Annotated in this window: 102 protein-coding genes and 3 tRNA genes (2 of these 105 running past the window's edge); 51 read left to right on the top strand and 54 right to left on the bottom strand. The window is 34.4% G+C overall.

Annotated elements, in window-relative coordinates:
• From BUB89_RS11950 to BUB89_RS11835, 24 genes are all read right to left on the bottom strand, one after another.
• Window positions 1–576: the 5' end (the start) of a glycosyl hydrolase 115 family protein gene (locus BUB89_RS11950; RefSeq protein ID WP_234982629.1), read on the bottom strand. Its footprint begins 1,917 nt before the window's first position; only the first 576 of its 2,493 coding nucleotides appear in the window; the start codon lies at window positions 574–576; its stop codon lies off the left edge, out of view.
• 103 nt (window positions 577–679) lie between these two features.
• Complete coding sequence (locus BUB89_RS11945; RefSeq protein ID WP_073245351.1) at window positions 680–2,032, bottom strand: family 43 glycosylhydrolase; 1,353 nt, start codon at window positions 2,030–2,032, stop codon at window positions 680–682.
• Window positions 2,033–2,071: 39 nt separating this feature from the next.
• Window positions 2,072–4,351 (bottom strand): glycoside hydrolase family 127 protein, encoded by a 2,280-nt coding sequence (locus tag BUB89_RS11940; RefSeq protein WP_073245350.1) that lies wholly within the window; start codon window positions 4,349–4,351, stop codon window positions 2,072–2,074.
• A 42-nt stretch (window positions 4,352–4,393) separates the two neighbouring features.
• Window positions 4,394–5,620, bottom strand: coding sequence for an SGNH/GDSL hydrolase family protein (locus BUB89_RS11935; RefSeq protein ID WP_073245348.1), 1,227 nt, complete (start codon window positions 5,618–5,620; stop codon window positions 4,394–4,396).
• 234 nt (window positions 5,621–5,854) lie between these two features.
• Window positions 5,855–7,591 (bottom strand): glycoside hydrolase family 43 protein, encoded by a 1,737-nt coding sequence (locus BUB89_RS11930; RefSeq protein ID WP_073245346.1) that lies wholly within the window; start codon window positions 7,589–7,591, stop codon window positions 5,855–5,857.
• Window positions 7,592–7,735: 144 nt separating this feature from the next.
• Window positions 7,736–9,100: a glycoside hydrolase family 43 protein gene (locus BUB89_RS11925; RefSeq protein ID WP_073245345.1), complete on the bottom strand. Its 1,365-nt coding sequence runs from the start codon at window positions 9,098–9,100 to the stop codon at window positions 7,736–7,738.
• Between the two features lie 4 nt (window positions 9,101–9,104).
• Window positions 9,105–10,976 carry a glycoside hydrolase family 97 protein gene (locus tag BUB89_RS11920; protein ID WP_234982628.1) on the bottom strand — a complete coding sequence of 624 codons (1,872 nt, stop codon included), beginning with the start codon at window positions 10,974–10,976 and terminating at the stop codon, window positions 9,105–9,107.
• A gap of 69 nt (window positions 10,977–11,045) precedes the next feature.
• Window positions 11,046–12,389 (bottom strand): glycoside hydrolase family 43 protein, encoded by a 1,344-nt coding sequence (locus BUB89_RS11915; protein ID WP_083552737.1) that lies wholly within the window; start codon window positions 12,387–12,389, stop codon window positions 11,046–11,048.
• A 36-nt stretch (window positions 12,390–12,425) separates the two neighbouring features.
• Window positions 12,426–13,166, bottom strand: coding sequence for a 3-keto-disaccharide hydrolase (locus tag BUB89_RS11910; protein WP_073245341.1), 741 nt, complete (start codon window positions 13,164–13,166; stop codon window positions 12,426–12,428).
• A gap of 31 nt (window positions 13,167–13,197) precedes the next feature.
• Complete coding sequence (locus BUB89_RS11905; RefSeq protein WP_073245339.1) at window positions 13,198–14,616, bottom strand: Gfo/Idh/MocA family oxidoreductase; 1,419 nt, start codon at window positions 14,614–14,616, stop codon at window positions 13,198–13,200.
• Window positions 14,617–14,747: 131 nt separating this feature from the next.
• Window positions 14,748–15,917, bottom strand: a complete 1,170-nt coding sequence (locus BUB89_RS11900; RefSeq protein ID WP_234982627.1) for an alpha/beta hydrolase-fold protein — start codon at window positions 15,915–15,917, stop codon at window positions 14,748–14,750.
• A 45-nt stretch (window positions 15,918–15,962) separates the two neighbouring features.
• Window positions 15,963–16,856, bottom strand: coding sequence for an alpha/beta hydrolase (locus BUB89_RS11895; protein ID WP_083552735.1), 894 nt, complete (start codon window positions 16,854–16,856; stop codon window positions 15,963–15,965).
• 34 nt (window positions 16,857–16,890) lie between these two features.
• Complete coding sequence (locus BUB89_RS11890; RefSeq protein ID WP_083552732.1) at window positions 16,891–18,045, bottom strand: alpha/beta hydrolase-fold protein; 1,155 nt, start codon at window positions 18,043–18,045, stop codon at window positions 16,891–16,893.
• A 12-nt stretch (window positions 18,046–18,057) separates the two neighbouring features.
• A complete protein-coding gene (locus tag BUB89_RS11885; protein ID WP_083552728.1) occupies window positions 18,058–19,170 on the bottom strand; it encodes an alpha/beta hydrolase-fold protein in 1,113 nt (370 codons plus the stop codon).
• A 163-nt stretch (window positions 19,171–19,333) separates the two neighbouring features.
• Window positions 19,334–20,629 carry a family 8 glycosyl hydrolase gene (locus tag BUB89_RS11880; RefSeq protein WP_073245335.1) on the bottom strand — a complete coding sequence of 432 codons (1,296 nt, stop codon included), beginning with the start codon at window positions 20,627–20,629 and terminating at the stop codon, window positions 19,334–19,336.
• An 8-nt stretch (window positions 20,630–20,637) separates the two neighbouring features.
• Complete coding sequence (gene xyl3A / locus BUB89_RS11875) at window positions 20,638–23,232, bottom strand: xylan 1,4-beta-xylosidase (RefSeq protein ID WP_073245333.1); 2,595 nt, start codon at window positions 23,230–23,232, stop codon at window positions 20,638–20,640.
• A gap of 53 nt (window positions 23,233–23,285) precedes the next feature.
• Window positions 23,286–24,869 (bottom strand): glycoside hydrolase family 43 protein, encoded by a 1,584-nt coding sequence (locus BUB89_RS11870; RefSeq protein WP_083552725.1) that lies wholly within the window; start codon window positions 24,867–24,869, stop codon window positions 23,286–23,288.
• Window positions 24,870–24,877: 8 nt separating this feature from the next.
• Window positions 24,878–25,837 carry a glycoside hydrolase family 43 protein gene (locus BUB89_RS11865; RefSeq protein WP_073245331.1) on the bottom strand — a complete coding sequence of 320 codons (960 nt, stop codon included), beginning with the start codon at window positions 25,835–25,837 and terminating at the stop codon, window positions 24,878–24,880.
• Window positions 25,838–25,915: 78 nt separating this feature from the next.
• Window positions 25,916–28,510, bottom strand: coding sequence for a glycoside hydrolase family 31 protein (locus BUB89_RS11860; RefSeq protein ID WP_073245330.1), 2,595 nt, complete (start codon window positions 28,508–28,510; stop codon window positions 25,916–25,918).
• 18 nt (window positions 28,511–28,528) lie between these two features.
• Window positions 28,529–30,466 carry a glycoside hydrolase family 97 protein gene (locus BUB89_RS11855; RefSeq protein ID WP_073245329.1) on the bottom strand — a complete coding sequence of 646 codons (1,938 nt, stop codon included), beginning with the start codon at window positions 30,464–30,466 and terminating at the stop codon, window positions 28,529–28,531.
• A gap of 68 nt (window positions 30,467–30,534) precedes the next feature.
• Window positions 30,535–31,368, bottom strand: a complete 834-nt coding sequence (locus BUB89_RS11850; protein WP_073245327.1) for a sialate O-acetylesterase — start codon at window positions 31,366–31,368, stop codon at window positions 30,535–30,537.
• A 33-nt stretch (window positions 31,369–31,401) separates the two neighbouring features.
• Entirely contained in the window at window positions 31,402–33,861 is a 2,460-nt protein-coding gene (locus BUB89_RS11845; RefSeq protein WP_073245325.1) for a glycoside hydrolase family 95 protein, read from the bottom strand.
• 645 nt (window positions 33,862–34,506) lie between these two features.
• Entirely contained in the window at window positions 34,507–35,109 is a 603-nt protein-coding gene (locus BUB89_RS11840; protein WP_073245323.1) for a nitroreductase family protein, read from the bottom strand.
• Between the two features lie 168 nt (window positions 35,110–35,277).
• A complete protein-coding gene (locus tag BUB89_RS11835) occupies window positions 35,278–36,306 on the bottom strand; it encodes an MsnO8 family LLM class oxidoreductase (protein WP_073245321.1) in 1,029 nt (342 codons plus the stop codon).
• Between the two features lie 173 nt (window positions 36,307–36,479).
• Between BUB89_RS11835 and BUB89_RS11830 the strand changes: the two genes are divergently transcribed.
• Both BUB89_RS11830 and BUB89_RS11825 read left to right on the top strand, forming a co-directional pair.
• The gene (locus tag BUB89_RS11830) at window positions 36,480–37,040 is read left to right on the top strand and encodes a DUF6642 family protein (RefSeq protein WP_073245318.1); all 561 of its coding nucleotides are present in this window, start codon (window positions 36,480–36,482) and stop codon (window positions 37,038–37,040) included.
• A gap of 10 nt (window positions 37,041–37,050) precedes the next feature.
• A complete protein-coding gene (locus BUB89_RS11825) occupies window positions 37,051–37,614 on the top strand; it encodes a 2'-5' RNA ligase family protein (protein ID WP_073245315.1) in 564 nt (187 codons plus the stop codon).
• Between the two features lie 334 nt (window positions 37,615–37,948).
• Here the strand turns inward: BUB89_RS11825 and BUB89_RS11820 are convergent, their stop codons facing one another.
• Window positions 37,949–38,977: a LacI family DNA-binding transcriptional regulator gene (locus tag BUB89_RS11820; protein WP_073245314.1), complete on the bottom strand. Its 1,029-nt coding sequence runs from the start codon at window positions 38,975–38,977 to the stop codon at window positions 37,949–37,951.
• Window positions 38,978–39,105: 128 nt separating this feature from the next.
• Here BUB89_RS11820 and BUB89_RS11815 point away from each other — a divergent pair, with 128 nt between their 5' ends.
• From BUB89_RS11815 to fucP, 4 genes are all read left to right on the top strand, one after another.
• The gene (locus BUB89_RS11815) at window positions 39,106–40,122 is read left to right on the top strand and encodes a zinc-binding alcohol dehydrogenase family protein (RefSeq protein WP_073245312.1); all 1,017 of its coding nucleotides are present in this window, start codon (window positions 39,106–39,108) and stop codon (window positions 40,120–40,122) included.
• A gap of 1 nt (window position 40,123) precedes the next feature.
• Window positions 40,124–40,951: an amidohydrolase family protein gene (locus BUB89_RS11810; protein ID WP_073245311.1), complete on the top strand. Its 828-nt coding sequence runs from the start codon at window positions 40,124–40,126 to the stop codon at window positions 40,949–40,951.
• A gap of 3 nt (window positions 40,952–40,954) precedes the next feature.
• Window positions 40,955–41,746 carry an SDR family oxidoreductase gene (locus BUB89_RS11805; RefSeq protein WP_073245309.1) on the top strand — a complete coding sequence of 264 codons (792 nt, stop codon included), beginning with the start codon at window positions 40,955–40,957 and terminating at the stop codon, window positions 41,744–41,746.
• 100 nt (window positions 41,747–41,846) lie between these two features.
• Window positions 41,847–43,175 (top strand): L-fucose:H+ symporter permease, encoded by a 1,329-nt coding sequence (gene fucP / locus BUB89_RS11800; protein WP_073245307.1) that lies wholly within the window; start codon window positions 41,847–41,849, stop codon window positions 43,173–43,175.
• 63 nt (window positions 43,176–43,238) lie between these two features.
• Here the strand turns inward: fucP and BUB89_RS11795 are convergent, their stop codons facing one another.
• The 6 genes from BUB89_RS11795 to BUB89_RS18165 all read right to left on the bottom strand — a co-directional run bounded on the left by BUB89_RS11795 (window position 43,239) and on the right by BUB89_RS18165 (window position 47,629).
• Entirely contained in the window at window positions 43,239–43,832 is a 594-nt protein-coding gene (locus BUB89_RS11795; RefSeq protein WP_073245305.1) for a 2OG-Fe(II) oxygenase, read from the bottom strand.
• 139 nt (window positions 43,833–43,971) lie between these two features.
• Window positions 43,972–45,435, bottom strand: coding sequence for an AAA family ATPase (locus tag BUB89_RS11790; RefSeq protein WP_073245304.1), 1,464 nt, complete (start codon window positions 45,433–45,435; stop codon window positions 43,972–43,974).
• A 114-nt stretch (window positions 45,436–45,549) separates the two neighbouring features.
• Complete coding sequence (locus BUB89_RS11785) at window positions 45,550–46,668, bottom strand: vWA domain-containing protein (RefSeq protein WP_073245303.1); 1,119 nt, start codon at window positions 46,666–46,668, stop codon at window positions 45,550–45,552.
• Window positions 46,669–46,847: 179 nt separating this feature from the next.
• On the bottom strand, window positions 46,848–47,222 hold the full coding sequence (locus BUB89_RS11780; RefSeq protein WP_073245302.1) for a YchJ family protein: 375 nt from the start codon (window positions 47,220–47,222) through the stop codon (window positions 46,848–46,850).
• A 12-nt stretch (window positions 47,223–47,234) separates the two neighbouring features.
• Complete coding sequence (locus tag BUB89_RS11775) at window positions 47,235–47,465, bottom strand: hypothetical protein (RefSeq protein ID WP_073245300.1); 231 nt, start codon at window positions 47,463–47,465, stop codon at window positions 47,235–47,237.
• An 11-nt stretch (window positions 47,466–47,476) separates the two neighbouring features.
• Window positions 47,477–47,629 carry a hypothetical protein gene (locus BUB89_RS18165; protein WP_170215508.1) on the bottom strand — a complete coding sequence of 51 codons (153 nt, stop codon included), beginning with the start codon at window positions 47,627–47,629 and terminating at the stop codon, window positions 47,477–47,479.
• Between the two features lie 504 nt (window positions 47,630–48,133).
• Between BUB89_RS18165 and BUB89_RS11770 the strand changes: the two genes are divergently transcribed.
• Together BUB89_RS11770 and BUB89_RS11765 are read left to right on the top strand one after the other, a co-directional pair.
• Complete coding sequence (locus tag BUB89_RS11770; protein ID WP_159434576.1) at window positions 48,134–50,338, top strand: sensor histidine kinase; 2,205 nt, start codon at window positions 48,134–48,136, stop codon at window positions 50,336–50,338.
• Window positions 50,335–50,727 carry a response regulator gene (locus tag BUB89_RS11765; protein ID WP_073245295.1) on the top strand — a complete coding sequence of 131 codons (393 nt, stop codon included), beginning with the start codon at window positions 50,335–50,337 and terminating at the stop codon, window positions 50,725–50,727. Before BUB89_RS11770 ends, BUB89_RS11765 begins: the two co-directional genes overlap by 4 nt.
• On the opposite strand, the gene BUB89_RS11760 is transcribed toward BUB89_RS11765, so the two are convergent.
• Window positions 50,724–51,278, bottom strand: a complete 555-nt coding sequence (locus BUB89_RS11760; protein ID WP_073245293.1) for a hypothetical protein — start codon at window positions 51,276–51,278, stop codon at window positions 50,724–50,726. The two genes, BUB89_RS11765 and BUB89_RS11760, sit on opposite strands and share 4 nt — an antisense overlap.
• 88 nt (window positions 51,279–51,366) lie before the next feature.
• On the opposite strand from BUB89_RS11760, the gene BUB89_RS11755 reads away from it, so the two are divergent.
• Together BUB89_RS11755 and BUB89_RS11750 are read left to right on the top strand one after the other, a co-directional pair.
• Window positions 51,367–51,615 (top strand): hypothetical protein, encoded by a 249-nt coding sequence (locus tag BUB89_RS11755; RefSeq protein WP_073245291.1) that lies wholly within the window; start codon window positions 51,367–51,369, stop codon window positions 51,613–51,615.
• A gap of 159 nt (window positions 51,616–51,774) precedes the next feature.
• Window positions 51,775–52,215 carry a KTSC domain-containing protein gene (locus BUB89_RS11750; RefSeq protein WP_071185640.1) on the top strand — a complete coding sequence of 147 codons (441 nt, stop codon included), beginning with the start codon at window positions 51,775–51,777 and terminating at the stop codon, window positions 52,213–52,215.
• A 205-nt stretch (window positions 52,216–52,420) separates the two neighbouring features.
• On the opposite strand, the gene BUB89_RS11745 is transcribed toward BUB89_RS11750, so the two are convergent.
• Together BUB89_RS11745 and BUB89_RS11740 are read right to left on the bottom strand one after the other, a co-directional pair.
• Complete coding sequence (locus BUB89_RS11745) at window positions 52,421–53,113, bottom strand: SIMPL domain-containing protein (protein ID WP_073245290.1); 693 nt, start codon at window positions 53,111–53,113, stop codon at window positions 52,421–52,423.
• Window positions 53,114–53,159: 46 nt separating this feature from the next.
• A complete protein-coding gene (locus BUB89_RS11740) occupies window positions 53,160–53,798 on the bottom strand; it encodes a rhomboid family intramembrane serine protease (protein WP_073245288.1) in 639 nt (212 codons plus the stop codon).
• A 113-nt stretch (window positions 53,799–53,911) separates the two neighbouring features.
• On the opposite strand from BUB89_RS11740, the gene BUB89_RS11735 reads away from it, so the two are divergent.
• A complete protein-coding gene (locus BUB89_RS11735; RefSeq protein WP_073245286.1) occupies window positions 53,912–54,781 on the top strand; it encodes a lysophospholipid acyltransferase family protein in 870 nt (289 codons plus the stop codon).
• Between the two features lie 60 nt (window positions 54,782–54,841).
• Here the strand turns inward: BUB89_RS11735 and BUB89_RS11730 are convergent, their stop codons facing one another.
• A complete protein-coding gene (locus tag BUB89_RS11730; RefSeq protein WP_073245284.1) occupies window positions 54,842–55,594 on the bottom strand; it encodes a membrane metalloprotease in 753 nt (250 codons plus the stop codon).
• Between the two features lie 81 nt (window positions 55,595–55,675).
• Window positions 55,676–56,716, bottom strand: a complete 1,041-nt coding sequence (locus BUB89_RS11725) for a hypothetical protein (RefSeq protein WP_073245283.1) — start codon at window positions 56,714–56,716, stop codon at window positions 55,676–55,678.
• 240 nt (window positions 56,717–56,956) lie between these two features.
• On the opposite strand from BUB89_RS11725, the gene BUB89_RS11720 reads away from it, so the two are divergent.
• From BUB89_RS11720 to BUB89_RS11705, 4 genes are all read left to right on the top strand, one after another.
• On the top strand, window positions 56,957–57,472 hold the full coding sequence (locus tag BUB89_RS11720) for an RNA polymerase sigma factor (protein ID WP_073245281.1): 516 nt from the start codon (window positions 56,957–56,959) through the stop codon (window positions 57,470–57,472).
• Between the two features lie 59 nt (window positions 57,473–57,531).
• Window positions 57,532–58,446: a FecR family protein gene (locus tag BUB89_RS11715; RefSeq protein WP_073245280.1), complete on the top strand. Its 915-nt coding sequence runs from the start codon at window positions 57,532–57,534 to the stop codon at window positions 58,444–58,446.
• Entirely contained in the window at window positions 58,433–60,958 is a 2,526-nt protein-coding gene (locus tag BUB89_RS11710; protein WP_073245278.1) for a TonB-dependent receptor, read from the top strand. Before BUB89_RS11715 ends, BUB89_RS11710 begins: the two co-directional genes overlap by 14 nt.
• Window positions 60,959–61,044: 86 nt before the next feature.
• Window positions 61,045–61,443, top strand: a complete 399-nt coding sequence (locus BUB89_RS11705) for a DoxX family protein (RefSeq protein ID WP_073245276.1) — start codon at window positions 61,045–61,047, stop codon at window positions 61,441–61,443.
• Between the two features lie 64 nt (window positions 61,444–61,507).
• On the opposite strand, the gene glmM is transcribed toward BUB89_RS11705, so the two are convergent.
• Window positions 61,508–62,908, bottom strand: coding sequence for a phosphoglucosamine mutase (glmM, locus tag BUB89_RS11700; RefSeq protein WP_073245274.1), 1,401 nt, complete (start codon window positions 62,906–62,908; stop codon window positions 61,508–61,510).
• Window positions 62,909–63,002: 94 nt separating this feature from the next.
• On the opposite strand from glmM, the gene BUB89_RS11695 reads away from it, so the two are divergent.
• From BUB89_RS11695 to BUB89_RS11665, 7 genes are all read left to right on the top strand, one after another.
• Window positions 63,003–63,587, top strand: a complete 585-nt coding sequence (locus BUB89_RS11695; protein ID WP_073245273.1) for an acyl carrier protein phosphodiesterase — start codon at window positions 63,003–63,005, stop codon at window positions 63,585–63,587.
• Between the two features lie 3 nt (window positions 63,588–63,590).
• Complete coding sequence (locus BUB89_RS11690) at window positions 63,591–64,256, top strand: DNA alkylation repair protein (protein WP_073245271.1); 666 nt, start codon at window positions 63,591–63,593, stop codon at window positions 64,254–64,256.
• A 48-nt stretch (window positions 64,257–64,304) separates the two neighbouring features.
• Window positions 64,305–66,089 (top strand): chloride channel protein, encoded by a 1,785-nt coding sequence (locus BUB89_RS11685; RefSeq protein WP_073245269.1) that lies wholly within the window; start codon window positions 64,305–64,307, stop codon window positions 66,087–66,089.
• Between the two features lie 93 nt (window positions 66,090–66,182).
• A complete protein-coding gene (locus BUB89_RS11680) occupies window positions 66,183–67,181 on the top strand; it encodes a tetratricopeptide repeat protein (RefSeq protein ID WP_083552720.1) in 999 nt (332 codons plus the stop codon).
• Between the two features lie 124 nt (window positions 67,182–67,305).
• On the top strand, window positions 67,306–70,137 hold the full coding sequence (uvrA, locus tag BUB89_RS11675; RefSeq protein ID WP_073245266.1) for an excinuclease ABC subunit UvrA: 2,832 nt from the start codon (window positions 67,306–67,308) through the stop codon (window positions 70,135–70,137).
• A gap of 287 nt (window positions 70,138–70,424) precedes the next feature.
• Window positions 70,425–70,916: a MepB family protein gene (locus BUB89_RS11670; RefSeq protein ID WP_073245264.1), complete on the top strand. Its 492-nt coding sequence runs from the start codon at window positions 70,425–70,427 to the stop codon at window positions 70,914–70,916.
• Window positions 70,917–71,063: 147 nt separating this feature from the next.
• The gene (locus BUB89_RS11665; protein WP_073245262.1) at window positions 71,064–71,954 is read left to right on the top strand and encodes an alpha/beta hydrolase; all 891 of its coding nucleotides are present in this window, start codon (window positions 71,064–71,066) and stop codon (window positions 71,952–71,954) included.
• A 42-nt stretch (window positions 71,955–71,996) separates the two neighbouring features.
• Here the strand turns inward: BUB89_RS11665 and BUB89_RS11660 are convergent, their stop codons facing one another.
• Complete coding sequence (locus BUB89_RS11660; RefSeq protein WP_073245260.1) at window positions 71,997–73,418, bottom strand: ATP-dependent DNA helicase; 1,422 nt, start codon at window positions 73,416–73,418, stop codon at window positions 71,997–71,999.
• A gap of 510 nt (window positions 73,419–73,928) precedes the next feature.
• On the opposite strand from BUB89_RS11660, the gene BUB89_RS11655 reads away from it, so the two are divergent.
• Both BUB89_RS11655 and BUB89_RS11650 read left to right on the top strand, forming a co-directional pair.
• Window positions 73,929–74,735 carry a DUF3822 family protein gene (locus BUB89_RS11655; protein ID WP_073245258.1) on the top strand — a complete coding sequence of 269 codons (807 nt, stop codon included), beginning with the start codon at window positions 73,929–73,931 and terminating at the stop codon, window positions 74,733–74,735.
• On the top strand, window positions 74,732–75,322 hold the full coding sequence (locus BUB89_RS11650; RefSeq protein ID WP_073245256.1) for an RsmD family RNA methyltransferase: 591 nt from the start codon (window positions 74,732–74,734) through the stop codon (window positions 75,320–75,322). The genes BUB89_RS11655 and BUB89_RS11650 overlap by 4 nt, the downstream gene beginning before the upstream one ends.
• 140 nt (window positions 75,323–75,462) lie before the next feature.
• On the opposite strand, the gene BUB89_RS11645 is transcribed toward BUB89_RS11650, so the two are convergent.
• Both BUB89_RS11645 and BUB89_RS11640 read right to left on the bottom strand, forming a co-directional pair.
• Window positions 75,463–76,011 (bottom strand): type 1 glutamine amidotransferase domain-containing protein, encoded by a 549-nt coding sequence (locus BUB89_RS11645; RefSeq protein WP_073245254.1) that lies wholly within the window; start codon window positions 76,009–76,011, stop codon window positions 75,463–75,465.
• 371 nt (window positions 76,012–76,382) lie between these two features.
• Window positions 76,383–77,258, bottom strand: a complete 876-nt coding sequence (locus tag BUB89_RS11640) for a hypothetical protein (RefSeq protein WP_073245396.1) — start codon at window positions 77,256–77,258, stop codon at window positions 76,383–76,385.
• Between the two features lie 109 nt (window positions 77,259–77,367).
• Between BUB89_RS11640 and BUB89_RS11635 the strand changes: the two genes are divergently transcribed.
• Together BUB89_RS11635 and BUB89_RS11630 are read left to right on the top strand one after the other, a co-directional pair.
• Entirely contained in the window at window positions 77,368–78,423 is a 1,056-nt protein-coding gene (locus tag BUB89_RS11635) for a formimidoylglutamase (RefSeq protein ID WP_073245252.1), read from the top strand.
• Between the two features lie 115 nt (window positions 78,424–78,538).
• The gene (locus tag BUB89_RS11630) at window positions 78,539–79,795 is read left to right on the top strand and encodes a DEAD/DEAH box helicase (protein WP_073245250.1); all 1,257 of its coding nucleotides are present in this window, start codon (window positions 78,539–78,541) and stop codon (window positions 79,793–79,795) included.
• A 71-nt stretch (window positions 79,796–79,866) separates the two neighbouring features.
• Here BUB89_RS11630 and BUB89_RS11625 read toward each other — a convergent pair whose 3' ends face one another.
• The 3 genes from BUB89_RS11625 to aroC all read right to left on the bottom strand — a co-directional run bounded on the left by BUB89_RS11625 (window position 79,867) and on the right by aroC (window position 84,661).
• Window positions 79,867–82,047 (bottom strand): ATP-binding response regulator, encoded by a 2,181-nt coding sequence (locus tag BUB89_RS11625; RefSeq protein WP_073245248.1) that lies wholly within the window; start codon window positions 82,045–82,047, stop codon window positions 79,867–79,869.
• 109 nt (window positions 82,048–82,156) lie between these two features.
• Entirely contained in the window at window positions 82,157–83,440 is a 1,284-nt protein-coding gene (locus BUB89_RS11620) for a dicarboxylate/amino acid:cation symporter (protein ID WP_073245246.1), read from the bottom strand.
• Between the two features lie 162 nt (window positions 83,441–83,602).
• Window positions 83,603–84,661, bottom strand: a complete 1,059-nt coding sequence (gene aroC / locus BUB89_RS11615) for a chorismate synthase (RefSeq protein ID WP_073245244.1) — start codon at window positions 84,659–84,661, stop codon at window positions 83,603–83,605.
• A gap of 185 nt (window positions 84,662–84,846) precedes the next feature.
• On the opposite strand from aroC, the gene BUB89_RS11610 reads away from it, so the two are divergent.
• Both BUB89_RS11610 and BUB89_RS11605 read left to right on the top strand, forming a co-directional pair.
• The gene (locus BUB89_RS11610; protein WP_073245394.1) at window positions 84,847–85,671 is read left to right on the top strand and encodes a UDP-2,3-diacylglucosamine diphosphatase; all 825 of its coding nucleotides are present in this window, start codon (window positions 84,847–84,849) and stop codon (window positions 85,669–85,671) included.
• Between the two features lie 116 nt (window positions 85,672–85,787).
• Complete coding sequence (locus tag BUB89_RS11605; protein ID WP_073245242.1) at window positions 85,788–86,279, top strand: hypothetical protein; 492 nt, start codon at window positions 85,788–85,790, stop codon at window positions 86,277–86,279.
• A 69-nt stretch (window positions 86,280–86,348) separates the two neighbouring features.
• On the opposite strand, the gene BUB89_RS11600 is transcribed toward BUB89_RS11605, so the two are convergent.
• Window positions 86,349–86,585 (bottom strand): hypothetical protein, encoded by a 237-nt coding sequence (locus BUB89_RS11600; protein ID WP_073245240.1) that lies wholly within the window; start codon window positions 86,583–86,585, stop codon window positions 86,349–86,351.
• A gap of 128 nt (window positions 86,586–86,713) precedes the next feature.
• Window positions 86,714–87,871 carry a THUMP domain-containing class I SAM-dependent RNA methyltransferase gene (locus BUB89_RS11595; protein ID WP_073245392.1) on the bottom strand — a complete coding sequence of 386 codons (1,158 nt, stop codon included), beginning with the start codon at window positions 87,869–87,871 and terminating at the stop codon, window positions 86,714–86,716.
• Between the two features lie 137 nt (window positions 87,872–88,008).
• Here BUB89_RS11595 and BUB89_RS11590 point away from each other — a divergent pair, with 137 nt between their 5' ends.
• The 9 genes from BUB89_RS11590 (at window position 88,009) to BUB89_RS11550 (ending at window position 95,431) form a co-directional block, all read left to right on the top strand.
• The gene (locus BUB89_RS11590) at window positions 88,009–88,773 is read left to right on the top strand and encodes a class I SAM-dependent methyltransferase (RefSeq protein WP_073245238.1); all 765 of its coding nucleotides are present in this window, start codon (window positions 88,009–88,011) and stop codon (window positions 88,771–88,773) included.
• Complete coding sequence (locus BUB89_RS11585; protein ID WP_073245236.1) at window positions 88,773–89,444, top strand: ZIP family metal transporter; 672 nt, start codon at window positions 88,773–88,775, stop codon at window positions 89,442–89,444. The genes BUB89_RS11590 and BUB89_RS11585 overlap by 1 nt, the downstream gene beginning before the upstream one ends.
• A 259-nt stretch (window positions 89,445–89,703) precedes the next feature.
• Window positions 89,704–90,519, top strand: coding sequence for an N-acetylmuramic acid 6-phosphate etherase (gene murQ / locus BUB89_RS11580; RefSeq protein ID WP_073245234.1), 816 nt, complete (start codon window positions 89,704–89,706; stop codon window positions 90,517–90,519).
• An 85-nt stretch (window positions 90,520–90,604) separates the two neighbouring features.
• Window positions 90,605–90,826 (top strand): DUF6095 family protein, encoded by a 222-nt coding sequence (locus tag BUB89_RS11575; RefSeq protein WP_073245232.1) that lies wholly within the window; start codon window positions 90,605–90,607, stop codon window positions 90,824–90,826.
• The gene (locus BUB89_RS11570) at window positions 90,826–91,398 is read left to right on the top strand and encodes a pentapeptide repeat-containing protein (protein WP_073245231.1); all 573 of its coding nucleotides are present in this window, start codon (window positions 90,826–90,828) and stop codon (window positions 91,396–91,398) included. The genes BUB89_RS11575 and BUB89_RS11570 overlap by 1 nt, the downstream gene beginning before the upstream one ends.
• Window positions 91,399–91,538: 140 nt before the next feature.
• Complete coding sequence (locus tag BUB89_RS11565) at window positions 91,539–91,916, top strand: DNA topoisomerase IV (protein ID WP_073245230.1); 378 nt, start codon at window positions 91,539–91,541, stop codon at window positions 91,914–91,916.
• Window positions 91,917–91,954: 38 nt separating this feature from the next.
• Window positions 91,955–92,725 (top strand): TerC family protein, encoded by a 771-nt coding sequence (locus BUB89_RS11560; protein ID WP_073245229.1) that lies wholly within the window; start codon window positions 91,955–91,957, stop codon window positions 92,723–92,725.
• A gap of 112 nt (window positions 92,726–92,837) precedes the next feature.
• Window positions 92,838–94,778 carry a DUF294 nucleotidyltransferase-like domain-containing protein gene (locus BUB89_RS11555; protein ID WP_073245228.1) on the top strand — a complete coding sequence of 647 codons (1,941 nt, stop codon included), beginning with the start codon at window positions 92,838–92,840 and terminating at the stop codon, window positions 94,776–94,778.
• Window positions 94,778–95,431: a 3'-5' exonuclease gene (locus BUB89_RS11550; protein ID WP_073245227.1), complete on the top strand. Its 654-nt coding sequence runs from the start codon at window positions 94,778–94,780 to the stop codon at window positions 95,429–95,431. Before BUB89_RS11555 ends, BUB89_RS11550 begins: the two co-directional genes overlap by 1 nt.
• Window positions 95,432–95,482: 51 nt before the next feature.
• Here the strand turns inward: BUB89_RS11550 and BUB89_RS11545 are convergent.
• The 3 genes from BUB89_RS11545 to BUB89_RS11535 all read right to left on the bottom strand — a co-directional run bounded on the left by BUB89_RS11545 (window position 95,483) and on the right by BUB89_RS11535 (window position 96,000).
• Window positions 95,483–95,556 (bottom strand) — tRNA-Arg (locus tag BUB89_RS11545).
• Window positions 95,557–95,665: 109 nt separating this feature from the next.
• Window positions 95,666–95,740 (bottom strand) — tRNA-Pro (locus BUB89_RS11540).
• A gap of 176 nt (window positions 95,741–95,916) precedes the next feature.
• A tRNA-Ser gene (locus BUB89_RS11535) sits at window positions 95,917–96,000 on the bottom strand.
• Window positions 96,001–96,244: 244 nt separating this feature from the next.
• Here BUB89_RS11535 and BUB89_RS11530 point away from each other — a divergent pair.
• A complete protein-coding gene (locus tag BUB89_RS11530; RefSeq protein ID WP_073245225.1) occupies window positions 96,245–97,423 on the top strand; it encodes an acetyl-CoA C-acyltransferase in 1,179 nt (392 codons plus the stop codon).
• Window positions 97,424–97,436: 13 nt separating this feature from the next.
• On the top strand, window positions 97,437–98,198 hold the full coding sequence (locus BUB89_RS11525) for a C40 family peptidase (protein WP_073245390.1): 762 nt from the start codon (window positions 97,437–97,439) through the stop codon (window positions 98,196–98,198).
• A gap of 3 nt (window positions 98,199–98,201) precedes the next feature.
• On the opposite strand, the gene BUB89_RS11520 is transcribed toward BUB89_RS11525, so the two are convergent.
• On the bottom strand, window positions 98,202–98,861 hold the full coding sequence (locus BUB89_RS11520) for a M15 family metallopeptidase (RefSeq protein ID WP_073245223.1): 660 nt from the start codon (window positions 98,859–98,861) through the stop codon (window positions 98,202–98,204).
• Window positions 98,862–99,128: 267 nt separating this feature from the next.
• On the opposite strand from BUB89_RS11520, the gene purL reads away from it, so the two are divergent.
• From purL to BUB89_RS11490, 6 genes are all read left to right on the top strand, one after another.
• A complete protein-coding gene (purL, locus tag BUB89_RS11515) occupies window positions 99,129–102,824 on the top strand; it encodes a phosphoribosylformylglycinamidine synthase (RefSeq protein ID WP_073245222.1) in 3,696 nt (1,231 codons plus the stop codon).
• Between the two features lie 135 nt (window positions 102,825–102,959).
• On the top strand, window positions 102,960–103,400 hold the full coding sequence (locus tag BUB89_RS11510; protein WP_073245220.1) for a DUF2059 domain-containing protein: 441 nt from the start codon (window positions 102,960–102,962) through the stop codon (window positions 103,398–103,400).
• A gap of 63 nt (window positions 103,401–103,463) precedes the next feature.
• The gene (locus tag BUB89_RS11505; protein ID WP_073245218.1) at window positions 103,464–103,889 is read left to right on the top strand and encodes an HIT family protein; all 426 of its coding nucleotides are present in this window, start codon (window positions 103,464–103,466) and stop codon (window positions 103,887–103,889) included.
• Window positions 103,890–104,228: 339 nt separating this feature from the next.
• Window positions 104,229–104,606, top strand: coding sequence for a hypothetical protein (locus BUB89_RS11500; RefSeq protein ID WP_073245216.1), 378 nt, complete (start codon window positions 104,229–104,231; stop codon window positions 104,604–104,606).
• A 62-nt stretch (window positions 104,607–104,668) separates the two neighbouring features.
• Window positions 104,669–106,087, top strand: a complete 1,419-nt coding sequence (locus BUB89_RS11495; RefSeq protein WP_073245213.1) for an aminotransferase-like domain-containing protein — start codon at window positions 104,669–104,671, stop codon at window positions 106,085–106,087.
• Window positions 106,084–106,863, top strand: coding sequence for a PhzF family phenazine biosynthesis protein (locus BUB89_RS11490; protein WP_073245211.1), 780 nt, complete (start codon window positions 106,084–106,086; stop codon window positions 106,861–106,863). Before BUB89_RS11495 ends, BUB89_RS11490 begins: the two co-directional genes overlap by 4 nt.
• Before the next feature lie 84 nt (window positions 106,864–106,947).
• Here BUB89_RS11490 and BUB89_RS11485 read toward each other — a convergent pair whose 3' ends face one another.
• The 4 genes from BUB89_RS11485 to BUB89_RS11470 form a co-directional block, all read right to left on the bottom strand.
• On the bottom strand, window positions 106,948–107,136 hold the full coding sequence (locus BUB89_RS11485; protein ID WP_073245209.1) for a hypothetical protein: 189 nt from the start codon (window positions 107,134–107,136) through the stop codon (window positions 106,948–106,950).
• A 133-nt stretch (window positions 107,137–107,269) separates the two neighbouring features.
• Window positions 107,270–107,821, bottom strand: a complete 552-nt coding sequence (locus tag BUB89_RS11480) for a hypothetical protein (protein ID WP_073245207.1) — start codon at window positions 107,819–107,821, stop codon at window positions 107,270–107,272.
• 2 nt (window positions 107,822–107,823) lie between these two features.
• Window positions 107,824–108,306 carry an RNA polymerase sigma factor gene (locus BUB89_RS11475; RefSeq protein ID WP_073245205.1) on the bottom strand — a complete coding sequence of 161 codons (483 nt, stop codon included), beginning with the start codon at window positions 108,304–108,306 and terminating at the stop codon, window positions 107,824–107,826.
• A 42-nt stretch (window positions 108,307–108,348) separates the two neighbouring features.
• Entirely contained in the window at window positions 108,349–108,537 is a 189-nt protein-coding gene (locus BUB89_RS11470; RefSeq protein WP_073245388.1) for a hypothetical protein, read from the bottom strand.
• Window positions 108,538–108,671: 134 nt separating this feature from the next.
• On the opposite strand from BUB89_RS11470, the gene BUB89_RS11465 reads away from it, so the two are divergent.
• From BUB89_RS11465 to BUB89_RS11455, 3 genes are read left to right on the top strand one after another with little or no spacing between them, the layout of a single operon-like run.
• Window positions 108,672–109,010: an ArsR/SmtB family transcription factor gene (locus BUB89_RS11465; protein ID WP_073245203.1), complete on the top strand. Its 339-nt coding sequence runs from the start codon at window positions 108,672–108,674 to the stop codon at window positions 109,008–109,010.
• Window positions 108,988–109,491, top strand: a complete 504-nt coding sequence (locus BUB89_RS11460) for an SRPBCC family protein (protein ID WP_073245202.1) — start codon at window positions 108,988–108,990, stop codon at window positions 109,489–109,491. Before BUB89_RS11465 ends, BUB89_RS11460 begins: the two co-directional genes overlap by 23 nt.
• Complete coding sequence (locus BUB89_RS11455) at window positions 109,488–110,435, top strand: DUF6807 family protein (RefSeq protein WP_073245200.1); 948 nt, start codon at window positions 109,488–109,490, stop codon at window positions 110,433–110,435. Before BUB89_RS11460 ends, BUB89_RS11455 begins: the two co-directional genes overlap by 4 nt.
• Before the next feature lie 39 nt (window positions 110,436–110,474).
• Here BUB89_RS11455 and BUB89_RS11450 read toward each other — a convergent pair whose 3' ends face one another.
• Complete coding sequence (locus tag BUB89_RS11450; RefSeq protein WP_073245197.1) at window positions 110,475–112,007, bottom strand: SulP family inorganic anion transporter; 1,533 nt, start codon at window positions 112,005–112,007, stop codon at window positions 110,475–110,477.
• Window positions 112,008–112,290: 283 nt separating this feature from the next.
• On the opposite strand from BUB89_RS11450, the gene BUB89_RS11445 reads away from it, so the two are divergent.
• The 3 genes from BUB89_RS11445 to BUB89_RS11435 all read left to right on the top strand — a co-directional run.
• The gene (locus BUB89_RS11445; protein ID WP_073245195.1) at window positions 112,291–112,749 is read left to right on the top strand and encodes a DinB family protein; all 459 of its coding nucleotides are present in this window, start codon (window positions 112,291–112,293) and stop codon (window positions 112,747–112,749) included.
• A gap of 168 nt (window positions 112,750–112,917) precedes the next feature.
• The gene (locus BUB89_RS11440) at window positions 112,918–113,235 is read left to right on the top strand and encodes a DUF6660 family protein (RefSeq protein ID WP_073245193.1); all 318 of its coding nucleotides are present in this window, start codon (window positions 112,918–112,920) and stop codon (window positions 113,233–113,235) included.
• Window positions 113,236–113,408: 173 nt separating this feature from the next.
• Window positions 113,409–115,343: the 5' portion of a TonB-dependent receptor gene (locus tag BUB89_RS11435; RefSeq protein WP_073245191.1), read on the top strand. Its footprint extends 237 nt past the window's final position; the window shows 1,935 of its 2,172 coding nt (coding positions 1–1,935); it begins with the start codon at window positions 113,409–113,411; its stop codon lies off the right edge, out of view.

Here is a 115,343-nt window from a genome sequence, read left to right as displayed (position 1 = left end):
TTCTTTTGCCCAGCCGGAAAAACAAGGCGCTTCGTCATTGATAAATATCCCTCTGTATTTAACTTTTGGTTCACCCGAAGCATAACGACCGGATAATACATAAGCCGTTGTACGCTTTTTAGCAGGAACGTCTCCCCACCAATACCATGGTGAAACACCTAATTGTCTGGATAATTCATAAATTCCATAAATGGTACCACGTTTGTCACTACCAGCGATAACTAAAAGTTTAGCTCCTGATTTTTTAGGATTATCCATTGTTGTGATAACAAAACTCTCCCATTTTCCTTTTAAATCTTTTGTGCTTAGTTTACCCGATTGAGCTAAATTATCAATTAGTTTACTATTGCCCAGTGTTCCAATTACGATTTCGTACCCTTTTAGAGCATCATTGGTAAGCAATTGAGGTTTTATTCCTGTAACACTATTGATATCATTTTGTAAATCTCCGATAGCCCGAATAACTCCTTTATAATCAGCAATATCATATCGAATGGGTGTTGCTGTTTTTTCTTTGTTTACAATTGGGAAAGCTTTATTTATACCTTCATTATTTTCTGAAATAATGTTTTCCATCAAACCAGTAGTTTGCTGGGCATTAACAATATTAAAAAATACCAATAGAAACATTAAGCTCCAACAATATTTACTATTTTCCATATAAATTAGCATCTTACTTTTATTTAAAACGTATCCAATCGACTTCAACCTCTTTATTGTTTTCTTCCAATGTTACATAAAGGTTTTGGATACCTTTCTTAAACTTAGTAACTGGAACTTTTATCTCTTTCCAATCTGTACTTTCAGGAATTTTTACTTCGGCAATGAGCTCGCCATTTTCTCCTTTAGTACGTATTTGTAGAACACCTCCAGTTGAAGACATCGCTTTTACAATAACCGATTTCAAGGCTTTTTTACCAAAATCAACCGCATCATATTGTATCCAGCCCTCAGAACTATTTAGTACTGTTTTCCAACCTTTAAAACTATCAAGTGGATCAATAAAAACGATTGATGCTCCTTTTTCACTAATCTTACTGTATCGGTCAATCTGGATTTCTTTTAGAGCATTAGTTATACCAATTCCTCTTAAAGTTGGAATTACTTTTTTTATTGTTCCATCCGAATTAAAGGATAAACTATCTGCTCTAATCGATCTGGCTTTATCAAATGTGGGTGAATAATCATTGTGATGATAAAACAAATACCATTGATTTTTAAACGCTATAATCGAATGATGATTTGTCCAGCAGCCTGTAGGAGATTCATCCATAATAACTCCCATAACTTTGAAGGGTCCTAATGGGTTATCGCTAATTGCATATTCTAAACGCTCAATTTTGTTTTCTACATGGGGATAAGTCATGTAATAAATTCCGTTTCTTTCAAATACATAAGGTCCTTCTTTTAAACCTTTTGAAGGTAAATTTGCCAATGTCTTCACTTCGGAATCCAATTCCAGCATATTTTCTTTCAGCTTTGCTCCAAAAATATCCCGCGAAGACCAATACAAATAAGCCTGTCCGTCTTTATCAATAAAGACATTAGGATCAATACCTCGTACTCCTTTTATAGGATTCTTTTCGGGTAAAAATGGTCCTGCAGGAGTATCTGCAACTGCTACGCCAATTGTAAATCCTTTACCAATTCCGATAGTGTCTTTTGGAGTAGAAGGAAAATAAAAATAATATTTTCCATTCCTTTCGATACAGTCCGGAGCCCACATACTGTAACTGTTTGGGAGCACCCAAGGCACTTTATTTTGTTGCACTATCATTCCATGATCAGTCCAATCAGTAAGGTTTTCAGAAGAAAAAACATGATAATCTTCCATACAAAACCAGTCTTTTCGAGCTACTCCTTCCGGTGCTAAAATATCATGAGATGGATACACATATACTCTGTCTCCAAATACTCTCGCAGAAGGATCAGCAGAATACTGATTTCTTATTATTGGATTTTGTGCCACTACAACGTAGGCCATCAACACAAGAATAGTGCTAAAAATGGTGGTTATTTTTGGGCTTTTCATTTATTGATTTTTTGGTTGGTTTATTTGGTCTTTGATAAATTATTTTAGCACTCTTATTTGACAAAAGCGAGGAGTTGGGATTTTATTTTTGGCTGTAATTTTCAATTGAAAATTTTCCTCTACTGGTACTTCAATTTTAATAAGCTTACTTTCAACAGCTGTAATTTTAGCTTCCTTTCCATTGATTGTAATCTCAAGATTTTCAATCTTGACATTATTCAAAGTACTTATTTCAATGTATTTACCAGCATTATTTTTGTTTTGTAATTGGTATGAAATATAGGAGCGTGTGCTACGCCAAAATTTCTCATCATCATATCCCGAATTGCTTTGCTCCCCTATGTACTGATGATCCACCTCTGGCTGTTGCTCACCACAATTAATTTTATCTACAGTCTTAGCTTCAATGGCTAAAAGTTCCATTTCTTTTTGTTTTTGAGCCTCTTTTTGTTTTTCATACTCTTTTTGGGTAAAAGTTTGAAAATACATTTGATAACGTGCGTCATGAATTTGATAAAACGGCTGTAAAGTCAATGAATCCATTTTGAAATTCATATTATCAATGGGTTGCAATTTTGAAACATAATTTTTAGAATCGTCAACCAACGCATAAGCCTCATTAATTGGGTACAATTTTCCTCTTGTTTCATGTCCCATTCTACTATCATCAGCAAAAAGTCCTTTTAAATCGTCAGTAGAAGTTTGAGCGGCTAAAACGATAGGTCCGCGTACAAAAGCTGCCCAATTAGAACCATCCGGTAGATATTCTAACTTAGTATTCATAGTAAACTGCACAACGATTTTATCGCCATTTTTCCAATTTTTATTCAAATTAATGTATTCTGAAGGATTGGCTTTCACTACTTCTGCTTTTCCATTCACCAGAACTTTAATGTTTTCAGCCCATTTAGGGTAACGAATATTAAGAGAGAAAGTCTCTTTTTTATTGAGTTTTAATACCAATTCAGTAGCATTCTCGTTTGGAAAATTATTTTTCTGTATCAATTGAATTCCTTTTTCTTTCCAATTCAATTCAGAAGGAATAAAAAGATTTACAAAAAGATCTTTATCAGTATGACTATAAATTAATTCCCCATATTTAGTATGATTTTCTATCCCGGAACCCACACAACACCACATACTGGTTTCTGGTTGGGAATAGACTCTGTAATGGTTTGGTCGAATGGGTGTAAAATATACAAAACCTCCTTTTTCAGGATGTTGAGTCGATAAAATGTGATTATATAGTGTACGTTCATAATAATCAAGATAACTCACATCATTATTATCTAAAAATAAAGCCATACTTAATCGAAGCATATTATAACTGTTACAGGTTTCAGGTCCCTGATTCGATTCTAACATACCTTTAAAATCATTAATTGGATTAAAATGTTCCCGAACACTGTTTCCTCCAAATGCAACACTACGATTTTCTGTAATATTATGCCAAAAATATTCCGCTGCATGCTCCCATTCAGGATTGTTTGTCAATGTGCCAATTTTTTCAAAACCAATTACTTTTGGTATTTGTGTATTAGCATGAAGACCTGTAAGCTTATCTTGTTTTTCAAGTAAAGGATTCAAAATTTTAAGATGTGAAAGTCTTTTTGCTGCATCAAGATACTTTTTGTCTTTGGTAATAATATACAAATCGGCAAAAGTTTCGTTGATTCCTCCATGCTCTGTATTCAATACTTGCTGAATTTGCTCAGTAGAGAGTGGTTGTATCAATTCAATAAACCAATCGCCTAACCCTATCAATACTTGTTTTGCCTGATTATTACCTCCTATTTCATAGGCATCTCGCAAACCTGCAAAAAGCTTATGAATATTGTAAATAGGTACCCATGTATTGTTTAAACCAAAAGTACTTCCATCGATATCTCCTTTGTGAATACGTTCCCAAAACACTTTTCCATTAGGAATTCCGCCCACATAGCCATTGCCATTTTTTGCCTGACAAAGAGCCAGTTCGCTAACCATGTAATCCAAACGTGTTTTTAGTTCTGTATTTCCTGTACTGGCATGCATCATAGCTAATGCAGACAAATAATGTCCTCCAATATGTCCGTCTAACCCTGTACTTTCCCAGTTACCATATCGTTTGGCTTTTAATGGTAAACCTGCATCAATTAAATAAGGGGCAAGCAATTTATCTGGATTAAGATCTAAAATGTATTTTAAATCAACATCCTGGGCTTTTTTAAAAACACCATCTGTAAGCCTTACTTCCTGCAATTTAAAGGGTTGCATTTGAGCAAAAGAAGACTGAATACAGATAAAAAGTGCTATATATTTTAAATTTTTATATTTCATAATTACTATTTTGAATGATAACCCATTCCTGTTTTATCAATATTAAATTTTAAATAATTCCAGATCAATTGCCTCTCCTAAACGACGATAACCTTTTTCATTAGGATGTAAAAAATCGTTATCATGCATATCAGGTAAAATAGTCTGTGATTCTGTATTTGATTCCATTACTTTATCAAAATCAATAACCGCGTCAAAACTCTTGCTGGATCGTATCCATTCATTTACAATACTTCTGGCTTGTTGCTTAAAATCGGCATCATAAAATGATTTTTTAAAAGGTAAAATGGTACATCCGTACACTTTTATTCCTTTAGCATGGGCTTTGTTTATCATAACCTTATAGGCTTCAATGAGTTCATTAGCTCTTACAGGAGCCTCTTCTGCTTTTCGAATACCTCCAATATCATTAATTCCTTCTAAAAGAATCAACCATTTAACTCCATTTTGAGAAAGTACATCCCTGTCAAAACGGTCTAATGCTGTTGGACCTAAACCTCCTCTTAAAACACAATTACCACCAATACCTAAATTTAATACACCTACAGTATTAGTAGCATTATTAGCTAATAATCGTTTAGATAAAATATCTGTCCATCGATTTTGTTTATTTGTTCCTGAACCTCTCCCATCAGTTATTGAATTTCCTAAGCAAACAATAGTATTTGCCTTATCCGATGTCATCACATCAACCCCCATGATTGTATACCAATGATCAGTTTTAATTGCACCAGAAAAATCAATATTCTTACTATGATCTCCTTCTAAAAGAAATGATGTGGTTCGAGACCCGGGATGACCTGAAATTTTTGAAGCCGTTTTACCATAATGAATAGTAATGGCTAAAAGTTGTCCTGCTTGTAATGGAAAATCAAAACTATCCGAAAAAACATCCGTTTTTGCTTCCATAGTAACGGATGATGATTTTCCTCCAAAAGTGAGTTGCTTTAACGATTTTCCATCAATAATAGCTCCTTCAACAACATGAGCAACTGTTACAGATTCGATGACCGTAGCCTCATCACTAAATAAATTGGAAAAACGTAACCTTATATTTTCCCCTCCTATAGAAACTCTTATAATTTGTCTTAAGGTATTATTTGTAAGACCAGGATTTGGAGGTACATTATGAGGTTCAACTAATTGTTGTGCTGTTGCCCAACTTCCAACCCAATTTGACTTATGACTCGATAAGGATTGTGATTTACATCCTGAAAAAAGAATAAGTAAATAAAAAAATAAGAGTGACCTTGTAAATCGTTTGTACATAAGTAATTAATTATTATTGTGTTTTAACAACATCATTTACAACCGTTTCCTAAACATTCATAGCATTTATAAAAAATAAATCACGCCATTGTTAATACACAATTAGGATTCACTATACTTTACGTATGAAAAGCATTATTGGAAAACTACTGATTTTAAAATTTCGCTTGACTTAAGTTATGGTTATCTTGAATATTTCTATTCAGGATAACCATTTTAATACTATCAAATCACTTATGGTTTTGCATCATTAGTTGAAGTAGCATACAATCCTAATAAACAACCTGTAAATCCACCTGCAACATCCGTTGATAAAATATCTCCGGAAACCACTCCTCCTACATTCACAAAATCGGTCCCGTTTACAGAATATCCAAATTCATAATCATCACCATTGGCTTTCATTTGAAGCTGAACCGGTTTTTTAAGATCTATTTTAGCACTTGCTACAATTGTAGAGTTTATTGCGGCATCTCTTCTTGTTTTTTGGTTTTTTTGCAGCACTACATAATAGTCTTTATCCTTCATTGTAATTCCAAAAACATAATTAGAACCTTCATTTTGTAAAGCCACAAGTCCAGCCAGATCTTTGTCTGATTTTGGTTTGTAGTCAATAGTAGTTGTCAATGAAAAAGTATTATGCTGCTGACGATAGAATAATGTAGATGTTGGTTTAAGTTCTTTAATGTTCGTTTCAAACGGATTAATTTGCAATCCTTTTTTGGTAATTGCTGTAAATTTTTCACGAGGTCCTCTTAGACCAATCCAACGATTATCTAACTTAGCTGATGTAAAATTATCATTGAATGCAAAATTACCATTTGGAAAGAAACCTTCTTTTCCAGTTTTATTTTCAGTAACACCTTGTGGCATTTTTAGTTTTGGTTCTAATGGAACTAAACCGTTTTCAAAAACCGGAAATTCACCTGACCAGTCTACAGGTAGCATAAACGTTTCACGTCCTGTGTTGACTCTGTTTTTTTCATTAGGTCTTACTGCTAAGAAAACACCATAGTATTTATCCCCTGGTCCTTTTACTAAATCAGCGTGACCAGCCCAGTCCACTCTGTTTTTTCTGTCTCTTCCAAAATATTTTTGTGTTAAAATTGGATTGCTTGGTGCCGGGATAAAAGGCCCTTTTGGGCTATCACTTTTAAAAATTACTTCGGTATGATTTCCTCCTGTACCACCTTCAGCACACATTAAAAAATATTTTCCGTCTTTTTTATACAAATGGGGTGCTTCTATCCAAATTGGGTTTTTAGCAGGATCTACTCCTCCATCAACAATAATCTTATCAGTTCCCGGAATTACCTTATCATTTTCAACATCATATTCCCATACTTTAATCACACGGTGCCCATTGTAACGCTCTTTCCCATTATCCGGAGCATCATTATGAACAATATACCCTTTGCCATTATCATCAAAGAAAATAGAAGGATCTATCCCTCCAAAAGCTAATTTTATTGGATTTCCCCAACCTTTCTTAGGATCTTTTGTTTTTACGATAATATTTCCAAGACCTCCTGAAAATGCAGTTACAATCATATAGAATGTATCATTATGAGGATTATAGGTAATTCCAGGTGCATAAACTCCCTGGCTTATACCTGTATCGTGTGGATTGAATTGAGTAACATCATTTAATACACCACCTAAATCAGTCCAGTTGACTAAATCTTTCGAATGAAAAATAGGCACTCCCGGAAACATGGCAAACGAAGAACAGACCATGTAATAATCGTCCCCTTTTCTGGTGATGGCCGGATCAGGGTAACATCCTTGCAAAATAGGGGTGTAAAATTCATCTGATTTTAATGGATTATCTGTGTATACTTTATCATTACCCTGATAGGTAAAATTAGAAAACAACGGAGCATTGTTTTTTGATTTATTCTGGCTGTTCACTCCCATAAAGGAAAACAATACTAACATGGATAACAATTGCTTCACTTGTACTTTTTTCATTACATTAATTTTAATTGGTTTATTTATTACTGATTTATTAAAAAAATAATTTTTTACAGCATTAATTTTTGGTTGTTTAAAAAATCTAAATTAAACTTTTTTTAACGTAAAAACAACCGATTGCTTAAATATTTAAAAAGGAGTCTATTTTGAAAACATCCAATAATCAAAATACATAATATCCTTTTGAGATTTCCCTTTAAAAACGAAATAAATATCATGAACTCCGGATACTTTTTTTATATCAAGCGTCTTTACTACCCATCGGTCATTTCCTCCTGTCATTGGGACATTTATAGTTCCCAGTAACGCTCCTTCTTTACTGTCTAATCGTATTTCCATCGATACATTACTGTTATGTGTTGTACCTATTCGCGCTGTAAATTTAGTAGCTCCCTCCTGACGAAAATCTACCTCTTTGACTTTCGTATAAGCATTATTCTGTTTAGCTGTAATAAAATTGCCAACTACATTATTTTTCATCGACTTCACGCCTTCTGACCAGGCAATAGTTTCTGCTTCCGTTTTAGTAAAAGGATTTAGCGGACTTAAACTTTGTTTAATTCCTTCGGTCATGTTCATTTGCACGATCGACCCGTCTTTATTAAATTTAAGTTCTTCAACACTTACAGAACGGGTGAAACCTCCACCTCCCGGTAATGCTCCATTATGATAGAAAAAATAACTTTTTCCCTTAAAATCAATAACTCCCGGATGATTCGTAAAAGAACCACCTTGTGTAGGCATTACAACTCCTTGATATTTCCAAGGACCTTCTATATTTTTACTGGTTGAATATCCAATATGCTCCGAAATAGGTCCTGCAGCAAAAAATAAATAGTAAAGACTATTTCGTTTGTACAACCACGGTCCTTCTTCATAAGTTGTGGGTCTTTGTTCATTTACTTTTCCTTCACGCTTGCCAAATGCTTCTATTGTATTCGGAATTTGTTGGATTTCACCTTTATAAGAAATCATGTCTTCATTTAACTTTACATAATAACAAACCGGATTTCCCCAAAATAAATAAGCTTGTCCATCATCATCTATAAATACAGTAGGATCAATATCAGCATTACTATTTGAAACTAAAGGTTTTCCTAACGGATCAATAAATGGTCCATAAGGACTGTTAGCAACAGCAACTCCAATACCGTTCTTTCCCTGACGATCAGTTATGGGAACATACATATAAAACTTTCCTTTTCGCTCTATACATTGTGGTGCCCAAGCGTTCATTTTTGCCCAATCGAATTCTTTATAAGACAATACGGCTCCGTGATCAGTCCAATTGACCATATCGTCGGTGGTATACAATCGCCAATCGTTCATGGTAAACCAGCTGGAATCATCTTCATCATGACTGGTATATAAATACACTTTGCCATTATAAACCATAGGAGCCGGATCGGCAGTATAATTGGTTTGTACAATAGGATTTTGTGCTTCTCCTATTGTACAATTTAAGAGTATAATAAGTATTGCTACTATTTTATAAGGTTGTTTCATAATTCTAATTGGTTATTACAAATCCTCCATTAGGCTGTATTGTTATAGACAATTCTCCATTTTTAGAAACTTTTAAATTGGTGGTATACGTTTCTTTATCCGCTTTATCATTATACATCGTGATCGTTTGACCAGCAAGCATAGGTAATTTTAGTTTTAAAACTTTAGCTGTTTTCTCGGCATTTACACCTGCTACATACCATTTTTTCTCCTGTCTTCGTGCTACAACAGTGTATTTACCTGGATATCCGTCTATAAAAACCGTTTCATCCCATGTGGTTGGAACCTTTCTTAAAAAATCCAATTCAAAAGCTGGTACATCAGTCAAATTATTGGGAGTCAGACCAAACATCTGAACCGGATTTTGAAAAAGAACCGAAGTTGCTAATTGAAAAGCATCAGTAGTCAATCGTTCTTGTCCTTTTGTATTTCCTTTATTTAGAAATTTATTTAATAATACGCCTCCAAATTCCATACTTCCTACTGCATTTCGAATAAAAGGATGCAATGAGGCAAAATAAGCTTCTTTTTCACGTACATCCTGCGAAAAAATTAACATTTCAGAGGCTACTACAGCTTCACTTCCTACAAAATTCGGATACATTTTTTCCCAACCACGAGGTAATGTTGCACCATGAAAAACAATCATTAAACCATAATCATTAGCATCTGAAAGAATATCTTCATACAATTTCATCGTTTCTTGTTTATCTCCTCCAAAGAAATCTACTTTCAATCCTTTTACACCTGCTTCTTTAAGCCACTTCATTTCGTTTTTTCGGGCAATAGCGGTATTCATTTTATTGAGCGGAGTCTGAAAAGCATCATTAACAGTACCATTAGAATTGTACCATAAGAATACCTCAACATTTTTAGATTTAGCATACTGAATCAATTCTTTCATTTTGTCATAACCAATTCTATCATCCCACCAGGCATCAATCAAAATATATTCAAACTTCATAGCAGCAGCCAGATCAATATATTTTACCTGATCTTCATAGTTCATACTATTGTCCTGCCATACAATCCAGCTCCAGCTACCGCGTCCCATTTTATACTCTTGTGAAGGCTTGTAAAGTGGTTTTACAACATCAAAAGGAATGGTAGTTTCAACAATAGGTTTTAGTGTTTCTCCTACAGTGATTGTTCGCCAGGGTGTTACTCCGGGAAGACTTATTTGTGCTCCCGAGCTTCCAAAACCATTGTTTTGTTTCGGATTTGGATACTCTACAGTGTATATACCGTTTTTATACCCACTTAAATGCGAAGCGGTATACAAACTACTCACTCCTGTTTCGGATAACAAAATCCAGGCTTTATTGGCTAAATTGAAAAGTCCCGGAAACACATAACCTTCAGAAGATGTGGTTTTACTCAATGGAGCATCCGCTTCGTAACCGCTTTCATAACTTGGTGCAGTACGGGCAAATCCTGTCATTGGTCGCATCATCGGAGAAAGAAAAGTTGTTGTTGTTGATGGAAATTTAAATCCTGTTTTTTCTTCAGAAACCACACAGACTTTAGTATCTCCCCATACCGGAAGCTCATATCTAAAAGCAATATTGTTATTACTTACCTGAAACAAAACTGCTATTTTTTGTTGCTTGGCATTCGAAAACACACAGTTTAAAGTATTGGCATTATAATTTACTTTTGATTGTTTAATCTTAGTCTGATTGTACGTTTCCTCTACTTTAGCTGTAGTTGAATTTACAAAATTCATATTATTTGTAAAATCGCCCGCATTAGTAATTACTCCCAGCGGAGATTCTTCTAATACGATTCCTCCTTTATAAGTAACAGAGTAAAATGCCGTTCCATCCTTAATTAATACCTTCACTGTCAGGTCTCCATTAGGACTTGAAACTGACATTGTATTTTGCGAATAAGCTGCTGAAAAAATGATGAAGCAGCATAAAAAAAATATATTTCTCATTGGTGTTTATTTACTGAATTTCCATGCGTCAAAATTGAATAACTCTCCTTGTTCTCCTTTAAAAACAAAAAACAAATCATGTACGCCATTTGCTTTTTTAACTTTAGTTTTGAATGTTTTCCAATTTTGTCCTCCACCCGTATTTTCTATTTTACTGGTACCTATAATAGCACCGTCAACATTATCCAGACGTATCTCAATTGTCCCTCCGTTTAAAGAGGCTGCAATAAGATCTATTTTTTTAGCGCCTTTTGCAAAATCAACTCCTCTTATCTGAATAAAGTCACCGTTATGGATTTGAGTTACATAAACTCCGGATTCTTTATTTTTATCGGCTTTAACACCTTTACTCCAAGCCATCGTTTCTGCTTCTATGCGTCTGAAAGGATTGAGCGTTTCTATTTGTTCCGGTCCTTCTTTGGTAAAATAACTGTAATTTTTAATTGTTCCGTCTTCGTTATAAACCAGCTGTTCAGCATCTACAGAACGTCTTTCATAAAAGGTAGCAGTCTCACTTTTTAGCAAATCATAACTATGTCCAAAAACATAGGATTTCCCCTTGTAATCAATAATTCCCGGGTGATTTCCTCTTGTTTTTTCACTTGCATCTATAATCATTCCTTTGTATTCCCAAGGTCCTGTAGGCGAATTACTCATGGCATAACCAATACCTTCCGGACAACAGGTAGAAGCATAAGATAAATAATAATTGTTTTTTCTTTTCCAAATCCATGGTCCTTCCTGATAATTTTTAGGCTTTGAATCTACTTTTACAACTTCGCCAGAAGTAGAAATCATATCCGCATTTAGTTTCACATAATACAAATGTGGATTTCCCCAATACAAATAGGCCTGACCATCATCATCAATAAACGGACTTGGATCTATATCGTCCCAAATGTTGTGATCAGAATAGACTAGTCTCTTCCCCAGAGGATCTTTAAATGGACCATACGGACTATCAGAAACTAATACTCCTATCCCTCCACCGTGCATAGGACAATACAAATAAAATTTACCATTTCGCTCGATACACTGCACTGCCCAGGCTCCGTTATCCTGCTTAGCCCATTTAAAATCTTTTAAAGATGCAACTGCTCCATGTTCTGTCCAATTGACCATATCAGTGGATGTGTAAAGCAACCAATCAAGCATTTTAAAGCCTTTTGCATCATCTTCATCATGAGAAGTATAAAGAAATATGGTATCATTATGTACCATTGGTGCCGGATCAGCCGTATATTTTGTTTGGATTATTGGTTTTTGGGCTTTTACTGTTGAAAGATTCAAAAGAAAAAATATCCCAAAAGCCAATACCCTTGCATTCTGCAATTTTGAATAATTAATCATAATTGTTGTTATTAATAACATTAAAAAAAGAACCTACTATTTTAAAACTTTAATTTTTATATTTTTGAAAAACACTTCATTTCCATGGTCTTGCAATAAAATATTACCCTCTGCTGCGTTTCCGAAATTTGGCCAATCTTTATATTTACTGTAGGCAACTAAAGCATCCCACATTTGGTTATTTCGGGTATATTCTACAAGTTTAACTCCATTTAACCAGTGTTCTACTTTTTCATTTTGAACTATGATTGTGGCTGTATTGAAGTCGTCCTTATCAAACTTGAAATTCTTGTCTCTTTTAGAGGTAATTAAATCATAAAGGGATCCGAGTGTACGATTTCCTCTGACTCCATTTTTTGCATCAGGATGATTTTCATCATCTAATATTTGGAATTCACAACCAATTGCAGATCCTGCTCCTTTATTCAAATCAGAATCCACAAAGTATTTTATTCCACTATTAGCTCCTTTTGTTATTTTAAAATCTACTTTCAAGATGAAATTTTTATACTTCTTGACGGTAACAATATCTCCACCATTAGAAGATTCTCCACCATCAGTGCTATGTACTTTTAAGCTACCGTTTGTGATACTCCATCCTTTTGTGGGAAACGTATCCATTCTTGCTCCTCTCCATCCATTCGTAGTTTTTCCATCCCATAGTAACTCCCAACCCTCATTCACTTCTTTTGGGGTTAAAGTATTCGAATTGTCTTTTTGTGCCTGAACAACAAAACTGCTAAGCAACACTATAATTAATAACAATAATCTTTTCATGTTTAGATTTTATTTTTGAACGATTCTTTTATCAAAGTTTATAAAATTCTTCCCATCCTTTGCGTGGTGGGACATCTGTTAATAATGCATTAGCAAACGGATTGTTTGTAATCGTTTTTGTGTTTCTGTCAAATTTAATAGGTGTATTTAATCTTTGAGCAATCACTCCCAATGAGAAAACCTGACTCAGTGGACCGAAAATTTCAAACGGTGATCTGGTTTTTTCTTTTCCCAAACAGGACAGCAGAAAATTAGCAAAATGATTAGAAGTACTTACAGGAACTTCTGGCAACCTTGATTCCATTTCTTTGGCTTTGTCGCTGGGAATAATACTTAAAGTACTTCCGTGCGTACCACCTTTAAAAATAAGATCATCACTGTAAATTATTTTTCCGGGATTCAACTTTGCCTCCTGCAACTTTGTACCAGCGACTGTTGGAATATTAGGATCCAATTGAGAACCACCATATCCGGATGGTAAAGTTGGCATATTGTTTACACCATCATACCAAGTAATATTCATCGGTGGCATACTACCTCTTTTAGGAAATTTAAATTGGATTGTGGACGACATAGGAAAGAAATAATCATTATGACCTTCTAATTTAAGCGGATTAACTTCATAAGGCAGTCCAAGATCTAGAAATTCATGGGCGGTATCTAAAATATGGGCTCCCCAATCTCCCAGTGCTCCCATTCCAAAATCATACCAACAACGCCAGTTACCCTGATGGTACTTTTCGCTATAGTCATGATAGGGTCTGGCCATTAACCAGGTGTTCCAATCCATCCCCTCAGGAATTGGTTGTGCTTCCGGAAGTTTATATATATTTGGATCCCAACCATGCCATCTTCGGGGCGAATTCATGTGGGCTACCACCTCCGTTACATTTTTAATAATTCCTGCTTCTTTCCATGCTTTAAACTGGAAATAGTTTGCCTCTGAATGTCCCTGATTACCCACTTGGGTTACCACATTAGGACGTTTTCTGGCTGCCTGCATCATTAGTTCAATTTCATAAAAGGTGCAAGCCATAGGTTTTTCAACATAAATATGTTTACCTAAAGAGAGTGCCATCATACAAATAGGGAAATGAGAATGATCCGGTGTACCTACAGAAACGGCTTCGATTTCATTTGACACTTTATCAAACATTTCCCGAAAATCTTTAAACTGTTTGGCTTTGGGAAACATTGCCATGATTTCCTGTGTGTGCTTGGCTCCCATATCTACATCACAAAGCGCTACGATTTCACACAAACCAGTAGTATACAAATCCTTGGCAATTTGCCCGCCACGGTTACCAATACCTACCAAAGCTAACTTAACCTTCTCTTTTTCGGATGCCGAAGCTGAATTTGCAAATAATGACGGAGCTATAGCAACTGTAGCCGATCCTAATATAGCTTGTTTTAAAAATATGCGTCTTGAATTTTCTCTTTTACTCATATTAAAATTATTTTAATTGTCTTGTAAAATTTTATCGTATTTCTAATAATAAAAACCAAATCCCGGAATCAACAAATAAGCAGAAGATTATTCATTGCTCCAGTTCATTCTTGGTACAGTGGTCTTATGATTTATTTAAACAATAATGGTGTAAACATAAATAAATCATGTCTCCAAACCGGCCAACTATGACCTCCTGGATATTCACTGTATTTGTATTTTATCCCCATTTGGTCGAATTTGCTCATCATTATTTTACAATTTTCATACGCAATATCTTCTTTTCCTCCCATAGAAATCCAGAATTCTTTGATATTTGAGTTAATAGTTGCGGCATTATTTTTCATAAACTCATATTGAGGTTCAGATAATGTGGTATTATTTGCCCACCAACCAGAGCTAAACACTCCTATACTTGAAAACATATCTGAATTTTTCACACCTGCATATAAAGTCTGTAATCCACCCATTGACAAACCTGCCAAAGCTCTGTTTTTGGCATCGGTTGCCACTCTAAAATTACTTTCCACAAACGGAATTGCTCCTAACTTCAATTCATTTTCGAAAGCCTTAAGCGCCCTTTCATCGAAACCTGTAATTCCAGTCATATTGCCATCGAGCATTGCTATCACCATTGGTTTGGCTTTGTTTTCGGCAATTAAATTATCTAAAATTAAATTAGCTTTTCCCTGAGTAGCCCATCCTCTCTGATCTTCTCCTCCTCCGTGCAATAGATACAAAACAGGATATTTTTCGGTAGACTTTTCATAGCCTGGTGGCGTATAAATGTACATTTCCCGCCAGGAATTCGTGGCTTTTGAAAAATATTGCTTAATTCTAATATCACCATGTGGCACGTTATTTAAAGCATAAAAATCACCTTCTTTATTTGGAATCTCTATACCGCTTGCCATACGTCCCATACCATAGAATGTGGCACTTGCAGGGTCAGCAACGGCCACACCATCAATTAGCAAGGAATAATAATTGAATCCTTTATTTACAACATCGGTAGTCAGGTTCCAAGTTCCGTCTTCCTCTTTTATCATGTCGTATTTTTTTCCTAAATCGACTTGTACTTTAGCAGCATCGGGTGCCTTAATTTTAAAAACAACCCGATTGTCAGGTAGTATTTGAGGATACTTGGCATTGCGGATATTGGTTTGGGCGGGAACACCTATTAGCTCCTGTTTTGTTTCAATTATCGAACTTTGAGCTTTTACTGTAGCAAAATTCAAAAAGAAAAACACTCCTACTATCAACCCAGTTTTGATGTTATGCAATTCTAAAAATTTACTCATATTTGTTTTTTATAGACCGTTGATAATCCAATATCTGATTAATTTTTACTTCTCAACAGAAGCTGTATCCAATACTGTATATTGGCTTAAAGAGGCTACATCAACAGGCTTAAACAAAAACTGTGATAACATGTACAAACCATTTTTCCAAACTTTAAAATCATGTCCGCCTGGCTCTAAATAATATACATGTGGTACGTTTTTTTCTAATAAATAATCATGTAAACGCTTGCCGTAAGTAATTAAGCCATCTTTGTCTCCACAGGAAATCCATAGCAATTTCAATTTTTTCCTGGTTTCTTCCGGATTAGGTACCAAAACTTCCGGCATTTTTGTATTTGGTGCGGAAGAAAAACCACCCACCCAGGCAAATTTGTCTAAGTTCCCTAAACCAAAATTAAGTGATTGTCCTCCTCCCATAGAAAGTCCTGCAATAGCACGGTTTTCTCTATCGGTCAAAGCTGGATATGTTTTTTCGATAAACGGAATTAAATCATCCAATAAATCTCTTTCAAAAGTTGCAAAAGCCTGAACCTTATCCGGAGCCATAATATTCCCCGTGGCACGATCATCTTTCATGGCGCGACCGTTTGGTAACACTACTATCATTGGCTTGATTTTTCCTTCAGCAAATAAGTTATCCAATATTATTTGTGGTGTTCCTCCTTTTAACCACTCTTTTTCATCACCTCCAATACCATGTAACAAATAAAGTACAGGATATTTTTTGTCCTTTGAAAATCCAGGAGTCTTATAAACTAAAGCTTTTCTGGTCGTACCTACTGTTTTTGAATCATAAGTGATGGTATCTATTGTACCGTGAGCGATAGCTGGCTTTAATTGGTCAAATCCATTCGGCCCTTCTTTTTCGATTTTTTGTGCAACAACAATTAGATTACACATAAAAAGCATTGTTGCTGTAACAATAATTTTTTTCATTATTATATTTTTAGGTTGGTTGATAATTGGTTTTTTATTTGAATAATTGCGTTGCAAATTGATTTAAACATCTTCTCCATGTTAGCCATTCATGCGCTGTTTTAGGAGATTCATAATAGGCATATTTAATTCCTTGTTGTTCTAACATGGTTCGAAATACCCCCACGGATCCCGGAAACGGATTAGGTTCTTTAGTTCCCAATCCTAACCAAAAGAGCTTTACTTTTTTATTGAGTGCATTACCATCTTTAAATTTTCCATCTAAAAAAGTGTTGACATCAATTGCATCAGTACTCGGATAATTGGATGTTCCGCTAAATCCTCCATAATGAGAAAAAGTATCTAAATTATTCATCATGATTCTCATAGTTTGATTGGCTCCCATAGAAAGTCCTGCAATTGCTCTATTTTCTCTGTTTGCAATGGTGCGAAACTTAGCATCAATCATAGGAATTATTTCATTGATTAACACGTCTTCAAATACTGATTCCGGGCGAGCTGTACCGCTTTGAGGTTTATAAGCATAACCATTATCCATTACAACGATCATAGGATTTGCTTTTTTCGATGCAATCAAATTATCCAATATTAAATTAGCTTTTCCCTGAACCGCCCAACCTGTTTCGTCCTCAAAACTTCCATGTTGTAGATAAAGAACTGGGTAACGTGTATTTGTATTTTCATTATAATTCGCAGGCGTATAAACAAAACAACGTCTGAACGAATTGGTCAATTTAGAAAAATAGATATTTTCGCTAACAAGTCCATGCGGAACATCTTTCATAGCATAAAAATCGCTATCTGACGCTGGAATTTCTATTGCACTTCCTAAACGGCCTGCACCATAAAAATATACCGTTCCGGGATCCGGGACTGATGCTCCGTCAATATTGAGTTGGTAGTAATGAAATCCCTCATCCTGAGGTTCAGATACTCCTGTCCAGATACCTTTATCATCTTTGACCATATCATATTTAGTACCTCCAAGATCAAGCTGCACCTTATTAGCCTGAGGGGCCAGAATACTTGTCCTTACCCGACCTTGAGAATTGACTTGTGGATATAATTTTCCTTGTTGATTGACGGAAGAAGGCTTAAAATCTTCCGTAACTTTAAGCGGATTAGTTTGTCCAATGCCAATTGTAGTTGTCATGATACTAACCAAATAAATAATCGATTTGTAATTCATAAAAAACTTTTTTTAATTTTTAAAAAGTAAAGGAGCAAGTTCTTTAAAACTACGACGCCAGGTTTGAAATTCGTGTCCGGTTCCTTCTGATACATAAGAAACAGCATTAAATCCTGCTTCTTTCAGACCAGTTACTGCATTTTTTACACCATCAGGACGCTCTTTACTTCCACAACTTAAAAAGATAAGTTTGACCTTTGATTTATTTTTAATGTCTTCCGGTTTATAAGTTCCACCACTCAAAAGTGCATAATGAGAAAATACTTCTGGTTTGTTCAGTGTTATGGTTTTTGTTTCCATACCTCCCATTGAAAGTCCCGCCATAGCACGATTGGCATGATTAGCCAGAGTACGGAAATTGGTATCTATATAAGGAATTAATTCATCAACAAGAACCGTTTGAAAACCATCAATTTTGAAACTTGCCATACCTCCCCATTTGATTTCATTGGTCATTCCATAAGTCATTACGATGATAAATGGTTTGATTTTTCCATCGGAAATTAAGTTATCCATGATTAAATTGACACGTCCCTGATTACTCCAGGCCGTTTCATCTTCGCCCCAACCATGTTGCAAATACAAAACCGGGAAACGTTTAGATTGTTCTTTAGAATACCCTGGTGGTGTGTAAACATAAGCTCTACGAGAAGTATTAGTACTTTTTGAAGGAAAAAGAATTTGCTGTACATTACCATGAGGAACATCTTTTAACGCATAAAAATCCTGATCATGAGCCGGAATTTCGATACCGCTTTCCCAACGGGTAGATCCATAAAAATTTAAGGCTCCGGGATCATTAAAAACACCTCCATCAACAGTTACATGATAATAGTGAAATCCTTCATCCATTGCTCCTGTAGTAGTTCCTGTCCAAAAACCATTCTCTCCTTTGGTAAGAGCAGTTCCTCCTTTTGCTCCTCCTAATCCAAGACTCACCACAACCGATTGTGCCTGTGGAGCTGAAATTTTAAATCGGGCGTATCCCTGAGAATTAACTTGTGGGTATTCCTGTCCCGGCTGATTGACAGTAGATGGCTTAAAATCTTCTACAATGGTTTGTCCTGAACAAAAATAGCCTGTTAATAAAAAGACCGATAACATAAGATTAAAATGCTGTTTCATATATTTTCAAGTTTTAAAAGTTAATTTTAATTAGAGCCTGTATAAATTCATCAAAATTAATTTCCCCTATCCCTAAAGGGTGTAATTTTGATGAATTTTAAAGAAATTTTTCTCCCTTTAGGGATGGGGAAAAGAAAATTTCTTTTTTTAATAAATATTAATTTCAATTAGTTTCGGGTGTAATAATTTGATAATTTCCACTTAAATGCATAAGGCTAAAAAGATACATCAATCCATCATAATAAGGATCAAAATAACCATCTTCATAGGGTTCTAATTTGGCATTCCATATTGCATGGACAAAATCAAGATTGCCTTTCTTATGATTTACTAACGAGGCTGTTGCCGCAGTAGAAACCAATCCTATGGAATGTCTTAACTTTTTTACAGGTCCTGCTTGCAGAATAAAATCCGGTGTAGATCCGTCTAAATTGTACTGATCAACATACGTTTCCATACCTTTCGATCTTAAAAAATCTTGAAATCGCTTAGCGTAATCTTCCTGCCATTTCTTATCTTTTCCATACCAGGTATAATCCATCGCAATATTCATTGGAACCCGCCAGGAATCATATCTAAAAGCTGCCGGCATCCATCGGGTAGAATGTGGTGTTCCGTCAAACTCGGTATAATCAGCATTCAATGCCGTTACGGGATGTGTTGCCTTGTGTAAAAAGTTACGAGAAACTTGGGCACATTCTTTATAAAATTCCTCGTGACCATCTTTAGCATACAATGACCAAACTTCATAAAAAGCAGGCAAATGATAAGAAGGATCAGTCCAATTATAGCTGCCACCTTCAGGTACAAAAGTGATTTGCTTGTGCTCCGTATTAATTAAATTATAGATATTTCCAGTTCCGTCTTTTTTCCACATGGCGTCTAATATTCTGCGAGCTTCCTTGTAATAGTCAATTCCTGTATTATTTCCCCATTTATTAGAAGCAAATAATAAACTTGTTATATAATATAATTCCCCGTCAGACGCAGAACCGGGCGAATTTTGTTTTTTAGTTTTAGGATTTACACTCCAGGCAAAATAGGCTTCTCTTGGTCCCTCTTGATGCTGCATGTATTTTACTGACCAACGCCAAAGACGGTCAAAAACATCTTTCTTATCCAATTGAACAGCCACCATCATTCCATAAGACATTCCTTCGGTACGAGCATCATTATTTTTAACATCAGAGACGTAACCTAAAGAATCACCTTCTTCAAAATAAACACGATCCGGACCTTCAAAAACATCATAATAGGCTTTTGCCAATTTCTTATCGATTTCAGCCTGGCTATAACCTGCTTCTTTAAAAATATTGCGATATTGAGGTGTAGCATTCCCTGCTTTATCCTGCTTTTTCTTATTTTGGCTTAAAGCCAAAAATGGAATCATAAATACCCAAATCAATACTAAAATGTTATTGATGGAAGAGCCGTTTCTATTATCTGTTTTATTATCCATAATTATCTTTATTTAATAGAAGCTTTAATCATTTTTAAATCTTTAGCATCGGAACTGTTCCCGTAAAACACTTCATATTCTCCCGGAGTTACGTTCATTCCAATTGTTTTAGCATCAAAAAACTCAAAAGAAGAGGCTGGTAAATCGATGGTTACATGTTGCTTTTCACCTGCTTTCAAATTAATTCTTTTAAAGGCTTTCAATGTTTTTAATGGACCGTCAGGGTCGTTTAGTTTTCGAACATAAACCTGAACAATTTCTGTTCCGTCACGTTTACCCGTATTTTGAATAGGGAAACTTAATTGTGTATTTTCGTTTGATTGAATAGTTGTACGGGTCAATTTACCAGTACCTATATTAAATTGGGAATAACTTAATCCAAAACCAAAAGGAAACAAAACATCAGTTGTGTACCTGTACGTACGTCCTTTCATTGAATAATCTTCAAAATCGCCTAATTTATCTGAGTTTTTATAAAAAGATATCGGTAGTTTTCCCGCTGGATTGTAGTCCCCAAAAAGAACATCAGCAACAGCCTGTCCACCAGCTTCTCCCGGATACCAAGCTTGTAAAATAGCATCACAGCTTTCTGTCTCTGGTGTTAAGGCAATTGCAGACCCTGAGCAGTTTACAAAAATCACTTTTTTACCAGCCGCTTTGAGCGCTTTTAAACACATTCTTTGAACAGCAGGAAGTTCAATATTTGTTCTGTCTCCTCCTTTAAAACCAGGATAAGAAACTGGCATTTCTTCCCCTTCCAGTAAGGTTGAAAGTCCACCTGCAAAAACTACAGTATCAATTCCTTTTAATTTTTGAATTAAACCACTGAAATCTATAGCATATTCTTTTCCAAAATCAAATTCAAGATTGGCTTGCCAATTGTTGGATTGTGCAAAAAGAATTTCGATTTTATATTTTTTTCCAGCCTCAACCGGAAAACGAAAGTTTCCCGGAACAGTTCGCCAATTGGTGTATTTTGCAATTGATTTCCCATCTACTAATAGTTCGAAAGCACCAGTTGCACCTGTTTTAAAAATAAGCGTATCATTTGCTTTAGCTAAAAAATCGGCTTCATATTTTGCCGAAAAACCTTCAAGTTTAACCCCTGAAGCGAACTCATGCTGACCTGCAGTAGTTGTTTTGATAGGATTAACAATTTGTTGCGAAATGACACTATTACCTTCTCTGTTTGGATTATTCCAAAAGCTGGCTTTCATTCCTTTTTTTCCATCAAATGAAAATTGGTCAAAATAAGATTGGGTTACCTTATCCTCAACTAAATCGCAAGCTTTATCAAAAAAGATTTTATTTACGTCTATTTTTGATTCTATTCCATCTTTAATAGTAATTGTTTTAACGGGTGTTCCATTATAATTTCCCCATAACATAGGTTCATTATCGGCATTTGGGCCTATTAGTGCCATCTTATTAACTGCTTTATTTAAAGGAAGAATATTATTTTTGTTTTGCAAAAGCGTCATTGACTTTTGAGCCATTTCAAGCGTCAATTGTTGGTGTTTTTTACTGTTAAGAACGGATGCAGGAATTTGAGTCCAGGGTACAATTGCATCATCATCCATTTCGCCCAAATCAAAACGCCCCACTAGAACCCGAAGCAAACTTTTATCAATATCTTCTTCTTTAATTAAGTCTTTTGCAACAGCATTGGGAAGTTCTTTAAAAGGATATTTTTCCCATACACATTCAACGTCAGTTCCTGCTAAAACTGCTTTGGATGCAGCATGAACTGCATCAGAGGAAACATTGTGTGTGGTATAAAAATCAGTCACGGCGCCACAATCTGAAACTACTAAGTATTTATATCCCCATTCATCACGAAGAATACGTTGTAAAAGTCGGGTATTACTGCAGCAAGGTTCATCGTCTAAACGCTGATAAGCACACATTACCTGACGCACATCAGCTTCCTGTACCAGACTTTTAAATGCTGGCAAATAAGTTTCATATAGCTCTCTGGGAGTTACATTATTAAGATTCAACTCATGTCTGCTCCATTCCGGTCCTGAGTGCACCGCATAATGTTTAGCACAAGCTAAAAGTTTCCGGTATTTAGCATCGGCAGGTCCTTGAAGCCCTTTTACAACTGAGATTCCCATTCTGGAAGTTAGGTAAGGATCTTCACCATAAGTTTCCTGACCACGACCCCAGCGCGGATCTCTAAATATATTTACGTTAGGTGTCCAAACCGAAAGACTTAAAAAACGTTTATTTTCATTTCCGTTTTTAATCCATTGATTGTATTTGGCTCTGGCTTCGTCAGAAACTGCATCAAAAACCCGATACAATAATTGATCGTCAAATGAAGCTGCCATCCCAATAGGTTCTGGAAAAACAGTAACATTATCATTATTGGCATAGCCGTGTAAAGCTTCGCTCCACCAATTGAATTTTTTAATTCCAAGTCTTGGTATAGCATCACTTTGATCACACATTAATGTTGCTTTTTCTTCAAGAGTCAATCGTGAAATTAAATCTTTTGCTCGTTCTTCTGAAGTAAGTGACGGATTTTTATAAGGATATTGTTGTGCATGTATGCTAACTATTGACAATAAACTTATTATGTATAAATAACTCATTTTCATACTTCTATATTTAGAATTTAATTTAAAAATGGGGTTTTATTCAAAAAAACAAACTAATCCATTTTTGAAATTGAACCATTGATATGGAAATAATCAAAATCTACATATCCACCCGTATTTTTCGTAGCATAATTAAACAGACCAAAACGGTATCCCATAAAATGTGGAAGTGTGTAAGGTAATTTTATAGTGTTTCCAATACTAATCCATTCTTTTCCGTCCAAGCTGTAGTAGAACTTTCCTTTATCTGCTCTGATTTTAAAATCGCAATCTGCTTTAAAATATACTTTGTCCTGGTTTAAAGCTACGCTTGCCACTTCTTTCGAAACACCTTTTACGGCATCCATCATCACAATTTTTTTAGCGCCATTTTCAATTTTCACTGCTATTAATCCAAATTCTTTTTGCAGCAAAGCTAGTCCTGCCATGTCTCCTTCTTTCATCTTAGAAATGTCAAGCATTGTTGAAGCTGAACTTTCAGGTCCAAAAGTTCTTTGGGTCAAGGTATTTTTAGCCTGAACAAAACTGCTGTCTATTCTGGCTGTTTTTAATCTTAAATACCCTTTTCGCTCTCTAACAGACCAAAGCGAATTATCCGGATTATGATTCCATTGCCAAACTAAAGACAAATCCTTATCACTTTTTTTACGTGTAAACTCATCTGAATTTACAATTCCGGGAATTAGCCCTTTGCTTGGAGGTAAATCTAAAAATTCAGGAACTTTTCCATTCACTCCTAATATTGGCCAGCCATCTTCCCATTTTACCGGAACTAAATAAGGAATACGTCCTACACCTCCGGCATCTTTGAATAAATAAGAAAACCATCTGCCATCCGGGGTATCAATAAGTCCTCCTTGTGCAACTCCCTGATCTTGCAATCCCACTTTTCCTTCCCATGGGCCATTGATGTTATCTGCCCGATGGATAATCACCGTACGCATTCCGCCACGTGGCCAGTTGATATTAAATAAATAATATTTGCCATTAATCTTAAAAAGTTGAGAACCTTCAGATTGCAACATAATATTATCTCCGGCAGGAGCACTGGCATTTTCTATTAAGACCCTTTTAGTCTCTTCTTTTACGCCAGAAAGATCTTTGTTTAACTCTATAATTTGAAGTTTTCCTGCACCCCAAACCATATACACTTTTCCGTCATCATCAAAAAGAATGGAGTGATCGTGGTAGGAATTATTTAGTACTGTTTTTTTCCAAGGTCCCTTTTCTATGTTTTTTGTTGAATAAATGTATGTTTTACCCGTTGTTCCTGAAAAAGTGCTTACATAATAAATTCCTTCATGAAGACGCAAACAGCTAGCCCATGAACCTCTGCCATAATCATTTTTTCCATTATCTAAATTGAGTCTGTCATTATCATCTTCTAATGTTTCGTAAGCATAATTAACCAGTTTCCAATTGACTAAATCAGTAGATTTCATAATTGGAACTCCCGGATTAACGTGCATTGTAGTGCTACTCATATAATAAGTATCACCTACCCGAATCATTGATAAATCAGGAACATCTGCATGAATCAATGGATTTTTAGCTCTATTTTCCTGTGCATAATTATTTGTAGTAATTGTTAAACCAACCAGCAAAACAATATTAAAAAAGGTATCTCTTATATTCATGTCAATTTTTATTTTAAAGCTTTTACACCGTCAGTAGTTTGTACTATTTTTTTAATAGTTCCATCCTCATTATAATACATATAATCTACACAAACAGAGCGTCTGTAACTGCCTCCTGTAGGCAAACTTCCATTATGGTAAAAAAAGTATGAGTTTCCTTTATAATCAATAATTCCGGGATGGGTAGTAAAACTATTAGGTACATTTTCCTGAATAATCCCCTGATAGGTCCATGGCCCGGCAGGATTTGTAGCGGTACAATATTCTATCATTTCCGGTTTAGTGCCTGCACCGGCATACACTAAATAATAGAGTCCCTTTCTTTTATAAACCCAAGGTCCTTCTATAAAATTTTTAGGTTTAAAAGTGGTAATAGAACCATCTATTTCTGTCATATTCTCTTTCAATTTTACCCATTTACAGCTTCCATTACCCCAAAACATATAAGCTTGCCCATCATCATCTACAAATACAGTAGGATCAATATCGTCCCAGGCATGAGGCAAATCTTTAGTCATTTCATTGATAACAAGCGCTTTTCCAATAGCATCTTTAAAAGGTCCGGTAGGCTTATCCGAAACAGCAACTCCTATAGCAGCTCCGCCTCCACTAACTCCATCTTTTTTATGAAACGTAGAAACAAACCAGTAAAATTTACCATTTCTCTCGATACACTGTGCGGCATAAGCGTCTCCAGTAGCCCATGAAAAAGTACTTGGCGAAAGTGGCGCTCCGTGATCTTTCCAGGTGGCCATATCTGTTGTAGAAAACACATGCCAATCGGCCATTTTATAATTAGTATCTGCCTCAGTAGCTACATCATGACCTGTGTATAAAAACAGCGTATCGTTATGTACTATAGGCGAAGGATCAGCAGTAAAAATGTGTTTTATAATAGGATTTTGTGCTGTCATTTCGATCATTGACAAACAACAAAATGCCAATAGAATCTTGGTATTCAATTTCATATTTATAATTTTTTGGTTGGTTTTTTTTAATTCCTGGATAATAGTTTTATCTTTTATTTTATTTCCAATTCAGTTTATTTACTTTTTTACCACTACTTTCTTACCCGTATATTTTATTGTTTTTACTACACTATCATTTTCATTCCCTGATATCCATTTAATAGTCATGGTGTAAGTAGTGGTTTGATCTTTATAATTTCCTATTTGATTCGCCAGAGTCAGGGTTTGATTTTTTTCGTTCCAAATAATAGGAATCTCACTGTATTTCCCTTTTTCATAATTATAATTGTCTCCTTCATCATTGTACATTGTAAACGTAGCATCTTTACCGGTATAGACACGAATTTCCAGTTCATCCTGCTTTGCCTGAGTACTCTGAATTACATTCCCCATAGGCACAATGGAACCTTCTTTTACAAAAACCGGAATTTTATCTAACGGAGCTGCTGTAGCTATCGTTTGTCCTCCTTCAAATCGCTTTCCTGTCCAGAAATCAAACCATGCATTTTGTTTTGGTAAATAAACATCCCATTCGGTAACATTAGCTTCCGTTACCGGAGCAATCAAAAATGCTTTTCCAAACATATATTGATAAGCCTGACTCACAGCAGTGGTATCCTGATTAAAATCCATAATTAATGGTCGCATTAAAGTCGAATTATTCTTAGAAATCTGCCAGGCTTCTGAATAGATATAAGGCAACAACTGGTATCTAAGATTCATCATAGAACGCATATTGTTTTCTACTTTTTCTCCATATTTCCAAGGCTCCGTTTCTGTTTGATAGCCATGCATACGGAATATTGGATTAAAAACAGCCCATTGAAACCAGCGAGTTAGTATTTCGTGATACTTTTCATCTTTATATTGTCCTGATCCGGGACGGAAAAACCCACCAATATCCGTAGTCCAATAAGGCATTCCGGTAAGATTATAATTTAAACCTGCCACTATCTGACGTTTGTAAGTATCCCAGTTCCAACCAATGTCTCCTGACCAATTAATTGTTGCATAACGTTGCTGTCCTAAAAAAGCAGAACGGGTAAGAATGGTAACTCTTTTTTCGGGATTCGTATTTCTTTGTCCTTCATAAACCGCTTTACTAACAAATAAAGGATAGGTCAATCTGTAAAAATCGCCTAAACCAAAAAAAATTTGCTTGCCTCTTAAGGCATCATTCTCAGGCTCGGTTGCATCCATCCACCAGGAATCTACTCCAAGAGTAAATAGATTTTTATTCAGTGCATTCCAATGTGTTTTTTGGGTTTCCGGATTGTAAATATCTATCCATGGACTATTAGGAATAAATAGATTTTTCGATACATATTCCTTACCTATTTCAGATTCTTTATTTAGATTTTCCCAAACAGAAACAGAAAAATGAGCATTCAAATCATGTATTTCTTTGATGAATTTTTCCGGTTCCGGATAATGCGTTTCATCAAATTTTGGTACTCCCCAACCGTATTTACCCCAATATTGCCAGTCTTGTACAATTACATCCACAGGCAAATTGCGTTTTCTAAATTCTTTTATAGTTGAAACCAAATGTTCTCCCGAAGTGTAGCGTTCGCGACATTGCCAAAACCCAAATGCCCATTTAGGCAACATGGGTACATTACCTGTTAAGTTTCGGTAATTAGCTATAATTTCGTCAGTATCATTTCCTGCAAAAACTACATAATCAAGTGATTTAGCATTAGGCGAATTAAAAACTGTTTCATTATTAGAAAGTTTTAAACTAAGAGCAGGTGTATTACTCGATTTACAAACTACTTTCACCGTATGTTCTCCTGCTTTTAACGAAACTAATTTACTCACTGCCGGCGGCAGCCATAAATTTGATTGATTGATCACATCGATACCATCAATCAAAACTAAATGACGGCTATCCATATCGCCAAGATCCAGCATCAGTGAATATTCTCCATCTTTAGCTACCGAAAAACTACCCGAATAAACGGACTGCTGTTGGGAAACTCGTTGGGTACCCGAAGTCGTTGTAACTTCCACTTCTCGTTTTTCTCCTTCGTTTACAGTATTTTTAACTAAATTAATTGTTTGATTAGTCGGATTAAAATATGTCAAACCGTACTGATGCCACAACAATCCGTACCCTTTATTAGATACTACAAACGGAATAGCAATTTGTGTATTGACCTGAATTAATTTTCGGGTTGTATTTTTTAAATTATAAAAACCATCCTGAAACTGTCCTAAGCCAAATAAATATTCATCTTGAGGAGATTCAAAACCTTGTTCAGCAACAAAACAAGCTTCTCCCATAATGGTGCTTGGTTTCATTAATCTGGAATTTGCTTTTTCACTAAGAAATACTTTTCCTGATTTATCACTATATTGTAGCACTGCTGTTTTTTTATCAAATGCAACAGTGATTCCTTTCGTAGAAAGTTTTAAACTATTTGCTGTTTCTTTCAATGAAAAACCAGGTACATTTGGCGTATTAATCAAAACGAATTCCTGTGCTTCTTTTACATTTCCAATTTGATATTGTACCCGAATGGATTTTTCGTTAAGAGGAATAATATTTAATATTCCTTCTGACAAATCAATAGCTAATTTATTTTTAGTTAAAACATGTTTTTTATACTGCTGTGCACTAATTGAAGTACTCAGCAAGCCTAAAAATAAAATGTAAATGACTCTTTGCATATAAATATTCTTAAAATGTTAGTTTTGTATTGGAATCAAAGAAACTGCAAAACCACCTCTACGAAGTAATTTTACGTCAATAGTTGCATTTTTATTTACTACCATAGTCTTTGAAGAAAAAGCCTTATCATGTTTGCCATCAGCAATTAAAACGGCTTGATAATTTACTCCCTCTGCTAAAAATTCCAATTTGATTTTTTTTGTTATTTCCTTTCGCTCAGAAGCACTAATCCCACCAATGTACCAGTTAGCCCCTTTTTTACGCGCCATAGTTACTTCCTGACCGGGATAACCGTCAATAAGTTTCGTGTCATCCCACGATGTAGGTACTTCTTTCAGGAAATTTTTAGCTTCATTTGGTAATTCATAATATCCTTCCGGTCTGTCTGCCAAATGTTGCAAAGGCGATTCAAAAAGTACTGAAAGAGCCAACTCATGTCCATAAGAAGTAATATGTGGATATTGAGAATTAGTAAAAGTAACAGGAGTATAATCCATGGCTCCTACAACATTTCGCGTAAAAGGTAAAATAGTGTTATGTTCTGGTGCTGTATTAGTAAATTCCGGAACATTATTATACCATTCTGCACCACGTACTCCCTCATAGGTCATTAAATTAGGATAAGTTCTCGACCAACCTCTGGGAACAATACAACCATGAAAATAGACCATCATCTCAAATTGAGCAGCATCTTCTAATATATTTAGATAATATTGAATCATATTCTGTTTTTCACTTTCGAAAAAATCAATTTTAACCCCAACTACGCCTAATTTCTTAAGTTTAGTAAATTCTTCAACCCTGTTTTTATGAGTAAGCATTCTGTCTTTTGGAGTAGATGAAACCCAGGTATGATCGCCTCCTGAATTATACCACATCAATGGTTTTACACCTTTAGAATGAATATACTTTAAGGCATCTTCCAGATTCCCACCATTCGTCATTCCATCCCATTCCCAGTCTAAAAGCGTATAAGGCCACTTCATTGCAACTGCTAAATCAGCAAACTCACATACCGTTTTAAAATCTTTAGTTCCGTGATTACTGGACCAGTAATTCCAGGATACTTTACCGGGTTTTATCCAGTCAGTCGTTTTAAAACGAGTGGGAGTTGACACATCTTCAACCAATGTACTCTCAACAATATCAGCTAAACTACCCATACTAATTACTCTCCAAGGCGACTGCCATGGCAGTGAAATACTTGGTTTTGGTTCTCCTGTACCTCTGCCGTCTTTTGGATCAGGAAAAGTAAGTTTGTAAATATTACTGTCTTTTGTATTACTTAGTTTTGTACCGCAATAATTACGATCTAAATCGGCCTCATGTAAAAGAAACCAACATGATTTATCCGATGAATTAAATAATGCCGGATAACACCACTCTTGTTGTACTATTTTATCGTCACTGGACTCCGCATATAAACCCTCATTAGCTGTATTCCATTTTTCCAACCATCGTTTACTGTCTTTTGGTATTTGGTAAGCCGTGAATTCATCATTAACTACATAAGAACCTTTTTTTTCAGGAAATTCATATCTAAAGGTAGCTCCGTCATTATACGCTCTTATAATTAGATTTAATTTGGCTTTCCCGGGATTTTCAAACGAAACAACAACTTCATTGGCTTCATTATCCCGCACTAACTTTTTACCAAAAGGAAGTTCATAATGTTCTTTTACCAATTTAGGTTTCGTTGCTTTTAAAAAAAGAAGCTCTTTTGAAAAATCCTGATCACTTCTTGATATTCCTAAACTTACCTTTGGAAGTATTTCAGTTGTATTTTTATCTGTTTGCTGAGATATTTTCAAATACCATTCTCCTTTATTATTGGAATCCATAGCATATAGTGCTACCACATTTTTTTTATTGGGAGACTGTACAACTATTTTTTGCGACCACGACTGGCAAAAGCTAAGTACTATAAAAGACAGTAAAATATTTTTTAACTTCATGGTTCTAAGTGATTCATTTTAATTTTTGATTGAAAATCGGGTATTCTTTAGCAACAAAATAAATTATGCTACTTCTTTAACACCTCAAGCATCTTTGATGCATATCGTTTTCCTAACATTCTGTATCCTTCAGCTGTAAAATGAAGATTATCTGGTCCATCAGGACATCCACTGGAAGAAACCACATAAGAATTTGGAATTGTTTGTGGCAAAGTGGCAATTATTTTATTCATACTTGCACATACTCCATTTTGGTCTGCATGCACTACTTCTCCTGCCAATAAAGGCATAGATGCTGCTTTCAGATTTAAATCTTTCAATAAATTATCATACACTATTTTTACTTTTTTTGTCCAAAGTGTATCACCTGTATTCGATTCTCCCTGATGCAATAAAATCCCTTTTATTACTCCGTCTTTCTGAGCGATTTTAGCCATTTCTACCAGTCTGGCATACGGATTTCCATCGTATTGAGCCACTGTTGATTTTAGCCAATTTGGAGAAGTACTCACATATTCCTCATACTTATCTTTGTCAAAAAGTTCTATTTTACAGCCACCTACAGCTACATTGATAACACCTACTTTTACATCATCTGGTAAATTAGCAATCATTTCTCTTCCAAAATAATCTGATGGGGTAAGTCCTGTAGTACAACGACTCAAAGGTGGAACTGCCGTGTACCATTGTCCTTTTTTTCTGTTCAGATTATCACAATTTACAGCCTCTAAAACCTGAAAACGTTTGTTTACTACTGTATCCTGAGGTTCAATTTTAGCATAACCTTCCATATTAGACTGTCCTAAACACAGATAAATATGAAATTTAGGATTTTGTGCAAATGTATTTGTTCCAAAAAATAATAGGGAGAAAGCAAAAAACAGATTTAATTTTTTTTTCATTTGAGTTCTATTTTAGAATTTTATAAAATTGTTTTATTTACTAACTAAGGTATAAACACTTCCTTTTTTTGTTGCAATATCAACTAAAACGGTAGGTTTAAGTTCAAGTGGCTTTATAGTAGATTTATCAGATATAATGGCTGCTGCCGTTTCATCAACAAAATAAAAGGGATTCGGATTTTCTCCATTTGCCATTACTAATTCAGCACCTGATTTTTGTTTCATATCATTTGGCAAACGCAATCTTAAATTCCCACCTAATGCTGATTTGACAACTAATTTAGTAAGTTTAGCATCTTTCCATTGCATTTCAACAATTTCAAATCCTCCTCTGGCGCGTATTCCTTGAATATTTCCTTCTGACCAAACATCAGGCAAAGCGGGAAGCAAATGAATAGCTCCATCTGAACTTTGAACTAACATTTCAGTAATTCCCGAAGTACATCCAAAATTTCCATCAATCTGAAATGGCGGATGTGCATCAAAAAGATTATTATAGGTTCCCCCGCCTCCTTTGTTTACTCCTAAAGGTGTTAGTTGATTTTTAATAAGTGAGTAAGCATGATTTCCATCTTGCAATTTTGCCCACCAGTTAATTTTCCAGCCCATACTCCAACCCGTGGATACATCGCCACGGTGAAGCAAAGTATTTTTGGAAGCAGCAAACAATTCAGGGGTCTTATATGCCGAAATTTGATTAGATGGAAACAATCCGTAAAGATGAGAAACGTGACGATGATTGTCTTTAGGATCATCAATATCATCCAGCCATTCCTGAAGCTGATTGTGTTTTCCCACATGCATAGGAGCCAATCGGCTGCGTAACTGTTTCAGTGTATCTATTAAAGTAGCATCTTCTTTTAAAATTTGTGCTGCGCGAATTGTAGTTGAAAAAACATCATAAACGATTTGGTTATCCATTGTTGTTCCCGCATCAAGCGAGGAACCATTATGAGCTTGCGGAGCATTTTCAGGAGAATTCCCGGGATTTACAACCATCCATTTGTATTTAGGATGTTCTACCAAAAAATCCACATAAAATAAAGCTGCACCTTTTAGTACAGGATATATAGATGCTAAATATTCTTTATCTCCTTTATAAAGATAATGTTCCCATAAGTGTTGACTTGCCCAACCGCCACCAGCAGTCCACAATCCCCAGAAAGCGCCATCTACTGCACCGGTAGCTCGCCAAATATCAGTATTATGATGTGCCATCCATCCTCTTGTTCCATACATGGTTTTAGCAGTTTCCTGTCCCGTAACCGCTAAGTCTTTTACCATTTGTAAAAAAGGCTGATGCAATTCTGAAAGATTGGTTTTTTCGGCAGGCCAATAATTCATTTCCGCATTGATATTAATCGTGTATTTACTGTCCCATGCCGGAGTAAGACTGTTATTCCAAATCCCCTGTAAATTAGCCGGTTGTCCACCAGGCTGTGAAGAGGATATCAATAAATAGCGACCATACTGGTAATATAATGCTACAAATTGTGGATCATTAGTACTTCTGAAATTTTTCAAACGCTCGTCTGTTGGTAAATCAGCTGCCGGAGTAGTTCCTAAATCTAATTTAACCCGATTGAAATACTTTTGATAAGCAGCAATGTGTTTCTTTTTAATTGTTTCATACGATTTCCCAAAAGCAGAATTCATATAATCAGCGGCACGTTTTGCTTCATTTCCGCTAACATCATTATAATTATTGAAATTTGTAGCTATTGATATAAAAATAGTAGCCGCATCGGCATTTTTTACAATAAGAGAATTATCATTTTTCTCTAATTTTCCGTTATTTAATTTTATACGGCTTATACCTTTAAAATTTACCAAACTTTTTATTCCTTCATGATCACTGGTAGTTCCTGTAATTTCAAGATCTTTTGAATTGCTTACTGCAAAGTTTTTAATTTTATGAGGCGAAGTATAACTTGCATTAAATGAAATACTCCCTTTTTTATCTGCTGTAAGATGAATCACTATCACTCTTTCTGAAAATGAAACAAAAGCTTCTCTTGTATAAGTTACACCATCAACTTTATAACTGGTTTTAGAAATGGCGTTTTCTATATTAAGTTCTCGCTTGTAATCAGAATATGTATCGTGTCCTTCAAAATTCAAATTAAGACTTCCTACTGGCTGAAACATCTGTCCGTGAGACTTCTTTGAAATAAATTTATCATTGGCTAATTTTTCAGCATCCTTATGTTTTCCATCAAAAATCATTTTTCTAATTTCCGGTAAAGCAGCTAAAGCAGTTGGATTATCATTTCTATTAGGTCCTCCACTCCATACTGTATTTTCATTCAGCTGGATAATTTCCTGCTCAACATTGCCATACACCATAGCACCTAAAAAGCCATTACCTATAGGCAAAGCATTTTCCCAAGTTTTACCCGCAGGTTCATTATACCAAAGTTTAAGTCTGGTAGTATCCTGAGAATAAATGAACGAAAGCCCTATAAAGAAATTAAGTACTACTATTTTTTTCATATTTTTTTTTATCACTTTTGCTTTAAGCTAATATATCCTTTATTTATACGTGTTACTAAAACACTTATAAAAAAAGGCAAAAAAATTTAAGTCGGGAGTAACCAGCTCCCGACTTTAAAAAAACCAAAAAATACTAACTAAAACACACATTTATTAAAAGAAATTAATACCAATAGAAAAGATCGCTCGTGTTTTTTTATTGGGATTAATAAAATATCTTACTATCTGACCCTGTGGTACTGGACTAATGATAAGCCTCAATAGTTCTGATTACCTGCTGTGGCGTATGCAAAACATACATCAAAACAAAAAAGCAGAAATACCCTATAGGCTTTGATTTACTTTTAAAAATAAAAGTTCGTCATAAATATTATTTAGTTGGTTAATAAATATCAAACTCTGTATCTCTTTTTATATTCTTTAAAGAAAATAATATCTCCCCAATTGAAACGCAGTAAAATTTAATATTACAAACATACAAAATTTACACAATCGGTTGCATTTTTTTGATAAAAAAAAGCATTATTTTTTATCATTAATAAAATAATGCTGATTTTATTAGAAAAAAAAAGGATTAAACTACGTAAAAACAACTAATATTATAAGCTACTTTATTTATATGAAATAGATTTCAGATTCATAAACCTAGATACTTTCGATTACATCGTCCAAAGGTCGTCTGGATTTAGGGGTAACTTCAAGTCGGTTGTGATCGTCTGCTGCTGCATAACCTACAGCCATAGCAAAAAGTGGTTTATAAGTAGTCATATTTAAAATAGCAGCGTATTTATCCGTTTCTATTCCTTCCATCGGAGTTGCATCCAGACCTAAGGCTATTGAAGCGTTTAACCCGACACCCAAAGCAATATAAACCTGCTTTGCCATCCATGATTTTAAATCTGCTTCGGGCATGTTTTTCCTCAGGCTGTTATACCAGTCCCTATGCCTGTCTGATAACACACCACTATTGACTACATCCTGAAAAGCATCTAAATCATCAGCTACACTAAATACAACAACTAAAGCTGCCTGATTTACTTTTTCAACATTGTGCATCGAAACAGCAGCCAGTTTTTCTTTAATCTCCGGATTTTGAACAAAGGTAAATTTCCAAGGCTGTATGTTTATAGAGGATGGTGCAAGACGCAGAATTTCCTTAAGATCATCAATAATTTCCTGAGGTATTTTTTTACTGCTGTCAAATTTTTTAGCAGAATATCGTATTTGGGCTAATTCTAACGGATTCATATTTCTTATTTAAGCGGGTTATTAATATATTTTTAATTCTAAGGACTGGTTTAGATTTTATTTAAAAATCTTTTCCCAACCCTAAAAGAGTGGAAATTTTATTCCAAATTCATCGAAATTACACCCTTTAGGGTCGGGGAATTAATTTTGATGAATTTTATACAGGCTCTAAGTATTTTTCAAAAATACATCTGCCAGTAACTGATGTGATTTTAAACGAGCCTGATGGTTACCGGTGATAGTTTGTATCATAATCTCATTAGCTCCAAAAACTGCAGCAATCTTATTGATCCAATCATATAACTTATCAGGAGTTGCTGCTAAAAACCGCGGTGGTTGTCTGGGATCAATCAGGTTAATTTCAGGCGAACGAAATCTGTTGCCTAATATTGCCAGTGCCGTTTCTTCGTCTTCTAACAAACTCTGAGTATCTCCTTCGGTTTTTAACCGATATTCAAATAACTGAAAAGGAGCAGTCATTCGGTGTGCTTCTTCCTCTGTTTCGGCAGCAAAAACATTAAGTGCTAACATTAATTCTGGTTTTTGTTTTCCGGAATTATCAGAAGCCTTAAACTCCTGATGGTAATTTTGTGCAATATTAAAAGACATAGCCGGATTAATAAATCCTGCAAAAACATATCTCAAGCCCAGATGTGCAGCCGTTTTTGAACTCCAAGAGCTGGAACCTAACAACCAGAAATCAGGTAAAGTTCCATTATTATGGGATTTTATTTCCGAAAACGGATTTTCTTCTTCAAAATTCTGATGCATCCAATTCAGTAGTTCTACTATCTGATTTTTAGAATCATCCCCTTTTTTAACACTAACTGAACGATGGCGCTGTAAAGCCACATCGCTAATAGTACCCGTTGATGCTCTTCCTATTCCCATATCTATCCTGCCCGGAAACAATTCTTCCATACTATTAAAAATTTCAGCCACTTTAAACGGGCTGTAATGGTTTAACAATATTGCACCTGAACCCACTTTAATCTTTCGGGTATGAGCAGCAATAAAAGGCATCATCACTTCGGGACTACGTCCGGCTCCGGCTCCCGTGGCATGATGTTCTGCTACCCAAAAACGGGTATACCCCAATTCATCAGCCTGTTTGGCTATTTCAAGGGTATTCATTAAAGCCTGATGACGGTCACCATTTTTTGGAACAATCGATAAATCCAGAATAGAAAGTCTCATAGCTTCATTTTTAGGATTACAAAGTTACTATTGCTATTGATTTTATCCATCCAATACCCTTATTAATTATTCCAAATGACTTAAAAAAGATAAAATTACTGCTCATTTGAACAGATTGAGTTTCAATAAAATGATACATTTGTAGTACTCAAACAATTTAAAAACTAAACTGCATGCTGAATGAGTCCTTTATTTTTTGTCTCGAAGGAGTTCCTGACATAGAAATTAATCCTATTACCGAAGTAGTCAAAAATCTGGAACAACTGGCATTCGATTATCACATTGCCAGTATCCATAAAACCTGTGATACTATTGAAGGACTTGAAGAAAGTCTGAGTGCCTTACTATACGATGATCACAATTTTAAGGATTACGAAATTATTTATTTAGTAATGCCCGGTCAGGAAAACAACATCCGTTTACACGATTATTATTATAGTTTTGAAGAAATCGCCGAACTCTTTGAAGGGAAATTAAAAGGGAAAATAATTCATTTTTCGAATAAAAAAAAGCTGGATTTAACTCCCGATGAAGCACAGTATTTTCTTGATATTACGGGTGCCAGAGCATTATCAGGTTATGGTGCAAAATGCAGCAAAGTAGATAGTATTCATTTAGACAAAGCCTTTTTTTGCTTGTGTCAGGAAGAAGATGATGTGATTGAAATTGTAGAAATATTGCATCAAAAACACTATGCGCTTTGTAAATTTCTAGACTTTAGATTGTATTATTAAAATATAACAAATGCAAAATAAATATTCAGTGGTTATAAGTCCGCCCGAGGCAATTATCATTACAGTCAAAACAATGAAAGAAGCATTATTCAATGAAATTGACTGGTTCAATAGCAAAAACTCCTTGGCACACATTACCATCAATGAATTCATGACTTCTGATAACGAAATTGAAATCCTAAAAAAGCAACTTGAAACAATTGCTGAAAGTTTAAAACCAGTTCATGTTCACCTGAATGCATTTGACAATTATCCTAATGGTGCATTTTTTATAGCTCCGGATGCTGTTTCGAAAATAGATTTGAAAAAAATAATGAAACACGTCAACCAATCTTTTCGTGCCAAAACAATTATAAAAAGCAGCGAGCCTCACTTATCTATTGGACGTAAATTAAGTCCTGAAAACATTGCAACAGCCTATCGGTTATTTTCGGAACCTATCGATTTAAATTTTGTTTGTAACAGAATTACACTCCGTTGTTTTAATCCTGAAATGAGACAGTTTGAAATAATCGAACATTTTGAATTTAAGAATAATCCAAAGCCTACTTTTGAACAAGGCACTTTATTTTAAAAGACATTTTTTTTGTTATTACTATTTTTATAACATACCAATAAAATACACAATACCAGTTTTTTAAATCACATTACTTAAACTAGTATTTAATTGTATTTTCGAAATTATTTTACCGCAGATTCGCAGATTTTTTAAAATAAAAAACAATAAAATCTGCGAGTCTGTGATAATTTTTCATGAAACCCATTCGAGAAAATCAGTCATATTTCTTCCATTTGTGTTCCAATTTATATACAATAAAATCTGCGAATCTGCGGTACTTTTGTACAAATCCCACTTGTAAAAATCAATTATACTTCTTCAATTTGTATTCCAAAATCTAGGTCCCAAATTATTTCAAAAGCTTACTGGAAGACTGCCTGATAATCAATTCGGGTTGCAGAATAATCCGGTTAACCGTTTTCTTCTTCGGATTATTAATTCGTTCTAAAAAAGCTTCGGCAGCTAATTTCCCTATTTGATCACTATGCTGGTTTATTGTTGAAATAGAAGGCTGCGTCAGCGAAGTAAAAGGCTCATCACTAAAACCAATCAGGGCTATTTCCTCAGGAACTTTAATATTATTTTCTAAAAGTACCTGCAAAGCACCAAGTGCCGCAATATCACCTGCCACATAAACAGCGTCAGGCCATTCGGGAGCATCTAATAATTGCTGCATGATGCGACGTCCATCCTCAATTCGCAAATTACTTTCTATAATCCAATTGTACTTAAGGGCTAAATTCCATTTTTCCAGCGCATCTTTATAACCCCGGATTCTTTCTTTATAAATCCGGATATGATTAAATCCTGCAATATGAGCAATTCGTTTACAGCCTTGAGAAACCAGATGATCGACAACCAGATGACTACTTTTATAATCATCAATCCCTACATAATCTACATTGAGCTCCTCTTCGCCTCTGTCAAACAAAACCAGTTCGGTGCCTTTAGATTTTATTTTTTGGTAATATTCTAAATCGGTAGTTTCATTGGCCATTGAAGCAATAATGCCATCTACCTGAATTTTTAATAAGGTATCAATTTCCTGACATTCTTTGGCATACAATTCATTAGACTGTGTCATAATGATATTGTAGCCGTTTAAATTCAGTACTTTTTCAATATTCTCCACTACCGAAGAAAAAAAGTGACTGTTTACACGCGGGATAATCACACCCACCAAATTGCTTTTTCCTTTTCTCAAAGCACTCGACAAGTAATTAGGCTGATAATCCAGCTGAATTGCCGCTTCCTTCACAGCCTTTTTAGTCTTATCACTAATTCGGGGATGATCATTCAATGCTTTAGAAACCGCCGAAGGTGTTAAACCTAGTACGGCAGCAATATCTTTTATTGTGGATTTTTTTTTATTTTCCAACTTAGTTTTTATATTTGTTCAATCGATTGAACAAAAATAGAAATTTTAATGAAACACAATTCCTTACAGTTGTGTTTTTTTATTCCAAGTTGTTCAAACGTTAGAACAGAATAAATAATTTTTACAATATGAAATATATAGTTTGCGAAAAACCGGGCGAATTTATTTTAAAAGAAAAAGAAGCGCCTGTCAGAAAAGAAAACGAAGCATTATTACAAATCAACAAAGTAGGAATCTGTGGTACTGATTTACACGCTTATGGCGGAAATCAGGCTTTTTTCACTTATCCCCGAATTTTAGGTCACGAATTAGCTTCTACCGTTTTAGAAATTGGAGAAAACCCCAGAGGAATTAAAGCCGGAGACAACGTGGTGGTAATGCCTTATGTAAGCTGCGGAACTTGTATTGCCTGCCGAAACGGAAAAACAAACTGCTGTACCAATATCAAAGTTTTAGGCGTTCATACCGATGGTGGAATGCAGGAACAAATTACAGTCCCTGCTTCTATCCTTTTGCCGGCTAATAATTTATCTGATGACCAAATGGCAATCGTAGAACCATTGGCTATTGGTGCTCACGCTATTCGCAGAGCAGCTATTGTTCCCGGAGAAACGGTGGCAGTTGTAGGTTGCGGTCCTATCGGGATTGGGATTATGAAACTGGCCCAGATTGTCGGTGCTAAAGTAATCGCTATTGATATGAATGAGCAGCGTCTGGCTTACGCCAAAGAAAAAATAGGTGTCGATTATACCGTGAAAGCGGGCGAAAATACAGTTGCAGAAATCACTAAAATCACTAATGGTGATTTGTGTACAGCCGTTTTTGATGCTTCGGGTCACAAAGGAGCTTTAGAATCCTGCCCGGATTATATGTCACACGGAGGTCGTTTTGTGCTTGTTGGTTTATCCAAAGGAGAATTGACTTATAGCCATCCTGCCATTCACGCTAAAGAAATGACTTTGATGTGCAGCCGTAATGCTACTACTGAAGATTTTGAACACGTAATCAGTGTTTTAGACCAATTCCCAACCGAATCCTATATTAGTCATACTGTTCCATACACAGACATGATTGCTAATTTTGACAGTTGGTTAAATCCTGCAACAGGCGTTATCAAAGCTACCGTAGATTTTAAAATACAATAATATGATAATCGATTCACATCAGCATTTTTGGGTTTACGAAGCAGAAAAACACGCTTGGTTAGACGATAATATGAAAATCATTCGAAAAGATTTCATGCCCGAAGATTTACAATTGGTTTATCAAAATAACGGAGTGGATGGCTGTGTAGCCGTTCAGGCAGATCAAACACTTGCCGAAACTGATTTTCTTTTGGCCTTAGCCGAAAAAAATAACTTTATCAAAGGAGTGGTAGGCTGGGTTGACTTAAGAGCTTCTAATATTGATGAAGTTTTAAAACAATACAGCGCGTTTCCAAAACTAAAAGGTTTCAGACATGTAGTACAAGGGGAAGCCGATCCTAATTTTATGTTGCGTCCTGATTTCAGGAACGGAATAACTGCTTTAGAAAAACACAATTACACTTATGATATTTTGATTTTTCCGCATCAGTTAGGAGCCGCTTTAGAATTAGTACGCCGTTTTCCAAAACAGAAATTCGTTATCGATCATATTGCAAAACCCTACATAAAAGACGGATTTTATGATGGTTGGGCTGCTTTAATGAAAGCAATTGGCAAATACCCAAATGCGTATTGCAAATTATCAGGAATGACTACCGAAGCCGATTACAAAAACTGGACTACAGAGCAAATCGAACCTTATATGCAATTGGTTTTGGATGCTTTTGGCGCGAGCCGAATCCTTTTTGGTTCCGATTGGCCGGTGTGTTTAGTGGCTGGAAATTATACAAAAACAAAAGAATTAGTAACCAATTTTATTGCAAAATTAAGCTCCGAAGAGCAAAATGCCATTATGGGTGGGAATGCAATCAAATTTTATAATTTATAAATTATGGATTTAGGATTAAAAGGAAAAGTAGTCGTTATTACTGGTGCGGCTGGACTTAAAGGAAGTATTGGAGAGACTATTTTGCAACATTTAGCTGCCGAAGGTGCAATTCCGGCGGTAATTGACAGAAACGACCGTGGATTTGCTTATATCGAAGAAATTCAGAAGCAAGGAATTGATGGTTTGTTTTGCAAAACCGATGTAACAAATCCGGTGCAAATTGAAGAAGCAATTGCAAAAATTGTTGCTAAATATGGTCGAATTGATGCTTTAATCAATAATGTTGGGGTTAATGACGGAGCAGGATTAGACGCTTCTTACGAAGAATTTATGGATTCTTTAAAGCTGAATATGGTAAGCTACTTTGTGACCGTAAAAAGCGCACTTCCTTACTTAAAAGAATCTAAAGGACCTATTTTAAATATTGGCTCTAAAGTAGGATTAACAGGTCAGGGCGGAACTTCCGGTTATGCTGCTGCTAAAGGTGGTGTTTTAGGATTGACTCGCGAATGGGCGGTGGACTTAATCAAACATTCGATACGAGTGAATGCCATAATTATTGCCGAAAGCTGGACTCCTGCTTATGATACCTGGATTAAAACATTGGAAAACGGAGAAGAAAAATTAAAATCTATTGTCAAAAAAATTCCTTTGGAAAACAGAATGACAACTCCTGACGAAATTGCTGATACGTGTTTATTCACTATTTCTGAAAGATCATCACATACTACGGGACAATTCATCTTTTGCGATGGTGGTTACGTTCATTTAGATCGCTCCTTACTAACAGAATAAAACGATTAAAACTAAAAGAACAAATGATACCTAGTGTATGATTTGTTCTTTTTTTACCTATAAACCATACCAAAAAAAACCATTATTAAACGTATATCAAATGACAAAAACTTCAAAAATTCCTGTAGTACAAAAGGAATTACTTTTCCCGTTTATTATCATCACTTCCTTATTTGCTCTTTGGGGAGTAGCCAATGACCTGACCAATCCGATGGTTTCTGCCTTTAAAAAAGTAATGCCCGAATTATCAAATATGCAGGCTTCTTTAGTGCAGTTTGCTTTCTATTTTGGTTATTTTTTCATGGCATTGCCGGCAGCATTATTTATTAGAAAATACAGTTACAAATCAGGAATTATTTTAGGGCTTTGTTTGTATGCTTCGGGAGCGTTTTTATTTTATCCCGCAGCAGCTTATCAGGATTATAATTTCTTTTTGATTTCCTTATGGGTAATCACCTGTGGACTAGCGTTTTTAGAAACAACATCTAATCCATTAATTCTAGCATTAGGAGATAAAGAAACAGCCACCCGCCGATTGAATTTAGCACAATCTTTTAATCCGGTTGGTTCGTTAATGGGAATGATTGTGGCACAACAATTTGTTATTTCGGCCTTGCGTTCTGACGATAAAGATGCTTCAGGAGCATTAATTTATGATACTTTATCTGAAACTGCAAAAGCCGGTATTCGCGAAAATGATTTGGGAATTATCAGTGTTCCTTATATCATTTTAGGACTAGTAGTTTTAGCTATTATGGTAATTATTTTTTTTACCAAAATTCCTAAAACAGCCGATCATGATAAAATGTCTATTTCTGAATCTTTCCAAAAGCTGTTTGCCAATAAAACTTATATTCAGGGAGTAATTGCTCAGGCATTTTATGTAGGAGCTCAAATCATGTGTTGGACATTTATTTTTCAATATGTGGATAATATCAACGAAAGTTTAGCTGAAAGTGAACAATTAACGGCTTCCTGGTTTAATATTTCAGCAATGATAATTTTTTTAACAGGCAGATGGATTGGAACAGCTTTAATGAAAACCATCAATCCTTCTAAAATATTAATGCTCTTTGGTATTGGCGGTGTCGTTTTTTGTACTGGAACTATTTTGCTTTCGGGAACTGCAGGCTTGTATTGTTTAGTAGGGATTTCGTTATTTATGTCCATTATGTTCCCTACCATTTACGGAATTGCCTTAAAAGACATGGGTGATGAAGCAAAAATAGGTTCAGCAGGATTAGTTATGGCGATTGTAGGAGGCGCTTTAATGCCGGTTTTACAAGGAAGCATTTTAGACTGGGGCGGATCCGGATTTTCGGATGTGAAAATATTAGGATTTATTCCTGAGGTTAATTTCTCGTTTATTCTTCCTCTAATTTGCTTAGCTGTTGTGGCTAATTATGGTCGTATGACTTTAAAAAACTAAGATTAAATCATTTTATAAAGCTCCATACCAATTGTCATTCAGCAATTGTATGGAGCTTTTTGTTTAATCACATTTTAGCCAGCCTGTAATACTCATTCTGGTAGTATTAGTCAGCAAAACTTCATGAAGTAATTCGTCACTTTTAAAGAAAACTGTTTTTCCTTGTACAGGACTTATTTTTTGATTGTTATGCTCCTGATGAATTAGTAATTCCCCTCCGTCTTCAGGTTTCCAATTGCTGTTTAAATAACTAATCATTGAGAATTTCCGACTCGAATTATTTTGAAACTGGTCAAAATGTTTGAGATAAAAATCGCCTTTTTCATATAACGAATAATGGAATTCATAACCCGTAATTCCGGTGTAGCAACTTTGATTGAGATACCGAATAAAATCCTCTATATGTTTAAAAAATTCATTTTCAAACGGATTATTATGCTTTTTATCTAACCAGTAAATGGAATCGCTTCGAACAGCGCTGTCATAAGCAACAGCATCAGAATTTCCTGTTCCCGCCTCTTTCAACAGACTTTGTTCGTTCAGGGAAAATAAATTTTGCTTTAAATTATTGGCCAACTCATCGCTTAAAAAGTGTTCAGAAACCCCCACTTTATTCTCAATATACGAAGCAATTAAAGCCTCAAAATTCTTTTCCATTTTGTCAATAGCTCCAAGTAGAGCCAGCGAACGAATGTAGAATAAAATAAGACACTAATTACATTTGGAAAATTTAATTTCTATAAATAAAAAAGGATTTAGAAACGAATCTAAATCCTTTTATAAAACATTATTCTTTTTATAATTTACTAATATAACTGCCGTAAATATCTTTAAACTGATAACCGTCATCCGTTCTGTCTTTGCTTAATTTTCGATATTCGACTAATCCCCAAAGAATAAATTCTTTCATAAAAAGCTTATCTTCTTTCGGTAAATCGCTTTGGTACTCCTTTACCAGAATTTCCAATGGCACAATAGCGCCTAAAATTTGTTGGTATTCTTCATCCGAACAATCATCCAGTAATTCAAAACCACTTTCGGCAAAAAACCATTCTATTAAATCAGAATAAGGTGTTTTCTCATTCGGTTTTTCTAATTTTTCTATCTTAGGAAAATAAGCAGGAAACATCGTTTTTATAGCAGCAGCAATCAAATGCTCAGCAACAGCAGCGGCTCCCTCCTGCTCTCCTTCATAAACCAACTCTACTTTTCCGGTAATGGCGGGAATAATACCCATAAAATCAGACAAACGCAAGGTTGTTTTATCAACTCCTGCTTTCAACGCACGTCGTTCAGCAGTGCTCAATAAATTTTCATAAGCCGTAATACTCATTCTGGCACTTACGCCACTTTTATGATCGATGTATTCACTTTCTCTGGCTTCAAAACTGATTTGTTCCAATACATCTTTAGCTAATGAAGGCACATAAACTATATCATTTTGAGCAGTATCTAATTTGGCTTCCTGTTCCGTTATCGTTCGGGCAATTTTTAAAGTTTCCGGATAATGCGTCAAAATCTGAGAACCTATACGGTCTTTTAAAGGCGTAACAATACTCCCTCTATTCGTATAATCTTCAGGATTGGCAGTAAATACAAATTGCATATCAAGTGGCATTCGCAACTTAAAACCACGAATCTGAATATCGCCTTCCTGCAAAATATTAAATAAAGCTACCTGAATTCTGGCTTGCAAATCGGGTAATTCGTTGATAACAAAAATACAGCGATTGGCCCGCGGAATCATTCCAAAATGAATCACACGGTCATCAGCATACGAAAGTTTTAAATTTGCTGCCTTTATAGGATCTACATCGCCTATCAAATCGGCAACGGTAACATCCGGAGTGGCCAGTTTTTCAAAAAAACGTTCACTTCGGTGCAACCATGAAATAGCTGTTTCATCACCTTTAGTCGCAATTATATCTTTGGCAAAACGGGAAATAGGATTGAATGGATCATCATTAATTTCCGAACCACTCACATAGGGAATATATTCGTCCAGTAATTCGACCATTTTACGAGCCAGTCTGGTTTTAGCCTGACCACGAAGTCCTAATAAATTGATATTATGCCGGGACAAAATAGCACGTTCCAACTCCGGAATTACAGTGTTTTCAAAACCATGAACTCCTTCGAAAGTAGGTTGCCCTGATTTTATTTTTTCACGCAAATTAGTACGTAATTCGTCTTTGATACTTTTACTTTTGTAACCGGAAGCTTTTAATTCGCCTAAAGTATTTATATTTTCTATTTTCATGTTTTGTATTTTTAACCGCAGAGTACACTAAGTTTTACGCAAAGTTCTCTAAGTTTTTTTCTTATCTGTTTTTTCTAATTTCTGCCTTCTAACCTCTAACTTCTGCCTTCTAAACTACTTAATTCTCTTTTTCCTATTCGTTTCATAATCTTCAAAAATCATTTCGCCCAAACCTTTTAATCCGGTGTAAAACGCTTTCCCCTGATTGGCTTCAGTAAATTTATTGACAAATTTTTGCAGGTAAGGATCGCTTGCAATCATAAAAGTGGTGATGGGAATATGTAATTTTCGGGCTTGTTGTGCCTGTGTATAACATTTATCTACGATATATTCATCTAAGCCATTACTATTCATATAATAAGAACCATCACGCTCTTTCACGCAGCTTGGTTTTCCGTCAGTAATCATAAAAATTTGCTTGTTGGTATTTCGCTTTCGACGTAAAATATCCATCGCTAATTGCAATCCGGCAACGGTATTCGTATGAAACGGTCCCACTTTTAAATACGGTAAATCCTTGATAGCAATAGGCCAGGCATCATTTCCAAAAACCAGAATATCTAAGGTATCTTTAGGATAGCGTGTAGTAATTAATTCGGCTAGTGCCATCGCCACTTTTTTAGCCGGCGTGATACGGTCTTCGCCATACAAAATCATACTGTGGCTAATATCAATCATCAATACTGTGCTCATTTGAGCCTTATATTGGGTATCTTCGACCACTAAATCATTTTCGGTCAGCATAAAATTGTCAACGCCGTTATTAATCTGGGCATTGCGCAAACTCTCCGTCAGGGATATTCTTTCCAGGCTGTCGCCAAAATGAAACTCTCTGAATTCACCCGTGTGCTCATCGCCGTTTCCGGTATGTTTTGTTTTATGACTGCCATTTCCGGAACGTTTTAAATTCCCAAATATCTGATCCAGGGCTTGTTGCCTGATGGCTCTTTCGGTCTTTGCAGTAATCCCTAAGCCAGAAGTACCGTCATCTTTGACTTCATCTTTAATGTAACCTTTTTTCTTCAGATCTTCAATAAAATCATCAATAGTGTAATTTTCGTCGGTTAACTTATATTCGATATCTAATTCCCGTAGCCAGGTTATAGCTTCATCAAAATCCCCTGAAGTATAAGTGATTAACTCTTTGAAAATCTCAAAAAGTTTTTCAAATGGAGATTGATTGGGAGCCTGATATTGTTTAAAATAGAAGCCTTTTTTATTGCTCTTTTCCATAGCTTTAAAATTACATCATTTTAAAGTGTACTTCAAGCGAACAGTTATTAATTTTAAGTTAAAAAGAATTTTCTTTTCCCCTTCCCTAAAGGGTGGAAAATTTCTTGAAAATTCATCAAAATTACACCCTTTAGGGATTTGGGGAATTAATTTTGATGAATTTTGAACAACTTCTAATATCAATAATATTCTCCATCCACATAATACCAATTTCCTTCATCCTGAACAAAGGTGGAAATTTCATGATGGATTTGCGGTTTTTTATTTTGGTCTAAATAGTAAGCTTTAAACTCCACTGTATTTTCGGTAGTATTAAGTACTTCCAGTTTTTGCCATTGATTCGAAGTTGCCCATAACAGAATGTCTTCTTTAGAATAGTTACTTCGTTCAGTGATATGTGTTGTTGCTATTAAATAATTAGCCTCATGTGTGGCATAAGCGCTGTAACGCGACCGCATCAAAGCCTGGGCAGTGGGAGCTTTTTCTATTCCTTTAATATAAGGTTCACAACAATCTTTAAATGATCTTTGCGAATTGCAATAACACAATTTCATAGTATTAATAGTTTAAACATGCCCGTTTAGAGCGATAATTCTCTGATACAACTGGTTTAATAAAACCTGATATTTGCTAATTTCGATTAAATCCTCGTCTTCATCCGAAGTATCTAACATTTCGTCCAGTAATTCGCTTACTTCTACTAATTTATTATTAGCTTCTTTTGCATTTTTAGAGGCAATTAAATCAATTATTTCCTGAACATCTGTTTTTAAGGAATTGTATTTATCGTTTTCCATAGTGGTCTTTATTAATTTCCTGCAGGAGGATTATTTTCATTGAATTTTTTTACTATTTCTTTCAGTTTTTCTTTTCTGGATAACGCTGCTTGCTTTGTCTTAGCTTGTTCTTTGTGCAGTTTATCATTGTGTTTTTTAATATTCTTTTCGTTGTTTCTTCCCATATTCCCCTCCTTTACATTTTTAGGATTGTAATTTATTACTATTTATTTAAATAAAATAAATCCTTTCTGTTTTATACATGCTACAAAGTTCACCATTTTTATATAGAAAATTCAAATTAAAAGCATCAAAATCTTTTTTATAAACTATTAATTGAAGGTCAGGCAATTAATACAATTTTATTTATGCTTTTAAAAGCATCTGAATTTATACTTTTTATAAATTAGTAAAGAAGAAATAGATTTGCTGTTTTTTTTGTTTTTTTTTCATAGATTTGGATTAATTCCCTGCATTATCATTTAAATTTTATTATTTAGTTGACAAAAAACCAAAACTTTTAGCCCCTTTGTAAAATGAATTTTATTAAATCAAACTCAAATTCAGGCAATTGGTTCAAATTGAAGCCGAAGTTAATTGGGACTGTAGTTTTTTTGTTTTTTTGTACCATTTTTTCTTTGATAATTTATCAGCAATATCACATTGCAAAAAAGGCTAAGCATGATGAAATGAATGGCATTATCCAGGCCATACATAAAAGTATAGAACAATCTTTAAAAAAAAATTATGCCGATGCCCTTACACTGGCATTAACCATTAATGACAAGGGAGTTCCGGAAAATTTTGAGAAAGTAGGTGAAAAAATTCTGTCCTCAGATAATAATATAGATGCCGTACAACTGGTTCCTGACGGAATTATACGCTATACCTACCCATTAAAAGAAAATCAGGCTGCTATAGGAATTGATATTCTCAAAAATGAAAAATACCGTTTTGAGGCTTTAAAAGCTATTCAAACCAGAAGAATGTATTTTGCAGGTCCTTTTGAATTAAAACAAGGCGGTTTAGGGATTTTAGGTCGTATAGCGATCTACAAGAACAATCGCTTTTGGGGATTTTCGGCAGTAATTATCCGCTTTAATACCTTGCTAAACAAACCGGAAATAAAAAATATTGATCGATCCAAATATTATTTCCAGATTTCAAAAGTCAATCCTCTGACTCATAAAGAAACTTTTTTCCTCGAAACATCAGAAAAACTAAATCCTGAAAACGCTGTTGTTTCAGTTGTTCCTGACGGAGACTGGACACTTTATCTTGTCAATAAAAAACCTAATGAGCTCGTGTTTCCTTTTATATTTCGCGGGATTCTGGCTTTATTTTTAGCTTTTCTGATTGGTTTTCTAACGACTTCTTTCTTCAAAAAACCAGCAGAATTAGAAATTTTGCTCAAAAAACAAGCTGAGAAACTTTTAAAAAATGAAATTAAGTTTAAAAGTGTTTTCGATCAGGCCGCAGTAGGAATAACCTATGTAGATACTGTTACAGGCCAACTTCTCGAAGCTAATAAAAAATATTGTGATTTGCTGGGCTATACAGAGCAGGAAATAAAACAAAAAACAATACAGGATATTGTTCATCCTGATGATTTAGAAGAGTCTATTTCCAATTTTAAAAAACTCAAAGCAGGAATTATCAGGGAATATTCAACGGAAAGAAGACATGTTACAAAATCAGGAGATACCATCTGGATCAGGCTTACCATTTCTCCTCTTTGGGAAGCTAACTCCTCACCCACTAAGCATATTGCCATTGCAGAAGATGTAACCCAACGCAAACTGGCGGAAGAAGCTATTTTTAATTCGCAACAAAGAACTGAATCTCTAATTAACACCATTGACGGAATTGTATGGGAATGTGATGCACAAACATTAGAATTTAGTTTCATCAGTAAAAAAGTAGAAGATATTCTGGGTTATACTTCTCAGGAATGGATTAATACGCCTAACTTCTGGGCCAATCACATTTATCACGAAGACAAAGATTCTACGATACAGTTTTGTTTTGAACAAACTAACAAAAAACTCAATCATGATTTTGAGTATCGAATGATTGCTAAAGATGGTTCTATTGTCTGGCTTAGAGATATTGTCAATGTCATTGTTGAAAATGGAAAAGCCAAAAACCTCAGAGGTATCATGATTGATATCACCAAAACCAAAGAAATTGAAAAAGATTTAAACAATTCCTTTTATTTGGTCAATGAACAAAATAAGAGACTTTTAAATTTTTCTTACATTGTTTCTCATAACCTAAGATCACATACCAGCAACATTTCCTCTATTGTTGATTTGATCGAAAATTCGGATTCTGAAGAAGAAAAAGAAGAAATGATTCAATTATTAAAATCAGTTTCGGATTCGCTAAATGAAACGATGTTAAACCTCAACGAGGTGGTCAATATCCAGACGAATGTAGGTATTGTAACTGAAAATCTGAATTTAAAACAATACATCAACAATACATTAGCTATTCTTTGCGACCAAATTGAATTAAAAGGTGTGACTGTAATTTCTTCCGTTGATGATACTATTGAAGTGAATTATAATCCTGCTTATCTTGAAAGTATTTTATACAATCTTATTTCAAATGCTATTCGTTACAGTCATTCTGAAAAACATTCTGAAATTTATATTGACTCTTATTTTGAAAATGAAAAAACGGTACTTCAAATATCCGATAACGGAATAGGAATTGATTTGGATAAAAACGGGCATAAAATTTTTGGAATGTATAAAACATTCAGCAATCATAAAGAAGCTAAAGGAATTGGTTTGTTTATTACAAAAAATCAGATTGATGCTATGGGAGGCAGTATAACTGTTGAAAGTAAGCCAAATTTAGGAACCACATTTAAAGTTTATATTGCATGAACCAGAAAAGCATTTGGGTTGTAGATGACGATCCTATTTATCAAATCATCATGAAAAAAATTATTGGCAAATCAGAACTTTTTTCTGATGTTCATTCTTTTTCAAATGGAAAAGATGCCATTAATTCTCTCCAGGAAATTATTATCCAAAACGGAAATTTTCCGGATATTATTCTGCTAGATATTGAAATGCCTGTACTTGACGGATGGGGTTTTATGGATGAAATGCTTATTTTAAAACCTCAGATTCAGGCTGAAATTAAAATATACATTTCCAGTTCCTCAATAGCTATTGAAGACAAAGAAAGGGCTAAAAATAATCCGGTGATTCTGGGGTACATGTCTAAACCGATAAGCTTAAGTGATTTGGTCAAAATAACAACCACCTAAATTTTCAGAGCCACTTCCTTTTTAATCTCTTCCAGCGTTTTATTGGTATCAATTAAATCTTCGATAATTAAACTTCTTAAAACATCAATATCATCACAATCAAAATGTTTAGCCCAGGAAGTCAGCTGAATTAAATTCCTCACTTGCTTGATTCTTTTTGTAGTTTCAAGACTGGTACGCAGCACAGCTTTTTGATTATAAAGCGGATTTAGTTTGTGCTGATAAGTAACCGTATTTTTATCATAATCCATTTCTAAATAATACAATTTATCTGTGGCATTATCCGGATAAAAGCAATCCCATTTTGCAAAACCTGTTTTATATTTGGATTCCGTTTCCGGTTCCATAGCAACTAATCGCCATTTACTGTTAGCCAGTCGTCCCCAATGGTTTGAAACCCGATACATGCCTTCATGAGTATAATAATAACGGCTTCCCGCTTTACTTTCAAATTGAACTTTTAAGCCTTGCAGCGCCTCAGGCAGCACTTCGTGAAAAACACAAAAGGTATTTTTAAAAGAGTTGGGATGGGGTCTAAAATTTGTTTGCATAAGGGCAAAGATACTTAGAAACCATAAAACAGCCTAAAGCGGTAATAATTGATTAACTTTGCAGCAGAATTTTTTAAAATAAAATACGATGAGCAAGGCTTCAGAAGGAAAGATGTTACAAAAAGGAGTATTTACAGGAGTTATTGAAAAAGATGAAAACAACAACTTTTTTTGTGGTGAATACTTATTAGATTATAAAATGGTTCAGGCGAAACATGCTGTTGGCGATTGGATTACCATAAAATCAGTGATTGAAAATCCAAGTGATATCAGTTACAATCAGTATCCTAAAAAATCCAAAAACTTTGATAAAGCAAACAACAAGCCGGAACAATAACAACTGACAATCTGAATGTTAGCGGGATAAAATCTTTTTTTCTTTTTTTTTATTGATAAAGTAAAATTTAAAAAAAAGTGTACCTTTGCAAAAAAATTGTCGAATTTGAAACTCCTCAATATCAGTTTCATGCTAACAGACAAGTAGTTACCATAATTTATGAAAAAAATAGTTGAATACCGCAAGCTCTTAAATGTAGATAAAACTGCACAGCTAAAAGATTTGAAAACCATTTATCGCAATGCGATGAAAGAAGCACATCCTGATAAATTTCAAGGAGATGAAGAAGGTTTAAAAGCGGCTGAAGAAAATAGTAAAAAAATTATTGAAGCTTACCACTTTTTAGTAAGTATCAATCCTGAAACTATTAAAGCAAACTTACCTGAGTATAACGAAACTATTGCAACTGCAACAGTTACTGATTATAAATTTGTAGAAGGCCGATTGATTATCAATTTTTCTAATGGTAGTGTTTATGAATACATCAGTGTTCCTAAAGCAACTTATGTAAAAATGGTAAATGCTGATTCTCCTGCAAGATTTGCAAAAAGACATATCTTTAATGCTTTTCCGTATAGAAAAGTAACTAATCAGGATTAATTTATTTAATCTTAATTGTTATAAAAAAGCCAGTAAAAAAATGATTTTACTGGCTTTTTTGATTTTCAGAATTTGGAATTTTATTCTAAAAATAAATTTTCTTTTCCCCTCCCTAAAGTGTGGAAAATTTCTTGAAAATTCATCAAAATTACACCCTTCAAGGTTTTGGGGAATAAATTTTGATGAATTTTAGACAAACATTGATTTATTCTAATATAAAATTCACACTTACATTAGCCGTAATGGTAATTTCTCCGGCAGCAAGGGTTTCTCTTGGTGCAGCTGAGTCGCTTTCCATTGCCATGGTTTTAAATCTTGCATATACCGGTTGCGGATTATACACTTGGGTATTATCAGATATTGTCATAGCACGACCTATTTTTTGTCCTAAAACAGACACATAGTCTTCGGCTTTGTGCTTTGCTTCTTTCATAGCTAATTTTCGCGCTTCTGATTCATATTGCGCTAACTTAGACGATTGAAAAACCACATTATCAATTCTGTTGATTCCCTGATTAACCAAACCTTCCATTAATTCGTCATACTTATTTAAATCTCTAACGATGATTTCTATAGTTTGCGTAGCATAATAAGTAGTTTTCTTTTTTTCACTATCGTATATTGGATTTAATGCCACACGTTGTGTTCTGAAATCTGCGGAAGCAATATTCATTTTTTTAATTAATTTCAAAACAGCTTCCACTTGTTCGTCATTTTGTTTTTTGACATCTTTAGCAACATTTCCTCTGGTTTCAACCGTTGCTGAAATGGTAGCTTCATCAGGAATGACTTTTACCTTTCCTTCACCTGAAACACTTATTTGCGGAACTTGTTTTATCTCCTGACCATAAGAAACTGTCATAAACAATACTGTCATAAATACTATTACTCTTTTCATTTTTTATATTTTTAAAATTTTCAGATAATATTCAAAATGTGTGCCATTAAATCTTCTTCAGTTTTATTAAAATAAAAAGAAGCACGATAGGAATCGTTAACAATGTGACCATCAGCGGCTGTAGCCAGATCAAACCGGGATAAAATAATAATGTAATTAAATAGCCTCCTATGGCTCCGCCAAAGTGTGCGGTATGTCCTATATTGTCATTTTTAGCCCGCATTCCGTAAATGGAATACATTAAATATAAAATTCCAAATACATAAGCAGGCATTGGAATAATAAAAAAGATTCCCAACATCATATCCGGCTGCAATAAAATAGCCGAATACAAAATTCCGGTTACCGCTCCCGAAGCTCCAATAGCCCTGTAATTATAATCGTTTTTATGTAAAACCAGGGTGAGCAAACTTCCAAAAAGCAAACTCGAAAAATAAATAATCAAAAAATACAAACTACCAAAATAAGCAATTACTACCGGAGCAAAAAAGTAAAGCGTAATCATATTGAAAGCCAGATGCCCGATATCAGCATGTAAAAATGCCGAAGTCAACATTCTGATTTTCTCCCCGGAAAGAATACTTCCTATATGAAATTCGTATTTTCTAAAAAAAGAATAATCATTAAAACCTTTGTAACTAAAAAGTACATTGGCAACAATTAAAGCAATCAAAAAAGTATTCATAAATGTTTTTTATTGTGAATGGTAAAGATAAGAATTCCGCCAGAAGCAATCAGTAAGTATCCCTATTTATTAGGTTATTCATTTTTTGACTTATATTTGCTAAAAAATCCTGCATGCAATTTTTAATTTTTATAGTCGCTTATCCCCTGCTTTGGTTCATATCGATTTTACCTTTTCGAATATTTTACTGGATTTCTGACCTTATGTATTTTGTGGTTTATTATATCATTGGCTATCGAAAAAAAACCGTCAGAGAAAATTTAAAAATAACGTTACCTCATCTTACTGCTAAAGAACACTTAGTTATCGAAAAAAAATTCTACAGGCATTTTTGCGATATGTTTATGGAAATGGCAAAAACCATGACGATGTCAGCCGAAGAAATGAGCAAAAGATTCAAGATAACCAACATTGAATTAATCAAAGAATATGAGGCAAAAGGAAAAAGTATCATGCTTTTAGCTTCTCATTATGCCAGCTGGGAATGGTTGCTTTCTTTCAATATTCAATTATCTTATCAGGGAATTGCGGTTTATAAAAAAATAGCCAATCCTTATTTTGATAAATTAACCCGCGACATTCGTTCCAAATATAAAACCGAATTAGTTTCTACCGATAAAACCATTCCGCTAATGGCTAACAATAACCGAAAAGGGATTTTGTCAGTCTACGGACTTGCCAGTGACCAATCGCCAAAAAGAGTTCAGATTGCACATTGGGAAAGCTTTATGGGGATTGAAACTCCAGTTCATATTGGTCCTGAATTATTATCGAAAAAATACAATCTGAATGTTCTTTTTGCCAAAGTAAAAAAAGTAAAAAGAGGCTATTATGAAATGACCTTGATTCCTATTACGGATGATCCAAAATCACTACCTAATTATGAAATCATTCACCGTTATATTAAAGAAGTAGAAAAACAAATATATGAAGCTCCTGAATATTATTTCTGGACACATAAAAGATGGAAACACCATCATTAAAAAAAGGGAATTAAACAGCGTTTTAAGCTTTTAATTCCCTTTTTTATATAAATTACAATTCTATTTTCCTCCATTGGCACGAAGATCAGCAATACATTGTGAATCTAATTCAGGTACCATGCCTCCCAGAACATTCCCTGATTCTGACTCCCAATACATTAAACAACTGGACACCTTACAATGCCTCTTATGATCCGGATCTTCATGGTCTGACTGAAGTGCAGTTCCTGCATTGGTTAAACCTAAAATATGTCCGAATTCATGGTTAATTACTGTCGTTTCTAATACTGTTGTACTGGGCTTAAAAGGCGAATTACTTAATTTTCGAACTGTATTTTCATAAATTACAAACGAAGTATTTCTATAAGCCGTACCTAAAACCACAGCCGTACTAGTATCAGTTGCTGATTTCCCATCGGCAAAAAATGCCCAGACTGCAATTTCGCTTCCGGTATTATAATGCTGTCTGTTAGCATCTTCTATGGCAACAATCTGAGCGTTGGTATACGTTTCATTCCCCGGAGAAGGAATCGCTCTTTTTACTACATTAATTCCGGCTGTTTTATAAACTCTTTTATTCAAAAAAGCCACAAAATTATTTATTGCTGCAGCCGAAGGTTCAAAACCTTCTACATAAACCACTTCAATTAACATACTATCAAATTTATCTTCTGATAATAAATCATGTGCCGAAGTGCCTAATGTCTTTTTATTGTTGGCTTTTACAACTCCTTCTAATCCATTTTCTGAATCTTTAGAGCAGGAAGTTGCTACTAAAAAAATTAAGCTAATAGCAACAAATATTTTCTTCATTTAATAAGGGTTTTAAAACTCGTTTTCAAAAATACAATTTTAAATAAATTATAAATTGTAAAAGCCAACAAATAACAATTACTATTTTTTCAATATTAACTTAACAGCACTGTTTGTTTTACTTTCCAGCGTAATTGTAGTATCTGTAAAACTGATCACTTTCCAGGTATTATTAAATAAACTAAAATCAGTACTACCTGCAAAACCAAATTGCAAATACAAGTCTGTATCAGCAGTTACCTGATACGTTCCTGTTGCAATAGTACTTAATGCATTCATTGATTTTATTTTCCAGTCATTAGCAAAATCAATGGTATAGCTAAGATAAGTGCTGGTCAAATTTGCTCCTGCATTGATAAATGAATTTACTTTAAAAGTACCATTTACTAATATTTCTTCTAATTCTTCTTTATCTTCAGCAGCTTCATCCATTGACGATTCAATATTTAAAGCAGCAGTAATACTTGCTTTCAACTCGGCATCACTGTTTAACTCTTCCGAAGAACCATCGGCAAGTGTTACTGAAATTGGGTATTTTACTGAAAAATATTCGGTGCTGCTTATGTTAATCATGTAATTATACATTTGTTCCTGAGACGTAATCACCACACTTCCTGTTTGCTCTAAACTCGCATCATAAGTTAATATGGTAATAGGATATTTAATATCTAAAGATGAAATAGCAGCTTCACCGTCGTTTTCTGCTTCTTCACAATTATTTACAAGGACATCATATTCCGCCTGACTGTTAACCGTTACTTCAGTATAATCACTCATTTTAAGCGTTACAGGAAACTTAATTTCTACTGTATCGTCATTATTATTTAATTCTCCTAAAATAGAAATGGCCTGTTCAAAACTTAACTGACTTATAAAAGTAAGGCTCACTCCGTTTACTTTAGCTATAAAAGGGAATTTAAGGGCTGAACAGGAAGAACCATCAATAAAATCATCTGATGATCCGTCAAACATAGCAACTCTTTTTAAATTTGTTGCAGTTGTAGAGTTAGCGGTATTAGTGTTAGGATTGTCTCCCTCTACCTCATCCACTTCGCTTTGGCATGATGTTAAACTAAAAATACTCATCAATGCAATTCCGGTAATCCATTTTAATGTTTTCATAATGTTACAAATTTAATATTTTCTAAATAGTTATTAATGTCGATTTATTCGCATTTGCAGTAAGACAACAAGTTTTTGATTTACCCTACCCGAAAATTTAAAAAAAAGAATAAAAAAACTAAAAAACACTATGAATCAACAACTTAAATACAAATAAAAAACACATTTTGTACAAATACGGTAATTTTAGAAAATTTAATTTAATTTTACCCTAACCAAAAACCAAATCCTGCTACCAGAATGTCTGAGAAAAAAAACACGCTTTGCGAAGAATCTTATTTCAGTGAATTTTATATAAAAAATGTTCAGTCGGCTACCAATTTTGCTTATTATAAATCAGGCGATGCTGATGCGGCCTTAGATTTGGTTCAGGAAGCTTTTGCTAAAATTTGGGAAAATTGTTCTCAAATCGATTTCTTAAAAGTCAAAACGTATCTATTTACCACCATAAATAATTTATTTCTCAATACCATAAAACATCAAAAAGTTGTTATGGCTTTCGCCAAAGAAACACCTTATCAGGATAAGACCAATCAAAATCCGGAATACATTTTAGAAGAAGAAGAATTTAAAATCAAACTTCAAAATGCTATTGCGTCTTTAAGTGAAGCGCAGAGAGAAGTTTTTTTAATGAACCGAATTGATGGAAAAAAATATCGGGAAATTGCTGATTTATTAGGCATCACACAAAAAGCGGTCGAAAAAAGAATGTCTGCTGCGTTAAAAATCTTAAAAGAACAAATCGAAAATATATAATTCACTGAAAAGTAGGGTAAAACTATCGCAAGTTGTCTTACCCTTATAATGAGGAACTGATGAAAAAGGAAAAAGAAATATTAAAATGGTTAGAGGGAACACTTTCTGATAAAGAAACGGAAGATTTAAAACAATCGGAAGATTTTGATACTATCGAAAAGATTGCTCATTACGCCACACATATTGCCACTCCTAAAGTAGATGCGCAACAGGCTCTGGCTGCTTTAAAAAACCGTAAACTTTCTAAAAAAGAACCTAAAGTCCGAAGCTTGTATTACAACAACTTCTTTAAGGTTGCGGCAATTTTTATAGTAGCATTAACCGCCGCATATTTCTTATTTTATAATACCACTCAATCGTTTACAACCGGAATTGCACAAACGAAAAGTTTTTATCTTCCTGATCATTCTCAGGTATTATTAAACGCTTCTTCGAAAATTACTTTCAGCGAAAAAGACTGGAACAAACAAAGAGATTTAACGCTGGAAGGAGAAGCTTATTTTAAAGTGCAAAAAGGAAAAACCTTTAGTGTAAAAACAGTTGACGGAATTGTAAAAGTATTAGGAACTCATTTTGACGTAAAACAACGCAGCAATTATTATGAAGTAAGCTGTTTTGAAGGATTAGTGAGTGTTACTTATAAAAATAAAACCGTAAAACTCCCTCCGGGAAAAACGTTTAGAGTTATCAATAACCAAATTGAAAAAACAGATGATTTTATCGCTCAAAATCCATCTTGGTTACAAAATGAATCCAGCTTTTCCCGTATTCCTCTAAATCAGGTTATCGCCGAATTAGAACGTCAATACGATATAAAAGTAGAAACTAAAGATATTGATACTTCTAAATTATTCACCGGAAGTTTTACACACAACAATCAAAAAATTGCTCTGGAAGCCATCACTATTCCGCTACAGCTGAGTTATCAGATTAAAGGAAAAACTGTTATATTTTATAAATATGAAGTACAATAAATGGTTACTTTTCTTTTTTTTATTCCTGGTAAGTTTTAGTTATGCACAACAAAAAACAGCTAAAACTTCTTTAACGGATATTATCAAAACTATTGAACAGCGATTCAGTATCAAGTTTTCTTATGCCGTTGAAGATGTGAGCCATATTAGTATTGAAAAACCTGCTGAAAGTCTAAATCTTCAGGAAACAATTGATTACTTAAATTCAAAAATCCTTTTAAATTTCAAAGTATTAGACAATCGTTATGTCACGATTTCAGTATTGAATAAATCTTTTTCCATTTGCGGAGTGGTGCTTGCCGAAGATTCTAAAACAACACTTCCCGGTGCTTCTGTCCGGATTAACAACAATTCAAAATGGTTTATTGTACCCACAAACGGAATTTTCAACCTGCAGAATGTGGCTCTTAATGCTACAATTACAATTTCGTATATTGGTTATGAAACCAGAACTTTTAACGCAAAAGAATTCTTTTCAGAGCATAATAAATGCAAAGAAATCTATTTAAAATCAGGCAAAGAAGAACTGAATCCTGTTTTAATCAATCTGTTTTTAACTTCAGGTTTACAAAAAACTACCGATGGAAGTACGGTGTTGAACACCAAAAAATTCGGAATCCTTCCCGGACTTACCGAGCCCGATATTTTACAATCCATACAAACACTGCCCGGAATTGAAAGCAGCAACGAAAGTATTGCCAATATCAATGTTCGGGGAGGAACAAACGATCAGAATTTAATGCTTTGGGATAATATTAAAATGTATCATTCCGGACATTTTTTTGGATTAATATCAGCCTACAATCCTAATTTGACCCAAAAAGTAGTGGTTACTAAAAATGGAACCAGTGCTGAATACAGTGATGGTGTTTCCAGTATGATAAAAATGAGTACTAACAACGAGATTAAAGACAAAATTTCTGGCGGAGGAGGAATTAATCTCATCAGCGGAGATGCTTTCGTTGAAATTCCACTGACAAAAAATCTGGAAATTGACCTTTCTGCACGCCACTCGATTATTGACAGAATCAATACTGCGACTTACACCAATTATTATAAAAAGAGCTTTCAGGACAGCGAAATAAATGCTGATAATTCGGCGACAAACAGTGATTCTGATTTTTCATTTTATGATTATACCGCTAAAATTCTTTTTGATCTGAACGACAAACATCAATTCAGAGCTAATTTCATCGGGATTAATAACGCGTTAAATTATGCTGAAAATCAAAATCAAAACACTACAAAAACCAGTTCGCTTTCGCAAAAGAACATTGGCTACGGCGGAACCTGGAAAGCGCAATGGAATCCTAAATTAAGTAGTTTTATGAGTTCCTATTTTTCCAGATACAATATTGATGCACAGGATTACAGAGTTAATGATGACCAGCTTTTATCCGAAGCTAATGAAGTTATTGAAACGGGAACAAAACTAAATGTATATTATGATTTTAATCCCAATTTAAAATTATTAGCCGGTTACCAGATTAACGAAACAGGAATGCTTAATCAAACCCGTGTAAGTGCTCCTTTTTATTCCAGTACTAAAAAGAAGGTGTTATTAAATCATGCTGTTTTTTCGGAAATAGAATACAATAAAAAAAACAGCTATTTAAGATTGGGAATGCGTTTGAATTATTTTCAAAAGTTTGACAAATTAGTATTCGAACCCCGAATCAATTTCAGACAAAAATTCACAAAGGAACTGGCTCTAAAAGTAGAAGGCGAATTTAAAAACCAAACCACAACCCAGATTATTGATTTTGAAGATGATTTTCTGGGAGTTGAAAAAAGACGCTGGCAACTGGTGAACGATCAGGATATTCCTATTGCCAGAAGTAAACAACTCTCAGCAGGCATTGATTTTAATACCAACAACTGGAATATCGAGCTAACAGGATTTTATAAAATTGTGGATGGAATTACAGCTTCTAATCAGGGTTTTTATAATAATTTTCAATTCAAAAAAGCCTTTGGAAGCTATACTAATAAAGGAATTGAATTTCTAATTAATAAAACCACCACACAATACAGCACCTGGATTAGCTACACTTTTAACAATAATAATTATAATTTTGAAAGTTTTACTCCGTCTACTTTCCCTAGCAATGTTGACATTCGCCATTCCGTTAGCTGTGGATTTAATTATACGGTTCTAAAAAATTTAACGGTATCTGTTGGAGGAATCTGGCATAACGGAATTCCTTATACAAAACCTGTTGAAGGAAACGAAACCATACAAAATGGGAATAATACTTTTGTCAATTATGATGCTCCAAACAGCCTTAATTTAGATGATTTCATCCGTTTAGACACTTCGATAAGCTATCAGTTTAATTTTACTTCGACTGTAAAAGGCAGTTTACGGGCAGGAATTATCAATATTACGAATCAGAAAAATACCATTAACCGTTATTATAAAGTGGATCCTGCTACTTCCGGAAAAACCATTGAAGTCAATAATTATTCCTTAGCTTTTACACCAAATGTCAGCTTCAGAGTCAACTTTTAGCATAGTGCTTTTTTTTTGTAAAAAATAAGCTATATTTGGATTAAGATTTTACATCAAATTTTTTAATTAACCTTAAAATTAAATTTATGAATAAAAATACCAGTTTAGGATTGTTGATTCTACGTATTGCTACAGGAGGATTGATGTTATTACACGGAATTGCTAAAATTGGACACACCTCTTTCATTGGAGATATGCTGGTTCAAAAAGGGCTGCCGTCTTTACTTTCTTATGGGGTATACCTTACTGAAATTATAGCGCCAATATTAATTCTTATTGGATTCAGAACCAGGTTATCAGCTTTAATATTTGTTTTAGGAGCGTTATTTGCGTTATTTTTAGTTCATAGTAAAGAACTATTTTTACTTAATGAAAATGGAGGCTGGCAAGTGGAATTATTAGGATTGTACATCGCTGGTGCACTTACTTTATTCTTTACCGGAGGCGGAAATTTAGCGGTTTCATCCACAAATAAATGGGATTAAATAATAAACCCTTTCAGAAGTCAAATTCTGAAAGGGTTCTTTCTTTTGAAAAAATTTCGAAAAATTAAATTCCTGCTACTGCTTTAATTTCGTCAATAATACGCAACGCTAAAGCATCTGCCTGTGCCTGTGATGGTGCTTCTGTATAAATACGAATAATAGGTTCCGTATTTGATTTTCTTAAATGCACCCATTCGTTAGCAAAGTCAATTTTGACACCATCGATGGTGGTAATATCTTCATTTTTATATTTTTCAGTCATAGCAACTAATATCGCATCAACATCAATTTGTGGTGTTAATTCAATTTTGTTTTTGCTCATATAATACTCCGGATAAGAAGCACGCAAAGCTGCCACACTGATTTTTTTGTTTGCTAAATGTGTTAAAAACAACGCCACTCCCACCAGACTGTCACGTCCATAATGGGATTCAGGATAGATGATTCCGCCGTTTCCTTCACCACCTATAATGGCATTATTTTTTTTCATCAATTCTACAACATTCACCTCTCCTACCGCGCTTGCTTCATAACTTCCATTATGTGCATTGGTCACATCGCGCAAAGCACGGGAAGAAGACATGTTAGAAACGGTATTTCCGGGTGTTTTACTCAACACATAATCCGCACAGGCAACCAGCGTATATTCTTCACCAAACATTTCTCCATCATCACTTATAAAAGCCAGACGGTCTACATCAGGATCAACTACTACCCCAAGATCCGCTTTTTCTTTTACAACTAGTTCGCAAATATCTGTCAAATGTTCTTTCAAAGGTTCCGGATTATGAGGAAAATGACCGTTAGGTTCACAGTATAATTTTACTACTTCAACCCCCATCAATTCTAACAATTTAGGAATAATAATTCCTCCTGAAGAATTTACGCCATCAACAACAACTTTAAATTTGGCTGCTTTTACCGCATCAACATCTACTAATGGTAAATTCAATACTTCATCAATATGAATGTCCATATAAGCATCGTTTTGGGTAATTTCGCCCAAATTATCCACATCAGAAAAATCAAAAGCTTCTGCTTCGGCAATCTGAAGGATTTTTTCACCTTCAACACCGTTTAGAAATTCTCCTTTGTCATTCAGTAATTTTAAAGCATTCCATTGTTTAGGATTGTGCGAAGCAGTCAGAATAATTCCGCCATTAGCTTTCTCAAGCGGCACAGCAACTTCTACCGTAGGCGTTGTTGACAAACCTAAATCGATTACATCAATTCCTAAACCTATCAATGTATTTACCACTAAATTATGAATCATAGGTCCTGAAATACGGGCATCACGACCTACCACTACTTTTAATTTTGTTTCCTGAGCAGCTGTAGTCTGACTGTTTTTTAACCAGGTTCCATAAGCGGATGCAAATTTCACGGCATCAACAGGAGTAAGATTATCTCCTACTTTACCGCCAATAGTCCCCCTAATCCCTGATATTGATTTTATTAATGTCATTCTGTTTTTTGTTTTGGTTTATTTAATTAACATTGGTCACAAATATAATAATTGACTGCTTATAAAAGTCATTTAGAATTCATATTTTAGACGAATGAACTTCTTAGCACACATCTATCTTTCCGGAAATAATGATTTTATAAAAATTGGCAATTTTATGGCCGATGGTATTCGCGGGAAACAATTTGAAAATTTCTCTTATGAGATTCAAAAAGGAATTCTGTTGCATCGTGCCATCGATACTTTTACGGATGCACATCCTGTTTTTAGAGAAAGTACTAAAAAACTACATGAACGTTATCATCATTATGCGGGAGTAATTGTAGACATATTTTACGATCATTTTCTGGCAAAAAACTGGAAAATGTATTCTGATGAAAATCTTGAAGAATATATCAGTCGTTTTTATCAGTCATTGCATAAGCATTATGATTTACTTAGCGAAAAGACAAAAGGAATGCTGCCTTATATGGAAAAACAAAATTGGCTTTTAAGTTATCAGTCCGTTGCAGGAATTCATCAAATTTTGAGTCAAATGGATCGCCGGACAAATAATCAATCCAATATGCGTTTTGCCACAGAAGAGCTTAAAAAGCATTATACAGATTTTGAACAGGAATTTACTGTTTTCTTTGAAGAACTTCGAGCTTATTGTTCGCAAAAACTAACAACACTTTAAAAAATGGCTTTTATAAATCAGTTAGAAACTTCTTTTCAGGCTCATGAAAACAAAGAAAACAGCCTGGCTATGGCCAAATACATGAAAAATCATTTTGCCTTTTATGGAATAAAAACGACTAACAGAAGACTGCTTCTTAAAGAAATATGGAATGCCAACAAAGATGAAATTAAAAAGGATGTTCAAAATATAGCGACCTCACTTTATACCCAAAAACAGCGGGAACTGCATTATTGTGCTATAGAAATTGTAATCAGGGAATGCAAAGGGAATTATAAAAAATCAGACATTCATTTTATCGAAAAACTGCTTACAACTAATTCCTGGTGGGATAGTGTGGATACTATTTCCAAATATATTTTAGGACAATACCTGCTGGAATTTCCGGATGCTGTTGAAGATACGATAGAAAAATTTTCAAATTCAGATAATCTTTGGCTCAACCGAAGCGCTATTTTATTCCAATTGGGTTTCAAAGAAAAAACGGACTTTGATTTACTGAAAGCAATTTGCCTGCAACATGAAAATTCAACCGAATTTTTTATTCAAAAAGCCATAGGCTGGTCTTTACGCGAGTATGCCAAAACGAATCTTCATCAGGTAATTGATTTTGTGACTAATAGCAATCTAAAACCTTTAAGTAAAAAAGAAGCGGTAAAAAACTTATAACATCCTTAAAATAATAGTAAATTTGTTCTCTCAAAAAATAAAGCATAAATGTTCAAAAAATATCTTTCTAAATTAGAAATTATCATTGATTGGGCACAATCTATCTTAACAGAAAAGCAATTTATCTTTCTATCGAGTGTATTAGTAGGGATTTCTTCTGCTTTTGCTGTAATTGTGTTAAAAACTTTTGCACACTGGGTTTATGTCTTTGCCACCTATATTAATGGAATTTTAAAACTAAGTTTTATTAACAGTATCTTACCTATTGCGGGTTTGTTACTAACCGTTTTAGTTGTAAAACGACTTTTAGGAGGTTCCATTGAGAAAGGAACACCACAAATTTTATATTCGGTGGCTAAAAAAGCGAGTATTATTCCAAAAAAACAAATGTATGCTCACATTATGACCAGTTCCCTGACGGTAGGTTTAGGAGGATCAGCAGGTTTAGAAAGTCCTATTGTGGTTACAGGAGCTGCGTTTGGTTCTAATTATGCTCAAAAATACAAATTAAGCTATAAAGATCGTACACTCCTGATAGGCTGCGGAGTTGCTGCCGGTATCGCTGCTGCTTTTAACGCTCCTATTGCAGGAGTTTTATTTGCAATCGAATTTTTATTAGTTGATGTCAGTATTTCTGCCTTTACTCCTATTATGATTGCTGCAGCAACGGGAGCTATAGTTTCTGAGATTGTTTTAGATGAAACGGTTTTGTTGAATTTCAGACAACAACAGGAATTTGATTATCATAAAATTCCTTTTTATATCATGCTGGGAATTTTAACCGGATTTATTTCTATCTATTTTACTCGAAATTTCCAAAAAACAGAACACTTTTTTCATCGCTTAAAAATCAATCCTTACAAGAAAGCATTCATAGGAGCTTCTATTTTAGCAGTTATGATTTTTGTTTTTCCAACACTTTTTGGAGAAGGATATGAAAGTATCAAAGTTCTTGCAGAAAGTAATCCGGGTGAAATATTAGAAAATACTCTTTTTAGCAGTTTTAAAGACAACAGCTGGGTTTTACTTGCTTTTGTCGCTGCCACTATGATGATGAAAGTTTTTGCTACCGCGATTACTTTAGGATCCGGAGGAAACGGAGGTAACTTTGCTCCTTCTCTTTTTGTGGGCTCTTATGTAGGTTTTGTTTTTTCAAAATTCATCAATCTTACCGGATTAACTAACCTGCCTGTTAGTAATTTTACAATGGTAGGAATGGCCGGAATATTAAGCGGATTATTTCATGCTCCGCTAACGGCTATTTTCTTAATTGCCGAAATAACCGGAGGCTACAGCCTCATGCTTCCCTTGATGATAGTAGCATCAATTAGTTTTGCAATTTCAAAACAATTTGAAAAACATTCTATGGATGTCAAAGAATTAGTCAAAAAGGGACACGCTTTTACCAGCAATAAAGACCATAATGTTTTATCAACATTAGATACTAATACAATCATCCAGACTGATTTTTTAACACTGTCTCCTAATGATAATTTAGAAAAACTGGTCGATTTGATTTCGCATTCCAATCAGACCTATTTTGCAGTTGTTGACAGCGAAAATCATTTATTGGGAATCGTTAATTTTAATAACATCAGAGAAATCATATTTAATAAATACCGGGTAAAATATACCTTAGTTAAGGATATTATGATCCAGCCTCTTGATGTTGTTTATCCTTTTAACAGTATGGAAACAGTAATGAATAAGTTCGAAAAAACAAAAGCCACTTATTTACCTGTAGTCAAGGACGAAAAATACTTTGGATTTATCTCTAAATCAGCAGCGCTTGAAGCGTATAGAAGTAAATTGAGATCGATGACAATAGAATAATACCAATTGTGAATAATCAAACAAACGCTAACTTGACAGTTGGCGTTTTTTTTATAGCAATTTTAAAAATTTATACTACAAATTATCTTAGCATTGAAAAAAATATTAGATTTGATTTCTAATCCTTTTATGATGAAAAAACCTATACTCAGTTTATTTCTTTGCTGCTGTTCTTTTATGTATTCACAAGATAAAAACGCAACACTCAATTCAGAAGAATTATTAAAAGAATTATCAAATGAAGCCTGTCTTTGTATCGATTCAATTCCCACCAAAGATGTGAGAACAAAAATTATCGCATCTAAAATCAGCAGATGCATAGATAATACTGTAGGAGCCTATCAAATTGGTTTAAGTCTGAAAAATATAGATTTATCCGGCAATGATAAAAATAAGCAACTTAATTTTAATTTAAATACGGATAAAAATTCTGCGGAGTATAAAGAAAACTACAGTACTATTGAAAAATACCTGATGGCAAATTGTGGTGCCTTAAAAGAAACTCTGGCAACAAATGATGTTTTAAATGAAAAGTCAATTTCTAAAAATGAAAAAGCGATGAAAGCCTATCATCTTGGAATTGCTGCTTCAAGAAAAGAAAATGACAAAGAAGCAATAGAATATTACAAGGAAGCAATCGCTTTAGATCCTGAATTTGCATTTGCTTATGACAATATGGGATTATCTTATCGTAAATTAAATGACATAGACAATGCTATTATTGCGTATCAAAAATCATTAACAATAGATCCTGAAGGAGCAATGCCATTACAAAATATTGCAGTGGCTTACCAATATAAAAAAGAGTTTTATAAAGCCATTGAAGCTTATAAAAAATTAGCTGAACTGGATTCTAAAAATCCTGAAATTTATTATGGCATTGGCAATGTTTATGCTTTTAATCTGAACGATCAGGAAAACGGATTGGATAATTTATGCAAAGCGTATAACATTTATACTGAAATGAAATCCCCTTATCGAACTGATGCAGGTACACTAATCCAAAGAATTTATGCCAATTTAAAAAAAGAAGGTAAAGAAGATAAATTTTTTGAAATTTTAAAAAATAACAACATCAGCGTTAATAAATAATTAGCAAAAAATTAAGCAGTTAAAGTCCTTTTTAACAAAATCTTCGATAGTGTTCTACAGAAAAAATAAATCAAAATAGTAACTTTGCTGTCATTGCGATGAAAGAAGCAACCAGCAAAAAATTATGTTAGATAAAGACAATACTATTGAAGTTTTAGGTGCCAGAGTACACAATCTTAAAAATATTGACATTTCCATACCCCGTGAGCAATTAGTTGTCATAACAGGACTTTCGGGTTCCGGAAAATCATCTTTAGCATTCGACACTATTTATGCCGAAGGACAACGCCGTTATGTAGAAACTTTCTCTGCGTATGCCAGACAATTTTTAGGTGGTCTTGAACGTCCTGATGTGGATAAAATAGATGGATTGTCTCCTGTTATTGCGATAGAACAAAAAACAACATCTAAAAGTCCGCGTTCAACCGTGGGCACTATCACTGAAATTTACGATTTCCTGCGATTGCTGTATGCCCGTGGCGCTGACGCTTACAGTTACAATACCGGCGAAAAAATGGTTTCCTATTCTGACGAGCAAATTAAAGATTTGATTATTGCCGATTTCACGAGCAAGCGCATCAACATTCTGGCTCCGGTTATCAGAGCGAGAAAAGGACATTATGGTGAATTATTTCAACAAATTGCCAAACAGGGATTTTTAAAAGTTCGTGTGAATGGTGACATTCTCGATATCACTCCGGGAATGAAACTGGATCGATATAAAACCCATGATATCGAAATTGTAGTAGACAGAATGGTTGTTGAACCAACACCGGATAACGAAAAACGCCTGAGCGAAAGCATTAATACTGCCATGCATCATGGTGAAAATGTATTAATGATTCTGGATCAGGATACTAATGAAGTACGCTATTTTAGCCGTAATTTAATGTGTCCGTCAACAGGAATATCCTATCAGAATCCGGAACCTAATTTATTCTCTTTTAACTCTCCAAAAGGAGCCTGTGAACATTGCAACGGATTAGGAACAGTAAATCAAATCAACGTTAAAAAAATAATTCCGAACCCTAAATTATCTATAAAAGCAGGTGGTTTTGTGCCTTTGGGCGAATACAAATCGTCCTGGATTTTTAAGCAGTTGGAAATTATTGGACAAAAATATAATTTCAAAATTACGGATCCCATTGAAAGTATTTCTGAAGAAGCAATGGAAATGATTCTCAATGGTGGAAAAGAAAAATTCACTATCAATTCTAAGGATTTAGGAGTTGCCAGAGATTACAAAATAGATTTTGAAGGAATTGCCCATTTTATAAAAAATCAGCATGATGAAAGTGGTTCTACAACCATTAAACGTTGGGCAAAAGATTTTATGGATGAAGTAAAATGTCCTGTTTGTGAAGGTTCCCGTTTAAAAAAGGAAGCACTTTTTTTTAAAATTGACGAAAAAAATATTGCTGAATTATGTGCAATGGATATTTCTGATTTAACCAGATGGTTTCAGGAATTAGACTCGCATTTATCTGATAAACAAAGACGAATAGCTTCGGAAGTGGTTAAAGAAATCAAAGACCGATTAGACTTTTTGATGAATGTAGGTTTGGATTATCTGGCTTTAAGCCGAAGTTCAAAATCTCTTTCCGGAGGAGAAGCACAACGCATTCGATTAGCGACACAAATTGGGTCCCAACTCGTAGGAGTGCTTTATATTTTAGATGAACCCAGCATTGGACTCCATCAAAGAGACAATGAAAAACTAATTCATTCCTTAGAACAACTACGTGATATAGGGAACTCGGTAATCGTGGTTGAACATGACAAAGACATGATTGAACGTGCCGATTATGTCATTGATATTGGACCAAAAGCAGGAAAATTTGGTGGCGAAATCATCAGTAAAGGCACTCCGGCCGAAACATTGAAATCCAATACCATAACGGCACAGTACTTAAATGGAAAAATGAAATTTGATATCCCTGAAAAACGCAGGGAAGGAAATGGAAAATTTCTAAAACTAAGTGGTGCAACGGGAAATAATTTAAAAAATGTTACTATTGAGTTGCCTTTAGGGAAAATGATTTGCGTTACGGGAGTTTCCGGAAGCGGTAAATCGACTTTGATTAATGAAACACTCTACCCTATTTTAAATGCTTATTATTTTAACGGTGTAAAAAAACCGCAGCCTTATAAAAAAATTGAAGGTTTAGAACATATTGACAAAGTAATTGATATAGACCAAAGTCCGATAGGGAGAACACCTCGTTCTAATCCGGCAACCTACACCGATGTTTTTTCGGAAATCAGAAACTTGTTTACCATGACGTCTGAGAGTATGATTCGGGGTTACAAAGCGGGTCGTTTTAGTTTTAATGTTAAAGGCGGACGTTGCGAAACCTGTCAGGGTTCCGGTGTACGTACGATAGAAATGAACTTTCTTCCGGATGTGTATGTAGAATGCGAGAGCTGTCAGGGAAAACGTTTTAACCGTGAAACACTGGAAATTCGGTATAAAGGAAAATCTATTTCGGATGTTTTAGACATGACGGTTGATGAAGCGGTTCCTTTTTTCGAAAATATTCCTAAAATTTACCGCAAAGTAAAAACCATTCAGGATGTTGGTTTGGGTTACATTACACTGGGACAGCAAAGTACTACTCTTTCCGGCGGTGAAGCACAACGTATCAAACTGGCGGGAGAATTGTCTAAAAAAGATACCGGAAATACTTTTTATATATTAGATGAGCCTACTACAGGATTGCATTTTGAAGACATCAGGGTATTAATGGAAGTCATCAATAAATTAGTCGATAAAGGCAATACCATTTTGATTATCGAACACAATATGGATGTTATCAAACTTGCTGATTACATCATCGACATTGGTCCCGAAGGTGGAAAAGGCGGCGGAACAGTAGTGGCTAAAGGAACTCCTGAAGAAGTAGCCAAAGTTAAAAAAAGCTATACTGCTAAGTTTTTGAAGAAAGAATTGGTTTAAAATTTTGAAGATTTATGGATCGAGCCTATGGCTCTTTATTATGATTTCGTATTATGTAGATGGATTAAAATCCATCGCTACAAAATCAACCGAGCCTACGGCTCTTTGAAGGTGAAACGAGTTTGGCTAGTTCCGTAGGAACGAAACATTGTGTAGGAACGGATTTTAATCCGTTTGAAAAAAATATCAAAATCCAATATGAAGTTCCGTAGGAACGATCAATATGATTTCAAATCTTTGACAAAGTTGACAATATTCTTTAAAATCTAATCAAACAAAACCACTCTATGATTTCTATTCCTGATTTTTTACACGAAACCAACAAACTCGTTTTTAACAAATTAGATTTAGAAATCAAAAGTGTTTATTTAGAAAAGGAAAGTGCCGATTATAATGCTTGTCAACTATTGCTCAATGAGAAAAAAGCACTTTTTAGAACCGCTAAGATCACTCCCACAAAAACAGGACAATTCGTTACCTTATGGAAAAGAATCCCCAAAGGTCCAATCGCTCCTTTTGCAATTGAAGACATTTTCGACTTAGTGATTATCAACACCGAAACCGAAAATCATTTTGGGCAATTTGTGTTTCCAAAAACAATCTTTATTGAAAAAGGTATTTTTTCAACTGATTTGAAAGAAGGCAAACGTGCTATTCGTGTTTATCCGCCTTGGGATAAAACAACAAGCAAACAAGCTCAAAAAACACAACAATGGCAATTGGAATATTTCGTAGTAATTCCTTTCGAAAAAAACTCAGCAAGGAAACTGTATTTCTAGAATACTAAAACTCATTTCTCAAATATCCTACAGTCATAATTACAACTATTTAACTCAAATAAAAGTATTTACTTTTTGGAAGAATATTTTTATATATTTGATTTCAAATTGTATAAAACAATGTAAATCAAACAAAACCAACCAACCATGAACAAAATCAAACTCTCTCTGTTCTTTTTATTTCTTTTACAAAACCTTTTAGTTTTAGCACAACAGATTCCAGCAGAAATCCCACTTTTTCCAAACGGTATAAAAGACAATCCAATTACACACGAACAAAAAGAAACTTTTGCAGATTCTATTGTAAAACCGGGATCATTATCAAATAAAAATCGTGTTTTTCACAATATTTCCGAACCTACTTATATGTTGTTCCCTGCTGCTGAATCAAATAACAAACACCTAGCAACAATTATTTTTCCTGGTGGTGGTTTTACTACCAATTGGGTAGATAAAGAAGGAACCGATTTGGCACTTTGGCTTTCCCAACAAGGAATCACTTGTATGGTTGTAAAATACCGAACTAATACAAAAGATGAAAAAGGAAAATTTAAAATCCCGATGGAAACAGTGTATTTTGAAGCACTTAAAAAGGATGTAAATGTAAGTATTACGACTATGATGGGATTATCCGATAAATTAAAATTTGACAAAGACAAAATAGGTGTACTTGGTTTTTCAGCAGGTGGATTTATAGCGGAATGGTTGACTTTTAAAACAGCTAGCGAAAAAACGGCTTGGAAACCAGCTTTTGTAGGTTTAATTTATGCTGGAGATAAGATAAAATCCTTGGAAAGTATTAAAGACAAGAGTACTTTACCTCCATTTTTTATGGCTATAGCCAGAGATGATAAAAAATGGACTTTAAAAAGAGCACTGCCTTTTCTTTCGGCTGTTGTGGCTGAAGTGGATAAATCTGAATTACATATTTACTCCAAAGGTGATCATGGATTTGGATTAGCTTATAACGAAGGACACTCCGTTGCATTATGGAAAAACAGTTTTTACAATTGGGTTTTAGATATTTTTAATAAATAATTTAAAAAAAACATCAAAAGAGGCTAAATACAAGCCTCTTTTTTATTCCTCAAAACTTTCGTCTTTAAAATTTATCAAATACAGTTTATTTTTGGCACGTGTCATTGCGGTATACAACCAGCGGATGTAATCCCTGTCAATTCCGTTGGGTAAATACGGCTGTTCTATAAAAACCGTATTCCACTGCCCTCCTTGTGATTTATGACAAGTGATAGCGTAGGAAAATTTCACCTGAAGTCCGTTAAAATATTCGTTGGCTTTTACCTTTTGAAACTGCTTAAATTTGGTTTCGCCTTCATAATCTTTTAAAACTTCCTGGTACAATCGGTTTGATTCTTCGTATGTTAATGATGGAGATTCACTTTTTATGGTATCTAATAATAAAACGGTTTCAAATGGTTTCTGGTTAGGATAATCCACCATTCTGATTTTAACATTGGCAAACTTAAATCCGTAAAGTTCTTTGATACTGAAAATTTCCAGAATTTCAATAATATCACCATTTGCAATAAAACCGGCTTCATCGGAATCTTTTAGCCAAAAGTAATTGTTCTTTACTACCATCAGGAAATCACCGGTGGAAAGTTCGCTTTCTTTATCCAGAATTTTTGTCCTGATTTGCTCATTGTACTGATTGGCTCTTTTATTCGAACGAACAATAAAAGCCGTGTCTTCAATACTATAATTACTGTAAGCTGAATTAATAGCATCCTGAATATCATAACCGTCAATTAACCGAACGATATCCTTAAACTTCCTGACATTAAACTGAAAATCAGTAATAAAAGAATCTTTCAATAATTCCCTGAGTTCAGTGGCATTATGCAAAATTCCGGAACTTTCCTCCTGACGCATCACCTCATCAAGCTCGATAGAATCCACTTCTTTATTGTAATTCATACTTAAAGTACGGATATCCAACGCCGGACTGATATCTAAATTTACCGGTGGCAACTGAGCAGTATCGCCCAGCAGAATCATTTTACAATTGGTTCCTGAATAGACATACGAAATCAAATCGTCAAGTAAGGAGCCATTGGCATACATTTTTGAATCAGAATCCACATCTGAAATCATCGAGGCTTCATCGACTATAAAAATGGTGTTTTTATGTTTGTTTTGCTGTAATGTAAACGTTACTCCGCCACCCGAATTTTTCTTTGGAAAATAAATTTTCTTATGAATGGTAAAAGCAGGTTTCTCTGAATAGTTTGCAATTACCTTAGCCGCACGACCAGTGGGTGCCAGTAAAACATACTTTTTATTTATTTCTAAAAGGTTGTTGACAATGGTAGAAATCACCGTAGTCTTTCCTGTCCCGGCATATCCTTTAAGCACAAAAATACTGTCATTAGTGTTTTCTGTCAAAAAGATCGCAATCTTCTGAAAAAAAACATCCTGATTGTAAGTGGGTGAAAACGGAAATTTCTTTTTTAAAAGACTGTAAAACTGGGAGGAAATCATGTACTAGAATTTTAAGTTCAAAGATAGTTTTTTTAGCACGCAGATTTAACAGATTTTCGCAGATATGTTTTTAAACATATAAGTCATATAAGCTTTTTTGAAATGCTTTCTGAAAATATAAAGAACAAAGCTCATATAAGTTTTTAGAATTTGTGCTCCATTTGTGTAATTTGTGTAATTTGTGGTTATAAAAAACTTAGCGAATCTTTATCTTTCCTTAGTGCTTCTTTGCGTTAAAACTTTACTCTGGCACGCAGATTTAACAGATTTTCACAGATAAGTTTTTAAACATATAAGTCATATAAGCTTTTTGAGATGCTTTGTCAAAGTATAAAGAGTAAGTTCATGTAAATTTTTCAAATATGGGACAATTTGTGTAATTTGTGGTTATAAAAAACTTAGCGAATCTTTGTCTTTCCTTAGTGCTTCTTTGCGTTAAAACTTTCAACTTGAATTATTGCTGTTGGCATTAAAATTTGTAAGTTTGCCATTCAGAAAAAATCTTCATTAATGGACATTACCGAAAAGAAATATAAAAAACTCTCCATTCAGGTTTCGCTGAGCGGACTTTCTTTTTGCTGTTTTGACACGCTTAACAATACTGTTTCTTCCTTCAAAGAAATTCATTTTGATCCTTTCGAAAAGAATTTAAAAATTGAAGATTTGTTTGCCAATGCGTTTGAAGAACATCCTGAGCTCAATGAAAAATACGATGATGTGCTTGTTATACACAACAACACACTATCTACTTTTGTTCCGGCTCCCCTTTTTGATGAAAATTATTTAGGCAGTTATTTACAATATAACACCAAGGTTTTTGAAACTGATTTTTTTGCTTTTGACGAAATCAGTAATTACGAAATCAATGCCGTTTATATTCCGTATGTGAATATGAATAACTTTTTTATAGATAAATTTGGCTCTTTCGATTACAAACATGCTAACAGTATTTTAGTCACTAAATTATTAGATGCTTCTAAAAATGTGGACACTAAAAAAATGATGGTTCATTTTAACTCCGCTCATTTTGAAATTGTAGTAATTCAAAACCAAAAGTTGTTGTTGTTCAATTCTTTCGAATACCAAACTCCCGAAGATTTTATCTATTACTTGCTTTTCACTGCTGAGCAACTCCATATGAATCCTGAAAATTTCCCTTTAGAATTAATTGGAAACATCACTGCCGAGAGTCCATTTTACAAAATAGCTTATAAATACATTCGCAATGTTTCCCTGATTGATGTGGAAGATTTACGATGGAACAATTATTTTTCTGAGGCCGAAAACAGAAATCATTTTATACTTTTCAACTCATGAGAATTATTTCAGGAAAATACAAAGGAAGACGCATCAGCCCGCCAAAAGGTTTACCTGTTCGTCCTACCACCGATATGTCTAAAGAAGCGTTATTTAATGTTTTAAACAATCATTTTAGTTTTGATGGTCTAAAAGTGTTGGACTTGTTTGCCGGAACGGGAAACATAAGCTACGAATTTGCCTCTCGCGGAAGTTCGCCTATTACTTCAGTAGACGGTGATTTTGGTTGTGTAAAATTTATCAAACAAACGGCTGCCGAATTTGATTTTCCAATTGCAGCTACTAAAAGTGATGTTTTTAAATTTCTGGAAAAATGCAATGCTTCGTTTGATATCGTTTTTGCTGATCCGCCTTATGGATTAGATCAGGCTACTTTTGAAAAAGTGGTCTTATTGGTTTTCGAAAAAAACATTCTGAATGAAGAAGGAATGATGATTATCGAACACTCTAAATACACTAAGTTAAATCATTTGGCTAATTTTTCTTTTCAGAAAAGTTACGGAGGTTCTATTTTTAGTTTTTTCGAATTTGAATCGGAACAAGAAATTGAAGGCGATTCTTTAGAAAATGATGGTGAAGAAGAATAATATTTTACCGTCTTAGATAAAAACAAAAAAGAGGCATTTCGATTGAAATGCCTCTTTCAGTATATTTATAATGGATAATGCAAGACCAAAAATTGATCTTGCATTTTTTATAACTTGATGATATAATTAAAAATATCTTATTACACTGTCTGACGTTCGTGTTTTCCTTCTTTAATTTCTTCCACCATTTTTTTATTAAAAGCGGGCAAATCATTAGGATTTCGGCTGGTCACCAATCCATTGTCTACAACTACTTCTGAGTCTTCCCATTGTGCTCCGGCATTTTTCAAATCGTTTTTAACAGAGAAAAACGAAGTTACTTTTCGACCTTCTAACACATCAGCATCAACCAGAATCTGAGGACCATGACAAATAGCCGCTACTGGTTTTTTACTTTTAAAAAAAGCACGTACAAAATTTACTGCAGCCTCTTCTCTTCTTAATAAATCAGGATTTATAACTCCTCCCGGAAGAACCAAAGCATCGTAATCTGTTTCATTTGCCTGATCTAATACTACATCAACCTGATATTCGTTACTCCAATTACCGTCTTTCCATGCTTTGATAGTTCCTGATTTTAAACTGATGATATCTGCATTCCATCCCTGATCTTCAAGATGAGCTTTAGGCGATGATAATTCTGATTCTTCAAAACCGTTTGTGGCTAATATGGCTATATTCTTTTTCATAATTCTAAATTTTAAAAATGTTATTAATTTGATTTGCTTAAAATTAGTTATTTCACATGACCATCGAAAAGAGACGATGTTAAACCTTTCTTTAATAAAAGTTAATTAATTGAATTCCAACTTTTTATTAAAAATAAAATTAAAATTATATAACATTAATATCAATCTGGTTCATTATTTTATAGGATGCAAGCCAAGAAAATAATGCTATAAATAAAGTTGAGTACAAAATAAAAAAGCATTTCAGGAAAAGAATCAGATGATGCAGCTGAAGACGAAAGAGAAGAAAAATAATTTTTATACCCTTAGATAAAAACAAAAAAAAAGAGGCATTTCGTTTGAAATGCCTCTTTCAGTATAATTATAATGGATTATTTCAAAGTAAAACTTGATTTAGAAACCAGATCTCCCTTATCAAATATATTTACATAATAAGTACCCGGAGCAAAATCTTTTCCAGGTAAATTTTCTGAAACCTGAACCGTTTTATTTTCATATTTTACAGTACTTGTAAAACTATACGTCAAATCTTTACCATCAAAACTAATGTTTTTCTTTTCGCCTAAAACATTGTTTTTACTGTCAATAACCTGTACATAATAAGTTTTATCACCTGATTGCGCGATTTGGTTACCGGCAATAGTAAAGCTGATTTTTAGCATATTAGTACGTCTTGCTTTTTCCGTTTCAATTTCTTTACCTGAACTTCTTACTTTATAAGCTGAACTCTGGATGTTTAAAACGGTTAGTTTAGCTCCTTTTTCAACTACTTTAGCTAATTCATCATTTTGACCTACAAGCGCTTCGTTGTACTTTTTAGATTCTGTCAAAATCACTGCTGTACTATCACGCTGCGTTTTTAAGACTTTATTCTGGTTTTTTAATCCTTCATTTTCAGCCATCATGGCTTTCATTTTATTTTGTAAAAGATTAATCTGGTTTTTAAAAGTAGAAACATCTCCTTTAGATTTTTTTACTTCGGCCATCAGGTTTACTACCTTGTCTCTTTCCTGAATTAATTCGTCAGACATTGAAGTATTTTCGGCAATTGCAGCGTCATAAGTTGCTTTTAATTGTTCTAAATCTTTCATTACTGACTCCTTTTCTGTTTCGGTAGTAGTCAATACGGTTTGTACTTTTTCGGTATCCGAAGATATTTTAAAAATATAAACTAAACTCCCAACTAATAAAACTGCCAATACAGCAATAACTGCCTTTAGACCTGAACTACTTTGTTTGTTTTCCATTTTTTTAACGTTTTTCAATTTTAATAATCCCAAATTTAACAATATATATTTAACATATAACGTCTGTAAAGAATTTATATTATTTTTGTAGAAAAAATTTTCTTCACACATGGATAAATTTCTACCTTTTACAATCAATGATCTTGCTAAAGTCACTAACCATAGAAGTGGAGAAATAAAATTTGGAGAAAAAATGCTGACAGTTCCTGCTGGCGCTAACACTATTTCCTACATAAAAAATACGGATGCTAAATATGTTCTCTTAGGGATTCCGGAAGACATAGGCATCAGAGCTAATTATGGAAGACCCGGTGCTGCCTCTGCCTGGAACGAAGCCATCAAAAGCATTGCTAACATTCAGCACAATCGTTTTTGCAAAGGAAACCAAATCATTGTTTTAGGACAAATTAATGTTCTGGAAGAAATGAAAGAAGTAGAAAATCTGGATTTTAACCACATGGATGACCGCGTAAAGCTCAGTCAGCTGGTAAAAAAAATAGACAAAGATGTTTCTCATATCATTTTCAGCATTGTCAAATTAGGTAAAATCCCCATCATCATTGGTGGCGGACACAATAATGCCTACGGAAATATAAAAGGAACTGCTCTTGCAAAAGGAAAACCGGTAAATGCGATAAACTTTGACGCACATTCGGATTTCAGGATTTTAGAAGGTCGCCATAGCGGAAATGGTTTTTCGTATGCGTATGAAGAAGGTTTCCTGAAAAAATACTTTGTTTTTGGTTTACACGAAAACTACACTTCAAAAAGTGTTTTGGATATTATTAAAAAAACAGAAGACAGAGTACGCTACAGTACCTATGACAGTATCAATATTCGAAAAGAAAAAGATTTTGATAAAGAAATGGTTCAGGCTCTGGAATTTATCAAAACGGATTATTTTGGAATCGAAGTTGATTTAGATGCCATACCTAATATCGCAAGCAGCGCCATGACTTTAAGCGGTTTTTCGGTAGAGGAATTACGCCAGTTTGTTTCTTTTTTTGCAAAAAACAAGCATGCCAGTTATTTACACATTTGCGAAGGTGCTCCTGAATTAGACGTAGATAAAAACAACCATTTAATAGGGAAACTTATCGGTTATCTGGTAACTGACTTTATAAAATCCAATTCTAATAAAGCTTTAAAAGAAACTACTATTTAATAATAGTAAGATTTATCGGGAGTAAAGACAGCATTAAACGAGCATCAAGAATAATAATACTATCTTTGCCCAACTTATCGTTGTAACTTATTACACGGTAATTAATATCAAACTTATGTTATTCGAAGATTTATCACTTTCAAAAAGTATTCAAAAAGCCGTATACGAACATGGCTATACCACCCCAACACCTATTCAGGAACAAGCTATTCCGCTTATTTTAGCCGGAAATGATTTGATAGGTTGTGCACAAACAGGAACAGGAAAAACAGCCGCTTTTGCCATACCCATTATTCACCAATTACACCGCATTGTAGGTTCTTCTAAAAAAGCTAAACAAATTCGTGCTCTCGTTGTAACTCCTACCAGAGAACTGGCAGTACAAATAGGACAAAGTTTTGACACTTATGCTAAATACACTAATCTGACCCAACTAACCATTTTTGGTGGTGTGTCTCAAAATCCTCAGGTAGATGCCTTAAAAAACGGGATTGACATTTTAATTGCTACTCCGGGAAGATTATTGGATTTACACAAACAGGGATTTATCGATTTAGATCATTTGCACAATTTAGTTTTAGACGAAGCCGATCAGATGCTTGATATGGGATTTGTAAATGATGTAAAGAAAATTGTAAAACTGACTCCTAAAAACAGACAAACGCTGTTTTTTTCGGCAACTATGCCTATTGCCATCAGAGAATTAGCCGAAATGTTTTTGACTAATCCTGAAACAGTAACCGTTTCACCGGTTTCTTCTACGGCCGAAAATGTAGAACAACGCGTTTATTTTGTTGAAAAAGGAGAAAAAAGAAATCTTTTATACAACTTGCTTCAAAATGAAAATCTAAGCGATGTACTAGTTTTTTCGAGAACTAAACATGGTGCTGATAATGTGGTAAAAGCTTTGCGTAAAAAAGGAATTGCTGCCGAAGCTATTCACGGAGACAAATCGCAAAACGCAAGACAAAGAGTATTAGATGCTTTTAAAAACAAGGAAGTAGGCGTTCTTGTTGCTACTGATATTGCAGCACGTGGAATTGATATTGACCAATTGCCTTATGTAATCAATTTTGACTTACCCAATATTCCTGAAACGTATGTACACCGAATAGGAAGGACAGGGCGTGCAGGAAATGGCGGAATCGCAATTTCGTTTTGCGGTAAAGATGAGCACGGATACTGGAAAGACATTCAAAAACTTATAAAAGTGGATGTAAAAACCATCACCGATCATCCTTATCCATGGCATGCCGGAAGTCCTGAAAGTACTTCAACAGCTGCAAAACCTAAAAATTCAAACCGAAGCGGTGATGCTCATAAATCGAGAAAATCTAATGCTTCAAAACAAAATAAGAAACGCTGGTATTAAAAATTTACAGCTTTTATCATCAACCGTAAACTAGTTAAAAAAATTTTTTACGGTTTTTTTATATAACATCATTAGTTTTTGCGCACTGTCTCATTAATGGTTTTGTACAGTTTTTCAGAATCAAAAGGTTTACTGATAATATCATCAAAACCTGCTGAAATAGCTTCTTCAGTTACTTCTTCCTTATCAAATGCTGTAAGTGCAATAATAGGAGTTTTTATTCCTTTTTTACGAATTAGTTTCGTCGTTTCAAAACCATTCATTTCCGGCATATTAATATCCATTAATACCACATCAAAATCTTCCTTATCAATCAAGTCTAAAGCTTCTTTACCTGAAACAGTAGTGGCACATTTGTATTTGAATTTTTCAATTGTTTTTTTGGTAACAATAAGATTAATCACATTATCATCAACAATTAAAATTTTAAAAACCGGGCCCAACGATAAATCGACATTTATATTATTAATTATGGCATTGGTTTTTTCTTTATCATGTTCAAAAGGAATCGTAAAATTAAACGTTGTTCCTTTTCCCGGTTCGCTTTCTAAGGAAATAGTACTGTCAAACAATTTTAGCAGCTGTTTCACAATAGGTAATCCTAATCCGGTACCCTGATAATCAATTTCTTTTCGTTCCAGCTGTACAAATTTATCGAATATTTTTTCCTGATTTTCTTTGGCTATTCCTACTCCGGTATCCCGAATATTAAATGCTATAAAATGAAGTTTATCCTTCACCTCAACTAAATTTGCCGAAATACTCACGATACCATTCTGAGTAAATTTCAAGGCATTACTAACCAAATTGATAATGATCTGGGAAAATCGTAATTTATCTCCAATTAAATACTCCGGAATAGCTGGATCAATTGCTATTTCAATAACATTTTGATGTTTTTTAGCTAAAAAAGACATGGAATCTTTTATAAATTCAATTTCATCCGAAATATTAAAAGTCTTTTTTTCCAGAACAATTCTGTTTTCCTCAATTTTATTAATTTGCAAAACATCATTGACTAATGCTAATAAATATTTTGCCGAAAATTTAAGTGATTTTAAATGCGGACTATCCGCTAATTCTTTGTGTTCATCTACTAACATATCCGTAATTCCGATTACGCCGTACAAGGGTGTACGCAATTCATGGGTGATGGTTGAAACAAACTGTGATTTAAGTTTAGAAGCGGCTTCAGCTTTTTCTTTCGAAAGTTCTAATTCTAAATTCTTAGCTGTAAGTTCTAAATTTTTGGTCTTTTTTAAATTATAATTGCGGTAAAGAGTGTAAACAAACAGCAGTAATATCAACAAACAAATAATCAATAAGAATGAAATAATTTTAGTTTTTTCTAATACCTGAGCCTGAAAATGGCTTTCTACTTCTATTTTATCTAATTTTCTCTTGTATTCATCTATTTCCAAATTGATTCCGGCGACAGTAGCTTTATTTATTTTAGTAGCTTCATTAATTTGACTTTCAATCTGATGGTATAAATCTAAGTAAGTATATCCCTTTTTATAAGCACCACTATCAAATAAAAACTGAGCATATCCTTTTACCGCATACGAATAATCAGATTGATTCATTCCTGATTCCCCTAAAACCAATGCTTTCGAAAAATAAGACGCAGCCTTAGTAAAATCAGCCTGGCGGTTGTAATACATTCCATTGAGCGTGTTGACAAGTATTAGATTTGATACATTATTATTCTTTTGCTGATTAGAATTAATAAAATCCAAATAGTTTTTTCCTTCTTTGAATTTTTTAGCATCAAAATAAACGCGGGCTAAATTAAGGTTAGTTTTATAAAGCTGATCAAAATCTGATTTTATGAGATTACTTGCTAAATGTTTTTTATAATAAAACAATCCTAAATCATATTGCTTTTCTTTAAAAGAATATATAGTTCCCAGCCTGTTATACAAAACATACTTTATAGTATCATTAGTAGTTTTATCAGCATAAGTCAGGGCTTTTTTATAATAAAAAAGAGCTTTTTTAAATTCAGCAAGCTCTTCATAATTTCCGGCAATAGTAGTGTAAGATTTGGCTACAGCCAAAAAATTATCATCTTTAAAAGCATGATATAAAGCTAAACGGGAAGTATTTAAAGATAATTCATATTTATCCTGCTGTAAATACTGAGAAGCTTCTTTTACTAAAAGCTGCGTGTTTTTTATAGTCTTTTTATCATCTTTACTAGGAGACTGACTAAAAAGAGATAAGGAGACTAATAAAAAAACAATTCGCATAGAAGTATAGCAATAATTATCTTATCAAATATAAAAAAAACCATCGGGTTATTTTAAATTAATGAGATAATTAATAAAAAGATTTCTTTATAAAACCTCGGTTAAAAAATCAATTTTTAGATACTACATTTAATTTCCCGACTGATTTTGCCACAATAGTTGCTACTGTAGCATCACTGGTAATGTTTACTACAGTTCTGCACATATCCAAAGGTCTGTCAATGGCGAAAATAAGCGCTAAACCTGCCTCAGGAATTCCCGCCTGTCCTAACACAATAACCAGCATTACCATTCCGGCACTGGGAACCGCTGCAGAACCTATTGATGCCAGAGTAGCTGTAACTACAATCATTAACTGAGTTGTTAAATCTAAGGGTTCGGGCAACATCGCCTGAGCAATAAAAATAGCGGCTACTGCCTGATATAAACTGGTTCCATCCATGTTTACCGTTGCTCCTAAAGGCAATACAAAACTGGAAACTTCTTCATCAACCCCAAGACGTTCTGTTACACATTCCATTGTTACAGGAAGCGTGGCAGCACTAGAACTCGTTGAAAAAGCCAGTAATTGTGCCGGAGCTATTGCTTTAAAAAACGGTATTGGTTTTACCTTAGCAAATACCATTAATAAAACAGGATAAAATACAAAAGTCATTATCAGCAAACCTGTTACTACAGTCAATCCATATATAACAAGAGCTCCTAAAGTAGAAAAACCAGGGATTTCCACCATTAAAGATGCCATTAAAGCAAAAACACCATAGGGCGAAAACAACATAATGATATCTATGATTTTTAAAATCACATCATTCATCCCTTTAAAAAAAGCCACTACCGGTTTTGCCTTTTCTTCTTCGATTAAAATCAAACCAATTCCTATAAGCACTACAAAGAAAATAACCTGTAACATGCTCGCATTATCCGTTAATGCTCTAAAAAAATTATCCGGTACAATATCAACCAGAGGCTGAAGTGGTCCATTTTCTTTTGCAGCTTGGGCTAATTCTATTTTTTGCGAAGCGTCACCGGAAAAACTCATCAGTAAACTTTCCCTTGCCTCATCATTGATATAACTACCAGGTTTTATAATATTAGCCAGTAAAAGTCCGATAGATACCGCAAAAACAGTGGTTCCTAAATAAAATACTACTGTTCTCCCTCCTAATCGGGATAGTTTAGAAATATCTTTTAAATCAGCCAATCCTACAATTAGAGAGACCACAATTAAAGGAACGGCAATCACTTTTAATAAATTAATAAAAATGGTTCCAAAAGGTTTGATCCAATTTATAACGAACTCGTTAAGCTCTAAATTTTTCATTAATAATCCAAAAAGCAACCCAAAAATGATACCCAATAAAATTTTCCAATGCAAGGCGAGCTTTTTCTTCATATTATGATAGTATTTAAAATTATTATTTAAAAAACAAAAAAACTCCTCTTGAAAGAAGAGGAGTTTTAAATTATTGTAAGCGTTTTAGCTATTTTCGAAAGAATTATTCAACGTTTTTACCTCTATAGGGTAAAAATAAGAAAAAATCATTACGATTATATATTAATACGTTTTATTTATCAAATAAAAATCAGCTAATACAATTGCTGCCATAGCTTCCACAATAGGCACAGCACGAGGAACTACACAAGGATCATGACGTCCTTTACCTGTCATTTCGGTAATATTTCCTTTATTGTCTAATGATTCCTGTTTTTGCATGATAGTAGCTACCGGTTTAAAAGCCACACGGAAATAAATATCCATTCCGTTGCTTATTCCTCCCTGAATTCCTCCGGAAAGATTCGTTCTGGTGGTACCATCTGCATTGTACAAATCATTATGCTCACTTCCTTTCATTTTAGAACCTTCAAATCCGCTACCAAATTCAAATCCTTTTACCGCATTAATTGAAAGCATTGCTTTTCCTAATTCGGCATGTAATTTATCAAAAACAGGTTCACCCAGACCTACAGGTACATTTTGAATTACACAAGTAACCACACCACCTACAGTATCTCCTTCTTTACGAATTTGTTTAATATAATTTTCCATTATTGCTGCCATCTCTTCATCAGGGCAACGTACCGGATTGCTTTCTATTTTAGAAAAATCCAAATCCTGATACGGCTTATCTAAAGTAAGCGGCCCTACAGCTGAAACAAAAGCATGAATTTTAATATCAGATAACATTTGTTTTGCAATAGCTCCCGCTACAACCCTGCTGGCTGTTTCACGCGCTGAACTTCTTCCGCCACCGCGATAATCTCTAAAACCATATTTTTGATCATACACGTAATCAGCATGACTAGGTCGATAATTATCTTTTATATGCGAATAATCATCCGATTTTTGATTGGTATTGGGAATAATAAAACCAATTGGCGTACCAGTTGTTTTGCCTTCAAATATTCCGGATAAAAACTGTACATCATCCGGTTCTTTTCGTTGGGTAACAATAGCTGATTGTCCAGGTTTTCTTCTTGACATTTCTAATTGAATAGCATCAAAATCTAATGCAATTCCTGATGGACAACCATCAATGATTCCTCCTAAAGCCTCACCATGTGATTCTCCAAAAGTAGTTATTCTAAATAGGGTTCCGTAGCTATTTCCTGCCATTATAATTAATTTTGAACAAAAGTACCATTTTAGTTTTAGCTTTAAAAATTAATGATTTAAAGATTTCATTCTTCGATAAAAAATCACCATTTAATTTACATACAACACACTATTTATTAACCTTAACTTTAACATTAATCCGTATTTACAAGCTTAATTTGCAAAACAATAAATTTGTAAATCCATTGAAAAAAAGAAAAGTTGAAGTAGTTGTAATTTCTGATGTTCATTTAGGAACTTACGGAAGCCACGCTAAGGAGTTGTACAACTATCTATTGTCAATAAAACCAAATATTTTAGTATTAAATGGCGATATCATTGATATTTGGCAATTTAGAAAATCTTATTTTCCTAAATCTCATCTAAAAGTAATCCAAAAAATTATCAGCTTTGCTTCTAAGGGAACTAAAGTGTATTACATTACCGGGAATCACGATGAGATGCTTCGAAAATTTACCGAAATGAACATGGGGAATTTTATTCTGGCCGATAAATTAGTCTTAGAATTAGACGATAAAAAAGCCTGGATATTTCACGGTGATGTATTTGATGCTTCCGTAAACCATGCCAAATGGATTGCAAAATTAGGCGGCTTAGGTTATGACTATTTAATTTTAATCAATCGTTTCTTTAATTGGTTTTTAAAAAAAATGGGGAGAGAACCTTATTCTTTTTCGAAAAAAATAAAAGCCAGTGTAAAAAAAGCCGTCAAACATATTTCGGATTTTGAAGAAACAGCTACTGAAATTGCTATTGAAAACAAATACGATTATGTATTGTGCGGACATATTCACGAACCTAAAATTTTGAAAAAATCAAACAAAAACGGTTCTACCATGTACTTGAATTCGGGAGATTGGGTTGAAAATTTAACTGCATTAGAATATAACCGAAAAAAATGGAAATTATTCCGTTATCAGGAATCCAACTACAATTTAATTGAAAACCCTGTCGAAAAAGAACAACTCACTGGAGAACAACTAATTGCTTCCATCATTCTGTCCAAATAGGTTTTTTCTTGTTGAATTTATACTAACAAAAAGTGGAAATTATATAACAAGATATAATTATATGATAAACATCTCGTTAATATTAGTTGTAGATTTGCAATAACAAAACTTTATTTATGAAAAAAATCATTTTATCTGCTTTTATGCTAATGGGATTAGCATTCAGCACGCAAGCACAAGAAATTTCGAAAAATGCTTTAGGTCTACGTTTAGGCGACAATGACGGTTTTGGAGGAGAGATCTCTTACCAAAGAGGATTGTCTGACAACAACAGACTTGAGTTAGATTTAGGCTGGAGAAACAACAACAATGTTGATGCCTTCAAACTAACTGGTCTTTACCAATGGGTTTGGAATATTGACGGAGGTTTTAACTGGTACGCTGGTGTTGGTGGTGGTGTTGGAAGCTGGAGTATTGACAACAACAACTTTGATGACAGCGGAACTTTTGCTTTCGTAGCAGGAGACCTTGGTATTGAGTACGGTTTTGACGAAGTGCCAATTTTACTTTCTCTTGACATCAGACCTGAATTGTATTTCAATTCTGATGATTTTAGAAATGACAACTTTGGTCCGGATATCGCTTTAGGTATCAGATACCAATTCTAAATCTAAAAAAAGATTATATTAAAAAATGCCACTGTTTCCAGTGGCATTTTCTATTTTAGGTACATGGTGCTATCCTATTTCTTTTATGTTTTTAGAAAAAACCCATTTCATAAATAATTTCTCTCCGTCATTCGTTTTTACCGCCTGAAACTTGGGAGACAGAAAAGTTCCAATCACAAACGCGATAAACGGAACCCAAAATCCAGTTAAATCAGTATATTTTTCTACTAAAAAACGGGCTAAAATAAATAAACAGGCAAAACATCCTAATTGGTATAAAAAAGCTCTTACTTGTAATTTTGTCATTTTCTTTTTTTTAGTCACTAAGATTCTGAGATTGTAAGTTACTGAGATTTAATCTTAGCTACTTAATTTTTCAAAACCTTAATTAATTATTATTTTTGATCATACATTTTTCTTAGTATCTCAGTCCTTTAGACTTGAAACTTAGTACGTTTACTTCCTTCGTACATTTCGTATTTTACTAAACGTGCTTCGAGTCCGGCATTGAATAATTTTATTTTTCGGGAAGGTCTTAAGCCTACAAACTTTAAAGCTTCCAGATTTCCTGTAATAAACCAGGCATTTGTTCCCGGATAACTCTGCTTTAAAGTGTCACCTATATTTTTATAAAATTCTTCCATGTGAATATCCAGACGCTCATCATAAGGCGGATTAAAAACAATATGTAATTTCCCTTCCGACGTTTTTTCGCTGTCAAAGAAATTTTCTTCAGTTATCGTTATATATTCTTCTAAGTTAGCATTTCTGATATTGTCTTTCGCCTTACTTACAGCACTTGGCGCCTTATCATATCCTTTTATGGTATGGTGAAACTCACGTACTTTCCCTAATAAACTATCGGTAATTTTGTCAAACAAATCATTATCCCAGTCTTTCCATTTTTCGAAAGCAAATTCTTTACGGTTAATATTTGCCGGAATATTACAGGCAATCATCGCTGCTTCGGCTAGAAAAGTTCCTGAACCACACATTGGGTCTAAGAAATCTGTTTGTCCATCCCAACCGGAAAGCAATAAAACTCCCGCAGCCAGAACTTCGTTTATAGGTGCAATGTTAGTAGCGGTTCTGTAACCACGTTGGTTCAGCGCATTTCCTGATGTGTCTAATGCTACTGAAACCTGATCTTTATCAATATGAATGTTAATTCGCAAATCAGGATGTACTTTATCAATACTGGGACGTTGCCCTGTTCGTTCTCTAAATTGATCTACAATAGCATCTTTACATTTTTGAGAAACAAATTCCGTGTGATTAAAATATGTAGAATGCACCGTAGCATCAATTACAAAAGTTTGGTTAGCATTAATAAATTTTGACCAGTTAACTCCTGAAACACCTTTATATAACGCCTGATCGTTATTAGCTCTGAAAGAATAAATAGGTTTTAAAATTTTTAAAGCCGTACGCAAAGACAAATTAGCCTTGTACATAAATCCTTTATCTCCTTTAAAACTAACCATTCTTACGCCCTGCTCTACTTCCTGAGCTCCTAAATTTTTCAATTCAGTTGCTAATATTTCTTCAAAACCAAAAAAGGTTTTGGCAATCATCTTAAAATTTTCTTCCATTTCTCTTTTTAAATTCCCATAGTTAAATTGCTTCGCCCATTGGCTACAGCCCGAGTACAAATTCCAAACAACCTGAAATAGTATATTTCGACAAAAATACACTAAATTTGCGGGATAGAAATAATTGAAAAGAATAAATGTCTGCAATACAAAAAACAACTATTACAAATGAGGGGCAACAGGATGAAACATGGTTCAGCTCCTGGTTTGATACTCCATATTACCACATCCTTTACAAAGAACGAAATGAAAGCGAGGCACAGCTTTTTATGGATAATTTAACCCATTATTTAAATCTTCCTGAAAATGCTAAAGTTCTCGATTTAGCCTGTGGCAAAGGGCGTCACGCTATTTACTTAAACCAGTTAGGATTTGATGTTATTGGGGCTGATTTATCCGAAAACAGTATTGCAGAAGCCAGCAAAAACGCTAATGAAACTCTGCATTTTAAAGTGCACGATATGCGCGAACCTTTTGAAGAAAAGTATGATGCTATTTTTAATTTGTTTACCAGTTTTGGCTATTTTGAAAACGATGATGACAATCTGACTACGTTAAAAGCAATCAAAAACAGCCTGTCAGAATATGGTTTTGCTGTTATTGATTTCATGAATGTAAATCAGGTTATCAGTACGCTGGTTCCGGAAGAAGTGAAAACTGTTGATGGCATTGATTTTCATATCAAGCGCTATGTAAAAGACGGTCATATTTTTAAAGAAATTGATTTTGATGACCGCGGTCATAAGTATCATTTTACCGAAAAAGTAAAAGCACTGACTTTACAGGATTTTGAATCCATGATGGAAGAAGCTGGAATTTATCTTTTAGACATCTTTGGTGACTACAAACTAAAAAAATTCCACAAAACAGAAAGCGAACGACTTATCCTTATTTTTAAATAATGAACTACCTTTTACCTTTACTATCGGTACTCCTTGGGTATTTAATTGCATTGGTTTTAAAACCAAAAAACAAAACTAATCTAAAGTTATTATTGGCTTTTAGTGGTTCGTTTTTACTTTCATTAACCGTAATGCATCTTTTGCCCGATGTTTATGAAAGTCACAATGATAATATTGGAATTTGCATCATGTTGGGGATTTTATTCCAAATTATATTGGAATTTTTCTCTAAAGGTGCTGAGCACGGACACGTACACGGACACCCAAACATGTCTCATATTCCGTGGTTGTTGTTCATCAGTCTTTGTATTCACGCTTTTCTGGAAGGTTTCCCAGTAGGTCATCATCATGACAATTTAGCTATTGGTATTGCTATTCACCATCTTCCTATTGCTATTATTTTAACGACATTTTTCATCAATTCGCACCTGAACAAACAGGCCATTTTTGCTTTCATGCTTACGTTTGCATTGATGACTCCGCTGGGAACTTTTGCTTCTGATTATCTGACTGGCTTAAACGAATATCATAACGAAATTACCGCTGTAGTTATTGGGATATTATTCCATATTTCTTCAACTATTATTTTCGAAAGTAGCGAAGGACACAAATTTAATATTGCTAAAGTTTCGATGATTATTTTAGGAATTGTGTTGGCTTATTTTTTGTGATTTTTAAGACCACTTTTAATTGCCTCCAACTTCAGTTGGAGGAAAATCAAAATAGTATGCAATGGCTTTAGCCAAAGTATTATAATTTTGGCTAAAGCCAATTAGAATTCATTTATTTATCTCCAGCTGAAGCTGGAGGCAATTCAAAATTTAGGCAATTCAAAATCATCTATAAACATGTAAATTCTACATAATTAATTACCTAATTTTGTAAAATAATTTAAGCCTTAGTGCCTTTGTAGTAAAACACCAATAAAAAATGACCTTCATAAAAACCACCGAACAATCCTCAAAATACGAACATTTAGAAAAAATGTCAGTTGCTGATTTACTTTCGAATATTAACAACGAAGACAAAACCGTTCCACTTGCTGTTGAAAAAGCTTTACCACAAATCGAAACTTTGGTTGCACAAATTGTAACTAAAATGAAACAAGGCGGACGTTTATTTTACATAGGTGCAGGGACTTCGGGACGTTTGGGCGTTGTGGATGCTTCTGAGTGTCCGCCTACATTTGGTGTTCCATTTGATTTGGTTGTTGGAATTATTGCCGGTGGAGATAAAGCCATTCGCAAAGCCGTAGAAAACGCCGAAGACAATGCCACTCAGGCCTGGATTGATTTGCAGGAATTCAATATCAACGAGAATGATGTTGTCATAGGAATTGCGGCTTCGGGGACTACTCCTTATGTTATTGGCGGTTTAGAAACCTGCAACAAAAACAATATTATTACAGGAAGTATTTCCTGTAACGCCGGAAGTCCACTTTCGCAAACAGCGCAATTTCCTATTGATGTGGTTGTAGGACCGGAATTTGTTACCGGAAGTTCGAGAATGAAAGCCGGAACAGCCCAAAAACTGGTTTTGAATATGATTTCGACTGCTACGATGATTCAACTAGGAAAAGTAAAAGGCAACAAAATGGTTGATATGCAATTAAGCAACAATAAATTAGTTGATCGTGGAACCAAAATGATTATGGGCGAAATTCCTGTAAGTTATGAAGAAGCTGCTCAATTATTGAAAGAACACGGAAGCGTACGTAAAGCAGTTGATTTTTTTAATACTAAGTGATGAGTTATACGTAATGGTTCACACGCACTTCTAACTTCTAACTTCCCACTTCTAACTTCTAACTCCTAACTCCTAACTTTCAAATATGTCAACAAACAAAGAATTATTATCCAAAGGAGTTCGATATTTAACAGGTGCTTTGCCCTTACTTTTTATTGGTCCATCATTGATTTACAATGCTTTTATGAATCAGCAAAATGTATGGCATTATCTGGTTTTAGGAATTGGAATCATTGCTTGTTTAGCATCAATGTACTTGATTTTTTTAGGATTGAAAACAATGATGAAAGCCTTATTTAACGATTAATGGAAGATTTAATTCATATTCAGAAAACATTTGATAAAGTCGTTTTTATCGATAAAAAAGTAAGCAATCGCGAATTTGAAGACTGTGTTTTTAAAAACTGTGATTTCTCAAATAGTGATTTTTCAAATAATACTTTTATGGATTGCGAGTTCATCAATTGCAATCTTTCGATGACGGCTCTGGGCGGAACTAGCTTAAAAACGGTTCATTTTTCGAATTGTAAACTTTTGGGAATTCATTTTAATACTTGTGCCGATTTTATGTTTGCCGTGAGTTTTAATGATTGCATTTTAGATTATGCTTCTTTTTCGAATAAAAAAATGCCAAAAACCAAGTTCAATTCCTGCTCGATGAAAGAAGTAACTTTTATTGGAACGAATCTTTCCAATTCTGTTTTTGATAATTGCAATTTAGATAATGCTGTCTTTAATGATACAGAACTCAAAGAAGTCAACTTTCTGACTGCTTACAACTATAAAATTGATCCTGAATTTAACCCGATGCGAAAAGCTAAATTTTCCATGCAGGGAATTCCGGGACTTCTGGATAAATACGACATTAAAATTCAATAAAAATGAACCTTTTTAAATAATAAATCATAAGATTAAAATAAACACTATTCACTAGCCCTGATAGTAGTGGAAATCCTTTTTATCCTTTCTTTAAGGATAAAAAGATTGAAACGAATAGCAGGATTAAGCTCCAAAAAAATATGAAAAAAATTATTCTACTGCCACTACTCCTTATTTTTGCTTCCTGCTATAATGCCGAACACAATTGTAAAGACTTTAAAACGGGAAAATTCAAATTTGAACACGAGGTTAACGGAGTTAAAAAAGTAACTCTTTTTGAACGCAACGACAGCATCGAAATTGAAACTTTTGAGGGAAAGACTGATACAGCTTCTGTACGTTGGGTAAATGATTGTGAATATATTTTAAAAAAACTACATCCAAAAAACATGGCTGAAGAAAAAGCAATAGGCATGAAAATTTTGACAACTTCTAAAAATTCCTATACCTTTGAATTTGGTATTATTGGTTCCGACCAAAAACAAAGAGGAACTGTCACTAAAATTGGAGAACTGTAAATTCTAATTATTTTTTAATCACAATACAATACATTATTATGGAAGTATTTTTAAATGCCGATGCCTGGATAGCGTTATTAACTTTAACCTTTCTAGAAATTGTGCTGGGAATTGATAATATTATTTTTATATCGATAGCTACCGGAAAACTACCGGAAGAAAGCCGTAAAAAAGCAACTAAAATCGGAATGTTTCTGGCGATGTTCATGAGAATTGTATTGCTTATGGGAATTTCTTACCTCATCGCTATGAAAGAACCCTGGTTTTCTATTGATTTAAGCTGGATAAATGCTCAAATTTCCGGACAAAGTATCATTTTACTATTAGGAGGATTGTTCCTGATTTATAAAAGTACTAACGAGATTAGAGAAAAAGTCGATCATAAAGGAGAAGAAGAAAAAGAAATTGGGAAAACTGCCGCAAAGTCCTTCAGCAGTGTTATTATACAAATCATTCTGATTGACTTAGTCTTCTCATTTGACAGTATTTTAACAGCCGTAGGAATGACTAATGGTGTTACTGGCGCATTGTATATCATGATTACTGCAGTGATAATCTCTATTTTAATTATGATGCAATTTGCTGTTCCGGTAGGGACTTTTGTAAATAAACATCCTTCCATTCAAATTTTAGGTTTATCCTTTTTAATATTAATTGGCTTAATGCTGATTACTGAAAGTGCTCATTTATCAAATGCCTTGATTTTTGGCAGTCATGTGACTCCAATCCCAAAAGGCTATTTATATTTTGCCATTTCATTCTCACTAATGGTAGAAGTTTTAAATATGAAAGTATCTAAAAAGAAATAAATTTTTGTGATAATATACAAAAGAAGCTCCTCAACAGGGGCTTTTTTTTCGTTATAATACATAAAAGTAATAAATTAGCATACGAAATAAACCAGCCTCAAAAACTTTATTAATGAAAAATACCATTTCGCAACGCGTAGCCGATTTTTTAAAAAACTTCCCTCCTTTTAGTTTCTTAGACTCTTATGACATTCAAATATTATCCGAACAGGTTTCGATAATTTATAAAGACAAGGGAGTTGTTATTTTTACCGAGAACGAAGAAACACATGATTCCTTTTATGTTGTTCATAAAGGAGCCATAGAATTACGTAAAAAAGCACAAAATGACATTCTGGACATGTGTGATGAAGGCGATATTTTTGGTTTAAGACCCTTAATTGCGCATGAAAATTACAAAATGGAAGCCATCACTCATGAAGAAACTATTTTGTATGCTATTCCTATAGCTGTTTTTAAACCTTATGCCATAAAAAATGCCGATGTAGGTAGTTTTATAATAGATAGTTTTGCTTCTAACACCCACAATCCTTTTTCAAAAAGTCATAGCGGAAAATTATATGGAGACCATATTGATTTTGAAAACACAAATGGAGATGATATTATTGATTATGATAATAAAATACTGGATTTACAACCCATAAAATATTCCAAAAAAATAATTACCTGCTCCCGCGCCACTACAGCCAAAGAAATTGCTGCCACTATGACCAAAAAAAATATTGGTGCCATGCTGGTCGTAGAAGACATGCTGCCAATAGGGATTATTACTGATAAAGATTTAAGAAATAAAATAGTAACGGGAGAACATTCAATTAACACCACTGCTGATGTAATCATGAATTCGCCTGTAATCACCTATTCTAAAAAAATGACCATTACGCAGGCACAAATGGCAATGATGAAAAGCAACATCAGCCATTTATGTCTTACTAAAGACGGAACAGCAAATACTAAAGCCATAGGAATTCTTTCTAAACATGATGTAATGGTAGCGTTAGGAAACAATCCTGCAGTATTAATAAAAGCTTTAAAAAGAGTTAAAAAAGTCAAAGCTATAAAGCCTATCCGAGCCAAAATAATGCAATTGCTTCAGGGCTATTTAGACCAAAACATTCCTATTACATTAACTTCAAAAATAATTACAGAACTAAACGATGCCTGCATTAAAAGAGTAATCGAATTGTCACTGGCTAAAATGAAAACACCACCACCCGTGAGGTTTTCATGGCTTGCCTTAGGCAGCCAGGGTCGTAGTGAGCAATTATTACATACCGATCAGGATAATGCCTTAATTTATGAAGATGTTCCTGAAGAATTACAGGAAAAAACAAGTAACTATTTTCTTGAATTAGCTGCTGTTGTAAACAAAGGACTGTTTGAAATTGGGTACGAATATTGTCCTGCCGAAATGATGGCTTCTAATCCTCAATGGTGCCTGAGTTTAAACCAATGGAAGGAATTAGTCCACGACTGGATCAGCAAACCCGGAAAAGATGAAGTTTTACTTTCATTTATCTTTTTTGATTATAGCTTGTCTTATGGGGACAGAGAATTAGCCAATGAATTAGCCGATTATATTTTTGAAGATATTGCTGCCAACCCTATTTTTTATGTACACTTAGTTAGTGGCGCTTTGCAAAGTCCGTCACCAACAGGTTTTTTCAGACAATTCTTAGTCGAACAGGATGGTGCTCATAAAGATTTCTTTGATATTAAAAGACGCGCTTTGATGCCTTTGGCCGATGCTGCCCGGGTTTTAATTATATCGCATTCTGTAAAAGGAATCAGCAATACTCCTGAACGTTTTGAAAAACTTGCCGAACTGGAACCTCAAAATAAAGAGTTGTACTTATCTTGTGCTTATTCCTATAAAGCCTTACTTAAATTCCGTACAAAGCAAGGGCTTTTACATCATGATTCAGGACAATTTATTGAATTAGAAGCACTTTCCAAATTAGAAAAAGTAAAATTAAAAGGAACCTTTAAAACTATCAAAGAACTTCAAGAAGTGATTTCGATGCGTTTTAACCCGGGAAAAATTACAATATAATGGCTATTAAAGAAAAAATAATCGAGTCACTTCAAATCTTGGGAATTCTTAAAGAACCTATTGAAGATAATTTAAATCAACCCATAGAATCTGCCCGATTTGTAGTTCTGGATACGGAAACTACCGGTTTTGATTATGTTAATGATCGTATCCTTTGTATTGGAGCAATTGTTTTGCAAAACGGAATCATTAATTTACAAGATGCTTTTGAACATTATATGGATCAGGAGCATTTTGATAAATCCAGTGTACAAATTCACGGAATCATAAGAAGTGATGTTTTAGATCATAAAACAGAATTACAGGTACTGCAATTGTTTTTAGACTATTTAGGCGATTCGATTATCATTGCGCATCACACTAAGTTTGATATCACCATGATCAATAATGCACTGGAAAGAAACGGCTTGCCTAAACTCTCGAACAAAACCTTAGATACTGCTGTTTTATACAAAAAAACATTAATCAAGTCCAATTTACTGGTACGTAAAGATCATTACACATTAGATGACCTGGCAGATAAATTTGATATATCCAAAAAAGACCGGCATACTGCAATAGGAGATGCTTATATTACTGCTATCGCTTTTCTTAAAATCCTAAAAAAACTAAGAGAGAACAAAGTAACATTACTATACCAGCTTTTCAGATAAATTGAGGATCAGGCTTAAAACAAAAAAGCCACTCAAATGAGTGGCTTTTTGTGAACGCAGAAGGATTCGAACCTTCGACCGCCTGCTTAGAAGGCAGGTGCTCTATCCAGCTGAGCTATGCGTCCTTTAATCTTTTATCATATCTAAACCTTCTGACCGTCCCGATAATAATCGGGATGCTCTATCCAGCTGAGCTATGCGTCCATTTGTTTTTAAACTTATGGCAAAGTTTTGTCGGGGTGGCAGGATTCGAACCTGCGGCCTCCTGCTCCCAAAGCAGGCGCGATAACCGGGCTACGCTACACCCCGAGCTTTTTATAGATAGATTCGTTATCTGTGGTCTTCCCGATTTCAATCGGGACACAATAACCGGGCTACGCTACACCCCGAGCTTTTTATAGATAGATTCGTTATCTGTGGTCTTCCCGATTTCAATCGGGACACAATAACCGGGCTACGCTACACCCCGAAGACAAAGTATTAAGCGGAGAGACAGGGACTCGAACCCTGGCGACGGTTACCCGTCGACAGATTAGCAATCTGCTCCATTACCGCTCTGGCACCTCTCCAAGCTCAAAGAACGTGTCTTGTTTTGCGGTTGCAAATGTAACACATCATCCCATTTCTCACAACTATTTTGATGCTTTTTTTTATTATTTTTTTTACTATTTTTAAAAAACACTAAAAATCAAACACATAAGATTAAAAATTTGGAAAACATTTTTTCAAAAACAGAATCAACAACTGAAAATCTAAATTTTATACAAAAAAGAGTAAATTTGCTACAAGCATAAACCAATAAGAATTTCAGTCATGAATAAAAAAGTAGTAATTGTTTCTGCTGTAAGAACGCCTATCGGGAGTTTTATGGGAGGATTATCAAATGTTACTGCACCACAACTTGGTGCAATAGCCATAAAAGGAGCTTTAGATAAAATTAATTTAGACCCGGCTATGGTTGACGAAGTACTTATGGGAAATGTAATTCAGGCTGGTGTAGGACAGGCTCCTGCAAGGCAAGCTGCTATTTTCGCCGGATTAGGCAATTTAATTCCCTGTACTACTATTAATAAAGTTTGTGCTTCTGGAATGAAAGCGGTGATGATGGCTGCTCAGGCAATACAATCTGGCGATGCCGAAACGGTAATAGCGGGTGGTATGGAAAACATGAGCCTGATTCCGCATTATACGCATTTAAGAAATGGTACAAAATTTGGACCAACCACACTTATTGACGGTATGCAAAAAGACGGATTAATGGATGCTTATGACAATCAGGCAATGGGTGTGTATGCTGATCTTTGTGCTACAGAATATAAGATTAGCCGGGAAGAGCAGGACAATTACGCCATTGAATCTTACAACCGTTCTGCAAAAGCATGGGAAACCGGAAAATTTGACAATGAAATCGTTCCTGTTACCGTGCCACAAAAACGAGGTGAAGCCCTTGTTATTGCCAAAGATGAAGAATTCACGAATGTTAAACTAGATAAAATACCTTCATTAAATCCTGTTTTTACAAAAGACGGAACAGTAACCGCTGCTAATGCTTCCACCATAAATGATGGAGCTGCCGCTTTAATACTAATGAGTGAAGAAAAAGCAGCTCAGTTAAACCTGAAACCATTGGCGTATATTAAAAGTTATGCCGATGCTGCCCAAGAGCCAAAATGGTTTACTACAAGTCCTGCTAAAGCCCTGCCTAAAGCTCTGGACAAAGCAGGAATAACACTAAACGATGTCGATTTTTTTGAATTTAATGAAGCATTTTCTGTTGTTGGCTTAGCCAATACCAAAATCCTGGGTCTGGACAGTAAGAAAGTAAATGTAAATGGAGGTGCTGTATCTCTGGGACATCCGTTAGGCTGTTCAGGAGCGCGAATCATAGTGAGTTTGCTAAATATTTTAGAACAAAATAATGCTAAAATAGGAGCTGCAGCTATTTGTAACGGAGGTGGTGGAGCTTCGGCAATTGTTATTGAAAGAATCTAAAAAAACAGAATTAATGTTCGGAATTTGTAATTTAGCTATTATACCACTTCGGCTTGAAGCTAGTGACAGAAGTGAGATTGTTTCCCAGGTTTTATTTGGAGAACATTTTAAAATACTTGAAAAAGACAGACAATGGTCTCGCATTAAATTGCAATATGACGACTACGAAGGATGGGTTGATTCTAAGCAATATCAGGTTATTTCGGAATCTAATTACAACCAATTATCTAAAGAAACGCCCATATTAAATGCTGATTTGATAGAATACATCACCGGTTCTTCCAACACACTTATACCTATTCCGTTAGGTTCTTCACTTTCATTTTTACACAATAGCGAAATAAATACCGCTAATTATGAATTTGAAGGCACTAAAGTCAACGGAATTAAAAATAAAAAAAACATCATCAATACTTCTTATCTGTATTTAAATGCTCCTTACTTATGGGGAGGAAAAACCCCTTTTGGGATTGACTGTTCCGGTTTTACACAAATGGTCTATAAACTCAACGGTTACAAATTGTTAAGAGATGCATCACAGCAGGCAACACAGGGTGAAGCATTGAGTTTTATTGAAGAAAGTGAACCCGGAGATTTAGCTTTTTTTGACAATGAAGAAGGCAACATTATCCATGTGGGTATCATCATGGAGAACAACTACATCATTCACGCCAGTGGTAAAGTGAGAATTGACCGTATAGACCATTTAGGTATTTTTAATGCTGAAATCAACAAACACACCCACAAACTCAGGGTAATTAAAAAGATTATCTAAAACTTACTCACAATCCCACTTGGTATTAGCAACCTTATCTTTTAAAGCCGATTGCAAGTTGTAATGCCACCATTCTGAGTCTAAAGATTTAAAATTATGCTGAGTCATAATCTTTTTAAGAAAGCTTCGGTTGTTTTTTACTTTTTTAGACAAATTGGGGTAATTATGCCCTGCTTCCACACCAAAAAAATCAAACGGAGTTCCCATATCCAGCTCTTTTCCATTTTTATCTACCAGTGTAATATCTACAGCCCCTCCCCGATTATGAATGGATCCTTTGGCAGGATCTGCAACATATTCAGGATTAGGAACAATTTTCCACATACTCTTTTGAATAGCTAATGGTCGGTAACAATCAAACAGTTTTATGCGATATCCTTTTTTTAAAAACTCTTTATTAGCAGCAATTAATGCCTGAACTGTTTTTAATCGCAAATAACATTCGGCACAATCATATACTTTCGCTTTCAGGAAATTATCTTCGGTGGCATACTTCATATCATAAACAAAATCAGTACTGTACTCTTTTAAATTTACAAATGTGGTATCCTCAGCAATAGCAGTCTGTTGCTCTTTATATATTTCCGGGGAAGATTGTGATTTACAGGAATAAAAACTCATCATAAACAAGCCTGTAAAAATGAATCTAATTAAATACGTCATCGCTACTTTTTTTTATAAAAATAGAACAATAGAATGGTTTTATAAAACAAAATAATTTCATCCTTAGCTATTTTTTTTATTGCACACAGTTTGTTTTTATAATAATAAACTGAACTTAAACCAGCTAACCTAAATATTTTAAAAAAAAAGACTCCTGAAATCTATAATTTACACCCTGATTTCGGCTCCTTTAAAAAGTCTTTTTTACACTTGTTCATACTGTTTTTTTAAACTAAATTTGCACCGTAATTCATCAAATACAAAACAATGATTCATTTCTTTGAAAACCCAAGCAACGCAATTTATGCCGTACAAACAGAAGGCGAAATTTCGGCTCAAGATATTTCTAAACTGAACTGGCTTTTTGCCAACGCAAATAAAATAGAAAAATCCGTATTGACGGATTTTTTTGTTGGTCCCCGCGCTACTATGATTACGCCATGGAGCACAAATGCAGTTGAAATAACTCAGAACATGGGTGTTTCCGGAATCATTCGTATCGAAGAATTTTATAAAGTATCAGAAGATTTCACTGATTTTGACCCGATGCTTTCGCAAAAATATACCGAGTTGAATCAGGACATTTTTAGCATCCACATTCAGCCGGAAGCTATTTTAGAAATTGAAAATATCGATGCTTATAACAAACAGGAAGGTTTGGCTTTAAGCTCAGAAGAAGTGGAATATTTAGATAATCTGGCAAGCAAATTAGGCAGAAAACTAACAGATTCTGAAATTTTTGCTTTTTCACAAGCCAATTCAGAGCACTGCCGTCACAAGATTTTCAACGGAACTTTTGTAATTGATGGTATTGAGAAAGAAACGTCTCTTTTTAAATTAATCAAGAAAACATCACAGGAAAACCCTAACGATATTGTTTCTGCTTACAAAGACAATGTGGCTTTTGTAAAAGGACCAAGAGTACAACAATTTGCTCCTAAAACAGCTGACAAACCCGATTATTATGAAATAAAAGAATTTGATTCGGTTATTTCGTTAAAAGCAGAAACACATAATTTCCCAACAACCGTAGAGCCTTTCAACGGAGCTGCTACCGGTTCAGGAGGAGAAATTCGTGACCGTTTAGCAGGTGGACAAGGTTCATTGCCTATGGCGGGAACTGCGGTTTATATGACTTCCTATTCTCGTTTAGAAGCAGAACGTCCTTGGGAAAACGGTGTTGCTGAAAGAAAATGGTTGTATCAAACCCCAATGGATATTTTAATCAAAGCTTCTAATGGAGCTTCTGATTTTGGAAATAAATTTGGACAACCTTTAATTACGGGTTCTGTTTTGACTTTCGAACATGAGGAATCCACCCCTAACCCCTCCAAAGGAGGGGAATTACAAACTCGTAAAATAGGTTACGATAAAGTAATCATGCAAGCCGGTGGAATTGGTTACGGAAAATTAGATCAGGCTATCAAACATAAGCCACAAGAAGGCGATAAAATCGTTATTTTAGGTGGAGAAAATTACAGAATCGGAATGGGTGGTGCTGCGGTTTCTTCGGCAGATACAGGAGCTTTTGGTTCAGGAATCGAGTTAAACGCCATTCAGCGTTCGAATCCGGAAATGCAAAAACGTGCTGCTAACGCCATTCGTGGATTAGTAGAAAGCGATAACAACCCAATTGTTTCTATTCACGATCACGGTGCTGGTGGACACTTAAACTGTCTTTCGGAATTAGTGGAAGATACAGGAGGATTAATCGATTTGGATAAATTACCTGTGGGTGATCCTACCCTTTCGGCAAAAGAAATTATCGGTAATGAATCTCAGGAGAGAATGGGATTAGTTATTGGTCAAAAAGATATCGATACCTTACAAAGAATTGCCGACAGAGAGCGTTCACCAATGTATCAGGTGGGAGATGTAACTGCTGATCATCGTTTTACTTTCGAATCAAAAACTACCGGAGCAAAACCTATGGATTATGCTTTGGAAGATTTCTTTGGAAGTTCACCAAAAACAATAATGACTGACAAAACGGTTGATTACAATTATAAAGCATTAGAATACTCTAAAGATAAAATTGCAACTTATTTAGAGCAAGTATTGCAATTAGAAGCCGTGGCTTGTAAAGACTGGCTGACCAATAAAGTGGATCGTTGTGTGGGTGGAAAAGTAGCTAAGCAACAATGTGCCGGCCCTTTGCAATTGCCTTTAAATAACTGTGGTGTTGTGGCTTTAGATTATAATGGGAAAGAAGGAATTGCAACTTCTATAGGTCACGCTCCTATTTCTGCTTTGATTGATCCTGTTGCAGGTAGCCGTAATGCGATTGGGGAATCCTTATCTAATATTGTCTGGGCTCCAATTAAAGACGGGTTGAAAGGAATTTCCCTGTCGGCTAACTGGATGTGGGCTTGTAAAAACGAAGGAGAAGATGCCCGTTTATACGCTGCTGTGGAAGGTTGTTCTGATTTTGCTATCGAATTAGGTATCAATATTCCAACAGGAAAAGATTCCCTTTCGATGAAACAAAAATATCCAAATGACGAAGTAATTGCACCGGGAACGGTTATTATTTCGGCAGGTGGAAACTGTACTGATATTAGAAAAGTAGTAGAACCTGTTTTACAAAAAGATGGTGGTTCCATTTATTATATCAATTTATCTCAGGATGAGTACAAATTAGGAGGTTCTTCGTTTGCACAAATTCTGAATACCATTGGAAACGAAACGCCTACTATTAAAGATGCTGCTTTCTTTAAGAATGCGTTCAATACAATGCAGGAATTAATTTTGGATAACCAAATTGTAGCGGGACACGATATTGGAAGCGGTGGTTTAATCACTACTTTATTAGAAATGTGTTTTGCCGATGTGAATTTGGGTGCTAAAATTGACTTCTCTGTTTTTGAAGAAAAAGACATTATTAAATATCTTTTTGCAGAAAACATCGGAATTGTATTCCAGGCAAAAGAAGATGCGACATTAGAAAGCAAATTGAATGCTAACAGAGTTTCATTCTACAAATTAGGAACTGCAACTAACGAGGCTACATTGAATTTTGGTCCTTGCCAATTAGACATTGCTAAATACAGAGATATCTGGTTTAAAACTTCGTTTTTATTAGACCAAAAACAATCGAAAAACGGAACAGCACAAGAGCGTTATAACAATTATAAAAACCAACCGCTAAACTTTAATTTCCCTGCTCATTTTACAGGAAAAAAACCGGAAATAGACACTTCTAAACCAAGACCAAAAGCAGCAATTATTCGTGAAAAAGGAAGTAATTCAGAACGCGAAATGGCTAATGCGATGTATTTAGCAGGTTTTGATGTAAAAGATGTTCACATGACCGATTTGATTTCGGGACGTGAGACTCTGGAAGATATTCAGTTTATTGGAGCTGTTGGTGGATTCTCTAATTCAGATGTTTTAGGTTCCGCTAAAGGTTGGGCCGGAGCTTTCAAATACAATGAAAAAGCAAATACAGCTTTGAAAAACTTCTTTAAAAGAGAAGACACTTTATCTGTAGGTATTTGTAACGGCTGCCAGTTGTTCATGGAATTAGAACTAATTAATCCGGAACATGGCGTAGAGTTACACGGGAAAATGCTGCACAATACCAGTCAAAAACACGAAAGTATCTTTACTTCTGTAACAATAAAAGAGAATAACTCCATAATGTTATCCAGTTTAGCAGGAACAACTTTAGGAGTATGGGTTTCTCATGGTGAAGGTAAATTTAACCTGTCCATGACTGAAGACAGCTATAACATTGTAGGTAAATATGGTTACGAAGAGTATCCTGCAAATCCAAACGGTTCTCATTTTAACACCGCTATGTTGTGTGATAAAACAGGTCGTCACCTGGTTACGATGCCGCATATTGAACGTTCGGTTTTTCAATGGAACTGGGCTAATTATCCATCCCACAGAAACGATGAAGTTACTCCTTGGCAGGAAGCTTTTGTCAATGCCAGAAAATGGATTGAAAACAATAACTAATTTTTAGTTTCTTAAATAACAGAAAGCGTTCTTGAAAAAGGGCGCTTTTTTTTGTGAGATAATTTTTATTGTGTGATTTATAATTCTTACATTTAAAAATTCAAATTAATCAACTCAATTTATCCCAAACAAACCATGAAAAAATCGCTCCTAATTCTAAGTTTCTGCGTTCTTTCCCTTTCGGCAAATGCGCAAAGCACTTCAAAAACAGAAAAAATAAACCAACTTATGGAACTAATGGGTTCCGGAAAAATGGCAATCCAGATGATGAACCAAATGATGGAGAGTTTTAAAAGTTCTTATTCCAAAGTAAATGATACCTTTTGGGAAGATTTTAAAAAAGAAATAAAAGCAGAAGATATTACCAACATGATTATTCCTATCTATGATAAACATTACACGGAAAGTGATATTGACCAGTTAATTGCTTTTTACAATTCCCCAATCGGAAAAAAAATGATTGCTACTATGCCTCAGGTAATGCAGGAATCTATGGTTGCGGGACAAGCCTGGGGAAAACAAATTAGCGAAAAAGTAATCGCTAAATTGAAAGAAAAAGACAAATTGGAAAAGTAAAATAGTATGGATAGCTTTGCCCAGTTATCAAATCCTTTTATAAAATTATTAAAATAAATTATTATGCCATCACCAGTTTCTGAATGTTTGTATTGCCAGGAAAACGAAACCTTACACAACTTAATGATTAAAATTACCGACTTAAAAGTGTCACAACTCTTCTTGTTCAAAGAGCAATCATACACTGGTCGTTTAAATGTAGTTTACAAAGATCACGGAGTAGAATTTTATGAGCTAAGTGATGAACAACGCAACGCATTCATGGATGATGTAGCCACTACTGCCAAAGCTATTGCCAAAGCTTTTAATCCTGACAAAATTAATTACGGTGCATTTTCAGATACTTTATCTCATTTGCATTTTCATATTGTGCCTAAATACAAAGATGGATATGGTTTTGGAAGTGTTTTTGAAATGAATCCAAACAAAGTAGCACTTTCGGATGCGGAATATGAAGCTGTAATTGAAAAAATCAAAGCCAACTTATAAGTCTTAAAACTTTACAAATCAAAATCCTCTTTTTAAGTCAGTTTAAAAAGAGGATTTTTTTATACTACTCTTTTAAGAACACAGATTAAACGGATTTTAGCAGATTAGCACAGATTAAAATGGAATTTGTAAACTATTTTTGAATCTAAAGCGAGACTTATATGGTCTTTTTTCTAAACCACCACTAAAACAAAGACATAGATTAAGCCAAAAAACTTATCTGACTTATATGTTTTAAAATTGGCTAAACAGAAACAATCTGTACCCGTAAACAATACTATTTTTGTATCTGTAATTATTTTTTAGCAATGGATACTTTTACTTTCTAAATAGGAAAGTATGGAAACCATTATCAAACAACAACAAAATATAAAATTCAGAGCGGTTACTATCGCTGATTTGGATAGTATTGTAAAGCTTTACCTGAAACAAAAATCAATATTCGATTCAGTGTTAACCAATCAATTTGGCATGCCTATTTGTGTAGCCGAATGGAACAATAAAATCGTTGGATACTCTTCTGTAACGACTACAAATACTGAAAATTATAATCTTAACACCCATATAGACAGTTATTTTTCAAATAATAAAATTGATGAAAATTTGCTACAAGAATCAGAGCCTTTTTTCAAAAAGGAGTGGCAAAATGGTTCCAATAAAAATTTATCCATCTCTATAACTCATTTAGTGGATTGGTTAAACAATTCTAATTCTTAAAAAACAAAAAAAGGATACAGTTGTAATTTTACTTACTTTTATAGGACACAAAAAAGCATAACATGGCGAGAGAAATATTATACTTGAAAATCGCAGGAATAATCGAAGATCAAATACACATTGGGAGTCTGAAAACAGCTGAAAAGCTTCCTTCAATCCGAACCGTTCAAAAAATTTATGGTGTGAGTATTAATACTGTAAAACAGGCCTTTTTAGAATTAGAAAGTAAATCTTTAATACAATCCAAGCCTAAATCGGGCTATTATGTGAGTAAAACTTTCCATACTAAACTTGCTCTTCCTTCGATAAGTAAACTTCATTTATCTGACAAAGAAAAAACACCGGAAGACTTAATCAGTAAGGTTTTCAATACTTTGACTGATAAAGATTTTACGCAATTTTCATTGGGTGTTACAGATAAAAGCATGCTGCCAATTGCTAAACTCAATAAAGGAGTTGTGAAAATGCTGCGTCATCTTGAAGATAGCGGAACGGGTTATGAACCTGCACAGGGAAATCTTAATTTGAGAAGAAACGTGGCCAAATGGTCTTTTACCTGGGATGGAAATTTAACACCAGAAGATATTGTAACCACTTCGGGAGCATTAAACTCTTTATTTTATTGCCTGATAACAGTGACTAATCCCGGAGATACTATTGCCATTGAAAGTCCGGTGTATTTTGGCATTTTACAAATGATAAAATCTCTGGGACTTCATATTATTGAACTCCCTACGCATCCCACTACCGGAATAGCAATAGACGATTTAAAAAAAGTGTTACCTAAAATTAGTGCCTGCTGTTTTGTAACTAATTTTAATAATCCTCTGGGAAGTTGCATGCCTGACGAAAATAAAAAAGAATTGGTAGCACTACTTACGCAACACAATATTCCGTTGATTGAAGATGATTTATACGGCGATTTATTTTTTGGCGCAAGCCGGCCAAAACCCTGCAAAGCATTTGATGAAGAAGGCATAGTCATGTGGTGCGGCTCGGTTTCTAAAACTTTAGCTCCGGGTTATCGTGTGGGCTGGGTAGCTCCCGGAAAATTTAAGGATAAAATGATTCGTAAAAAGCTGTTACACACAATTTCTAATCCGCCTTTGTTTCAGGAAGTAATCGCTGATTTTATGGAACATGGTCGTTATGAACATCACCTTCGAAGTTTACGAAATACTCTTTATAACAATTATTTGCAATTTCAACTTTGCATTGAAAAGCATTTTCCGGAAAACACTAAAATCTCAAAACCTCAGGGCGGTTTCGTTCTTTGGTTAGAGTTAGATCCAACAATTGATACCGCAGTGTTGTTTGATATTGCTATTCAACAAAAAATAGGCTTTGCACCCGGTCGAATGTTTACCCAGCATGATCAATATAACAATTGCATGCGATTGAATTTTGGAATAAAATGGGAGGAAAAAGTCGAAAAGAGCCTTATAAAATTAGGTACATTAATTAAACAACAATTACTATGAAACTATATCAAATTGATGCTTTCAGCAAAACGGTCTTTTCCGGAAACCCGGCTGCCGTTTGTCCGCTGAAGGAATGGCTTACAGATGAAATCATGCAACAAATTGCTGCCGAAAATAATCTTGCAGAAACTGTATTTTATGTAAAAAAGGATACCAAATATGAGATCCGATGGTTTACACCCACTGTTGAAGTAGACCTTTGCGGACATGCAACACTGGCAGCCGCTTTTGTATTGTTTAATTTCGAAAATTATAATGAAGTACAAATTAATTTCTACTCTCCCAGAAGTGGCGATTTAACGGTTACGAAAGAAGGTGATTTGTTGTCATTAAATTTTCCCGTCGATGTATTTGAAGCTGTAGAATTGACAAATCAAATGCTGGATGCTTTTGACTGTAAACCTAAAAAAGCTTTTAAAGGAAAAACCGATTATATGTTTCTTTTTGAAAATGAAGAAGAAATACTGAATTTAAAACCCAACTTTGAGACCATCATGAAGCTGAATGTTCGTGGAGTAATTGTAACTGCAAAAGGTAATAACTCTGATTTCGTTTCCCGATTTTTTGGTCCTCAATCAGGAATAAATGAAGATCCTGTAACAGGTTCTGCACATACTACGTTAATTCCTTTTTGGGCAAAAGAACTTAATAAAAACAAATTATCAGCTATTCAGCTTTCGGAAAGAAGAGGTTATTTAGAATGTGAGTTGTTAGGTAACAGAGTTCGCATTAGCGGTTATGCAAAATGTTATCTGATTGGGGATTTATTTTTATAAAAAAGAAAAGCCACTTTAAAATTAAAGTGGCTATCTATAAAAATTCATCAAACCCTAAAATGACAAATTTTATATTATAATGTGTTAATCTATTTCTACAAGAACATTCTCCATGAAAATCTCAGGCTCTCTTTCATTGTACCAATAATCGGCCATAATACTCAAAACAACATCTTTTAAACCACTTAACGAACTTTCTGATTGATGTTGTTCATCTTTAATTACTTCAATAAGTAATTCATTTACTTTTCTGATTTTCTCTGAATTCGTCATCTTGCTTATCGTTGATTAAACACTTAATTACCTTATTCTTTCAGGGAATAAAAGTATAGGAATTAAGGTTTTACTACAATACCCACTTTTAGTGATTTTTTAATGCATTTTTAATACAATTTTAAGATTTGTCTTATTTAACATCCTCAAGAGCATCCATACAGCTCCGAATTTGTATAATTCTGCTGTTCCAAATCCGGTACAGCACTACCAATTGGACTAAAATAATAACCCCTAAAAACAGCAGTAAAAAATATTTAGCCGTAGTAAAATGAATGTTATAGGTAAAAAACAACAGTAAACCTGAAATAAAACCAACTCTGCTAATAATAGATAGCAACGCATACTTTTTTATTCGGTTATAAAGTTGCTCAAGAGCCAATTTTACATTCAAATTATTCGTTAAGTATTTGTTATAATAATAGCCATATAAACTGTGAAATATTGGAAGTAACAAACTTACTATCAAAACTAAATTCACCCAAACAGGTTTTTCAGCTCCATCAAACATCGAATAATAAACTATCAAAAAAAGAACCCAGCTCGTAATTTCAAACAAAATTTGTTTTCGAATTGATTTCAAAACAGGATGCTGATTTTCCTGCAACATCAGCAGTAATGTTTCTTTGTCTCTGGAAACGGGTTCCATTGACTTCCAATCGGATTTTAAATCATCTGCTTCCATAACTATTTATTTAATAAGGTTTTAATTTTTGTCTTAATCCGGTTCAATTTTACTCCCACATAATTTTCATTAATTCCTGTAATCTCTGCAATTTGCTGATAACTTAACTCTTCAAAATACAGCGCTATTAGTGCTTTTTCACTATCGTTCAATACTTTTACAACAGCAAATAATCGTTCCTGTCTTATTGCTGCTTCGTCACTTGGCGATTCTTCGGCAAAATCAGGCAACTGAGTACGATAATTAATTGTTGTGGTTTTCTTTCTAAAAGAAGCAAGAGCAGTATTCAAAGCAATGCGATACATCCAGGTACTTACTTTTGAATCTCCTTTATAATCAGGATAAGATTTCCACAGCTGAAAAACTATTTCCTGAAACAAATCTTCACGATCTTCAGCGTGATCCCGATACAACCTGCATATTTTATGGAGCATTGCATTGTACTGTGAGAGTATCTCTAAAAAATCTTTTTCAAGTGGCTCCATATTTATTATTTTCTTTTCGAATACAACCAAGATAAACTAATTTCATTTCTTTTTTATATTTAATTTTTCGATGATCAAGTCCAAATCTTCTTTAATTTGCTTATTCTCAATCTTTAAACTATCAAACTGTTCCTGAAGTCTGCTGTCTCTGATTTGTGATCTTCCTTCGGGTGAAGATTCTTTTCCACAACTCACTACTATAAAAAGTAACATGATAATAACTGTTTTCATAATTTTTGATTTTAGTATATTAGTTGTTATTATTTCTAAAAACTTACAACTAAAACAAAAAATTTTAAAAAAAAATTGCGCAACCAAATAATTGCATTATATTTGCAACTGATTAGTTTCGTAATTTAAAATAAATGAGAAGAGATATATTTCAGGCAATTGCTGATCCAAGCCGAAGAGCTATTATTAGTCTGATAGCTGTTCAGGCGATGACACCTAATGCCATTGCAGAACATTTTGAAACCAGCAGACAAGCTGTTTCTAAACATTTACGAATTCTTACAGAATGTGAACTCATCAGTCAGAAACAAAAAGGCAGGGAAATTTTTTACCAGCTGGAACTTGATAAAATGAAAGAAATTGACCAATGGCTGTCTCAGTTTAAAGCCATTTGGGAAAACCGATTTAACGAACTTGATACTATTTTAGCAAACCTTAAAAATAAAACAGATGAAAACGAACCTACAATTTGATTTTATTGTTGACAAAGAAAACAATACCGTAAATGTAAAAAGAGAATTTGCTGCCACACTGCCATTAGTTTGGGATGCCTGGACTAAACCCGAAATTTTAGATTTGTGGTGGGCACCTAAGCCATATCAAACAAAAACCAAATCCATGGATTTTAGAGAAGGTGGCACTTGGTTTTATGGTATGGTTAGTCCTGAAGGTGAAACGCACTGGTGCAGAAATGATTATAAAAAAATAGATGTACAAAAATCTTTTTCAGGATTAGATGCTTTTTGCGATGAAAACGGAACTATCAATACTGATTTTCCCCGAACCGTATGGAACAATACATTTACCGAAAACGGAGCAACTACAACTGTAAATATTGTAGCTCAATATGAAAAACTAGCCGACCTGGAACAAATTATCGCTATGGGATTCCAGGAAGGATTCACGATGGCATTGGGTAATTTAGATGACTATTTAAATCAAATGACTAAATGATTGTAACCCAAAAAGTCAGTCTGCTCTTTACTGTATTCCTTTTGAGCCAAATTAGTTTTGCCCAAATCAATTTAAAAATTAAAAAAAATCAAAGTTATTTTACCGAAGGCAAAGACAGCATTTTAACCTATCAGGCTTCTGAAAAGTCAGTTAACGGAAAATACATTCGTTCGAATTACATTCATCCGTTATACACTTTGGATGGAACCGTTCTAACGGAGGATTTTCCGGCTGATCATTTGCATCATCGGGGAATTTTCTGGGCATGGCATCAATTGTATATTGGCGATAAGCGAATAGGTGACGGCTGGGAAATAGAAAATTTCAGTTGGGAAGTTGCTGCTGTAAAAGAAAAAAAACAAAAAGACGATAGTAGAGCAATACAAACTACCGTTTTTTGGAAATCTCCATTGTGGAAAGACAAAAAAGGCAAACAAAAAGCTTTTGTAAAAGAAACAACAACTATTAAAGTACATCCAAGACAACAGCATTACCGTCTGATTGATATTGAAATTGCATTATTGGCACTCGAACCCAATATGAAAATAGGCGGTTCAGAAGACGACAAAGGCTACGGTGGTTTTTCGCCTCGAATTCGCCTGAGCGATGACATTGTTTTTACAGATCCATCAGGAAAAATCACCCCAACGAATCTTCCTATTCCTGCCAGCGAATGGATGGATATTTCAGGTTCTATAGGAAAAAACGGGAATAAAGCCGGACTGACTATTTTGTGTAATCCAAACAATCCGGGTGCTAAAAATCCCTGGATTTTACGGGCTAAAAAAAGTATGCAAAATGCTGTTTATCCTTTTCCGGGAGCTAAAGCAGTTCCTTTATCGAATAAAAAGCCAACTGTTTTACGTTACCGGTTAATTGTTCATGACGGCGATGCTAACAACATTCCTGTTGATAAAATTTATCAGGATTATGCTAGAAATTGATATTGAATTTTGCTATTGTCATTGCCTTTGAAATTGGTATTAATTCGAAACCACTTTATAAGTAGGATCTTCCATAATATTAACCTCAATAATTCCCTGTGCATTTTGTAATAATTGACGACAGTCTTCGCTTAAATGGCGTAAATGTACCGTCTTACCTACTTTTGCATAACGCTCCGTAATTTTGTTTACGGCATCAATGGCACTCATATCGGCAATTTTACTTTCTTTAAAATCAATAATTACCTCATCCGGATCATTCGATACATCAAATTTTTCTGCAAAAGCAGTTGTTGAAGCAAAAAATAACGGACCATATATTTCATAATGTTTCACTCCTTTATCATCAGTATATTTTTTAGCCCGAATGCGTTTCGCACTTTCCCATGCAAAAACTAATGCCGAAATGATTACTCCTATTAATACGGCTAAAGCCAAATTGTGCATCATAATTGTAATAACCGCTACCAGAACGCCAACAAAAATATCCTGTTTTGGCATTTTATTGATGATTCGGAAACTGATCCATTCAAAAGTGCCTATTGCCACCATAATCATCACACCTACTAAGGCTGCCATTGGTAATTTTTCAATAACAGGAGCTCCAAACAGCACAATACAAAGGATTGTTAACGCTGCTACGATTCCGGATAAACGCGCTCTGGAACCGGCAGATAAATTCACTAATGTTTGTGCAATCATTGGGCAACCACCCATTCCAAAGAAAAATCCATTCAGTATATTAGCACTTCCCTGTGCTACACATTCTCTGTTTCCGTTGCCTTTAGTTCCGGTAATTTCGTCTACTAAATTTAACGTCAACAAACCTTCGGTTAAGCCCACACTGGCCATAATTAAACCATAAGGAAGAATCAATTGTAAGGTTTCTAAATTCAAAGGAACATTCGGAATATGAAAAGGCGGAAATCCTCCGCTTACCGATGCAATGTCAGCGACAGTTTTAGTTTCGATTCCAAATCCCAGAACCAACGCAAAAACTACTATAATAGCTACCAAAGAAGCTGGAACAGCTTTAGTTATTTTTGGAAAACCAAGTACAATTCCGATTGTTAGTGCTACTAAACCAATCATTATGTACAACGGACTTCCGGATAACCAAATACTTTCTCCATTGACAATTGTTTTAAATTGTTCTAGTTGCGACATGAAAATAATCACCGCCAAACCATTTACAAAACCAAACATGACTGGCTGTGGTACTAAGCGAATGAATTTCCCTAATTTAAACAAACCTATCAAAATCTGGATGACTCCCGCTAAAGCTACTGCTGCAAAAACATAATCCAAACCATGTGATTTCATCAATGCAATCAAAACAATTACCGTGGCTCCTGCTCCACCGGAAACTAAACCTGGACGTCCGCCAAAAATGGCTGTTACCAATCCCATAATAAAAGCTGCATACAACCCCACCAATGGTGGAAATCCTGCCAAAATAGCAAAGGAAAGCGACTCCGGAATCATAGTCATAGCTACTGTTAATCCTGCTAAAATCTCAGTTTTATAATTTACTTTTTGCGAAAAGTCGAATAGGGTAAAATATGGTTTCATTCTTTTGTGGAAGATTATAATATTAAAGCCTGACAATTAGTGGGCTTTTTCTAAGAATTGCAAAAGTAAGTTTTTTGTAACTATCCAGCATATTCTATTTTCAAAAGATTAATTGCCTCCAGCTTCAGCTAGCTCTTTGGCTAAAGCCAATTCTACATTGATTTCTTTTACTCCAGCTGAAGCTGGAGGCAATTCAAACTACTACTTCAACTCCTTTTTCTTGTAACATTTAAAAAGAAAATAGTTTATTTTTAACCCTGATTCACAATAAACAATACACCAAATGGAAACCAGCACTTTCTTTAAAGACGCATTCGAATATAATTATCATTTCAATCAGGAACTCATTCAATTATTCGAAAACAGCAATACAGTTATTCCTGAAAAATCAATCTTGTTATTGAATCATTTGATTAATGCACAAGAAATTTGGAATCAACGCATTCTCAACGAAAAAAATGCTGTAGATGTTTGGGAAATTCGACCATTCGAAAATCTTAAAAATCATAATGAAAATAATTATAACAAAAGCTTACAAATTTTAAATAACACCGAATTAAGCCAACAAATAATCTATAAAAACTCTAAAGGAATTGAATTTTCTAATACGGTTCAGGATGTGATTTTTCATGTAATTAATCATGCTACTTATCACAGAGCACAAATTGCAAGTGATTTGAAAGCCAATGGAATTGAGCCCATTAATACCGATTATATCTTTTATAAAAGAAATAATACTTAAAATTCATCAAAATTAATTCCCCTAAACCCTAAAGGTCGTAATTTTGATGAATTTTCAAGAAATTTTCACCCTTTAGAGCGGGGAAAAAATTTCTTATGCAATAGCTCAAAAATCCTTTTTTGCAATTTCAACAAAAATATGCGATAGATTTTTTAACTTCGTGCCCTAATGAAAATAAGTACCTTCATATTATCACTTTTAATACTTGTTTTATCTTTAAAACCATGCTCTGACGGAAGTAATGCCGAAGACCTGAAAAAAGATAACATGAGTCTTAATCACAATCATCAGGAAGATCATGATGATTCCTGTCCTGTGACTTGTATTTGCAGCTGTTGCGGGATGTCGGTAACTTTTGAAAGCATTAAAATCTATACTTTTAGAATCCATACTAAAATTTCTAATGTAGTAGTAACCTCTTATCAGTCAAATTATCAATTTGATTCTGTTGCTGCTATTTGGCAACCTCCTCAGTTAATTAGTTAAAATACCAAGACATTTTGTCCACTTTTTTAATTAATTAAAGTCTATTTAAATTTAATTGAATTTGTTTTAGTCTAGCTGTCACACTGGGCTTGTCGAAGAGTTTGTTTATTAGCTAAAACTGACATAAGAAATCGTTTCAATAAATTCAAACGGACTATAAAATTTCATTTCAAATGAATAAATTCCTTTTGAGCGCCATGCTCCTACTCCTATCATGCCTTGGAATAAAGGCACAAACAACTGCTCTACAAATACAGGTAGTTTCTGAAAACGAACCGGTAATTGGTGCCAATGTATACCTCGAATCAGACAAAAAATCGGCTGTTACGGATGCTGAGGGAAAAGCCCAGTTTTCGAATATTTCCAATGGAAAACAAACCATAATTATTTCTTATCTGGGTTTTGAAACCTTGAAAAAAACCATCCAAATTCCGGGTCAGTCCGTTTTTATATTTACTTTGGAACCCAATGAAAACGAACTCGAAGAAGTGGTTTTACAAACGTCGCGCACCAGCAGAACCGTTAGAAAAATCCCAACCCGTATTGAATTTATCAATAGCGAAGAATTAGAAGAAAAAGCGACGATGAATCCAACCAATATTTCGATGGTTTTGCGTGAAAGCACCGGTATCCAAATGCAGCAAACTTCGTTGAGCAGCGGTAATTCGAACATTAAAATCCAAGGTCTTGACGGACGTTACACCCAACTTTTAAGAGACGGTTTTCCATTGTATTCCGGTTTTTCCAGTGGATTGAGTATTATGCAGATTCCGCCTTTAGATTTACAACAATTTGAAATTATCAAAGGAAGTTCTTCTACACTGTATGGCGGTGGCGCTATTGCCGGATTAGTCAATATGGTTTCGAAAACTCCCGATGAAGAACCGGCTTTAGACATTATGCTCACTCAAACCCATGCTTTAGGAAGTACGGCGAATGTGTTTTACAGTAAGCGAAATCAAAAATTTGGGACAACACTATACGGTTCGGCACATTATCAAAAAGCCTATGATCCCGAAGATGATGATTTTAGTAATTTACCTCAAACAAAATCCATTTCTTTTAATCCCAAATTCTTTTATTATCCTTCCGAGAAAACTACTTTTTGGCTGGGTGTTAACGGGACTTATGATGACCGGATTGGAGGCGATATGACTACAATTAAAAATCAGCAAAACGGTATTCATCAATACACCGAAGACAATGTTTCTAAGCGTTTAAGCACTCAGGCGGTATACAAAACCCAGCTGGATTCACTGAGCAATTTCAATATCAAAAACAGTATTTCTTATTTTGACCGTTCGTTGCAAGTGCCTGATTTTAATTTTAGCGGAAAGCAAATCAATACGTTTACCGAAATAAGTTACGAAAGAGCCCATGCTAAAACCGATTGGATTTTGGGTGCCAATGCCTATTCGGTTGATTTTGATGAAGCTGATGATGCTTTATTGCAACGCGATCAAAAAGAATTTACCTATGGTTTGTTTGCCAATAACATCTTTGACATTAGCGAAAACTGGATTTTAGAAACCGGATTACGTACGGATTATAATGCTGATTGGGGATTTTTTCCTTTACCAAGGATTTCTGTATTGTACAAAAATGAGAACGGAATTTCGAGCCGGATTGGTGGTGGATTAGGGTACAAAATCCCTGATATTTTTACCGAAGAAGCCGAATCCATCAACTTTGAAAATGTGTTGGGAATTGACAAAGAAAATCTAAAAGCCGAACGTTCTTATGGAGTGAATTATGATTTTAATTTCCAAAAGCGTTTTGGCGAAATTGGATTCTCGGCAAACCAGCTTTTCTACGTGACTGCTATTCAAAATGCCTTATTATTAAATAGCTCCGGAACTAATTTCAAATTCGAAAATGCTTCAGAAGTTATTTTGAGTAAAGGTGCCGAAACCAATATTAAGTTCACTTACAAGGATTTTAAATGGTTTTTAAACTATGCTTTTATTGATGCCCGTTTGCATTATTTAGCCGGAAACCCACAAAAACCGTTAACTCCCAAGCACAATGTGGGAAGTGTAATTATGTATGAAAGTGAAGCCTGGCGCATTGGTTTTGAAACCTATTACACTGGACGGCAATTATTATCA

This window comes from Flavobacterium flevense (assembly GCF_900142775.1).
GTDB lineage: Bacteria > Bacteroidota > Bacteroidia > Flavobacteriales > Flavobacteriaceae > Flavobacterium > Flavobacterium flevense.
Note: the sequence above shows the minus strand (reverse complement) of the source record. Positions and strands in the feature narration are given on the sequence as shown.

Excerpts from the sequence above, each read along its gene's own strand:
- BUB89_RS11440 (WP_073245193.1), top strand. The coding sequence starts at position 112,918 with ATGAAAATAAGTACCTTCATATTATCACTTTTAATACTTGTTTTATCT.
- aroC (WP_073245244.1), bottom strand. The coding sequence starts at position 84,661 with ATGGCAGGAAATAGCTACGGAACCCTATTTAGAATAACTACTTTTGGA.
- BUB89_RS11760 (WP_073245293.1), bottom strand. The coding sequence starts at position 51,278 with ATGCAAACAAATTTTAGACCCCATCCCAACTCTTTTAAAAATACCTTT.
- BUB89_RS11705 (WP_073245276.1), top strand. The coding sequence starts at position 61,045 with ATGAATAAAAATACCAGTTTAGGATTGTTGATTCTACGTATTGCTACA.
- BUB89_RS11905 (WP_073245339.1), bottom strand. The coding sequence starts at position 14,616 with ATGAGTAAAAGAGAAAATTCAAGACGCATATTTTTAAAACAAGCTATA.
- BUB89_RS11770 (WP_159434576.1), top strand. The coding sequence starts at position 48,134 with ATGAATGGCATTATCCAGGCCATACATAAAAGTATAGAACAATCTTTA.
- BUB89_RS11595 (WP_073245392.1), bottom strand. The coding sequence starts at position 87,871 with ATGGAAGAAAATTTTAAGATGATTGCCAAAACCTTTTTTGGTTTTGAA.
- BUB89_RS11755 (WP_073245291.1), top strand. The coding sequence starts at position 51,367 with ATGAGCAAGGCTTCAGAAGGAAAGATGTTACAAAAAGGAGTATTTACA.
- BUB89_RS11775 (WP_073245300.1), bottom strand. The coding sequence starts at position 47,465 with ATGGAAAACGATAAATACAATTCCTTAAAAACAGATGTTCAGGAAATA.
- BUB89_RS11460 (WP_073245202.1), top strand. The coding sequence starts at position 108,988 with ATGAAAACGAACCTACAATTTGATTTTATTGTTGACAAAGAAAACAAT.
- BUB89_RS11840 (WP_073245323.1), bottom strand. The coding sequence starts at position 35,109 with ATGAATCCGTTAGAATTAGCCCAAATACGATATTCTGCTAAAAAATTT.
- BUB89_RS11585 (WP_073245236.1), top strand. The coding sequence starts at position 88,773 with ATGAACTACCTTTTACCTTTACTATCGGTACTCCTTGGGTATTTAATT.
- BUB89_RS11670 (WP_073245264.1), top strand. The coding sequence starts at position 70,425 with ATGATTTCTATTCCTGATTTTTTACACGAAACCAACAAACTCGTTTTT.
- BUB89_RS11565 (WP_073245230.1), top strand. The coding sequence starts at position 91,539 with ATGAAAAAAATTATTCTACTGCCACTACTCCTTATTTTTGCTTCCTGC.
- BUB89_RS11790 (WP_073245304.1), bottom strand. The coding sequence starts at position 45,435 with ATGAAAATAGAAAATATAAATACTTTAGGCGAATTAAAAGCTTCCGGT.
- BUB89_RS11910 (WP_073245341.1), bottom strand. The coding sequence starts at position 13,166 with ATGAAAAGATTATTGTTATTAATTATAGTGTTGCTTAGCAGTTTTGTT.
- BUB89_RS11650 (WP_073245256.1), top strand. The coding sequence starts at position 74,732 with ATGAGAATTATTTCAGGAAAATACAAAGGAAGACGCATCAGCCCGCCA.
- BUB89_RS11575 (WP_073245232.1), top strand. The coding sequence starts at position 90,605 with ATGTCAACAAACAAAGAATTATTATCCAAAGGAGTTCGATATTTAACA.
- BUB89_RS11600 (WP_073245240.1), bottom strand. The coding sequence starts at position 86,585 with ATGACAAAATTACAAGTAAGAGCTTTTTTATACCAATTAGGATGTTTT.
- BUB89_RS11925 (WP_073245345.1), bottom strand. The coding sequence starts at position 9,100 with ATGAAACAACCTTATAAAATAGTAGCAATACTTATTATACTCTTAAAT.
- BUB89_RS11730 (WP_073245284.1), bottom strand. The coding sequence starts at position 55,594 with ATGAAGAAAATATTTGTTGCTATTAGCTTAATTTTTTTAGTAGCAACT.
- BUB89_RS11855 (WP_073245329.1), bottom strand. The coding sequence starts at position 30,466 with ATGAAGTTAAAAAATATTTTACTGTCTTTTATAGTACTTAGCTTTTGC.
- BUB89_RS11915 (WP_083552737.1), bottom strand. The coding sequence starts at position 12,389 with ATGATTAATTATTCAAAATTGCAGAATGCAAGGGTATTGGCTTTTGGG.
- BUB89_RS11620 (WP_073245246.1), bottom strand. The coding sequence starts at position 83,440 with ATGAAGAAAAAGCTCGCCTTGCATTGGAAAATTTTATTGGGTATCATT.
- BUB89_RS11890 (WP_083552732.1), bottom strand. The coding sequence starts at position 18,045 with ATGAATTACAAATCGATTATTTATTTGGTTAGTATCATGACAACTACA.
- BUB89_RS11715 (WP_073245280.1), top strand. The coding sequence starts at position 57,532 with ATGAAAAAGGAAAAAGAAATATTAAAATGGTTAGAGGGAACACTTTCT.
- BUB89_RS11735 (WP_073245286.1), top strand. The coding sequence starts at position 53,912 with ATGCAATTTTTAATTTTTATAGTCGCTTATCCCCTGCTTTGGTTCATA.
- BUB89_RS11810 (WP_073245311.1), top strand. The coding sequence starts at position 40,124 with ATGATAATCGATTCACATCAGCATTTTTGGGTTTACGAAGCAGAAAAA.
- purL (WP_073245222.1), top strand. The coding sequence starts at position 99,129 with ATGATTCATTTCTTTGAAAACCCAAGCAACGCAATTTATGCCGTACAA.
- BUB89_RS11685 (WP_073245269.1), top strand. The coding sequence starts at position 64,305 with ATGTTCAAAAAATATCTTTCTAAATTAGAAATTATCATTGATTGGGCA.
- BUB89_RS11920 (WP_234982628.1), bottom strand. The coding sequence starts at position 10,976 with ATGTCAGTTTCAAGTCCTAATGGAGACCTGACAGTGAAGGTATTAATT.
- BUB89_RS11850 (WP_073245327.1), bottom strand. The coding sequence starts at position 31,368 with ATGAAAAAAAAATTAAATCTGTTTTTTGCTTTCTCCCTATTATTTTTT.
- BUB89_RS11445 (WP_073245195.1), top strand. The coding sequence starts at position 112,291 with ATGGAAACCAGCACTTTCTTTAAAGACGCATTCGAATATAATTATCAT.
- BUB89_RS11450 (WP_073245197.1), bottom strand. The coding sequence starts at position 112,007 with ATGAAACCATATTTTACCCTATTCGACTTTTCGCAAAAAGTAAATTAT.
- BUB89_RS11465 (WP_073245203.1), top strand. The coding sequence starts at position 108,672 with ATGAGAAGAGATATATTTCAGGCAATTGCTGATCCAAGCCGAAGAGCT.
- BUB89_RS11500 (WP_073245216.1), top strand. The coding sequence starts at position 104,229 with ATGGAAACCATTATCAAACAACAACAAAATATAAAATTCAGAGCGGTT.
- BUB89_RS11520 (WP_073245223.1), bottom strand. The coding sequence starts at position 98,861 with ATGACGTATTTAATTAGATTCATTTTTACAGGCTTGTTTATGATGAGT.
- BUB89_RS11830 (WP_073245318.1), top strand. The coding sequence starts at position 36,480 with ATGCTGAATGAGTCCTTTATTTTTTGTCTCGAAGGAGTTCCTGACATA.
- BUB89_RS11710 (WP_073245278.1), top strand. The coding sequence starts at position 58,433 with ATGAAGTACAATAAATGGTTACTTTTCTTTTTTTTATTCCTGGTAAGT.
- BUB89_RS11455 (WP_073245200.1), top strand. The coding sequence starts at position 109,488 with ATGATTGTAACCCAAAAAGTCAGTCTGCTCTTTACTGTATTCCTTTTG.
- BUB89_RS11660 (WP_073245260.1), bottom strand. The coding sequence starts at position 73,418 with ATGATTTCCTCCCAGTTTTACAGTCTTTTAAAAAAGAAATTTCCGTTT.
- BUB89_RS11560 (WP_073245229.1), top strand. The coding sequence starts at position 91,955 with ATGGAAGTATTTTTAAATGCCGATGCCTGGATAGCGTTATTAACTTTA.
- BUB89_RS11805 (WP_073245309.1), top strand. The coding sequence starts at position 40,955 with ATGGATTTAGGATTAAAAGGAAAAGTAGTCGTTATTACTGGTGCGGCT.
- BUB89_RS11550 (WP_073245227.1), top strand. The coding sequence starts at position 94,778 with ATGGCTATTAAAGAAAAAATAATCGAGTCACTTCAAATCTTGGGAATT.
- BUB89_RS11665 (WP_073245262.1), top strand. The coding sequence starts at position 71,064 with ATGAACAAAATCAAACTCTCTCTGTTCTTTTTATTTCTTTTACAAAAC.
- BUB89_RS11635 (WP_073245252.1), top strand. The coding sequence starts at position 77,368 with ATGGATAAATTTCTACCTTTTACAATCAATGATCTTGCTAAAGTCACT.
- BUB89_RS11510 (WP_073245220.1), top strand. The coding sequence starts at position 102,960 with ATGAAAAAATCGCTCCTAATTCTAAGTTTCTGCGTTCTTTCCCTTTCG.
- BUB89_RS11900 (WP_234982627.1), bottom strand. The coding sequence starts at position 15,917 with ATGAGTAAATTTTTAGAATTGCATAACATCAAAACTGGGTTGATAGTA.
- BUB89_RS11655 (WP_073245258.1), top strand. The coding sequence starts at position 73,929 with ATGGACATTACCGAAAAGAAATATAAAAAACTCTCCATTCAGGTTTCG.
- BUB89_RS11845 (WP_073245325.1), bottom strand. The coding sequence starts at position 33,861 with ATGAAAAAAATAGTAGTACTTAATTTCTTTATAGGGCTTTCGTTCATT.
- BUB89_RS11940 (WP_073245350.1), bottom strand. The coding sequence starts at position 4,351 with ATGAAATATAAAAATTTAAAATATATAGCACTTTTTATCTGTATTCAG.
- BUB89_RS11740 (WP_073245288.1), bottom strand. The coding sequence starts at position 53,798 with ATGAATACTTTTTTGATTGCTTTAATTGTTGCCAATGTACTTTTTAGT.
- BUB89_RS11765 (WP_073245295.1), top strand. The coding sequence starts at position 50,335 with ATGAACCAGAAAAGCATTTGGGTTGTAGATGACGATCCTATTTATCAA.
- BUB89_RS11490 (WP_073245211.1), top strand. The coding sequence starts at position 106,084 with ATGAAACTATATCAAATTGATGCTTTCAGCAAAACGGTCTTTTCCGGA.
- fucP (WP_073245307.1), top strand. The coding sequence starts at position 41,847 with ATGACAAAAACTTCAAAAATTCCTGTAGTACAAAAGGAATTACTTTTC.
- BUB89_RS11795 (WP_073245305.1), bottom strand. The coding sequence starts at position 43,832 with ATGGAAAAGAATTTTGAGGCTTTAATTGCTTCGTATATTGAGAATAAA.
- BUB89_RS11870 (WP_083552725.1), bottom strand. The coding sequence starts at position 24,869 with ATGAATATAAGAGATACCTTTTTTAATATTGTTTTGCTGGTTGGTTTA.
- BUB89_RS11625 (WP_073245248.1), bottom strand. The coding sequence starts at position 82,047 with ATGCGAATTGTTTTTTTATTAGTCTCCTTATCTCTTTTTAGTCAGTCT.
- BUB89_RS11470 (WP_073245388.1), bottom strand. The coding sequence starts at position 108,537 with ATGAAAACAGTTATTATCATGTTACTTTTTATAGTAGTGAGTTGTGGA.
- BUB89_RS11480 (WP_073245207.1), bottom strand. The coding sequence starts at position 107,821 with ATGGAAGCAGATGATTTAAAATCCGATTGGAAGTCAATGGAACCCGTT.
- BUB89_RS11475 (WP_073245205.1), bottom strand. The coding sequence starts at position 108,306 with ATGGAGCCACTTGAAAAAGATTTTTTAGAGATACTCTCACAGTACAAT.
- BUB89_RS11555 (WP_073245228.1), top strand. The coding sequence starts at position 92,838 with ATGAAAAATACCATTTCGCAACGCGTAGCCGATTTTTTAAAAAACTTC.
- BUB89_RS11505 (WP_073245218.1), top strand. The coding sequence starts at position 103,464 with ATGCCATCACCAGTTTCTGAATGTTTGTATTGCCAGGAAAACGAAACC.
- BUB89_RS11750 (WP_071185640.1), top strand. The coding sequence starts at position 51,775 with ATGAAAAAAATAGTTGAATACCGCAAGCTCTTAAATGTAGATAAAACT.
- BUB89_RS11835 (WP_073245321.1), bottom strand. The coding sequence starts at position 36,306 with ATGAGACTTTCTATTCTGGATTTATCGATTGTTCCAAAAAATGGTGAC.
- BUB89_RS11745 (WP_073245290.1), bottom strand. The coding sequence starts at position 53,113 with ATGAAAAGAGTAATAGTATTTATGACAGTATTGTTTATGACAGTTTCT.
- BUB89_RS11590 (WP_073245238.1), top strand. The coding sequence starts at position 88,009 with ATGTCTGCAATACAAAAAACAACTATTACAAATGAGGGGCAACAGGAT.
- BUB89_RS11860 (WP_073245330.1), bottom strand. The coding sequence starts at position 28,510 with ATGCAAAGAGTCATTTACATTTTATTTTTAGGCTTGCTGAGTACTTCA.
- BUB89_RS11605 (WP_073245242.1), top strand. The coding sequence starts at position 85,788 with ATGAAAAAAATCATTTTATCTGCTTTTATGCTAATGGGATTAGCATTC.
- BUB89_RS11690 (WP_073245271.1), top strand. The coding sequence starts at position 63,591 with ATGGCTTTTATAAATCAGTTAGAAACTTCTTTTCAGGCTCATGAAAAC.
- uvrA (WP_073245266.1), top strand. The coding sequence starts at position 67,306 with ATGTTAGATAAAGACAATACTATTGAAGTTTTAGGTGCCAGAGTACAC.
- BUB89_RS11945 (WP_073245351.1), bottom strand. The coding sequence starts at position 2,032 with ATGAAAAGCCCAAAAATAACCACCATTTTTAGCACTATTCTTGTGTTG.
- BUB89_RS11895 (WP_083552735.1), bottom strand. The coding sequence starts at position 16,856 with ATGAAAAAAATTATTGTTACAGCAACAATGCTTTTTATGTGTAATCTA.
- BUB89_RS11720 (WP_073245281.1), top strand. The coding sequence starts at position 56,957 with ATGTCTGAGAAAAAAAACACGCTTTGCGAAGAATCTTATTTCAGTGAA.
- glmM (WP_073245274.1), bottom strand. The coding sequence starts at position 62,908 with ATGACATTAATAAAATCAATATCAGGGATTAGGGGGACTATTGGCGGT.
- BUB89_RS11570 (WP_073245231.1), top strand. The coding sequence starts at position 90,826 with ATGGAAGATTTAATTCATATTCAGAAAACATTTGATAAAGTCGTTTTT.
- BUB89_RS18165 (WP_170215508.1), bottom strand. The coding sequence starts at position 47,629 with ATGGGAAGAAACAACGAAAAGAATATTAAAAAACACAATGATAAACTG.
- BUB89_RS11630 (WP_073245250.1), top strand. The coding sequence starts at position 78,539 with ATGTTATTCGAAGATTTATCACTTTCAAAAAGTATTCAAAAAGCCGTA.
- BUB89_RS11485 (WP_073245209.1), bottom strand. The coding sequence starts at position 107,136 with ATGACGAATTCAGAGAAAATCAGAAAAGTAAATGAATTACTTATTGAA.
- BUB89_RS11725 (WP_073245283.1), bottom strand. The coding sequence starts at position 56,716 with ATGAAAACATTAAAATGGATTACCGGAATTGCATTGATGAGTATTTTT.
- BUB89_RS11525 (WP_073245390.1), top strand. The coding sequence starts at position 97,437 with ATGTTCGGAATTTGTAATTTAGCTATTATACCACTTCGGCTTGAAGCT.
- BUB89_RS11785 (WP_073245303.1), bottom strand. The coding sequence starts at position 46,668 with ATGGAAAAGAGCAATAAAAAAGGCTTCTATTTTAAACAATATCAGGCT.
- xyl3A (WP_073245333.1), bottom strand. The coding sequence starts at position 23,232 with ATGAAAATGAGTTATTTATACATAATAAGTTTATTGTCAATAGTTAGC.
- murQ (WP_073245234.1), top strand. The coding sequence starts at position 89,704 with ATGACCTTCATAAAAACCACCGAACAATCCTCAAAATACGAACATTTA.
- BUB89_RS11495 (WP_073245213.1), top strand. The coding sequence starts at position 104,669 with ATGGCGAGAGAAATATTATACTTGAAAATCGCAGGAATAATCGAAGAT.
- BUB89_RS11930 (WP_073245346.1), bottom strand. The coding sequence starts at position 7,591 with ATGAAAAAAGTACAAGTGAAGCAATTGTTATCCATGTTAGTATTGTTT.
- BUB89_RS11815 (WP_073245312.1), top strand. The coding sequence starts at position 39,106 with ATGAAATATATAGTTTGCGAAAAACCGGGCGAATTTATTTTAAAAGAA.
- BUB89_RS11885 (WP_083552728.1), bottom strand. The coding sequence starts at position 19,170 with ATGAAACAGCATTTTAATCTTATGTTATCGGTCTTTTTATTAACAGGC.
- BUB89_RS11780 (WP_073245302.1), bottom strand. The coding sequence starts at position 47,222 with ATGAAATTGTGTTATTGCAATTCGCAAAGATCATTTAAAGATTGTTGT.
- BUB89_RS11640 (WP_073245396.1), bottom strand. The coding sequence starts at position 77,258 with ATGGAAAACAAACAAAGTAGTTCAGGTCTAAAGGCAGTTATTGCTGTA.
- BUB89_RS11880 (WP_073245335.1), bottom strand. The coding sequence starts at position 20,629 with ATGGATAATAAAACAGATAATAGAAACGGCTCTTCCATCAATAACATT.
- BUB89_RS11825 (WP_073245315.1), top strand. The coding sequence starts at position 37,051 with ATGCAAAATAAATATTCAGTGGTTATAAGTCCGCCCGAGGCAATTATC.
- BUB89_RS11865 (WP_073245331.1), bottom strand. The coding sequence starts at position 25,837 with ATGAAATTGAATACCAAGATTCTATTGGCATTTTGTTGTTTGTCAATG.
- BUB89_RS11645 (WP_073245254.1), bottom strand. The coding sequence starts at position 76,011 with ATGAAAAAGAATATAGCCATATTAGCCACAAACGGTTTTGAAGAATCA.
- BUB89_RS11530 (WP_073245225.1), top strand. The coding sequence starts at position 96,245 with ATGAATAAAAAAGTAGTAATTGTTTCTGCTGTAAGAACGCCTATCGGG.
- BUB89_RS11695 (WP_073245273.1), top strand. The coding sequence starts at position 63,003 with ATGAACTTCTTAGCACACATCTATCTTTCCGGAAATAATGATTTTATA.
- BUB89_RS11935 (WP_073245348.1), bottom strand. The coding sequence starts at position 5,620 with ATGTACAAACGATTTACAAGGTCACTCTTATTTTTTTATTTACTTATT.